Here is a 115,343-nt window from a genome sequence, read left to right as displayed (position 1 = left end):
TTTTACAAATCTATAAAAATCCAACCATACTTTTACTTCTTTACTTTTTATCTATTAAAAAAAGTGTTTTCTGAACGCAAAAAAAACGTCTCAAATAAACTTTGAGACGTTTCTGTATTATTTTTTTTCTTCGTTATTCAATTTATCATCGAGTTCAGGTTCTGTGCCTTTAAACTTTTTCGTGTCAACATCATAGTTTTCATCATTTGTCAAAACTTCGTCATGATCTTTATATTGATGTTTTCTCGTATCGTTTCGATGATCTCCTCCACCCTGTTGTTTAGGATTCGGGTTTTTCTGGGTTTGATTATTCTTCTCCATAATTCCTAGTTTTTAAATGATTATTAAAATTAGCTCAAATACAATGGCTTGGCTTATATAATCATTTTTAAAAATTATAAAATAAAACTGCCCGCTATTTTATCTCATACCTATTTACTGTATTTCGAAAATCTGCTAAATATCGCTGTTTCCTATCTTTTCTATTTTTCGAAAAGGCAATAAATACAACAAAAATGTAACTGGCATATTATTAGGATACAGCAACTTAAACTAAATTTTAAAAATCATGAGCTTAAACGCCATCATTATTATTATTGATCCTTTTAATAGAACACTCAAAATCAATAATTTGACAATTATAAAAGCTCAAGATTGAAAATCAAATAGTTTAAGCTTAACTTTGCTCCCTCAATACTCAAAGTAAGTTATACAACAGAATATGTGGACTATATGCCATGAATGCCAGGGACAAGGTAAAATAAATCGCGGACTCAGTAAAAAAGCGCAACGCCTTTATAAAACGGAATTGGCTTTATATGAGAACAAACAGAGTACTATTGCTCCGATACGTCCTAAGGCACATTTGCATTTATGCACAAATTGTTCTGGGTCTGGATTAATGCAATCTAAAAATTATCTTGAACCCGATCTCACAAAACCGCACGTTGCCATTATTGGCGCAGGTATTGGCGGAGTTGCTCTAGCGGTAGCCTGTTTGCATCGCGGTATTCCGTTTACCATTTATGAAAGAGACAGCAACTTTGATGCCCGATCTCAAGGTTACGGACTTACGTTACAGCAAGCCAGTAAAGCTATGAAAGGGTTAGGAATTACTTCTTTGGGAGGTGTAATTTCTACAAAACATATTGTACACAATACCGAAGGAAAAATATTAGGCGAATGGGGAACCAGAAAATGGCTGGAAACCGCCATTAAAACACCTACAAAACGCACCAACATCCATATCGCAAGACAATCGCTTCGTTTAGCTTTATTAGAACAACTTGGAGGAAATAATACTATCCAATGGGGACATCAATTAATAGATTTTGTAGCATCTGAAAATGGTGTAGAGTTAAGTTTTCAGGTAAACGGCGAAATAAAAACTGCAAAAGCCGATCTTGTTGTCGGTGCCGATGGTATTCGCAGTGCCGTGAGGAAGCTAATAATTGGCGAAGAGGCAACACCGCTCCGTTATTTGGATTGCATTGTAATCTTAGGAATTTGTCCTTTAAGTTCGCTCGAAGGACTTTCGAGTGATTTACTTGATGGTGCAACAATATTTCAGACTGCCAACGGAAATGAACGTATTTATGTAATGCCTTATACTGCAGATTCTGTCATGTGGCAATTGAGTTTTCCGATGTCTGAAGAAGAGGCCAAAGAACTAAGTGCTAAAGGACCGAAAGCCTTGAAAGAGGAAGCCTGCCGAAGAACGCAATGGCATACTCCTATTCCTCAGATTTTGCAAGCAACTCAAGAAAATCTAATTTCTGGATATCCGGTTTATGATCGCGAGTTGTTGAGTTCTGAATTATTAGAAAAGAATCAAAATATTACTTTAATTGGCGATGCGGCGCATCCGATGAGTCCGTTTAAAGGACAAGGTGCCAATCAGGCTTTGTTGGATGCTTTAAAATTGGCTAGAAAAATTTCGAAAGGCTGTAACGCTAAGTCCAAATGGAAAGAAAGAGGATTGAGAGAATGTGTATTAAATGATTTTGAAGCTGAAATGCTTGAACGCAGTGCCACGAAAGTACAAGGTTCTGCTGATGCCGCTCAGTTTTTACATTCCGAAATTATACTTCTAGAAGGTGATGAACCGCGAGGAAGATGTTCTAAAAGGAGTGAAGAATAAAGAATATAAATTGGAGATCAATAAAAAATGCTAAACCTATTGTTTAGCATTTTTTGTATAGAGTTATTATTCAATCATATACATGGGAATTAAACAATAATTTAATATTTTTTTATAACTGATTCTGACGCGATCTCTTTACTTTTATGATCTCATTTACAAACAATTAAATAGTTGCGCCATGAAAAATACACAAATAAATTTCAGTCCAAACAATAAAACCTGTACAGGCCGAACTTTGGTTTGTGATGGTGATAATAATGAATTAATATTTCGTAAAACTTATGTAGGAGATTGGGGAGATTGGGACGAGAAACCAGATGAAATTTTAAAAGATCAGCATCTTTACCTGGATCAAAATACTAGTTTTACAAATGCAATTTAAACTAAAAGCTACTTATTAAGTATATAATTTAAGCAATACAATCTTGCGATTCTATCTATTAGGCTAGAACGCTGATTGTATTGCTTAAATTTTCTTTGTTTATAAAATCCAAAATAAATTCTCTTACCTCTTTACTTGCTTCTGTTTTGGTTGCAAAAGAGTTAATGTAGAATTCATCATCCTTGTCACTAATATGGATAATTTCTGTGTAGCCTTTAGTTATTAAACTCCCTTTTAGTTTAATAATGTTTACTTCTTGTTTTCCGTCAAGTTCTTTACGAACCTGTAATTTTATAGCTCTTTCCATATTCAAAAATTTTTAAATAATTAACTATCATTCAGTTATAAATTTAAAACATTTAATCTATCGAAATCAGATTTTAACACAGTTCGCAACGTATTATTTATCAACATATTATAAACATTTTCCTCTTTTTTAAAAAGAAATGCAAAACATCAGTAAAATCAATACTTTTCAAGCTAATTTCCTGTAAAATCTTTGTCGCTCAGGGTTTTCATAAATGCAAGAAGATTCTCTTTTTCTTGTTCTGTAAGCGGAATTCTATTGCCATTATTTTTAAAAATCGGATCTAAATTCTCTGCACTTAAGACTCCATTATCAAAATAATCTAAAACAGCTCTTAAGGTAGCAAACTGACCAAAACTTCCGTAAGGTGCTGTATATTCAACATTTCGCAAACTCGGAACTCTAAAACTCATAAAATCAGACGGAATTCCAGTAACTCTGCCTCGTCCTGCCTCATTAGAATCTGTGTTTAAAGGAAATCCAATATTTCTAAAACTCTGATCTGTAAACAATTCGGTACTATGACAGCTAGCGCATTTCTGTTGAAATGTGGCATAGCCTGCCGCTTCGCTTTCTGTAAACGTTTGCCCTTCTTTTCGTTTTACTTTATCGTATTTGCTGTTAGCAGAAATTAAGGTGTATTCAAACTGGGCAATACTTTTATAAATTCTATCTGGTGTAATTTCCTGATCTCCAAATGCTTTTTTAAACATCTCTTTATACGAAGCATCATCTTTAATTTTTCCGATAACTTCTAGAATTGAAGAATCCATTTCTTCGTGAGTTATAATAGGAACCAAAGGCTGGGTTTCTAATTGCAATCTGCTTCCATCCCAATTAAAGAATTTTAAAAATATCAAATTCTGAAGCGGTGGTGCATTCCTAAATCCCACTCTTCCTTCAATTCCAATAGCTCGCGCATTATGATCTGCAAAAGCATTCGCTTGGATATGACAGCTTGAGCACGAAATGGTATTGTCTTTACTAAATCTTTTGTCTGAGAAAAGCTTTTCGCCCAATTCTGCACCATATTTTGTAGGCTTGTTCAAACTCACATAACTGTTTACCTCTGGAAAATCAGTCGGAATAGGCAATGAAAGCTCAGGATTATCAAAATAAGTTTCATCAGAATCACTACTGCTACAAGAAGTGAAAAAGAGTACCATTAGGATAAAGCCAACTATTTTTTTCATTTTAATGAATTTTAAAATAGAGCCGTCTTTTAAAATTTCAGACGGCTCTGAAATATTTTTACAACATTTAGATTAAATTTAATCTGTATAAATCTGCTTTAATCCTTTTTAATCTGCGTGAAAAAATCTATTCGCAAAAATATTTCACGCAGATTAAAAAAGATTTTAGCAGATTAAATTTGATTTTTGCTTGATTAAAGTTTTCCAATAGCCGCTAGTTTTAACTAGGGGATTTTAGAAATGTAAATTAGCTAGGATTTAGCCAAACTAGCGTATTTAGGCTAAAGCCTTATTTGCGCAAATTTTATTTACCTCCATCTAAAGATGGAGGCAATTAATCTTCAAAACCTAAGAGTTAATTTAGTTTTCTACACTAGTTACAGAAAACATTCCTGTAATGTCGTTTGTTCCGTTTCCTCCTAAATTATCTACAAATTTTACCATTTGCGCTGCAGTATGAACATTTGGAGTTGCATTATCGCCCATTCCTGTTCCTGTAGACAACGTAATTGTATTGATTTTTCCGCTCAACAATTTGTCGAAATCAGCTTTAATTTTGATTTTCGGAGCATTTTTACCCACAGTTGCATTTGTAGTAAGGTTTAGCGTAATATCTCTGTATGCATTTACACCTTGTGTGTAAGCCCCTTCAGTACCCGCAACAGTACTTCCTGTATGAATAGATAGCGCTTTATTGTCTGTATCATAAAATCCTTCCACTTTTGTAAAACGATATCCTGTTCCCCATTCCCACATCATTGCCGTGTCGTTGGCACCAGCTGCTGCGTAAAACTTAGGAAATCTTGTTTGGTCTAGCGTATTTTGTTCTGTTTTAATTCCCAAACCAAATTTAATCTGCTTGTATGATGCAGAAGGCACATTGCTCAAAACATAGCTTAATGAAGCTGCTTTTGCCTGATCGATTACTGTTGCACCTTTGTCTAAATCATTTACGTTGTAAGGCACTTCACTTCCGTCATCTTTTATTAGACGAATATTACTAATCACATATTTTACTTCAGAAAAATGATGCACTTGTCCTACCGCTGAAGTATTTGTAGACGCAGATGCTGAAGTTGCATCTCCCAAAACAATGGTTTTATCTTTGAACGTATTGTTGAATTCTAACGTTACATTGTTTGCTGCTGGAGCATCGTCATCGTTTGAACATGAAACAAATGCCAAAGCGGCCACTGATAATAAAAGGTATTTTTTTAAATTTTGCATTTTTATGATTTTAATTTTTGTATTGTATTTTATAAATCGAAAGGAAGATTATAAAATAGGCGGCGGTACAAAAATTTCAAGGCAAGGTTCTAGTCGATCCGATTCTTTGTAGATTGACACTTTCTTGGATGTTATAGTTTTTAATAGTGGAACCTGAAACTCAAATGTTGTGTTTAAAGCAATATCGATCTTTTTGCTAATGCTTCTCAATTCCAAATCGGTATTTTTTTCCGATTCTTGAAGTTCTTTCTTCAAATGGCATTTACCATGACATTGCAGTTCTGGCTTAGCTTTGTTAACACAAAATTCTTTTTCTATAGCAACTTGATTCAGTTTAAAGTGCACCACGATAAGCGCCTGCTGGAAAGAAACCAGCAGGAACAGAATCGTCATTGTGATACTAAAAACTTTTTTCATTTTTAATTATAATTTCCTTTTTATGCACTTTTTTGTCATCCTGACAAACGTTGTCGTAGAACTATGTGTTAGAAACTAGTTTCTTTCTATTCTCTATTCTCTATTCTCTATTCTCTATTTTCTATTCAACATTAAAAAAACTATGTTTCTATGTGTTTCAATTTAATTTTACTAAACAGATTAGAAATTCAATTTTAAAGACGTGAAAATATTACGTCCCATTCTCGGGATATTTCCCCAGTCAGCATAAGTACTGTAATACGCATTTAATACGTTCTCTGCACCAATTTGTATTGTGCTTCTCACCTTATTTATTTTAAAAGAATAATCGGCAGAAATATTCCAAATGGCATAAGACGCTGTCTGATCTTCTCCATATTCTGGACTGTAATTAATCTGTTCAAAATCACCATTTACAGAAGTCTGGATTCCAAATTTTTTATACATATAATGAATAGAAGTCAAATAGCTTAACGGACGTATAAAAGGCAGATTTCCTCCTTTATTATCCATTCCGCGTGCATAGGTAAGTGTTCCTTTCCAATGCAAATGCTCTAAAATATCGTAACTTACATTGGCAGACATATTTAAAAGCGTTGCATAATCTAATGACGTATATCCTTTTACTCCAACCGATTGATAATTCATCGGACTTCCCATGCTCAGGATTTTGCCAATAATATAATTCTGAATATAGAAATAGTTGACTTTTCCTTGAATGCTTAATCTTTCGGTTTTAAAACCTGCACTAGCATTTCCTTCATACGAAATTTCATTTTTTAGATTCGGATCTCCAATGTAATCATAACGGTCAAAACTATTATAGATATAATAACCGTAACCCTCAGAAACAGAAGGCGCTCTATGGCCATAACCCGTTCCGACAGAAAAATTAAACTGATCAATATTTAAGTTATATGCCGCATTTAGACTCGGCAGAAATCTCGTTTTTTCCTGAGGTGCTCCTGGATGAAAAATCCAATTGAATTCTACATATTTAGAATAATTGTAATTCACTCCCAATGAACCTCCCAAATGCACTTTGCTTTTTTCAGAAATGTCCCAAGAATTATTCATAGAAAGTCCTGCATAACGAGTCGTAACCCAAGGCCAACTGTAAGCAAACATCGTTCTTTCGCTTCGATCTTGCGGATACATGCGCATTTCTGCAATAGACAAATTATCGTAAGCATTTAGCTGAATTTCAGAAGAGTAATCATTCTTTTTCAAATTCGCTTTCGAAACCAATCCGTATGTTGTGCTCCAACCCGGCATATCCATGTGAACCAAGTTTTCTGGTCGTGTTGTATCGTCCATATAATGCTCAATGGCATTAAAATATACTTTAGTGTCCACTACTCTAACCAAACCTTCTTCGAACAATTGCTTATAAGAAGCCGAAGTAATTAACGCACGCGAAAGCCACAAATCCATTGGCAAAGCAGGATAACCCACATCTTTTGCCACATCAAAAATCGCGTCTAACCTAACCGATGATAAATCGCTGGTTTTATAAGCCAAACCTAACGAAGTATTGAATTTATTGTATTGAGAATGCTTTACTTCGTTGTTGTTTCCGTCGTAATAATTATCGGCCGTACGATACGAAATGCTTCCGTCTGCCACAAATTTTTTACCTGAATAAGCAATATTTCCTAAATTGAAAAACTGCTTATTATTAAATTCAAATCCTGTTTGATACGCTCCATTCCATTTCTTCTGAAGTCCAAATGGCGTGCTTTTTCTTTTTAAATCAATACTTCCCGCAACAGTTGCTCCATGCAAGCTTCCCTCCTGACCCGATTTAATATCTACTGCTGCCAGATTATTACTTTCAACATAAGACGTAATTGGATCCATTTTATCGGTACACGCGCCAAAAACATGCATTCCGTCAATGGTAACCGTAGAACGTTCTGTACTCATGTTGTTTAATAAAGGTTCCCAAGCGTAAGCTCCGCGTTTTATAAAACTAATATTATCTGATGAAGACAAAAATTCATCAACAGAAACAGCCATTTTCATCTCGGTTTCTATTTTCTTTTTCGTCGCGTTTTTTACCGTTACTTCTTCTAAGTTTTTTATGCTATCGTGATGTGCATGCTGATTTTGAGCTGTAACTGAAAAACCCAAGAAAAGCAGCATTATAATATATTTCATGTTTTTAAAATAAAGTGTCAATATAAAGTTCACTTTTCACGCCTTCTACTCCTGGCGTATGATCAGTTGGAACTATAGTTCCCTTTACGATTAAACCGTTTTGGTTCATCATAATTAAGTTTAAGGTCCAGTTTCCTGTCATCGTATAATTAACAACACCGTGATACAAACCATCGTTTTCTTGTGTCAAATCCTTATTATTTGGCGAAGAATGATTTCCCATAGAAGGTTCTGGCATTCTAGGATCTAACTTTAAAGTGTATCCCACAACTTTAGAATAAGAAAACTGCGACGGATCTGGAAAAGTTCCTGCTGGAGTTGTTGGCTTATTGTATTTGTAAACACCCGCAACCAACGCGTTTTCTGAAACTGTAGGTTTTTGAGGCGAAATCAAGGCAATTACATATTGCTCGCCATCATTTCCTGCAAAAGCAGTCATATTGAGGTTTTTATTGCTTTGTTTTTGAACCGTAACATCTTTATTGATCTCATACTTTTGGTTATCAGCTGTAAAACTGATGTACAATTTCCAGCTTGCTGTTGTAGTGCTTTCTCCCGTAAAAACAGCATAACCGTTGTAGTATTTATTGGTAGAATCATACAACACATTATACTCATGCGGACAAGAACTTTTGCTTCCGTCGGCATTACTTATTATGGGTAAAAAAGTTACCGCAGCTGTCGTCAATTCTTGGTTGTTTTGAGTATTGATAATTTTAAAATGAAGCTCATTATATCCTTTATAAAAAGTTCCGTTTAAAGCTTCTATACTAATCTTATAGTTACCGCTTGTAAGAGATGTTGCTTCTTTAAATTCTAGATTTTCAGGAACTTCAGAACCTATTTCAGCTTCGTAATCTGTTTTATCAATTGTACAGGAAGTAACCGCAAACAATAGTGCGATTATCCAAAAATTAAAAGATTTCATTTGATGATATTATAAAAAACGTTTAAAATATAGCACCCTGCCATAAATTTTTGAATACCAAAAAAAGAGCCAAAATGCTGTGAGTGAGCCAAAAGAATGGCAACGTAAATGAAAATGGAAAAATTTTCCCTTTCAATTACAAAGAAGATCAAAATCAGTTTTTAGAATAATAAATTATATAATCCTAGCCTAAACTTAGAATTTTTAATTCGAGTAATTCTGCCAATCCATTCAAAATTCAGAATTGAATTTGGAATCTGGAATTTGGAATTTGGAATTTAAAACTAAATAGTGATCTCTACACTGTGTAGAGAGGAGGATGAAAAGTAAGATTAGAAGCTCCGATTGGTTTCTTCTCAAACAAAATTGAAGTGTTATCTTTTGATTCCATCACTGGAATTGCGCCAAAAGTGATTTCAGCAGTATTTTGAACATACACAAGCTCTAATTTGTCTTTTAGACTGTCTTGCATTTTTCGTTCATTATCAGAATATTTTTTAATGCTTTTTTGAAGTTCGCATCGACCGTTACAACTGTTAAAAGCCTGTTTACGCTGAACGCAAATCGTTTTCGCAATTTCTTTCTGATTGATTTTAAAAGAAGCATAAATAAACAAGCTGCCAAAAGATGGCGACATAAGTAAAATAGAAAGTGCTATGATGATTAACCTTTTCAAGTGCTTGTTCAAATAGTTTGCTGGCAAAAGTACATACTATTTTGTATTTATTTTAACTATTCTGATTTTTTATTTAATAAAAGACAGATCAATCTTTATTTACAAAAAACGGATTATTCATAAAATAACGAAATATCGTAAATAAAAAAACATCCATTTTTAAACAAACCCCTTAAAATAAAGACACTGCGAATAAGGCACGTTAATTGGCAATTGTTATGGCATTCTACTAAATCACTTAAAAATGCTACACATTATGAGACCAAAATTACAGCCATTTTCAGGTCAAAATCCAGCTTTTTGTAGAAAAGAAAAAGCAAACTTCTCTAGGAAAGATTCCGATAAGCTAAATTTTTTAACATCATTTTTCACTTCTTAATCTAGGTTAATCGATGCAGATGCTTTTCCGTAATAAGTTTGCATCAGAAACATCACAACATTGAACATCTATTAAACCATTTGTTAAAAAGTTAAACATATTTATTAAGTATTCAAATATTTCAAAATAAAATTAATCCTAAAATCAAAAAAATCATGAGCACATTTACAGTAAAAGACGGAACACAAATTTATTACAAAGACTGGGGAACAGGACAACCAATTGTTTTTCACCACGGATGGCCTTTATCAAGTGACGATTGGGATGCACAAATGATGTTTTTTCTTCAAAAAGGCTACAGAGTTATTGCACACGACAGACGCGGACATGGTCGTTCTAGTCAAGCCTCTGAAGGAAATAACATGGAAACTTACGCATCTGATATTGCTGAATTGGCTGAAGCTTTAGACTTAAAAGATGCTATTCATGTTGGGCACTCAACAGGTGGTGGTGAAGTAATTCGTTACGCTGCAAAATACGGAAAAGGTCGTGTTGCAAAAGCGGTAATCATAAGCGCAGTTACGCCAATAATGATTCAAAACGAATCTAATCCAGAAGGAGTTCCATTGTCAGTTTTTGACGAAATCAGAAAAGGAACAGGATTCAACAGAGCACAATATTTCTACGACTTCCCTATTCCTTTCTACGGATGGAACCGCGAAGGGCAAACTGTTCAAGAAGGTATCAAAGCAAACTGGTGGCGTCAAGGAATGATGGGTTCTGTATTGTCTCACTACGAAGGAATTAAAGCATTCTCTGAATCTGATTTTACAGAGGATTTAAAAAGTATAGATATTCCAGTTTTAGTATTACACGGAGAAGACGACCAAATTGTTCCTTATGGTCAAGCACCAAGAGCTGCAAAATTGTTGAAAAACGGAAAATTAATTTCTTATCCTGGATTTCCTCATGGTATGCCTACAACAGAGGCAGAAACGATCAACAACGATATTTTAGATTTCATCAAATAATCCATAACAACTACCTGTAAAGGTTCATTTACAGGTAGTTTAATCTTCTCACATTATGAGTTTTTTTCAACAACCCTCTTTTGATACGGTTACAGAAGCTTTGCAATGGCTGAGTACACAAGGTTTTACAGAAAACTTTAATCTGGATTCTAACTGTATTCGCTACAATAACAATACGCAGAGCATGTCGCCAGAAGAATTCAAAATCGAATATTTATTCCGTTTTGAAGGAGATACCGATCCAGGAGATGAAGATATTGTCTACGGGATTAAATCTGAAATCTACAATATCAAAGGTGTTTTAACCAGCGCTTTTGGAATTTATGCCGACTCAATTTCTTCTGAAATGATTAAGAAATTGTCTACGCACTAATCTTAAAAAAACACGAAATATCGCTAATGATTATTGTATTTCATTAGCCTAACCAATTAAAATCTTAAAAATAAATAGTATGAAACCATCAGTTAACTTATTATCACCAGATAATCACGCATTAGTATTAATCGATTTTGAAGGACAAATGGCCTTCGCAACGCACAATATTCCAGTAAGCGAATTACGCACGAATGTGGCAATTGTTGCTGGAGCATCGAAAATTTTTAACGTAGCAACAGTTGTAACTACAGTTGCAGAAGAAAGCTTTTCTGGACCTGTTTTTCCAGAATTAGAAGAGTTTTATCCAATCGCTACTTCTGGGTACCTTGACAGAACTACCATGAATACTTGGGAAGACGAAAATGCTTATAAAGCTATCGTAGCAAAAAACAAAAAGAAAATTGTGCTTGCTGGACTTTGGACAGGCGTTTGTATCGTAGGGCCTGCATTGTCTGCAATCGAAGAAGGTTACGAAGTGTACATTATTACAGATGCTTGTGGTGATGTTACTGCCGAAGCTCACGAACGTGCTGTACAAAGAATGATTCAAGCTGGAGCAATTCCGGTAACCTCTATTCAATATTTATTAGAACTTCAAAGAGATTGGGCACGTGAAGCAACTTACGGTCCTGTTACTTCTTTAATGAAAAAATATGGCGGTTCTTACGGAATTGGTATTCACTATGCTCATAACATGTTGAAACACTAATCGGACTAATTCATTTTATTATAAATCTCTTACGCTTCATTATGTTGGAATCATCAAAATCCATATTATCAAAAATCCTTTTCATGTGTATTGTTTCTTTTCTTTTGATAGGAAACACGGCATCAGCTCAAAGTTTTAAGCTGCTCCGTTACGATGAAAATTATGAATTCTTAAAAGATTCAAACAGAAACTTTTACGAACGATTAAAGTTCATTCCCTTAAATCAAGATAAAGAGGTTTACATGTCTATTGGTGGCGAAGCCAGATATGAATATGTTGATTTCAACAATGAAGACTGGGGACGATTCAATATTGGGCACAACAATTTCTTACTCCAGCGTTACGATCTTCATGCCGATGTGCATTTGGGAAAACGCTTTAGAATATTTGCCCAATTAAGAAGCGCCCTAGAAGATGGCCGTGTAAATGGCGCTCGCGGAATAGACGAAGATCAGCTGAATGTGCAGAATCTTTTTGTAGATGTGAATGTATGGCAGCAAAAAGACAAAAAAATAACCGTCCGCGCTGGAAGACAAGAATTGGACTATGGTTCCGGAAGGTTAATTTCTGTTAGAGAAGGTCCAAATACGAGGCTTTATTTTACAGGAGGAAAATTAATGTACACTTCGTCAAGAGTATCAGTTGACGCCTTTGCCATGATGGCCGACACGGTTCATAACGGTGTTTTTGATAATAAAATGTCTAAACAGCTTAACCTTTGGGGAGCCTATTCTAAAATAATTTTTCCAAAAGCAGGAAATCTAGATCTGTATTATCTCGGATTCAGAAGAGATGAATCTGTTTTTGAAGAAGGAATTGCTCCTGAAAGAAGGCATACAATCGGTTCGAGATTATGGAAATACGGTGGCGGTTTTATTTACAACCTCGAAGCAGCCTATCAATTCGGAACTTTTGGTTCTGGAAATATCAATGCCTGGACTGGCTCTGTAGATATTGGGTATATGTTTGAAAACGTAAAATTTAAACCCACCATAAATCTTAGAAACGATTATATCTCAGGAGATAAAAATCAAGGCAACGGAAATCTTCAAACATTTAATCCGCTGTATCCAAAAGGAGGATATTTTGGTTTTAGTCCGCAAGTTGGACCAGTAAACCTTATCGATATTCATCCGTATGCTACGATGGATTTATTGCCACAGCTAAAGATGCAGGTCGATGTGGTTCTAAACTGGAGATTTTCAACACAAGACGGAGTTTATAGGCCAAGCGGAATTCTAAATCTTCGCGGAAGCGAGTCTGACGAAAGATATATCGGAACTGCCTATCTCGCCAATTTTACCTATAGCGTAAACAAATATATTTCGATTGTCAGCGGTATTCAGTATTTCAAAACAGGTGCTTTTATCGATGACATGATTCCGAACTCAAAAGACGGGGTTTTCTTTAATGCTCGTCTTGGATTCAAATTTTAATCAAATACATAAATTAATTTTTAACACATAGAAACATAGTTTTTGAGACGTAAAAAAGGCGTTTCACTTGCAATAACACACATAGAAGATGTACTGGCGCTATTTGCATTACAAACTTTGTCAAAGTTTAAAACTTTGACAAAGTTCTCACAAAGCATTCAACAAACTATGTGTTAGAAACTAGTTTCTTTCTCTACTCTTTTTCAAAGTAAAGAAAATCTATGTTTCTATGTGTTTAAAAAATTTCAACAACACTAAACCCTTAACAATGAAAACAAACACTTCAAAATACAGTTTTAGATATTCCCATCTAATACTTCTAATTATAGCATTTGCAGGCTCTCTTAGTAACAATGCTTTTGCACAAACAGCTTCAATCGGTTCTACAGTAACTTGGGGGAAAGTAGACGGAATTGCAGTAAACGGATTGGTTCAAGGACCATCTGCAGCAGAAGCTGACTTGCAAGTTGCCTGCGTTTTTGAATATACAGAAGGTGATATTTTTAACCCTCCTGCCCTTCCTGCCAACTTAAACGGAATGGTGCATTTAGACGATGCGTTAAAAGGCATTATTACAGAATTACGCAAAAGCGGCAGATTTACAGGTCATTCTCTTGAAACTTTATTGATTACGCCTCCAAAAGGAACTTTAGCATCCAAACAATTACTATTAATCGGATTGGGAGACCGCAATAAATTTACTCCCGATTTAATGATTAGTGTTGGAAGCACTGCCATGCGCGAAGCTTTACGTTTAGGGGTTTCAAACTATTCTTTTGCAAGCGATATTAAAGATGCAGGAATCGATTCTCCAACTGCTCTAGTAGCCGAAAATGTGGTTTTAGGTTCTTTCGAAGCTTATAGAACTCAATCGTATTTAAAAGAAAAAAAGCTAACAGATTATAAGCCTCTAACCAAAGTTATCTTGCTTGCTGGCCCCGCTTTTTATACCGTTGCCGGAGAAGGAATAAAAGAAGCAATTACCAAATTGAACGCTAAATAACGGAACTATGAAAGCAGATTTAATTTTATTCAACGGAAAAATTCATAGTTTCAACGCTGAAACTCCAAACGTTACAGCTGTTGCAATTAAAGACGGAAAATTTATTGCAGTAGGAAATGACAGCGATATAATGGATTTTGCATCTGAAGAAACCAAAATAATTGATCTTCAGAATAAAAGAGTCGTTCCTGGAATCAACGATTCGCACATTCACCTTATTCGAGGCGGATTAAATTATAATCTTGAGCTACGTTGGGATGGCGTTCCTTCTTTGGCAGATGCGCTTCGAATGTTGAAAGAGCAAGTAGATCGTACTCCAAATCCGCAATGGGTTCGTGTCGTTGGTGGTTGGTCAGAATTTCAGTTTGCAGAACGAAGAATGCCTACCTTAGAAGAAATCAATGCGATTGCACCAGATACTCCTGTTTTTATTCTGCATTTGTACGACAGAGCCATTATGAACAGAGCAGCATTGAGAGCCGTTGGTTACAACAAAAATACGCCTGCACCTCCAGGCGGACAAATAGAACGCGATTCAAAAGGAGAACCAACTGGACTTATTATTGCGACTCCAAATGCAATGATTTTGTATTCGACTTTGGCAAAAGGTCCAACGCTTTCTTACGAGCATCAGATTAATTCGACGCGTCATTTTATGAAAGAATTGAACCGTTTCGGAATCACAAGTGTAATTGATGCTGGAGGAGGATTTCAGAACTTTCCAGATGATTATAAAGTGGTTAACGAATTGAACGAAAAGAAACAATTGACCGTAAGAATTGCCTACAATCTTTTCACTCAAAAACCAAAACACGAATTTGAAGATTTCTCCGATTGGATTGATACCGTAAAATTATATCAAGGAAACGATATGTACCGTCATAACGGAGCTGGTGAAATGTTGGTTTTTTCTGCTGCCGATTTTGAGGATTTCCTTCAGCCAAGACCAGATCTTCCTGAAAACATGGAAGCTGAATTAGAAAAAGTAGTTCGCCTTTTGGTAGAAAATCGCTGGCCTTTTAGACTTCATGCGACTTACAACGAAAGCATTACAAGGTTTTTGAATGTTTTTGAAAAGATCAATCAAGATGTTCCTTTCAACGGACTTCCGTGGATTTTTGATCACGCTGAAACGATTGACGAAAGAAATATCGAACGTGTAAAAGCTTTAGGAGGCGGTATTGCAGTTCAAAGCAGAATGGCGTATCAAGGAGAATATTTCACTGATCGTTACGGAGCAAAAGCAGCTGAAAACACACCGCCAATTAAAAAAATGATTGAGATGGAAGTTCCTGTCGGCGCAGGTTCAGATGCTACACGTGTGAGCAGTTACAATCCGTGGGTTTCTATGTATTGGATGACTGTCGGAAAAACTATTGGAGGATTGCAATTATACAATGAAACCAGATTGAACAGACAAACTGCTTTAGAATTGTACACCAGAGGAAGTGCTTGGTTTTCGCAGGAACAAACTAAAAAAGGAGATATTAAAGTGGGAATGTTTGCCGATTTAGTGGTTTTAGATCGAGATTATTTTACCATTGACGACGAAGACATCAAAAAAATCGAAGCCGATTTGACGATTGTCGATGGGAAAATTGTGTATGCTAATGGAGATTTTTCTTCGTTCTCGCCGCCTCACATTCCGATTTTGCCAGATTGGTCGCCAACCAATATTTACAACGGATATCCTGCGAGAAGTAGTTTCCAGAGTGCGATTGAAAAAAACGTAAAAGCGGATGCAAAACCAAAACTGACTTCGCAGATTCACAGCTGTACTGGAAGTTGCGATGTTCATTTGCACAATCACGATGCTGCGAGAATGAGCAATGTTCCAGTAAACAATTATAATGCATTCTGGGGCGCTTTGGGCTGTTCTTGTTTTGCTTTCTAAATTTTAAAAATATGATCGAAATTATAAAACAAATATTGAATTCCGATTTAGGAAATTCATTCAACAACGCGGCGCTTTTAGCATTTAGAGTGCTGCTGGCGATTGAGCTTTTCAGAGTACACGGAATGAAGAAATTCAGAGTCGAAAACGGTCAGAAAGAACAAGTTCCAAATCCGTTGCATTTGCCCGAAAAATTAAACGGTTTAGTTGCAACATTTTCAGATACTGTAATTCCGTTTTTCATTATTCTCGGACTCGGAACACGTCTTGCCGTTCTCCCAACAATTGGTGTCACTGCAATTGGGTATTTTGTGGTTCATAGAAATGATTCGCTAGAAGTGCGCGATGTTCCGTACATGTACACATTATCCTTACTATTGCTTCTTGCCCTAGGCGCAGGAACGTATTCACTTGATTATTATTTATTATCGTTACTAAACAATTAATTTTTAACACATAAAAACATACCTTTTTCAACTTTGTCAAAGTTTAAAACTTTGACAAAGTTCTCGCAAAGAACTATGTGTTAGAAACTAGTTTCTCTCTTTATTCTTTTCCAAAAACAAGAAAAATCTATGTTTCTATGTGTTTAATTTAATTCCCCTTAAACATAAATATTATTTACTAAACCTAATTTAAAAATGAAAACAAACATCGGAATTAAGCAAGATAACATCTCAAAAATCGTTGATGTATTAACTAAAATTCTTGCAGACGAATTCGTACTTTATACCAAAACAAAAAGAGCACACTGGAACGTTGAAGGCCCAGATTTCTACAACAAACACCTTTTCTTTGAACAGCAATACGACGCAATTGACAAAATTGTAGACACGGTTGCAGAAAGAATTAGAGCTTTAGGTCATTATGCTCCAGCGACTTTAAAAGATTTTTTAGCGCTGACACATTTAACAGAAGAATTAAAAGAGAAAAACGACAGTAATGGTTTTATCAAAGAATTGCTTTTAGATCACGAAAGCATTATTATTTATCTTCGAGAAAACATTAACCCTATTGCCAATGAATTGCAAGATGCTGGAACAAGCGATTTTATCACAGGTCTTGTAGAAAATCATGAAAAAATGGCGTGGATGCTTCGTGCACATTTAAACTAAAAACAAATTATGGAAATTCAACAAAAAAATATTTGGTACGTAACCCTGCTTCTCACCATAATAGCAGGGTATTGCGATACCGTCACTTTTGTCGCAGCCGATTCTATATTTTCGGCGCACGTAACAGGTAACTTTATCGTTTTTGCCTATCAGATTGTAAAAGGTTCAGACCTTCATGCTTGGGTAAAACTGCTTACTTTTCCTGTTTTCATTATTGCGGTAATTACAGGAGGAAGAATTGCGCTAAAGGCAACCAATCGCTACACTATTTTATTTTGGGAAGGCATAATATTGGTTTTAAGTGGTATCGCATCTTATGTTTTTGGCTATTTACAAAACTTTGAACAATGGACCATGTATACGGTTGCTATGACAACAGTTTTTGCAATGGGACTTCAGAATGCTTTTGGAAAACTTTATGCTAAAGAAACCTATGGACCAACCACTATGATGACAGGAAATGTGACTCAAGCTTCTCTTGATTTAGGAAGTTTATTAAAAAATGGGTTTAAAGATGCTGAAGTACTTTTAAGTTTTAAAAAACAGTTCATTACCTTAATCGGATTTCTTGTTGGATGTTTTCTAGGAGCAGTTGCAGGAAAGTTTTTCGGATTAGGAACTTTAATTCTACCAGGAGCAGCCATGATTATTTGCTACTTATACCACCGAAAAAGCTAGTCAAACCTACATTTTCGGATTGCAGATTTCTGATAATATAGTATCTTTAAAAAATGATTTTAGTTCCCTTTTCTCTGAAAGGGAATCCTAAAATCGATCCAAAAGAAATTTCTAAAAAACTCCAAATTCTTGGCTATTCCTGAAAATTCTGAAATTATACAAACAATGTAATGAAGGAGAAACTACTAATTGTTGAAGATGAATTTATAGTTGCAAATGATTTAAAAATCATGCTGCATAAAGCGGGTTATCAAGTTGTTGGTATTGCTGCGTCTGTAGCTCAGGCTCGAAAATTAATCGAAGAAAAAAGCCCTGACTGGATTCTGCTAGATATTATTTTAAAAGGCCAATTGACTGGAATTGATCTAGCTTGGGAACTTCGCCAAAAAAATCTGCCTTTTCTATATATTTCAGCAAATACCAATCAAAGTACACTTGAAGCTGTAAAAGCTACACATCCGTACGGTTTTATGGTAAAGCCTTTTAGAGAAAAAGATCTTGTTGTAATGCTGGATATTGCCAGATATCGATTTAATCAAGAAAAAGAAGATTTGGCAGTAAAACATGCAAATCCAGAAACTCAAGAAATTCAAGGAATCATCGGTCAGAGTCCTCTCCTAAAAGAAGCCATTGAGAAAATAAAAATTGTAGCTCCAACTGAAACTTCTGTTTTAATTTTAGGCGAAAGCGGTACCGGAAAAGAAAGAGCAGCAAACGTCATACACGAACTTTCGGCACACAACTCACATCCGATTGTAGTGGTAAACTGCGCCGCTTTACCGCAATCTTTAATAGAATCTGAACTTTTTGGACACGAAAAAGGCGCTTTTACAGGAGCTAATGCCTTAAGAATCGGTAAATTTGAACAAGCCAATAACGGAACTATTTTTCTGGATGAAATTGGAGAATTACCGCTAGATTCTCAAGTTAAATTATTACGAGTTCTGCAAGAAAAAGAAATTCAGCGTCTTGGAGGCAATAAAACAATTAAAATTAATGTTCGAATTGTAGCGGCCACTAATAAAATTCTTGAAAAAGAAGTTGCAGAAGGCCGTTTTAGATTAGACTTATATTACAGACTAAATGTGTTTCCGATACAATTGCCTTCTTTAAGAGAACGAAAAGAAGATATTGAAATGCTTGCTACTTATTTTCTAAAAAAATATGCAGCCATTTCGAGAAGAAACGTAAACAGTATAAGCGCAAAAGCCTTAGAACAATTAAAAAATTACAGCTGGCCAGGAAATATACGCGAATTAGAACATTTGATTGAAAGAAATGTACTTCTCGCCAAAACAAACGAAATTGAAAAATTTGATTTATCTTCCATTGCCCCTATTGTCTCTTTAGAAATCGGTACAGACAAAATAAAGTCGATGGAAGAAATGGAAAAAGAACATATTATGAATGCGCTTCAAATGTGCAATGGCAAAGTTTCGGGTGTCGGTGGCGCTGCCGAACTTTTAAAACTACAACCGCAGACTTTGTATTCAAAAATGAAAAAATTAGGTATAAAACAAGGATATAATTAAAAATTTTAACCGCAGATTTAACTGCAGATTTAACCGCAAAGCTCGCTAAGGTTTACGCAAAGTACGCTAAGTTTTAATAAAGATAAATTGAAAATTTAAAAGTTCGCAAAAGCTTTATGTAGACAAAGTTTTATCCGCACAAACCTTTGCGAACTCAATATTTAGATCTAGCTTAAGTTCTTTTAAAAAAAACCTTAGCGAACTCTGCGTAAATTTTTTGCGTAATCAAAAAGTAAAAAACTTAGCGAACTTTGCGTTTAAATCCCACAAACCATTAAAAACCAAAAATATGGAAACAATAAAACTAGAATTAGACGAGAAAAAACATGGAGCTTTCAACCTTTATGTAGACGATAAAAAACTCGGAGAAATGACTGTAAGCATCAAACCAGATTTACTGACCGTTTACCACACAGGAGTTGAGCCAGAAGCAGAAGGAAAAGGCTATGCTAAGAAACTTTTAGAAGAAATGGTCTCTTACGTTCGTACCAATAACCTGAAAGTTTTACCGCTTTGTCCTTACGTTCACGCGCAATTTAAAAGACATCCAGACGAATACGAAGATATCTGGAAGAAATAATTCTTGATAAAATGGTGTGAATTTTCTCTCGCAGATTTGGCAGATAATGCAGATTTTTAGCTGAAAAAAATTTACGCAGATTTTTTATAATCAACTTTAAAATCTGCTAAAATCTCTTTAAATCTGCGTGAAACATTAATTCGCTGTTCTAATAATTTAAAACAAAAAAACTATGAATACAGATATTTTAACAGATGGTATTCCTTTAAATGAAGCTAAAAAAGCCCTGATTCTCATTCACGGACGCGGTGCTAGCGCTCATGATATTCTTTCGATTGCAAAACATCTTAAGGTAGATGACTTTGCATTGGTTGCGCCTCAGGCAGAAAATAGAACTTGGTATCCGTATTCGTTTCTAGCTCCTTTGAACGAAAATGAACCATCCTTTTCAAAATCATTGGAAGCGATACATAAAGTTGTGGTCGCTATACAGCAAAACGGAATCGAAAAAGAGAATATTTATTTCTTAGGATTTTCTCAAGGCGCTTGTCTTGCTTTAGAATTCACTACAAGAAATGCAGCAAAATATGGCGGAATCGTCGCTTTCACAGGCGGATTAATTGGAGATCAAGTTTATGAAAATCATTATTCAGGAAACTTCGAAAATACACCTGTTTTTATCGGAACAAGCGATCCAGATTTTCACGTTCCTGTAGAAAGAGTTCATGCGACCGAAGAGCTTATGGAAAAAATGGGCGCAGATGTTACTAAAAAAATCTACCCAAATATGGGACATACGATCAGTCAAGATGAAATAAATTGTGCCAACGCATTAATTTTTAATAAAAAATAATGATTACGATAACTCGTGTTTACAGCGATGCTAAAGGAGAAAGTCATTTTGAAGACTTTGAAGTTCCGTTGAAAAACAATGGCGATATCGGATTTTTATCTGACGATGAACCTGTCAAATCGATCGTTTTTAGAGAAGTTAGTCCTTCTTACGATTACGATTTTCATAATGCTCCAGATCGCCAATATATTGTTTTGCTGGAAGGAGGCGTAGAAATTGAAACTTCGTTAGGAGAAAAAAGGACATTCAATACGGGTTCTATTTTATTGGTAGAAGATACGACAGGAAAAGGTCACAAAACCAAAAATATGGAACCTAAACTTAGAAAATCTATTTTTATAAAGTTGGTTTAAAATAGTTTCAGGTTTCAGGTTCTGTCGAACTTTGTCAAAGTTGATATTTTTTTTAAACACATAGAAACATAGTTTATTCGATCTTGAAAAGACTTAAAAAAGAAACTAGTTTCTAACACATAGCGCTATGTGTATTTATGCAAGTGAAACGCCTTTTACACAAGCTAAAATCTATGTTTCTATGTGTTAAAACACTTTACACTTTCAAAAAAATCAATCCAAAAAATGTTCTTTTTTAATTCCGAGCTTCTTCATTCTAGAAGTCAATGTTGTAGACGGCAAACCGAGTAAAACAGCTGCGCCCTGCGGCCCCGAAATTCGTCCGTTGCATTTTTTTATCACTTTTAGAATGTGCTCCTTTTCTACTTCTTGAAGGGTTTTGGTATAAAAATCATTGACTAAAGTATCTGGGCTAGCCATTACAATTTCAGGAAAAATCATTTCTTTGATCTTTTCATCTTTGGCAAACAAGATGCTTCTTTCTACCATATTTTCTAGCTCACGCACATTTCCAGGCCATGCGTTAGTCATCATACTATTGAGTACTTTTTTAGAAAACCGTTTTACATTTCTCCCCATTTTTGTGGCATGCTTTTCCAAGAAAAAATGTCCCAAAACCGGAATATCTTCTTTACGGTCGCGTAAAGCAGGAAGCTTTATCGGATAAACATTCAATCGAAAATATAAATCACTTCTAAAACGGTCGCCATAAACTTCTTTTTCAAGTATTTTATTGGTTGCGGCAATAACTCTCGCATTCACTTTTATGCTTTTGTTTCCGCCAACCCTTTCAATTTCCTTTTCTTGTAAAACACGAAGCAGTTTACCTTGCAATTCTAATGGCAGCTCTCCTATTTCGTCTAGAAAAATGGTACTGTTTTCGGCTTGCTCAAATTTCCCGATTCTTTGTTCGGTTGCTCCTGTAAAAGCCCCTTTTTCATGACCGAATAATTCGCTTTCGATTAAGTTTTCGGGAATTGAAGCGCAATTTACCTTAATCATTTTTTGGTTGGAAACTTCAGATAAATTATGAATTGCACTAGCTACAAGTTCTTTTCCTGTTCCTGTTTCTCCCAAAATTAAAACCGTAGAATTTGAAGAGGCTCCTTGAGCAATCAATTCATAAACGTCTTTCATAGCATCGCTAGTTCCTATAATTCCATGAAAACCTTCCTTTTTTAGAATGTTTTTTTCTTTCTTTCCTAAAATATGCTGTTTCAATTTTTGCAACTCGGCAAGCGTATTTTCATTTTGTTGAGTCAGCATAATGTTTCTCACCGTAATAGAAAGCTGCACCACAATTCCTCTCAAAATACGATTAGATTCTCTGCTGAAAGTTTTAGCATTTTTAAAAAATAGAAAAAGTACATATCGATTTCCTTTTATATAAGGAAGCCCAATTCCAAATGCATTTTTAGAGCCTCTTTTATAAATGTTCTGAATGTAATCTGGATACTTTGAATTTGATAAATCGGAAGAAACTACATCAGCAGAATTAAGGCAATCATCAAAAAAGCCATCATTTATAGCATAACTTTTTGAATCTACATATTGATCTGTTGAATGAAAAATGAAATAATCTCCTTTGCTTTCATCAGAAGAAGCCAAAATAAAATCATCAAATTGAAAGTTCTCTTTTAATATTCCGTTTACAACAGATTCTAGTTCCTTTTTGTTTAAAGCCCGAGAAAGTGCTGTACAAATAGACATAATATTCATTTGTTCATTTTCTCTTTCCTGCAATCGGCTTATTGCGATCGCAGCTTTATCTAAAGGCTTTTCCATAAACGGTATTTATTGTGGTATTTTGGCGGTGATAGCGTAAAAATAAGGAATAGCATTTAGTAAACAAGTATAGATTTTCTAAATATGCCATTTTTAAATCATAAAATTACGATATATCGTAGGTACTAAAATCTGATACTTCTCCGAAAGCCTTGTTTTCAAAGCCTTTATTAAATCGGAATGTTATTTGGTTTGCTTTTGATGTTTTCAAAAAACAATGCGTTTTTATTTCTTAATCTAGGTTAATCGATGCAGAAGCATAACCGCCGTAAATTTGTAAAAGAAAAATCAATAACAATTTAATATAAAAAATACCATGGAAAATAAAATTTTAGGCTTACACCATATTACTGCAATTGCAGGTGACGCTAAACGCAATTTTGACTTTTATTCAAAAATTTTAGGATTAAGATTCATTAAAAAAACAGTGAACTTTGACGATCCAGGAACATATCACTTTTACTTTGGTGACGAAGTAGGAAGCGCAGGAACTATCTTAACCTTTTTCCCTTGGGGAGCAGGAATTCAGCAAGGAAGAAAAGGTTCTGGAATGGCAACTGAAATTGGATATTCTGTTCCTAAAGGAAGTCTAGATTTTTGGCAAAAACGCTTCGAAAAATACAACGTAATTTACAATAAACCAGCTGAAAAGTTTGGTGAAAAATATTTGACTTTCTTAGATCCAGACGGATTAAAATTGGAGTTAATCGAATCTAAAACAGACGATAACAGAAAAGCGTGGGAAACTGACGAAGTAAAAGCAGATGTTGCTACAAAAGGTTTTCATAACATTACGTTGACTTTAAACAATATTAAACCAACTGCGGCTATCTTAACTGATATTTTTGGTTATAAATTGATCGATCAAGACGTAAACCGTTACCGTTATGCTACAGATGCTGTAGAAAATGCTGCAATTGTTGACTTGGTAGAATTACCTGAAGAAAAACGCGGTTTAAATGCAAACGGAACTGTGCACCACGTAGCTTTCCGTGTACCAAACGATGAAATTTTAATGAAATTCAGAGAAAAAATCGAAGATTACGGCTTGCAGATTACTCCGCAAATTGACAGACAATATTTCCACTCTCTATATTTCAGAGAACCAGGAGGAGTTTTGTTTGAAATTGCAACAGATAACCCTGGATTTACAGTAGACGAAAGCTTAGAAGAATTAGGTCAAAACTTAAAACTTCCAGCTCAATATGAGTCTCAAAGAGCTGCTATTGAAGAGCATTTGGTTAAAATTAATTAATTTAAATACTAAATTGGGTTCATCCCGAATAACACAACTATATTTTGAAAAAGCTATCCTATTTAGGGTGGCTTTTTTTGTTTGGGGAATTAAAGTTTTTTTATTTTTTATTAGGAAAACATTCTATATTTGGAGGGAAAGTAGACAAAAATAAACTTTAATGGCGCATCAAATGATCACAAAATATAAGATTTTGATGAACTTGATATGCATTTGTATTAATCGTAATAAAAATGAACCTAAAGACAATCCAACATCACCGATATGAGAAAGGACTTCCCCAAGAAGGAAATTTTATACTTGGACAAAAAAAAGACTCCAATATTTTTGTCTATCAGGCATTCAATGATAGCATTGCAGATTATGCGATAAAAAATCAAAAATTCGGAGGAAAAGATTACAGCTTCGAGAGAATGACTTGGATAAAGCCTAATTTTTTGTGGATGATGTACAGAAGTGATTGGGCTGAAAAAGATAATAACCAAAGCCGCATTTTAGCTATCGAGATGACTTTTGAAGGTTTCGAAGAACTTCTCGCTAATGGTGTTTTGACAAGCTACGACAAATCATACGGAGATGAATCAACATGGCGAGAAAATCTAAGCAACAGCAATGTAAGGATTCAGTGGGATCCAGACCACAATTTTAAAGGAGAAAAGCTAAGACGCAGAGCCGTTCAAATCGGAATTAAAAATGAAGCATTACAAAAATTCAATAACGAGTTCATAAAATCAATTCAAGATATTACCTCTTTTGTAAAAGAACAAAAAACGAAAATTGATAGCGGTGACGAATGGTTTTATGTAATGAATGAATCCATAATTGAAGTCAACAGCGCTTTAAAAAAGAAATTTTCAATTCCTGAAGTCTTTCGCACACCATTTGTAGAAGGAATAATTTCAGAATTTAACAATACAAAGACAATCACCCAAGCCAATTTTGAGAAATTGTTAATCGACAGTGATGAACCTGAAAGAGATGAATTTGTTGGTTATGTAAAAAATTACAAAAATTCTGAACTGTCAAGATATCTATTAAAAACTGCCATTGCGTACAGAAGAGATGATGAATTAGGAGCATTTGATTGTATGTGCGAAGACCTTTTAATGTTTAGTTACTTTGCTAGCAAAAATAAAGATGCAATTGATCTTCATTTAATTTTAGAAGCTAAAATGGTTGATTTTGACACTTGGTGTGGATTTGATGGTGAAATGATTTTTTATCCATTGGGTCTTCAACCAACAAAAGAGTACATAGCAGCGAATAAGGATTTTCTGGTAGAAAATGTTGAAGGCTTTGCGCCCCAAACAGCCGATTATTTTATTGAATCTTTTAGTGAAGAATATGTGTATAATCAAATTCATAGTAGAGCGTTTTGGTATTTTTGATCAAAAAACATGTAACAAAAAAGCCATGCAAGAATTACAATTTAAAAAGAAATAAGTGCATTCGCTCAAAAAGTATATGAAATGATTATAAAAAAAGCTGTCTAAATTCTAGGCAGCTTTTTTTATAATCGTTTCATCACATAATTCTTCTTTGGAGCAATAAATTATCTATAAAAATGTTTTTTAAACACTTTTAAATCCCTTAGTTTTACTCCTCCAAACAATCCTAAACATGAAAAAAGTAATTTTCTTACTTTTACTAACTTTCTTTACCACAACCACTTTTAGCCAGAATGAATCCAATAAACTTAAGCTTCAGAAAGATAGATTGATGCTGCACAATGTCGCTATTTATCTTCGTAACGTTAATCAAGGTTCGATAGATATTGACAGCGCGATGATTTTGGCTAGCAAAGCGCACAAACTTCCGTACACGCTTGCCAATGATGAAGGTTTTAATGATGGATCTAACTTTCCCGGAAACAATTTAATTACCAATAATTACGCCCGCGGAGCAGAATTGCTATTGCCAAGATTAAATACAGTCGATCAAATTAGACTGTCCTTGCAAATTGGGAGCTTTTACCTTTTTAAAGCTGGCGCGAAAAAAGAGGATCTAAAAAATGCGCTTTTGTATATTAATAAAGCCCAAAAACTGGCAGAAAAATCCAAAATTCAAAAGTGGCATTTTCAATCCAAATATCTTCTTGCCAAATATTATTACCAAGCAGACAAACCACAACTGAGCAGCACCATTTTTTCGCAACTGGTTAATGCCGCAAGAAAAACACAAGACGAAAAAATATTAGCAGAAGCTATTGACAATCAAGGCACGTTTATGCCCGATAGCAACAAAGAAAAAGCAGTTATTCTAGCTGAGGCTTTGGCTATTTATAAAAAATTAGGCAACAAAGAAAAAGAGCTTGAAACCTATATGAAAATAATTCCGGTTCATTTTTGGACTGGTAAAATGAAATTGGCCAAACAAGAACTCCTTACAAGTCTTAATCTTCAGAAAAAAATTGGTTTTCTATACACACAATATACCGAAACGACTATTTCGTATATCGAATTATTCAACAACAATTTTAAAGATGCGTTATATTACGCTTTAAGGAGCGTTAGCTCGATGGAGAAAACAAAAGATTATGCTTTTGCAGATAGTTTTTATATACGCCTCGGCAATATTTACAACAGCACGGGCTATTATGATGATGCCATTAAATTTTATCAGAAAGGAATTGAGTACAATCAAAGAGAAATTAATGCGGGGACTTGGTACAAAAGTTTTTTTGGTTCTGTAAGGGCATTAATGGATAATTCTAAATATTCAGAAGCATTAAAATATCTGGAAAGCAACTCTAAAAAATACCCTCCAAAAAATGATTTAGACAATATGATTCTAAATCAGCTTAAGGCGCGCTGTTATGAAGAATTAGGAAAGTTGAAAGAAGCAGAAGCTTGTTATGAAAAACTTGATTTTTTTGCAAAAAAACTAAATTCAGCAGAAACACTCAAAGATGTCGCGACCTGTACTTCGATTATGGCGCTGTTTTATGTCAAAATTAATAAACCTCAAAAAGCAGAAGAAATAACCAATCGCATTCTTGCTACAACTCATAATACAGAGGGTTTTAACCGTTATGTTTTGGAACTTACTTTATTCAAAATTGACTCCGTAAACGGAAAATATTTTTCTGCGATCGAACACATGAGAAACTATACTCGAATTCAAGATTCGATGGATAACATGCGTAAAAACCTTGATTATGAAAATTTGAAATTCAAGTTTGAAACAAGTGCCAAAATACAAAATATAAAATCTTTAAAACAGCAGACCGATCTTCAGAAACGTGAATTGCATTCTTCCAAACTTTTAAATACAATTTCTATAAGCAGTTTATTTTTATTGCTGATTATCATTATTTTATTGTACAACAGAGCCAAAATAAAACAGCGCAGCACGAGCCGTCTTCAATTAAAAGAAAAAGAAATTAAGCTTAAAAATGTAAAATTGGAGCGTTTGGTTGAAGAAAAAGAATGGCTTTTGAAAGAAATTCATCATCGGGTAAAAAACAATCTTCAAACCATCATTAGTCTGCTTAATTCTCAATCTTCTTATTTAAAAGATGATTTGGCGATTTCTACCATAAAAAACAGCCAAAACAGAATTTATGCCATGTCATTGATTCATCAAAAATTATATAAGGAAGACAATGTTTCTATGATTGATATGCCCGATTACTGCAATGAATTGGTTGAGTATCTAAAAGAGTCTTTCAATGCAGAATACATTCATTTTGAAGCTCAAATTGATGCAATAGAATTGGATATTTCGCAAGCAATTGCATTGGGTTTAATTATCAACGAAGTAATCACCAATTCGATAAAATATGCTTTTAAAGATAGGCAAAATTGCATTATTAGGCTTTCTTTATCTGAGATTTCAGAAAACTGCTATAAGTTGTTTATTTCTGATAATGGAATCGGCATACAGGATATCGTAGAATTGCAAAATAGCAATTCGTTCGGAATGACACTTATAAACGGCTTAAGCAATACGCTTGAAGGAGATTTAGCTATTAAAAATGAAAATGGACTTAGCTTTGAGTTAGTATTTAAAAAGGAATTTAGATAAAAAACTACTCTTCGGCGCCCATTAATTCTATTTTAGCCATAATTAATGCAAGATTATTTTCTAAAGTAATCTTGCCATCACGCCATTCTTTTTTATTAGATCCTCTTGAAATTCTAAAAATGAAATCGCCTGTAAAAATGTAGCCAGAAGTTTCTCTTAAACCTGTTTTGGTTATTCTTTTCTGCGCTTCTCTCAAATCGATTTTTATTTCATTTTCATTTTTAAAGACGATTGTATCCAAACCATCAAGACCTTTTCTAAATTCATGTCCGCGATATTGAATCAGTTTGATTAAAGCATTCATAAACAGCAAAGCCCGATTCAAGTTTTCTTTAGAAACATTTAAATCTAAAATCTCCAATTTATCTGGCTGAATATCTTGATTTAAAGTTTTGTCTTCCCAATATTGCTTGGTTGCCGTAATAATCTCAAACGGATTTTCTAGCTTATCGCTAATGGTCAAGGGAGCAAAAACATCGTTTTTTATACTTTGAGCCAAATCAAGCAAAGGTGTAGATTTTGAAGGAACTCGAAGTTGCATTTCGTATGTCTTTTTTAAAATGGCAATTTCATTATTTCCTTTAAAATCCAATGAAAGTTGAGGAACATTTTTCCTCTTATATGCGGATCCAATCCAGTGTCTGCTTTTAGGAAGCGGAATATTCATTTTTTCGCAAGCATTTTTAATTCCCATACTAGAAACTTCATAATGTTTTGCAATCTGCGGAATTGGAAATTTCCAAACCAAGCTATAAAGTTCTGATCGGGTAAAAGTAATTTTGTCCATAAATCAGATAAAATCAAATCAAAAGAAAATTCACCATCGCTATAATTTCTTATAGTAATGGTGAATTAAGAAAAATTAAGTACTACTCTACTCCGCCTCCTAAAGCACGGTACAGGTTAATTGCTGCATTCAGCTTTTCGAGTTTTATGGTTACCAGATCCAATTCGTTTTGTAGCGAACTGTTCTGGGCTGCGATCACTTCAAGATAATTGGCCATTCCGCTCTTATAAAGCAAAGAAGCATCTGAAGTCGCTTTATCTAGAGATTCTGCTTTATCTTTGGCTAAAACAATACGTTCGTCTGCATATTTCAATCTAGACATGGCATCATTTACTTCGCCAACTGCTGTTATAAAAGACTGTTTGAATTGCACAACCGCTTTTTCTTGTTCTAAAACCGCTACTTCATAAGCTGTTCGCAAGGCTTTTTTTCTAAAAATAGGCTGTGCTAAATTGGCCGCAATTGTTTTAGTAACAGAACCTGGAAAATTAAACCAGTTTTCAAATTCAAAAGAGTTCAAACCAATCGACGGACTCAGACTTAAAGTCGGATACATCGTTGCTTTTGCTAATCCCGTTTTAGCATTGGCAGACATTACCGCATACTCGCTCGCTTTTACATCTGGCCTTCTGCTTAATAGTGAAGCTGGAATTCCTGTTGGAAAAAGTACCGAAACTTCGGCCGCATCAATATTTCCAGCTCTTTCAATTTTGTCTGGATATTCTCCGCATAAAATCTGTAAAGCATTTTCCTGAACTGCAATATTCGCTTTCGCTAAAGGCACTAGCAATTCAGCCGTTTTTTTCTGAGCCTCAGTTTGGTTTACTGCCAAAGAACTAATAGAACCCGATTTGTATTGCAATTGCATCATGCTCAAAGTATTCGTACTCAATTCGATGTTTTTTTCTGCAATTTTCAGCTGTTCATCTAAACCTAACAGATTGTAATAAGACTGCGCTACCTGAACAATAATTCGAGTCTTTAATGCTGAAAGGTTTTCTTTTTGAGCAAAATAGGCCGCTTTAGCATCTCTTTTCTGCATGGCTGCCTTTCCCCAAATATCGACTTCCCAAGAAAGACGAAGATTAGCGCTATAGTCATCCATATAATCTTTACCAATAAACTGTTGACTCAAAGATCCATTCAAAGAATTTTTTGATGGATAAGAACGGCTCGCTCCAGCATCGAAATCTAGTGTGGGTAATAACGATAATTTGGCTTGTTTATAACTGAGGTCGAGCTGTTCCATACTTTTCATAGCAATGATAACTTCATTGTTTTTGATTAAAGCTTTTTCAATCAAAGCAACCAGCAAAGGATCTTTGTAATAGTTTTTCCACGGAAGCAAAACTGTATCTCCAGTAACCGCGACTTCTTCGCGGTACTTTTCTGGAGCATTTAAATCTGTACGAGAATATTTTTTGCCTACCACACACGATGTCATGATCGATCCGGTAAGTAAAACCATTCCGATTTTATATAATGTTTTCATTCTTATTCTTTTATCGTTTGAACTTGAGTTGCGATCTTTTTTCTAGATACTTTTTCCTGTAAATATTGAAATACAATGAAAAGTAACGGAATCACAAAAACGCCCAGTACAACACCGCTAAACATTCCGACAGCCGCACTCACACTGATTGATCGGTTTCCAACTGCAGTTCCTCCAGAAGCAAACATTAGCGGAATCATACCGACAATAAAAGCTAGCGAAGTCATGATAATTGGTCGTAACCTTGATCTGGAACCTTCAATTGCAGCTTCGACTATTGTTAATCCTGCCAAACGCCTCTGCAAAGCAAATTCCACAATCAAAATGGCATTTTTAGCTAGAAGTCCGACAAGCATGATTAATCCGACCTGAACATAAATATTGTTATCTAAACCAACCGCTTTAATTCCCGCGAAAGCGCCTAAAATTCCTGTAGGTATAGAAAGCAATACGGCAAGCGGCAATAAATAACTTTCGTATTGAGCAGCAAGCAGGAAGAATACAAACAATAAACACAACCCAAAAATGGCAACTGTCTGGCTTCCTCCTGCTTTTTCCTCCAAACTTAAACCTGTCCATTCGTACGTATAATCAGATGGAAGTTTATCTAAAACTTGTTCCAAATTTCCCATAATTTGTCCGTTACTATAACCTGGCAATGCCATCGCTGTAATGTTCACCGAATTATAAAGGTTGTAACGGTTTACCGATTCTGGCCCGTACACTTTGTGGAACTTCACAATTGATTTTACTGGAACCATTTGCATATCAGCATTTCTTACGAAAATTTCATTAAATGCATCTTCATCCATTCTAAAAATACCATCGGCTTTTACATTCACACGGTAAAACTTACCAAATCTAGAAAAGTCAGCTGATTGATCTCCTGCAAAATACGTCTGGATATTTCCTAAAAGCTCCTTGATATTTACGCCCATTTGCCGTGCTTTGTCTTCGTCAACTTCCAATTCCAATTGCGGATAATCGGCTCTAAAAGTCGTGTAAGCGTATTGAACTCCAGGTTGCTGCATAATCTGTCCGATTACTTTATCAGACATAGCTTTTAAAGTTTCTGGACTTCTCGCCATTCTGTCCTGCAACACGATTTCAGCACCACTTGTTACCCCAAAACCTTCAACTGGAGGCATTCTGAAAACCATAATCTGACCTTCTTTAATTTTAGCCAGTTTTCCGCTTACGATATTCATGATTTCCTCAATATCCTTAACCGCTCCCCTGTCTTTCTTTGGCTTAAGTTTAATAAAACCTAATCCATAAGCCGGGCTGGCACTATTACTCAAAATATTGAATCCTGTAATACTCGTATTTACATCAATCGCTTCTATTGGAGCCAATTCTTTTTCTAATTTCTGAATTACTGCTGTTGTACGATCCAAAGCCGTTCCTGGTGGCATTGATAAACTATATACCATGAAACCATCATCTTCTAGAGGCACAAAACTTTTTGGTGTTGATGTCATCATATATACTGCAAGTGCTGTAATTCCAGCCACTAAACCAGCCGCAATCCATTTTCTTCCAATTAAAAAACGAACCCCTTTAATATATCTACCCGTTAAATTGTTGAAACTTGTATTGAATCCGACGAAAAAGCGGTCTTTAAAAGTAGTTTTGTGCTCGTGATCACCATGTTTCGATCCGTGATTCTTTAGCAAAAGCGCACATAATGCAGGCGTTAATGTTAAAGCATTTACAGCCGAAATAATAATCGCAATAGCCAACGTATAAGCAAACTGTTTATAGAAAATCCCCGAAGATCCCGTCATAAATCCGATCGGAATAAATACCGCCGACATCACCAGAGTAATCGAAATTACCGCTCCCGTAATTTCTGCCATGGCGCTGTGTGTTGCTTCTTTGGCCGAAATTCCTTCGTCTTCTTCCATTTTACTGTGCACGGCTTCGACGACTACAATCGCATCATCGACCACAATTCCGATCGCCAACACCAAGGCAAAAAGCGTTAAGATGTTAATCGTAAATCCGAAAACCAAAAGGAAGAAAAATGTTCCCACAATCGCAACCGGAACCGCAATAGCTGGAATGATCGTCGAGCGAATGTCTTGAAGGAAAATAAATACTACGATAAATACCAGAATAAAGGCTTCGAACAAAGTCGATTTTACCTGACCTGTGGCTTCGTCCAATCTTTCTTTGGTACTCATTACGTTAACATATTTAATACCTGGAGGAAAAGATTTCGATAATCGTTCAACTTCTTTGTTGATTCCGATTTCGATATCATTAGCATTTGAACCCGAGGTTTGTAAAATCGCCATTGTAACAGCATTTTTACTATTCGATTTATTATCACCGCTATACGAAATAGAACCAAATTCTACTCGAGCTACATCTTTAAGTCTTAAAACATTGCTTCCGACGTTCTTAACCACAATATTTTCATATTGCTCTGGTTTGTTCTTTTTCCCTTTGTAACGAATTACATATTCTAAAGCCGCTGAAGATTCTTCTCCCAATTTACCTGGAGCCGATTCTAAACTCTGTTCTGCAATGGCCTGAGTAACATCTGACGGAACCAAACCTGCATTGGCCATTTTACGAGGATCTAGCCAGATTCGCATCGAATAATCTTTTACCCCAAAAATCTGAACTTGCCCTACTCCCGGAACACGTTTCATTTGAGGCACTAAGTTGATATTGGCATAATTCTGCAAGAACAATTCGTCGTATTTGCTATTATCATCTGTATACAAATTGAAAATAACAATCATACTGTTTTGCTGTTTCGAAGTCGTTAATCCCATTCGGATAACTTCCTGAGGCAGTTTTGGTGTTGCTTGCTGTACTCTATTCTGCACGTTTACCGCAGCCTGATCTGGATCTACGCCTTGTTTGAAAATGACACTGATCGAAAAAGATCCATCATTACTCGCAGTAGATTTAATGTACTGCATATTTTCAACTCCGTTAATCTGCTCTTCTAAAGGCGTTACTACCGAACGGATAACGGTTTCACTGTTCCCTCCTGGATACGAACCGCTTACCATAACTGTTGGCGGAGAAATATCTGGGAATCGCGTTACCGATAATCGGGTAAGACCTATAATCCCCAGTATAACTAGTACAATAGAGATAACTGTGGCCAATACTGGCCTGTCTATTATTTTCTTTAACATGGAAATGTTATTTTATTAAATGAAAAATTATTTACTGCTTGCGTTTTTAGCAGCGATTTTTGGAACGACTTCCATACCATCATAAAGGACATCGATATTATTCAGAGCTACTTTGTCTCCTGATTTCAGTCCAGATTTTACAAAATAATCTGATCCAGCGCTTCCAGCGATTTCAATAGGAACCATGGCTACTTTGTTGCCTTCTTTTAGAACAAAAACAAAGAATTTATCTTGAATGTCTTTTACGCTCGCCATTGGAACTGTAATTACAGATGACAAACTTTTGTTCAAGACAATTCTTGCAGAACCTCCAGAACGCAATATCTTTTTCGGATTTGGAAAGATGGCTTTTAAAGCAATTGTACCTGTTGCACGATCGATGTTTCCGCTGGCAACTTCTAGTTTTCCTTTTTGATCATATTCGCTATCATCGGCCATAATTAAGCTTACGGTCTGATTGTTTTTTGCATCTTTCGAAAATGCCAAATAATCTGCTTCTGTTAAAGAGAAATAAACAAATACGCTGTTAATCTCTGAAAGTGTCGTTAACGGAACGGCATCATTTGGCGTAACCAAATTTCCGATACGGTTTGGAATACGGCTAATATAGCCGCTTACGGGAGCTTTAATCAAAGAGAAATCGGCATTTAACTGAGATGATCCTAAAGCGGCTTTAGCCTGTGCTACTTGTGCAGTCGCGGCTTCGTAATTGGCTTGCGCTGTTTTTAACTGCATGTCTGAAAATACTTTTCCTTCGACCAAAGGTTTGATTTTCTCTACTTCTAGTTTTGCATTGGCCTGATTGGCCAAAGCGCTTTTGTAAGCTGCACGGCTATTGTTTACTTGTTCGGCGTAAACATCGCCTTTTATCTTAAAAAGAGATTGTCCTTTGGCTACATAGTCTCCTTCTTTTACATAAATAGCTTCCAAATAGCCTGATACCTGAGCTTTTATGTCAACGTTTACAGTACCTTCGACTGTTCCTGGATATTTCTTTTCTACTTCTCCTGTTGCCGAATTAGTCTGAAGAAAGTCTACTTCTGGCTTTGGAGGAGCCATTTGTGCCTCTCCGCTTTTTCCGCATGAAGAAAGGGAAATGGTTATTAATAAAATTGCAATCCTGCCAATTGCTTTATTATTTTTAAAAAACTGTTTTGTCATTTTACTTTTCATTTTTAAATGAATTACCTCAAATTTTGGCGCAAAATAACAGCGTAAAACCCGTTTTTTAGGGAAGAAATTTACCCAAACGACATATTTTGATACCGAAACGGAGGATTTTTTTTAAGGTGCTAAGTGGCTAAGATGCTAAGGTTCTAAGTTTTTTGTTTTGCCGCAAAGGTGCTAAGACGCTAAGTTTTTTCTAGAATAATGAAAAGGAATCTCGCAAAGTCGCTGAGATGCGAAGTTTTTATGCCACAGATTAAAGGATTAAAAAGAATTATTTCTCCTTGATTGAGTAGATTTTAACGCATTCTTTGTCATCCTGACGAAGGAAGGATCACACACGGAATTAGGCAAAGTATGGCAAAACACATAGTTTGTCATTTCTGTAAAGGTTAGATATTTCGGTAACAAAATTTACCTTTAATAAATTTTGTTGCGATGAGAAATAACAGTCATGATTCAACACTAGAAAGAAACTATTTAGAGAAGTATCGTTTTTTGATAAAAGAATATGAGCAGGTAAAAAACAAGACGCATCCAGTGCATAAAAAGGCTATGGAATTTTATAAGGCAAATGACACCTGCAGAAAAAGTTTCTTAAAGTATTATAACCGCTATAAGCAGAGCGGTAAGTCTTTAGATCTACTGCCTCAAAAGCGAGGTCCAAAATACAAGACAAGACGTCCTGTGCCATTTATAGAGCGAAAAGTAATTGAATTAAGAGAAAAAGGAAACAACAAATATGAAATTGTTAGTATCTTAAAGCCCAAATTAGGAAGGAGCACTCCTTCATATTCTGGAGTTTATAATATTTTAAAACGCAATAATATAAATAGGCTAACTCCGAAGATTAAAAAGAATCATCAAAAAATAATCAAGGAAAGAATGGGTCAGCTTGGTCACATTGATTGTCATCACTTAAGCAAGAGCATCATAAAAGGAGAGAATCGAAGATTGTACCTAGTGTGCATAATTGATGATTACAGTAGGATTGCCTGGGCGGAATTAATTCCCGACATTACTAGTTTAACAGTTATGTTTGCAGCATTAAAATGCTTAAACATCTTAAGTGATCATTATGAAATAAAATTTGAAGAGATTTTATCTGACAATGGGCCTGAATTTGGAATCAAAACCAGCCAGCAGAAATATAACCATCCTTTTGAGAGAATGCTTATGGAATTAGGGATTATCCATAGACACACCAAACCTTACAGACCACAGACAAACGGAAAGGTTGAACGCTTCTGGAGAACTCTTGAAGATGATCTGCTTAGAGAAACTGATTTTGATTCTTTGGAAGAGCTAAAAGAAGAATTATTACAATATTTATATTACTATAATCACGAAAGGCCACATCAGGGAATTGATGGAAAAAAGCCAATCGAAATGATAAATCCGTTACCGAAATAAGTGACTTTTACAATTTCGACGAAGGAGAAATCTTCGCGAGAAACTCTACAAAGATTGGCTATAGATTGTGGAGTTACTTGCGAAGATTTCTCCTTCGTCGAAATGACAAAAATGAGAGTAAAACATCGCAACTTTAAGAAATAAAATTAGTGGAAATTAGTGCAATTCGTGGCGAAAAACCTTAGAATCTTAGCATCTCAGAACCTTAGCCTCTTTCTTACCTATCCATCCACTGTTTAAAGAAAGGTGTTTTTTCTCTGCTAATGATTACCTCGCGTTCGGGGTCGAGTTTTAGTTGGATTTTGAGTTTTGCGTTGAAGTAGTTCGCAATAGATTTAATGCTTTCGGCACGAATGAAAAACTGACGGTTGGCACGAAAAAAGAGATTAGGATCCAATTCTTGTTCCAGTTCTTCCATGGTTTGTGGAATCGAAATAATTACGCCGGATTTTAGGAATAAATTACTTGTTTTGAATTCCGAATATATAAAGTCGATATCGGAAACGTCTACGCTTTTGTATCCGTCACGATAGGTTACTAAAAAGCGCATTCTGAAAACTGGTTTTTCAATCAGTTCTTTTAGAATTCCGGCGATATTGGTCACGCTGGATTCGTTTTTATTTAAAGATTTAAATTTGCTTAAGGCAAACTCCAATTCGTTCTTTTCGATAGGTTTCATCAGATAATCGATGCTGTTTACCTTAAAAGCACGAATCGCATATTCGTCGTATGCTGTAGTAAAAATTACAGGGCAAGTGATAGTAATTTCGTCAAAAATGGCAAAACTCAATCCGTCTGCTAAACGAATATCCATTGTAATCAAATCTGGACAAGGGTTGGATTTTAACCATTCGACTGTATCCACAACAGTATCAATGATTCCTAAAATCTCACAGTTAGGTTCCAGTTCTTCGAGCAGCCTTTTTAATCGGCTTGCGTTAATACTTTCATCTTCTACAATTAAAATTTTCATAACTTTTAAATTAATGGCAGACGTACCTCATAATAGCTGCTTGATTCATTAAAAATCGGCATTCTCTCAGATAAAATTTTATAACGAAATTCGATGTTTTTATTCCCTATTCCTGTTGAAGCCAAACTTTTTCCAGCGGTTCTCTGCAAGTTATTTCGAACAATAATATCACCAGAATCAGAAAAAACAGTAATGGTAAGCGGATTGGCCAAAGTGGCCATATTGTGTTTTACAGCATTTTCTACCAACAACTGCAAGGTTAATGGCGGTAAATGAAGTGCTAAAGAAGGAGAATCAACTTCAATTTTCAAATCGATTTTATCGCCTAATCTTTTCTTTAGTAAATAAAAATAAGCATTTAAGAATTCTATTTCCTCTTTTACAGTAATGGTATCTTTATTTGAATTGGAAATCATATAACGATATACTCTCGTTATATTTTCTAAGAACGAAGCCGCTTCTTTCTGATCTTCATAAATCAGCTCTGTCAAAGTGCTGAAATTATTGAACACAAAGTGCGGATCTAACTGCATCTTAAGAGATTCCAATTTTGAACGTGTTACCGATTCTTGAAGTTCTGATGCTTTAATTTTTAACTCGGCCGTTTCAATAGCGTTTAAACGCCATCTGTTTAGCAAAAATATTCCGGTATGAATGGCACTAATGAAAAGCGAGATAATCGCTGCCATAATTTTAGACTGCCAAATGGTAACCAAATCATTTTCTTCCAGTGCTGTACAAGGGTAGAAATAGTCCCAAAGGCAAGAAAAAAAGTAGTTTAAAAGTATATTTCCAGCAATAAGACAAATAAACTGTGCTATTGCTCTAAATGCTGGATTTTGTTCCCAACTTATGTAGTAGTTTAATTTTCGGCCAACAAACAAAGTTAGTTCTGTAAGGATGGCGCAGTAAAGCAAAATGATGAAGATATCGAAGGTCTGATCTAAATCGAGCAAACCTTCCTCTTCAAAATTCCTATATGGATTTAGAAAGTAATAGGACGAAAGATAGACCAAAAAAACGGCTGGAATTACTATAACCCTGTAGTATTTATAGAAAAAATTCTTGCCTGTTTTTTTATTTTGGTTCTTTCTACCCATTTATTCCCTCAACTGTAAAAATTGAAAAATCCTATCTTATTAGTGTTCTACTAGAACACCTTCTTCTTTTTTGTCTGCTTTTATGGTAGCAGTTGGATTTTTCTCACGCATAACGCCCCATTTTAAGCACGTTGCACCCCAAGAAAATCCTGCACCAAAAGTAGTAATCAATACATTTTGTCCTTCTTTAAAATCATCTTTGAAATCCCATAAACACAACGGAACTGTTGCAGATGTTGTATTTCCGTAACGATCAATATTTACTTTTACTTTGTCAAAATCAATATTCAAGCTTTCGCTTACAGCATTAATGATTCTCAAATTTGCTTGATGTGGTACAACCCAATCAATTTTATCTGCTTCTAGTTCATTTTTTGCCAAAGCATCTTGCGAAACTTGGCTCATTGCTGCAACGGCTCTTTTAAATACAAAAGCACCGTCTTGTTTTAAATAATGCGTTCTGTGCAAAAGACTCTGCATAGAAGTTGGATTTCTAGAACCTCCAGCCGGTACAGCCAAAGAAGAAACTCCGCTTCCATCCGTTTTTAGAATCGTTTTCATTAAACCAGCATCAGATTCTGTTTTTTCTAACAAAACTGCTCCTGCTCCATCTCCGAAAAGAATACAAGTATTACGGTCTTCATAATCTACGATAGAGCTCATTTTATCTGCTCCAACGATGATTAATTTTTTGTAACGACCGCTTTCGATCATGTTTGCTCCCATTTCTAGTGCATACAAAAATCCGCTGCAAGCCGCATTCATATCAATTCCAAAAGCATTTGTAAGTCTGCTTTTATCGCAAACAATACTTGCTGTTGGCGCTAAAATATGATCCGGAGTTGCTGTTGCTACCAACAGCGCTTCTATTTCTTCGCGATCTACCTTATAGTTTTCGATAAGATTTTCAATCGCTGCTGCGGCAAGATCAGATGTTGCTGTGTCGTCGTCTGCGATTCTACGTTCTCTAATTCCAGTTCTTTTAATGATCCATTCCTCCGATGTATCAACAGTTTCTGAAATCTTTTTATTGGTCAAAATTGATGATGGCACGAAACCACCTATTGCTGTAATAACTGCGCTCATTGTTTTTATTTTTTTTAAGCTTTGTACTCTTAGAACGCAATGCTTAATACTTTTTCTCTTCTTTTACAGTCCAGCTCAATTAAGAACTGATGCAGGAAATAGAGTTGTATTCCTTAAAAAGCCGATTAAATCTGCTGGCAATATCATTTACTGAGAAATATTGTTTTAAAAAAACCTGAACAAGCTAAAATCATTATACAAAATCCAATTAAAATAAATTAAAAATATACACCAAGTGCTATCTCGGTATTACTTTGGAATAAAATCTTTAATTTATCTTATTTTTAAAATCATACAATGCTATTTCAGTTTGTAGATAATTCCCAATTATAGCTGTTGCCATACTGATAAAAAAACCTATTGCATTTAAGTTTTTAGAGTGCCACAAAATTAATTTAAAAAAATCTGAAACTAGCAGACAATTAAGAATAATTAACAAAACTGCTTTAAAAGTTAAAATATTTTTTTGAAATTCGGCATCAAGCACTAAAAATTATAGAATCTCTAAAATCAAAAAAAATCTGTTAAAATTTATTTTGATAAAATTTCTTCAAAAAAACCTTGTAATTTTTATATCATTGTTTTTAAAACAAATTAATCTTTAATAATTTGGAAACGACAATAATGGAATATCTAGCCCTGCTGCCAAAATTCTAGTTTTACTTCTGTGGACCAAAGAATCCCAAAAACCGTATTTTTGAGGCACCATAATAAGCAAATCGGCCTCATAATTCTTTATTTCCTTCTTAATTTCGTTAATAACCGCATTCGATCTTACTGTTTTATAAAGATATTTTACGTCTTCAAATTCTTTTTCGATATTCGAATTCATTAAAATTCTATGCTGTTCTTCTTTTAAATCGTCCAATTTTTCGTCTACGCTAAAAAATTCGATTTCTGCTCCAAAATCTCCTAAAGCATTTTTAATCCAGCTAAACTTTTTAATAGCCGAAAAACTCAAACTATCGCAAGCGTATAGCACTTTTTTGATATTTAGGAAAAGGGCATTTTCAGGAACTGCCAAAACTGGAATTTGAAGATTCTTAATGGCTGTTGTAGTTGAATTTCCTAGTAATTCTTGTTCAAAAGAACGTTCTGCCATTCCCATTACAACAACATCTGCATTGGTTTCCTTGATAATTTTTGGAAGCTCATCTTCCAAAAAAGAATAGGTGCAAATTGCTGCTGTTTCAATTTTAAACGAATCTGCAATTTCTTTGGCTAAATTTTCTAGTCTAGAAATTGCTTTGTCAATCTGTTTCTGCATTGCATCTGCAGTAATATGTGAGTTTGCACTGTGTACACTCAACGAAAATGAATTAAATAAAACCAATTTTGCGCCTGTAGCTTTTGCAAGCCCAGCGGCATAATTAACTGCATTAGTGGCAATGGCAGAAAAATTTGTAGCGGCGATTATAGTAAGAGGTGAATTCATAGAATATAATTAAGCTTTCGTGCAAAATTGCTTAAATAAAGGCTTCAATCTTTTTTTATATAACTGAATAATCATTTTTAACGACTCAACCGTAAAATATCATTTCTGAAAAAACAGACTTTCCTTTTTTGTTTCTTACTTTAAAAACCATAGAAAATAATCGGCTCTGTCCGTTTTAATATTTATTACTTTTACTTTTATTAAAACTTCAGCAATGGATGCCAAATCTTTATTAAAAGAGCATGTTTCTAAAATTGTCACCTTAACAGACGAACAGTTTGATTATTTCTTTTCGCATTTTAAAACAGAAACTTTTAAAAAAGGACAAACTATTATTAGTGAAAGTCAGGATGTTGACAAAGAGTATTTTGTCATTTCGGGATGTTTAAAGTCCTTTTATGTCAATGATGACGTAAAAATGTACATCCTACAGTTTGCTATGCCAACTTGGTGGGCTTCTGATTATGCGGCGCTTTACAACAAAACTAAAGCTACAATTAATGTAGATTGTGTGTCGGATGTTGAAATTCTTTCTCTTTCAAATCAGGATCGAGAGAAAATCTGTAGTGAAATACACGAAATAGAACATTTTTTTAGATGGAGAACCAATCGCGGTTATGTCGCTTCTCAGAAAAGATTGCTTTCTTTTATGAATAATGACACCAAAACGAGATACGAAGAATTGCTTGCTCTCTATCCTGCCTTGTACAACACTGTACCTAAACATTTAATCGCCGCTTATCTTGGTGTATCCAGAGAAACTTTAAGCCGATTGTACAACGCTTCTAAACCGCATTGACGAATGTGATCTACATCACGTAATCTATTTTGAATACCGCCATTACTTTGTACAATAAATTAATAACAATTTAAAATACAGAATAATGGAAACTAAAAATTTTAAAATTTCGAATACTGAAAGTCAAGTAAACTGGATTGGAAAAAAAGTTACTGGACAACACAATGGAACAATTAATATCGAGAATGGTAATTTTACTTTTTCTAATGACGAACTTAGTGGAGGAAATGTCGTTATAGACACTACTTCTATCTCTATTCTTGATGTTACCGACTCTGCAACAAATCAGCAGTTTGCGGGACATTTGGCTTCTGAGGATTTCTTTTCTACAGACAAATTCAAAACTGCATCTTTAGACATTACGGCTGTTTCTAAACAATCTTCTTCAGCTTATTTTATCGAAGGTAATCTTACCATTAAAGCCATTACACATCCAATTGGTTTCAATTTGAAAGTGGAAAAAAATGAAAACGATTTGAAAGCTTCTGCTAAAATCATCGTTGACCGCACCAAATATGATATGAAATTCCGCTCTGGAAATTTCTTCACCAATCTTGGAGATACTTTGATTTACAACGAATTTGAATTGGATGTTAATCTAACAGCAAAACTTGCTTAATACTTAGAAATCATGCCATACGTAAAAATTGAAGTAACTCGTGAAGGTGTTACAAGAGAACAAAAACAGCAGCTTATTTCTGGCATTACTCAACTAATAACAGATGTTTTGGACAAAGATCCCAGTCTTACACACATCGTGATTCAAGAAATAGAATTAGATGATTGGGGATTTGCAGGCGAACAGGTTTCTGTATTGCGCGAAAGAGGCATTACGGCTCAAAAAAAATAATCATTTAAAATCAGAAAAATGAAAACAATTATAGTAACCGGTGCCTCAACAGGCATCGGTAAATCAATAGCCCAGTTATTTTTAGAAAAAGGCTACAATGTGGTGATCAATTCTGCCAATTTGCAGAATCTAGAAACTACTTTTAAAGAATTAGGACATGCGAATCAACTTGCAATGGTACACGGTGATGTAAGCCGTATTGCAACTGGAAAAGAATTAGTTGAAACTGCTTTAGAACGTTTCGGAAGTGTTGATGTATTGGTAAACAATGCGGGGATATTCCAGCCGCAAGCTTTCTTAGATGTTGAAGAACAAGACTTAGATCGTTTTTTAAACATTAATTTAAAAGGAACTTATTTTACAAGTCAAGCGGCTGTAAAACAAATGCTGCAACAAGGTGAAGGGTCTATTATTAACATCGGAACTGTTTTAGTAAATCATGCCATCGACGGATTTCCTGCAACTGCGCCTATTTCTAGCAAAGGCGGCGTTCATGCCTTTACAAGACAACTTGCTGCAGAATTCGGAAAAAACAATATTAGAGTAAATGCGATTGCTCCAGGGATTATTAGAAGTCCGCTTCAAGCTAAAACAGGTGTCGATAATGCCGATAGTTTGGCAGGATTACATCTATTAAAACGAATTGGAGAAACCCACGATGTGGCGCAATTGGCTCTTTATTTGGCCGAAAGCAATTTTGTAACTGGCGAAATCATTAATTTAGACGGCGGACACGTTGCTGGACACAGTATCCGATAACTTCAAAACTTAAAATCATGGAAAATTTTGGCACAAATGCAGCTCTGATTACAGCTATGCTTATGAATTATTTTAACGGAATTTATACTGGTGATGTTCCTTTATTGCGAAGTGTTTTTCATCAAGAGGCAATTGTTGGTTTTGATATTAATGGGGAAACTCATTTTAAAACCGTAAATCAATATCTGGAAGGCGTAAAAAACCGTAAAAGTCCAAAGGAATTGGGAGAAGAATTCAAAATGAAAATCCTATCTTTAGAAATTATCAATAATACCGCTGTCGCGAAAGTTCAAGTTCCGATATTCGAGTATAATTATTATGACCTTTTAAGCCTTATCGTTGTTGATGGCAAATGGGTTATCAGTAACAAATTAGCAACTAAAGTAAATTAAAATACAATGTGGAATTCAACCAAAATAACACAATTACTAGGTATTGAGTATCCAATTTTACAAGGTCCAATGGGCGGTGGTTTTTCAACTGCCGCTTTATTGGCTTCTGTAAGCAATGCAGGCGGATTAGGCAGTTATGGCGCTTACACACTCACACCTGAAGAAATTAGAGAAGCTGGAAAAGAAATTAAGCTCGCCACTTCTAAACCTTACAATATCAATTTATGGGTTAATGATGTTGACAAAGAACTTCTAAATTATCCTCCAGAAAAACTGGAAAAGATAAAACAGAATTTTAAACCTTATTTTGATGAATTAGGGATTCCGCTTCCTGATTTATCTTCGAACATTCCTTCTAAATTTGAAAAACAAGTAGAAGTTTTATTCGAACTCCAACCCGCTGTTTTCAGTTTTATTTTCGGAATTCCATCAAAAGAAATACTGAAAGAAAGCCGAAAACTAGGCATAAAAACCATTGGAGCTGCAACAACTTTAGAAGAAGCGCTTGCGCTAGAAGATGCAGAAGTAGATGCGATTATCGCTGCAGGATTTGAAGCGGGCGGACACAGACCTTCTTTCTTAAAACCGGCACAAGATTCTTTTACAGGATTGTTCAGTCTTGTTCAGCAATTAAAAGCAAAAACTAAAACACCAATCATTGCTGCAGGCGGAATCATAGACGCAAAAGGAATCGCCGCCGCTCTAACCTTAGGTGCCGATGCTGTACAATTAGGAACTGCTTTTATGGTTACAGATGAATCGGGCGCCGCGCCTGTTCATAAAGAAATGCTTTTTACTAATCCGAATGTTCCAACTACGGTTTCAAAATCGCTTACAGGAAGAATGGGTCGAATGATTAGCAATAAAATCTCTGACGCTGTTCCCTTTGAAACGGAAGTGCTTCCTTTTCCTCTTCAAACCAAATTAATCGCCCCTTTAAAAGTAGCCGCACTCGCCCAAGGAAGAACCGACATGATTAGTTTTTGGTCGGGACAAAATACAAGCAATTTAAAATACCATAAAGCCAGCGAATTAATGCAGTATTTAATTGCTGAAATGTCGGTGTAGTTTTTTAACGCAAAGTTCGCGAAGGTTTTTTATATATAAATGCTGGAGATTTTAAGTTCGCAAAGGTCTTACTAGCTGTTAAGCTTGTGCGTAATTTTTTTTAATCTCGCAAAGTCGCAGAGTCGCAAAGTTTTTTTACCTCTCGCAGATTTGGCAGATTGAGCAGATTATATTTTTAATATTAAAAAATCCCAATGAATGTGCCAAATCTGCGAGAGATAAATCCTTTTAATCTGTTTAATCTGTGGCTTTAAAAAATAAAAAACTTTGCGACTCTGCGACTTTGCGAGAATTTCATATTGTTTTTCTTCACAAAGCTTTGCGAACTTAAAACGCAATCCAGAGAGAAAAAACCTTAGCGAACTTTGCGTTAAAAAACACAAGTCACCCCCTGTCCAGTTCACCCCAAAGTTTGTCCGCTTCAACATAATTTCGATTTCGTTTTTAAGGCTTTCAACGCACATTTGTACCGTTAAATAACTTTAAATATCAAAATCATGAACTCAAAAACAACAAAAATTATCTATTGGACAGGCGCAGTATTAACTTCTTTATGGTTTGGCGCAAGCGGTTTCTTCGAATTAACAAATAATCCATTGGTTTGGGGTATCACACAACAATTGGGTTATCCTGCACATTTCATTTACATCCTTGGCGTTTTTAAAGTAGCTGGTGTCATTACGCTTTTAATTCCGAACAAATTATTACGATTGAAAGAATGGGTTTTCGCAGGCGTATTTTTCGATATCATCTTTGCTTTCTTTTCCAAAATTGCCGTTTTAGGTTTTGGCGCTGCAACCGATGCTATTATTGCTTTTGTAATGGTAAGTGTTACGTATGCAATGTATAGAAAATTATACACCGCAACTTATACTCCATCAGAAATAAACTAAAGAAAATATATCAAAATAAAAATGCCTAATAATTGATATTAGGCATTTTATTATTTTTTGTCTAATTCTCTACAATAAATCACAATGAAAAAGATCATTCTAATTCTCTGTTTTGTACTTTCAGCTTTGTTTTTTATAAGCTGTTTTATGTTTCCAGGATTATAAAATGAAGCCAGTTAATTATCTCATAAAAAGAGAGATTAACTGGTTTATCGGTTTTCTAACCAGCTTAAAAATGCCGTTGCTTTTTCTTTTCCTACCAATAATTTTTCTTCTGTTGGAACACTTAATTTCACGATTATTTTACGCGAAAAATAATGTTCTGCTTCTCTTATAGCCGAAAAATTAACCAAATATTGTCTGTTGATTCTAAAGAACTGAATTGGAGATAAAAGTTTATGAATCTCGTCTAATGACTGCGTTAACGGATATTCGTTTTTGTCTAAAGTCATAATTGTCGGCGTTTCGTTTTTGATGTAGAAAAACGCAATATTCTCGGTTAAAACGGTTTGATATTTATTGTTTTTGAAAACTAAAAAACTGCTTTTTCCTTTATTTTCCCCATTTCTGGTCAACAAATAATCGAAATCAGGCATTACTTTTTTATTTCTCTGAAAGAAGTTTTTCAGTTCTCCCGCTTTCTTTAAAGCTTGCGAAATGCTGTCTCTCGAAAAAGGTTTCAGAACATAATCAATTCCGTTTGATTTGAATGCTTCGATCGCATAATCATCAAAAGCGGTACAGAAAATGACAGGCGACAAGACCTCAACATTCTTAAAAATCTCAAAACACTGACCGTCTGCTAGTTGAATATCCATAAAAATAAGATCTGGCTGATCATTTTCTAAAAGATAATCTACTGCGCCGTCAATGCTTTGTATATAAGACAAAATCTGAACATCGGGTCTGATGCTCAGAATTAATTGACCAAGTGCTTTGGCCGTTTTTACTTCATCTTCAATTATTATGATAGTCATAATTTAGTGGTATTTTTACTTTAAAAGTAGCTTCGTCTTTATCAATTTCGATTTCTTTATGAATCAGGTGCATAAAACGCTGGTTGATATTATCTAAACCAACACCTGTAGACACAGCGCCTCTTTTAAGCTGAATTTTATTTTCAACTACCAAAAACTCATTTTCTGTATAAAGCTTTATTTTGAGAGGTTTATCTAAAGAAACAACATTGTGTTTGATGCAGTTTTCAATTAATAATTGTAAAGTAAAAGGTGGAATTGCCGAATCGTACTGCTTTGGATCGATTTCATTTTCTAAAACAAATCCGTCTTCAAAACGCGCTTTCAGCAAATACACATACGAATCCAGAATCTGAATTTCTTCGCTCAACGGAATCAAATCCATTTTTCGGCTTTCTAGCGTAAAACGATAAAAATCGGATAATTTCAAGATAAAATCAGAACTCTGCGGATCTTGAATATCGACCATTGATTTTAGCGTATTCAGACTATTGAACAAAAAATGCGGATTTACTTGCTGTTTCAATAATTCGTATTGAGCGCCAAGGTTTACAGCTTTTGTGCGTTCTAGCTCAACTCTCATTTGCTGTGTCTGATAATTTTGAAAAAGCAGATGCAGGAACATATAGACAATCAAGTTGATTAAAACTCCGCGAAGTTCAAACATGATTGGCGCATCCATTTTTGAAACCTGAAACAGTTCCTGATGTGCGATTACCAAAATCACCATTAAGACAATCCCTAGAATAACACTCAGTAAAAGCTTCCAGTTAAAAAGGCTTTTATTGGCATGATTAGCAGAAAATTTTGGTAAACTGTAAATGTTGTAATACCATATAAAAAGGGAGAACAACAACGTAATCGAAGAATTTATAATAAGGTCTCCAGGTGTAGAATCGGCATCAAATAATTTAGGTATCGAAGCCATGACCGCCAATGCAATCGAACTTCCCCAAATGACTTTGAGCGAAACCTGAAAACGTTTTGTTTTTTCCATATTGTAATTGGTTTGTTATGATCAAAGATAAGTTTATTTGAAAAAGATTTCACGCAGATTTTTACTGATTTTAGGAGATATGCGCAGATAAATTTTAATCTCGCAAAGTCGCTAAGGCGCAAAGTTTTTTTATTCTCATTTTGTAGAGCTACTCACGGAGATCCCTCGTTCCTCGGGATGACAAACAGGGCGGAAAACTAGAATCAAAAAAAATCTGCAAAATCTGCTAAAATCAATTTAAATCTGCGTGAAACAAAAAATCTAAGCCTTCTTAACTCCCAAAATAGCACCTGAATTCATATCTTGAACAAAACCAATGATTTCAAAATCCTGTGCATTATAATTTTTAGGAAGATGAATTGATGCTGTTCCTTTTTTGCCTTTGTTTAAATCTACAGATTGGAGATTACGAACAATTTGATAATGCGATAAAACCCGATGCGCATTCTCGCCTCTTTTTACATTGCTTTTAGCTTCTTTCTGAACAACTGCAAGCAATAAACGACTGTTTTTTGAAGTGGCTTCGACGTTATAATTTACTGCAAGCGAATTCTCATTTTGAATGCTTTCTAAACTTAAGCTCGTCGAAACTGGCTTTGAAAGTGCCGATTTAATTCCGTTTCTAAGACTCGTTTCCTGAGAACCGATAAAATCAGTTTTTCCATTAATAATTACTTGAGGCGTATAAATGGGTTCTTTTCCCATAAATTGGGCGTAATCGTATTGTCTTTTGGTAAAATCAGCATTGCTGAAAATGTCTTTCCAACCCTGTTTATCCCAATAATCGACATGATAAGCCAATACATAAACGTTTTTATCTCGGTATTCATTCTGAATTTTTCCAAGCAATTCATCAGCAGGCGGACAGCTTGAACAACCTTCTGAAGTATATAATTCTAAAAGGGCAAAACCTTTTGAGTTGTTTTGACTAAAAACGCTGTTTCCAATTAAAAAAAACAGCACTATAAATCCACTTAATATTTTTATCTTTTTCATAATTCTATTTTATTTCCTGCAAAGTTTTCAAAACCTTTTAGGTATGATTTTAAGATGTGCTAAAGCTAATTTAAACCTGCAAGGTTTTAAAAACTTTGCAGGTTCAGCAACTTAAAATTCTTTTTAAAGAATATTAATCTCAACGTTTATATTTCCTCTAGTCGCTTTAGAATATGGACAAGTCTGATGCGCTTGTGCCGCCAAAGTTTCTGCCGTTTGAGTATCAATTCCTGGAAGACTAATATTTAATCTTGCCTGAAGCGAATATTCTCCTTCTGTTACGCACAAATCTACTTCGGCATATACCGCAGTTTCGGCAGGAAGTCTAACCCCAAGTTTAGAAGCCGCAATTCCTAAAGCTCCAATAAAACAAGCCGACCATCCCGCTGCAAACAATTGCTCCGGATTTGTTCCAGGACGTGAAGATCCCGGTGCACTTAATTTGATATTCAATTGTTCGTCTGAACTTTGAGAAGCTCCTTCTCTACCGCCTGTCGTGCGTGTTTTTCCTGTGTATAAAACTTTTGTTTCCATGATTTTTTTGTGTAAAATGTTATTTGTAAAAAGTGAAATGTTTATTGATATTGATTTTGATATTGTAATTGCAATTAAATTTGGAATTTGGAATTTACTTCGAGACATCAATTATCGCTTGTGCAAACGCTTTTGGATCTTCTTGGGGAACGTTGTGTCCGATTCCTTTTAAAACTCTGTGTTCGTATTTTCCGGTGAATTTGTTGGCGTACGCTTTTCCATCCGCGAAAGCGCCGTCAAAATCACTTCCTATTGTAATGGTTGGAACTTTAATCTCTGGTTTTGTAGCAAGGCGTTTCTCTAGATTATCGTATTTTGTTTCTCCTCCTTCAAGAGATTGTCTCCATCTGTAATTATGAATCACAATCGCTACGTGATCTGGATTATCAAAAGACTGTGCGGTTTGATCGTAAGTTACTTTATCAAAATTCCATAACGGAGAAGCGATTTTCCAGATTAGTTTATTGAAATCGTAAGTGTTTTGTGTGTAACCTTGTTTTCCTCTTTCGGTTGCGAAATAATATTGGTACCACCATCCTAACTCAGCTGTTGGAGGAAGCGGTTTTAAATTTGCTTCTAGATTCACCACCAAATAACCACTTACTGAAACCAAACCTTTTACGCGTTCTGGCCAAAGTGCCGATACTACCACCGCAGTTCTCGCTCCCCAATCGAAACCGCCAATTACAGCTTTATCAATTTTAAGCGCATCCATAAAAGCGATAATATCACTGGCTAAAGCAGCTTGTTGACCGTTTCTGAAAGTATCTTTCGAAAGAAAAGTCGTAGTTCCAAATCCGCGTAAGTATGGTGTAAAAACGTGATAACCTTTTGCTACTAAAATCGGAACGACTTCGTTATAACTGTGAATATCGTAAGGCCAGCCGTGAAGTAATATTACTGGAGTTCCGTTTGACGGACCTGCTTCTGTATAGCCCACGTTTAATAATCCAGCATTGATTTGTTTTAAAGTTCCAAGTGAACTGTTTACTTCAATTGTTTTTTGTTTTGAAGTTTGTGCTTGAGTTAAAGCTGCAGTCATAAAAAGAATAGCGATTAGAATATTGGATAGTGTTTTCATAATTATTTTTTTTTGATTAGTTGATTATCAGTTAATTTCTTCGTCAAAGGTATCTTGACATTGTTTGTTTTAAAAGGTAAAAAAAGGTGAAGTGGACAAAGTTGGGGCTGAAATGGACAGGCTTTAATTTGGGATAATTTTAACGCAAAGAGCGCAAAGGATTCGCAGAGAACACAAAGATTTTTTTGAGTTGAACTAAGTTTCTTTTAAGTTCGCAAAGCTGTGTAAATAAAACTTTGTGACTTCGCGTCTTTGCGAGATTAGAAAAACCCAATAATCAGACAAAGATCGCAGAGTGCACAAAGGATTTTCCCAAAGCTCACAAAGGTTTTTGAGTTGAAACTAAGTTTCTCCTAAGTTCGCAAAGCTTTGTAAGAATAAAACTTTGCGACTTAGCGCCTTTGCGAGATTAAAAAAGCCCAATAATCACACAAAGCTTTGCGAACTTAATATCTACTGACATTCTCTTTAAGCAGAACTTCACGTACTTTGCGAAAATACTTTGCGCACTCTGCGTTAAAAACTACACGCATTCAACGTGAAACTATTTTTTCATAACCAAAATCGGTTTCCCTTTTTCCACAATATAAGTCGCCAGTTCTGATGCTTTCGCATTTGTATTATTTCTAGCCGAATGCACCACACCTGCTGGAATAAAAAGCACTTCGCCCGCCTTTAAAGTCACTGGCTTTTCTCCTTCAATCTGATACTCCAGCGAACCTTCAACCACATAAATCACTTCTTCGCCCGGATGAGAATGTTTCCCAAAAGCCGAATGTCCGTCAAAATCGATTCTTGCCTGAACCATTTCGCGTCCCGGAACGCTTAGATCATGTTTTTGCAAATCAACGCGTTTAACGCCAGTTTGTGCTGTAATTTGATTCGGAACTAAAAAGGCAATGATTCCTAAAACAATAATTGCGATTATAACCCATGTTTTTTGTTTTTTCGTTTCCATTATTTTTTCTGTTTTTTAGTTTGCGTATTTTGTATTTGTTTAATAAAATTTGAATTAGTGTTTTCCTCTTAAACTTCTGAAAGCATCGCGAAGTTCAATAGTAAAAATTTGTGGCTCTTCCCATGAAGCGAAATGCCCGCCTTTGCTTACCTCATTATAGTAAGACAAGTTTTTGTATGCTTTTTCAGCCCAGCTTTTTGGTGCCTGATAAATCTCTCCAGGGAATACCGTAATCGCAACTGGAACTTTAATCTCAGCTGTTTTCTGTTCGAAAGCATTAAAATTGTTATTGTTATTTTCCCAATACAATTGAGCCGAAGAATTAGCTGTATTAGTTAGCCAATACAATGAAATATCGTCTAGCATTTCATCTTTCGTAAGTGCTTGTTCGGCATTTCCTCCACTGTATGTCCAATCATTGAATTTATCCAAAAAAAATGAAGCCAATCCAACAGGAGAATCTGTCAATCCATAACCTAAAGTCTGCGGACGTGTTACCATCATTCCAGCATAACCGCCACCTTTTGTATATAATTTGTTTAGTGAATTAAAAGCCGCTTTTTCCTTGACCGATAATCCTTGAGGAGCTGAATCACCGTCTTTTAGCGCCTTAGCAATATCAGCGGGAACTGTCGCTGGCATATTTACATGAATTCCTAACAAACCTTCTGGGGCTTGTCGCGCCATAGCATCTGCGATTACAGAACCCCAATCGCCACCCTGCGAAACGTAATGTTTATAACCTAAACGTTTCATTAAAACATCCCAAGCGTTTCCAATTTTCTCTGGCCCCCAACCCGTTCCTTTTGGTTTTTCAGAAAAACCATAACCTGGCATTGACGGAATTACCAAATCGAAAGCATCTTCTGCTTTTCCTCCGTACGAAGTCGGATCTGTAAGCGGCCCAACCACTTTTAAAAGCTCAAAAACCGAACCTGGCCAGCCGTGCGTAATAATTAGTGGCATTGCATTTTTGTGTTTCGATTTTACATGTACAAACTGAATATCCAGTCCGTCAATGTTGGTTATAAACTGAGGCAGCGCATTTAGTTTATCTTCGGCCTTATGCCAATCATAATCTGTTCCCCAATATTTTACCAGACGCTGAATCTGATTTAATTGTACCCCTTGTGACTGATCGCTAACCGTTTCTTGATCTGGCCATCTTGTAGCATTGATACGATTTCGAAGATCTGTAATCGCTTCCTGTGAAACGGCAATATGATAAGGACGAATTAAACTCGCATCATTTTTATTTTGCTTGTCTTTGTTCTGTGCGAAAGAAGCTGATGCTAATAACATAAAAGTTCCCGCAGTAATTGTTTGAATAAAAGAATGTCTATTTCTCTGAGATGTTTTCATTTTTTTTGATTTTTAAATTAGTGTTATTTGTTAATTTCTTTGTCAAAAGTATTTCGATAACCCTTCATACGAAATCAGAAAATAGGTGAAACGGACAAACTCTAAGGTGAAATGGACAGGCCGTGAGTTGTGAATTTTGAGAGGTAAAATGTTTGAGAGATTAACCGCAAAGAGCGCAAGGATTTACGCAATCCCGATAGCTATCGGGAGCGAAGTTTTTAATCTCGCAAAGACGCGAAGTCGCTAAGTTTTATTCTCACAGCTTTGTGTTCTCAATACTTATAATAAGTTTGACTCTAAAAATATCTTTGTGTGCTTTGCGTAACCTTTGCGCTCTTTGCGGTTAAATAAACAGCATGTAAAGCCTTTGTGACTTCCTGCCTTTGTGGCAAAATGAGCAAAAAAAAATCAGGATTAGTATTTTACCACCATCCTGATTTTCTGATTTTCTGAATTAAATTTAACCTTCACTTTTATCTTCTTCCTCTAAAGCCGCCGCCGCCTCTGAAACCGCCACCGCCGAAACCTCCACCATTAAAACGGCCTCCATCTCTTTGGATATTTTGGAAATTACGCGTTTGCATTTCTCCGCGATCTCTAGAAAGAGCCGAGCGATCCAAATCGTTTGTAATGTCTGGATGTCCAGCTTCTCCGAGCGGTTTATTTGGCTGTCCGAGGGTTTGATCTGCTTTAGGGAAATTATCGCGCTGCATTCCGTCTCCCATTCGGGTTTCGCCTCCTAGGTTTTGATTCGCTTTTGGCAAATTATCACGCTGAATTCTTTCGCCAGCACCATTTGCGCCAAGCCCTTCATTAGGTCTGTCACGCTGAATTCTCTCTCCCGCTCCATTTGCACCAAGTCCCTGATTCGGTTTATTACGCTGAATCGCATCGCCCGCTTTTTTGGACGAACCCAAAGTTCCTGCTTGCGTCCAGCCACCATTTCCATTATTGTAATGACTCCAATTTCCGTTCGAATCTCTTTTATAAACATGTCCATCGTGACCAGCGTACACATTATTATTGGTATGAATCGTAGTTCCTCCACCTCTTCTATGCGTAATTACACCTTTATTTCCACCCGAAGTTTCATAACCAATTGCCGTACCGCGTCGCGTTGTAATATGACCTGTCTGCGCCCACTGATTTCCGTTTGTAGCAGCCGAATGTCCCCATTGTGCATACGCATTATGTCCTTGGTTGGTTCTCACATAATTTCCCGTCCACGGATTATAAGTACTTGCAGCAGTGCGCCCGCCATACCAACCCTGAACACTTGCTGAACGCCCATATCTTCCCGTTGCAGGATTATACCAAGCCGAAGTTCCAGCTGCGCCATAAGGTCCGTAAACGCGTCTTCCTGCCGCATAACCTCCCGTCCACGGATTGTAAACTGCTCCTCCTCCATACGCATAAGGCCACGGACGATAAATTGGATACAGTCCGCCGTAATACATATAAGGCGGATAATACCATCCTGTGCCGTACGTTAATATTGCACCAAACGTAGCCCCAATAATAAAAGCACCTAAATAACCCGCTGTCGAACTGCTTTCAACCGTTGTATCGGTTGTAGTTTGCGTTACATACGTTACGTTGTATACTGGCGAACTTGGCGGAATCGTATATATTTCTTTCGGCACAGAATCGCATGTTTTCCAAGGTCCGTTCGGATTTGTCGACATAAACCAAACCGCCTGAAAACACAAATAATACAAATCTCCCACTTTTATAATCTTCTCCTGCGTATTACTTGCATATTGCATTTTGGTTCCGTCAATTGGTTTAAACTGAGGTGTTCCACCATCATACGATACTTTTACTTTTGCCTCGGCATCCGATTTCTTTAAAATAGCCGTTGTCGGAACTTGCGATAACATTACAGCATCATTCGCTTCCTGAGTTCCAGGCACAGATGACAATACATTAGCACGTGGAGAATCTTTCGGAATCTTAGCAAAATCAGCTGGAAGACTATTACTAGCATAACTCCACGGTCCAGTTAATTCTTTAGACTTAAACCATCTTCCAGATAATAGTACATAATACTGGCCTTTGTTTTCATCGGCAAAAACATCATTCTCGGTATTGTCAATGTATAACAATTTGGTTCCTGGAATTTTAACGAATTTCGGACTTCCGTTTATCGCAATCAATTCTGCAGGTTTATTACTGTAGAAAACTTCAGGAGCTGCTCCAGAAGAAGGCGGCGGAATCATTTTCTTAACATCATCAAAATTCTGTCCCGAAGGCAGATTGCTCAAACCTGCAGGCAATTGGGTTGTTTTTGTCCATTTGCCCGCGACATTTTTCGAAGTCAGCCAGATATTCTCTACCAATAAATAATAATCTTTTGTGGTTTTATCAAAAAACAAATCCCAATTGGTATTTACCACATATTGGATATCCGATTTTTCTACAGGCACCAAAACCGGTTCACCTTGCACAATAAGCAAAATGGACGGATTCGTACTGTAAAAAATGGCTGGAGGATCGTTTTTAGCCGCAATTCCCTTTGGCGGACTTTTAGTATGACTTAAATCTGCCAAAATACGATCTACCGAAATAGGATCTCCGCTCTGAGGCAACGTTTCTTTAAAAAGCTTTTCCATTTCAGGAACTTTCTTTTCGTCAAGAGCTGGAAACCGGATATCGGTTACCTGAAGATTTTTAATAAAAGCGCTTCGGTTGTCTTTGTCTACCAATGTTTCTGCCTTCAAAGAAGCCACACCCAAAACCTGTTTTCCATCTTTGGGAGTCAGCGAAAAAGCTACTCTCGCTGTAAGTTCCTTAAAATCTTTCCAGTCGTCTACCTGAGGCTGATAATAAACTAGTTTTGTACCGTTATTTTCGGCTTCCCGAGGCCAGCCACGATCTGCAATTAATGTAGAGTCGGCAGTATCAGACTTTCCAGTTTCAGAACTTGACTGCTTAGTATCTTTATCTTTTTTGCAGGAGAACAAAATTGAACTCAAACAAACTCCAATTATTAGAAAAGCATTTCTCATAAATTTAAAAGTTAGATTATTCATTGAAAATTTATTTTCTCGATCGTCTTATAAAATTCTTTCGTATAAAATTAAATTCACCGCATAAATAAAACTACAAATCAGACACTTACTTTGTTTCACATTATAATTTGAAACCAAATAAGTATCTAAATGCTCTTTCTTTTCTCAAACCAAAAATTTTTAATCTGCACCTATAAGGTAAGGTAAAATGAAGCATTGATATTGATTAGGAGCTGTTTCCTGCTATCCGCTATATCTTTTCCTTGCTAAAGAAGCAAGAAAAAGGATACCGCTCCTATCAGGGCTAGGGCACTCATTTCCAAAAGGAAGTTTTACAGAAAATTATTATTTTAAGTCTTTTGTGTTCTAACCTCAATCTAATCAATGGTTATAAATTATATTTATAACTATAAAAAATTATTAATTTGATTAATAAACACCTTCCCTATACCTTTGTCTCATCAAAATCAAAGAAATGATTTGAACATCTTAAAAAATAACTTTAAAAAATAGAAATCATGAAATTTACAAGAAGAGCAAACGCAAACTGGAAAGGTACAGGAATGGAAGGAAAAGGAACCATTAGTACACAAAGCACAACTTTAGATAATGCACAATTATCATTCAAAACTCGTTTTGAGCAAGGTGTTGGAACCAATCCTGAAGAATTAATCGCAGCGGCACATTCTGGGTGTTTTACTATGCAGTTAAGCTTTTTATTATCTGAAGCAGGTTTCGTTCCAGAAGATTTAGATACAACAGCTAAAGTAACTTTTGAAGACGGAACTATTACTTTAATTCAGTTAGAATTGACTGGAAAAGTACCCGGAATTTCTGCAGAAGAGTTTCAGCAAACTGCTCAGAAAGCAAAAGAAATTTGTCCAATTTCTAAATTGCTGAATACTGAGATTACTTTATCAATCACTTTACTTTAAATAAATCCCAATACAAAAATCCCAAATTCCAAAGCTTTGTCTTCCTGAGCGAAGTCGAAGGACACGCCAGAAATTCCACAAAGAATATCACCAATCTTTGTAGAGTTGCTTGCGAAGATTTGCTTCGCCAGTTCGCTATCGCTTGAGTCTCCTTCGTCGAAATGACAAAACTGGGACAAAACATATTTACAATCTAAAATTTTATAAAAATGAAAACAATATTTAAAAGCTTTTTAGCATTCGCAATACTAATTTTTAGTTTGGCATTCACTAACGTAAACGCACAAACTAATCCTAAAATTAAAAATGTCGTATTGGTTCACGGTGCATTTGCAGATGGCTCTGGATAGCAAGGTTTATACAAAGTTTTGACTAAAAAAGGCTATAATGTAACGATCGTTCAGAATCCGTTGAGTTCTTTGGAAGATGATGTAAAAGCCACAAACTTAGCTTTAGACAAACAAGACGGACCCACAATTTTGGTTGGACATTCTTGGGGAGGAACAGTAATTACAGAAGCTGGAAATCACCCTAAAGTAGCGGCTTTGGTTTATGTAGCGGCTTTACAGCCTGATAATGGCGAAAATTCTGTTCAATGGTTGCAAACTGCTCCTCCAGCTCCAGAAAATGGTGTATTGCCTCCAGATGAAAAAGGAATTGCGTATTATGACAAAGCTAAATTTCACGCTGGTTTTGCGGGAGACTTAAGCAAAGAACAAGCCGATTTTATGTATGCTTCGCAAGGTGCTTTTCATGCGCAAGGCTTTTTAACACCAATAACTAAAGCAGCTTGGAGAACTAAACCTTCTTACGGAATCGTAGCGACTGAAGATAAAAGTATTGTTCCGAGTATTCAGTACGCAATGTACAAACGTTCTAACTCCAAAATCACTGAAATTAAAGGTAGCCACGTGGTATTTATTTCTCAACCAGAGAAAGTGGCGAATGTGATTATTGAAGCATCAAAATAATTGTTAATGGTTAATTGTAAATTATAAATTCACATAATCTTGTCATTTCGACTGAGGAGAAATCTTCGCAAGAAACTCTACAAAGATTGGCGACATTCTACACGGAGCTACTTGTGGAGATTTCTCGTTCCTCCTTTAGATTTGTTTTTTGAAATTTTAAGTAGATTTATGATTGAGAAAGGAAGCAAAAGTAAACTGTTCGTTCCTCCGAGCTTGTGACTCATATTTCGATTAAGACTTTAGCTTCCTTTTCATCAAAGACTCAGATAGAAATTTGGGCTAGTGACCCGTTATTAAGGAGTTGAGCTTATGATGAATTTCTCAAATCATTTGTTGAATCGTAAAAGCAAAGTTATGAAAAACATTATTATCGGCATTGATATCAGCAGCAAGACTTTGGATATTTGTGTTAAAGAGGAATCAGTAAATTATTTTTCTATTGAGAATAAGATTCAGGCAATAAAGCATTTTTTCAAAAAATATTCAGGTGAAAATGTAATGATCGCTATGGAAAATACTGGCAGATACAATTGGAATCTGTTTGAAGCACTTGAAAAATTCAACTTTAAGGTTTATGTAATATCTGCTTTGCATATCAAGAAAAGCATAGGTCTTGTCAGAGGCAAAAATGATAAAATTGATGCGTTGCGAATTTGTAGTTTTATTGAAAAAAATTATCAGGAAAATAGGGAATGGAAACCAAGTTCCTGCTCCATTAAAAAGATAAAAATATTATTAACCGAAAGAGCTTTAAGAATAAAAATCAAAAAACAGCTTATGGTTCAGCAGCATGACTACAAATTAATGAAAGGCATTGCAATGGATAAAGAATTGAAAAGCTTAAACATCAAACTTATTAAAAGCATTGATGCACAGATTAAGATTATTGAAAATGATATTGAAAAAGTAATACATAATGACCAAAGTTTAAGCCAGCAACAGAAACTGATAAGATCTGTTCCTGGAGTGGGCCAAGTTCTATCATGGACATTATTATCAAAAACAGAAGGTTTTACAGTTATAACTGATCCAAGAAAAATGGCATGCTACAGCGGAGTCGTGCCTTTTGATTTTCAATCTGGAACATCATTAAAAAGAAGACCCGGAGTATCAATGCTTGCAGATAAAAACCTAAAAACCATTCTGCATTTGGCAGCAATGAGTGCAATTAGATTCGATAATGATCTGAGAAGATATTACATTAGAAAAGTTGATGAAGGAAAAAACAAAATGAGTGTTTTAAATGCTGTGAGAAACAAAATAATCCATAGAGTTTTTGCAGTAATAAAAAACCAAACCTTTTATGAAAAAGATTTGGTTTTATCATAGAAATCGAAATGACAAAATCCAAAATAAAAAATAAAAATTCCAAATTCCAAATTCCAAGCTGTACAGTTATTGGAATTTGGAATTTTTATTTTGTAATTTAACTCGACTTACTTACAGCTTTTATAAAATAAGGCGAATCGTTCCAGCGGATTTTTTTATAATTGAAATCTTTTTTCAACGATTCGGGAAGGCAGTTCCAGATTGCTTCATTCATTTTCTCGAGTAATAATTTCTTGGAGAAGGAATCGGAAACTACTAGACTTATTTCTCTTACGGGAACGGGTTCTTTGAAAGGTTTAAAAAGTCCGCCTGATTCGTTTAAGGTCGAAAGTTTAGGAATAATCGCAAATCCTAAATGAGCTCGAACCAGATTTTTTAAGGTTTCTATCGAATTAATATCATACGTAAATTGTTCCTTTATTTTATCAGATGTTTTTAGTCCGCAGATGTCCAATAATTGTGCGTTGTAGCAATATTCGTGATGCAATAATAACAATTCGGTTTTGTCGCCAGGCTGCATTTCGTAAAATTCATCATTCGCCATAGGATGCGTCTGATTTAAATAGGCAACAAAAGGTTCTTTAAAAACAACATGTTCGATTAAATTCGGATTTCCTGTTGGCGTAGCCATAATCGCTACGTCAATTGCGCCTGTTTCTAAATCGCGCATTAAATGTCCCGTATATCCTTCTTTAATAATAAAATGCACTTTTGGTGCCACTTCTTTCATTGCTTGAATAAACAGTGGAATCAGATAAGGCGATAAAGTGGAAATAATGCCAAGTTTCAACTCTCCTTCCAATAGATTTTTTTCGTTGATCACAAAATCACGAATTTCATCGACCTCACGAAGTATCTTTTTGGCTTTATTAATAATTTCAATTCCTAAAACGGTTGGTGTCAACGGCACTTTATTTCGATCAAAAATCTTAATTCCGATTTCTTCTTCCAGATTTTTTAACTGAATGGTCAGTCCGGGCTGCGTTACCATACAAACTTCGGCAGCTCTCGCAAAATGCCGTTCTTCGTCTAAAGCCACTATATATTTTAACTGCTGAATGGTCATGTTTTCTAGTTTCTAAGGTACTGAGATGCTAAGGTACTGAGTTGCTCTTTTTTATTGTTAGTTTTTTAAGAAAACTTTGCTTTTGTTTTTATTTAGTGATTCTAAAAATACCCTATTCTATTCTTTTTTTGTCTTTTAGAGGTAATTGTTATTATTCCTCCCTGTCTATATTTACCATAATACCGCACTAAAAATACTGCGCATATACCAGCAGTAAATCCAACTACATTTTAGAAATCCCATTATTCTCCTCTATATCAAAATAAAGGATCGCAAAACTATTGCATCAAATTAACCTTAAAACAAACAGCATGAGCTTTCTAGCAAACTACAAATCAACGAAGAAGAATGTAACAGCATGAGCAAATTCTAATGCTCTTATACCTAGAACTGACCGCCAAAGAATCGGTTTTTGGCAATCCCAAGTTCTTAAAAAAATAGATTTCAATTTAACCAATCACTACACTATTTAAATTTCTAAAAAATGTCAAAATTCTCCGAACAGGTACATATTACCATAGAAGGCTTTACTCAAAATGTTATCTATTACAATCTTGAGCTCTCTCAAAAAATGGCAGACCACCATCATTTTTCTTTCTTTTGGCAATACACCGGAAAACCTATCATTGCCCCGCAAGATCAGGAAAAAGCCTTTAGCAATTACATTGGCAGCGAGGTCATTTTTACCTTTAAAGTAAAAGGCATCCGATTAATGTCTAAAGGAAGAATTACAAAACTAGGTTCTGTCGATCTACACGGAAGCCCCGCCGGACTGCACGTAACAGGAACAAGCCATACCATTGCTCTGGATGATATGCCGAAATCTAGAATCTTTCGCGAAAAAAGCCTCCAGCAGATTGGTCTCGAAATTTTTGCAGAAGAAAACTCGGGAGAATTTTATCAGAGAGAAGCCATTGTGCCTACTTATACAAAAGAATTCAGCTTTAAGACTCAGTACAATGAAACGAGCTTTGATTTCCTTAAACGCCTTTCTGCACGCTATGCCCAATGGTTTTATTTTGACGGAATGCGCATGCAGTTTGGCCAGATTAAAAACACCGACATAAAACTTATAAACGAATCATCGCTGCATAACTTTGGCATAGAGGCCAACTTGGTTTCGCACAAAACTTCGTTCAGCAGCTATGATTACAATAGCGCTTCCCGCATAAAAAATGGTGCAGAAAAAACCTCCGAAGGAAGCCGAGACCGTTTTGCATCCCTTGCCGTCTTTAAACAGCCTTACATTGTAAGACCCGGACTCGAAAACGGCGCGTATACCAGCAACGCTCAAAATAAAGAAGAAATCGATGAAATGGTAAAAATGCAGACCGCCGGACGCGATGCCAACAGCATATTCTACAGCGGCACCTCTTATCTGCCTATAGGTTTGGGACAGACTTTTTCTATTGAAAACAAAAATGTAGAGCACCATTTATTGGCAGTTGAAATTGTACACCGCTCTGAAGTAAACGGAAATTACACCTGCCAGTTCAAAGCAATTCCTGCCGATGTTGCAGCGCCACACTACACAGACGTAACGGCATTTGCTCCCGCCGAAAGCCAGCCCGCAATAGTAATTGACAATAATGACCCTGAAAAAATGGGACGCATAAAAGTGGAATTCTTCTGGAATGGCTGGACAAGTAAAAGCGATTGGATGCGTGTAGTTCAGCCTTACTCTGGCTCTGGAAAAGGGCTTTATTTCAGACCCGAAATTGGCGAAGAAGTTCAGGTGAGTTTTGAAGGCGGTAATGCAGAACGCCCGTATGTTTCTGGCACCTATTACAACGGAAAAGAAATGCCCGATTTCTTTGATGACAAAAACCGAATTAAAGGCTGGAAACTCCCTTTTGGTCAGCTTTTCAAGTTTTTTGAAAAAGTAGGTATCTGGCTTTCTGACCCGAGTGGAAATGAAATTCATTTGGATGAAGAAAGCAAAAATATTAATGTGACTTCTCCTGAAACAGTTACCATACGTGCTAAGAATATTGTTTTTGAGGCAAGTGAAAGTATAACTTATGTAGCTGGAACTAATATCTCTGAAACAGCTACACTAAATAAAACATCAAGTATTGGAGGAATTTTAGACACTAGTGTCGGATTGGATAAAATACTACATGTTGCTGGAGATAATCATATCAATATTGATGGCAACTCTAACTCAGAAGTAAAAAAAGATAGAAATATTGCTTCTGAAAACAGAATAGTTACACATAGTGAAATTGGACATGAGTTTCACTCTGATAAGGATATCAAAAACAACAGTAGTGAGAAAACAAGACAAAACTAACTAAGATGGCAATAAAAACAATCTGCGGTATTACCATAATGGGAAACATTGGCAATTACAGTTTTCACAACTCTAAAAACGGCGCTCATTTTTTCTTGAAAGACAGCAATGTCAGTTATAGCGATCCTTATGGAAACCACATGACCAATCATGCCTGTCATATCCGAATTAATTTTGAGCCTTTTAGATTAGAAAAAATGGGCGATGAAATTCGAAAATCAGATGGCAGTCTCATTATCATGATGCCAAAAGAACAAATAGAAGAAATTGCCAACAAAACCTTTTATGCTGATGGGCAGTTTCATGCTATAGATTTTTTAACCTATACCATAACCGAAGAAAAATAAACTATGTCAGAATATATTAGAGTAAAAGGAAATATAATAGAAAAAACTGGAGGAACTTCTAGAGTTTATGCCAAAGGAGGAATTGAACACAACTCAAACGGATTTATAGATTATTTTGCTGAAAGCTATAATTATGGTGAACCACAGAAACCTCCTTTAAAACTTATGGATGGAGCTGTTAAAGAAATTGAACTTTTAACAGCCTTAGATCTTGGCTCTGCGAATAACAAATCGGGTAAAACACAGCAGGGAATGATTTTCGGAAACACATATCATTTTAGAGTAAAAAGTTATGTAAAAAATCCTCCTAATAATCTATCAACTATTAAATGGATGATTAAATATGAAAGTCCCTCTCAAAACAAGTGGCTGGAAATACCTCTTACCGCAAAAGGGAACTCTATAAAAATTACGCTCAATGACGAAGATATGTGTGGATGCTTTATATACTTACGTGCTTATGTATATAATAAGGAAAAAGAAGCCGAATACAAGGAATGGAAACATAATCGTTTTAAGTGGTTTGATAGCATGATTGTTGAAAACGAGATAATAGAGCGTACTGATAATGGTAAGCCTTGGCTAATTGATCAATCTGGAACTTCTTTATGCGGAATGGCATGCATTTTTTATTTATTTGCCAAAGAACAACCAGATGCTTATAAAAAATTTGCAAATGAACTTTTTAGAACTGGAGTAGCTACAGTTAATAGTTACACAGTAAAACCAAGTATTGAAGTTGTAGAAAAAGAAATGATAGCAATTAGGACTACAAAAGGAATAAAATTTGTTGCAAAAGGAACAGGAATGTCATTAGTAGACTATATCACAATGGCGAGCACAAGAAACACTGACAATTCAAGTTATAAAGGAGGTGATGAAGCTTTTCACGCAATTAATTGGCCTCCACTAATGACTTCCTTAAGTGAGAATCTTTTAGGATATAAAGATGTCGTTTCAAAAGGAGTGTACAATTCCGTGAAACCTTTAGCCTATACTTCTTTAGACGTCAAAAATAAAATAGATGATATAAATGCCCAACTAAAAGCCGGATACAGACTTATATTAATGATCGATTCTGATTTGATTGATGACATATGGGATACAAAAGATTTTGATTTACATTGGGTTGTTTTGGAAACACCTATAATATGGAATTATGTACCTGGTCTTTTAGGCTCCAAAGTAGATGAGATAGATTTTAGCGTATACTCATGGGGAACTGACCCATTTGGTTCGTCAAAATACTTAAGAAAAAAAATAACGTCAAATCATTTTATGAATAATTATAATGGATATATTAAAGCTAAATAAAATGAAGAAAATTATATTGTTTTTTTTTGTACTAATATTTTCATTTTTCATTTTTCGATTTTTTTATTTTACTGCTGATGATTATAGTAATCACAATAAATGTGAAAATAGCAATTTTGTAGGTTCTAGCAATATTATTATTAAATTTTCAGACACTCAAATAAATGAAAATCTTAAAATACTAATCACACAAAAAGGAGGTTTCAAAAAAACGATTAGATACCATAAAATAGATACGCTGTCCAAAAACAACTTATCGTATTATTTGGACGATAGAATATTAAAAACAGATACATTATTAATTAAACTGAGAGACAAGACAGTAAAAATTTATGATTTTAGACGCGAAGGCTCAAGACAAAAATACGGCAAGAACAAAGGTATATTTTACTGTTTTAATTACATGAAAATAAATAATATAGAATATTGTTTAGAATCTGATACAATTTATTTAAACACTCGTGACTTATTATCTAGGTAATTTTAAGCTTGAAATTTTATAAATAACCTGAAACAGAATCATTTGATATATTGCGAAAGTATTTAGAAATTATGCGTGCCGCTTCAAAAGAAGAAAACAAAGACAAAAATTCAACCTACGAGATCTACAAACACATACACCACAATTACGTTCATTTATCAGCGCATTATGGCGGTTTTGAAAATGATTTTTTAACAGTGCAAACAGGAGATCATCATCTTTTGGCAAATTATGTTTTTATTAATGAACCTGTTGAACCAATTATAAAAGAGGATAAAGTAATTTATAAGCGAGAAATATATGTACCCAAAAGTTAGATTTTTTTTATGCTGTTTTTTAATTATCGGTTTACTTGCAAGCTGTCAGCCTAAAGATACATTTGACTGGAATGCTGGCATTTCTGCGCCAAAAAATTATTTAGCAACACCGTTTGTCGAATATTTTTATAAAGGAAAAAGTATCGCAGGAACTTCAATAAATATTGGAGATGGACAAGGTTGGGGCATAACAATGGGAAATTATGTTGGAGGAGATCAATTTAAGCCTGTACCTGATAGTGTCTTTGTGAAATGGAGATGCGCATTTGACTTAATACAGTATGAGGGCGGTTTTAAACTGCCAAGACAAAAAATGTTAATGCTGTTTAAGAAAGGTGTTTTAGACAACCAAAAAAATAGAGAAGAATATTCTCTTATAATTGCAGGAACTGCTCCTGGCGGTAATATTACAATATGGATGCAGGCAGATAGAACTCTTACTGAAATTGAGAAATTTAAAGCTAAAAAAGTTGGGCAAGCACAGCGACTCGATTCAAACAGTATAACGTTATGGACTTCTAAAGGACAAGAAGCAAAAGAGATTTTAACATACATCTACTTACATGGCATTCCTTATTCAGTTTGGGAAAAAGGAGAAAAAGAATACGATTATGATGTAGCGTTTACAAGTAAAGAATCCGAATATGGATACCATATGACATTAAATTCTAAAGATGGATCCTGGTTTTCTGTAGATAAATTTGATTCATTTATACCTTGGGACGCAAAAGAAATAAAAACTAATAAAATTATTCATGAAAAACATAAATCTCCTGTTCAATTATATATTCAATGGTATACAAATGAAGAGAATTACAAAGAAAGACAATGGTATGATGGCACAATAATTTTACCTCAAAATTTTGAAGATTTTTTGAAGACGGGATGTTATAATAGGCTATTAGTTGCTATTGAAAAAGACAATCATAAAGATTTAGTTGAGGGCAAAATTATGTTGCTTGGAAAAAGTAGAAAAAAAACCATCATGAAATTTAGACTTGGGAGATATGATTATAAATTGGGCAAACAATTATCTCCAGAGTATATATTACCTAAAGATTTTGTATTCCCTAAATGGCAAGGCAGAGAACCTATTGAGTTTCCAGAATTAGATTATTGGCAGGAAAAATAATTTATAAGCGAGAAATATATGCCCAAAAAAAGTTAGATTTTTTATATACTGCTTTTTAATCATTGGTTTATTTGCCAGCTGTCAGCCTAAAGATGCCCCCCTGCCGGCGCGAGCGTCCCGCTCGTGAACACAAAGAATGACAGAATTATAGACAAATCTTGCAAATGCACGAGCGAGACGCTCGCGCCAGCAAGAGGGATGAAATTCGAAAATCAGATGGCAGTCTCATTATCATGATGCCAAAAGAACAAATAGAAGAAATTGCCAACAAAACCTTTTATGCTGATGGGCAGTTTCATGCTATAGATTTTTTAACCTATACCATAACCGAAGAAAAATAAACTATGTCAGAATATATTAGAGTAAAAGGAAACATAATAGAAAAAACTGGAGGAACTTCCAGAGTTTATGCCAAAGGAGGAATTGAACACAACTCTAATGGTAAAATTGAATATTTTGCCGAAAGCTATAGTTATGGTGAACCACAGAAACCTCCTTTAAAACTTATGGATGGAGCTGTTAAAGAAATTGAACTTTTAACAGCCTTAGATCTTGGCTCTGCGAATAACAAATCGGGTAAAACACAGCAGGGAATGATTTTCGGAAACACATATCATTTTAGAGTAAAAAGTTATATGAAAGATCCTCCTAACAATCTATCAACTATTAAATGGATGATTAAATATGAAAGTCCCTCTCAAAACAAGTGGCTGGAAATACCTCTTACCGCAAAAGGAAACTCTATAAAAATTACGCTCAATGACGAAGATATGTGTGGATGCTTTATATACTTACGTGCTTATGTATATAATAAGGAAAAAGAAGCCGAATATAAGGAGTGGAAACATAATCGTTTTAAGTGGTTTGATAGCATGATTATTGAAAGCGAGATAACAGAGCGTACTGATAATGGTAAGCCTTGGCTAATTGATCAATCTGGAACTTCTTTATGCGGAATGGCATGCATTTTTTATTTATTTGCGAAAGAACAACCAGATGCTTATAAAAAATTTGCTAAAGAACTTTTTAGAACTGGAGAGGCGACTTCTAATGGTTACACTGTTAAACCAAGTATTGAAGTTTTAGAAAAAAAAATGGATAAATATCAATTTCCTATTGGAACTTCCAAAATGCGATTGATTGACTATATCACAATGGCAGGAACAAGAAATGCAGATAATACAAGTTATAAAGGAGGAGACGAAGCTTTTCAGGCAATTAATTGGCCTCCATTAATGACTTCCTTAAGCGAGAATCTTTTGGGATATAAAGATGTGATTTCTAAAGGAGTATACAATCCTGTAAAACCAATAGCTTATACTTCTTTAGATGTTAAAAATAAAATAGATGACATTAACGCACAACTAAAAGCCGGATACAGACTTATATTAATGATCGATTCTGATTTAATTGATGATGTATGGGATACAAAAGATTTTGATTTACATTGGGTCGTTTTAGAATCACCCATAACATGGAATTATGTACCAAGTCTTTTAGGGGCAAAAATAGATGAAATAGATTTTAAAGTTTATACTTGGGGCACGGATCCAAATGGGAGTAATCGATATCTAAAAAAAGTGATATCATCTTCACATTTTATGAATAATTATAATGGTTACATTAAAGCAAAATAATGGAAATGAAAAATAAAATATATTTTACTACTTGTTTAATTTTTGTAATTGGATTGTATGCTTATTTAAGGGTGCGTAAACAAGACAACATAAAAGCTGAAATTTACACCAAGTGTACGAACGATACTATTGTTAATTTAAGAAATGGCAATCTATCACTACATTTTAACAATATTTACGAAAAAATTGCTAAAAATAAAATGATAATACAGATAATACGAAAAGGTAAAGTTTTTGAAAAGTTAAATCACATAAAAAAAAACGATAATATTGAAATAGAGCTAAAAAAGTATCAACTATATACAACTGATAGCTTAAAAATAACTTTTGATAATAACAAATCTATCTATATTCACGGATTCGAAAACGAGATAGAATACGCATATGGAGAACAACACATTATAGGTTGTTTTTTACTTTATTACAATGTAGATAATCATGTAAAGCAAACTATTCATGACGGATTCAAAATTGATATTTTATAATATTAGATGCGTCTTAAGTATAATCAAGATACTTAAGAAAAACAATAAAGTAAAATCATTTTATGAATAATTATAATGGATATATTAAAGCTAAATAAAATGAAGAAAATTATATTGTTTTTTTTTGTACTAACATTTTCATTTTTCATTTTTCGATTCTTTTATTTTACTGCTGATGATTATAGTAATCACAATAAATGTGAAAATAGCAATTTTGTAGGTTCTAGCAATATTATTGTTAAATTTTCAAGCACTCAAATAAATGAAAATCTTAAAATATTAATCATACAAAAAGGAGGTATCAAAAAAATGATTAGATACCCCGCTCCTCGAGGTCTTCAACTGAAACGCTACGCAAACGTCCCAGGTCTTTTAGGTGTGAAACTGGATGAGATAGACTTTAAAGTTTATACATGGGGAACTGATCCAAATGGCACCAATCGATATTTGAAAAAAGTAATAACATCTTCTCATTTTATTAATAATTATAATGGGTATATTAAAATGAAATAATTATGAAAAAAAAGACAAAGGGTTGTTTAATTTTCTTAGTAATAATTTTTCTAATAATTGTAACTATAATTAGCTGGATATATTACAGTATTGCTACCAGTCACGAAAGAGAAAACATTGATAGAACTCAATGTGAAAAAACCGAATATATAACTGAAAAACCTTTAATTGTTTTAGAAAAAGAAACAAATAGTATTGTAAATGAAATTAACATATTACTAATAAGAAATAACAAAATTATTGATGACACTTTAATTAAAAACATCTACAATAGCGAGACTTACTACTCTTTTCACATTCCATTGAAAGAATTTAAGAAAGATGATATTGTAGAAGTTATTACAAAAAATGAAAAATATAAAATTTCAGGATTCTTTTACAATTTAAAAAGTAGATGGCTAATGTTTGGATATAATGGAGGTGAATGTTTCTTGGACTATTCGCAATTAAAAATAAATGATGAATTGTATAATTTTAATTTATTAAAAGAATATGAAAACGAAAAAAATAAAGAATATTAAAAGTATATTCTCATATACACGCCGATGGTCAAATTATTTATGGAGAGCCCGGTCTTTTAGGCTCCAAAGTAGATGAGATAGATTTTAACGTATACTCATGGGGAACTGATCCCGGATAGCGCGGATTTGCAATCCATGACCTCAAAGATCGGTTTGGCTCTCTATTTTAAATACCAAACAAAAGCTGTATGAGATTCTTTGTAGCTTCTGTCTTGATAATTCGCGCTATGTCTTATTGTTGCGGGCACGGATTGCAAATCTGCGTTATCAGGAAAATTAATATTTAAGAATTATACTACTTTTTATACTATTAAACCAACTTCTTTTTTAATATATTTGCGATTCCTAAATTACAGAATTATGATACTTAAAAAACTTCTTGCCCATGTGGTATGGTGGCGGCATTGGAAACAACCGTAACGCTTCTGTAAGCGTAGGACACCTAAGCTACATGGGTTTTATATTTCCTAAATTACAGAGTTATGAGTACCAAAACCCTTTCAAAAGAAGCCGAAATCGGTCTAATGAATTTCTTCAACGACAGAATTGATCCACTCGATATGGCGAGAGCCATAAGACAGGTAAATCTAACCCTCGCATTGGGCGTTCTAAACGATCAAGAAAACATTCAGTTAAACGCTGCCAAACTTGGAGACAGCTTCTATTGGCTCAATGAATTAGCCGAAATTTTAGATCCTTATCTGGATTTGGAGTAAAGTTTTTTTTGAGAAAATTAAAACCCTTGGTCTTTAAAAGATGGAGGGTTTTGCTTTTTAGTGGAAATGTTTTTCACCCCAAACTCATCCCTCCATCCATAATAACATCCGTTCCAGTCATAAACACTGCAGCATCACTACTCAAATGCGAAACCATTTTAGCCACATCTTCTGCCCTTCCCATTTGTTTAAGTGGGACTTTTTCTACTACGACATTCATAATGCCTTTTAAGGTAGCTTCGTCTAGACCTACTTTGTTCATGACTTCGGTTTGGGTTGGTCCTGGGCTAACCGAATTGACACGAATCTTTCTTGGCGCTAATTCTAAAGCCGCCGATCTCATAAACGAATTCAAAGCCGTTTTACTCGCCGAATAAACCGAAGATCCCGGACCTGGCATACTCGCAGTATTCGAAGAAAGAAATACCACCGAAGCGCCATCTTTCAAAATCGGGATAAATTTGCTTAAAGTGAAAAAAGCGCCTTTTAGATTCACATTCATAATATTGTCGTACAGCTCTTCTGTAGTTTGTTCGATCATCCCTAAACCTGCAATTCCCGCATTGATAAACAAAATATCAACCGAACCGAAATCGGCTTTTACCTTTTCAGCCAGTTTTTCGATATCCGAAATATTCGATTGGTCTGCTGTAATGGCTGTAACGCCTAGTTCTAAAGCTGCTTTTTCTATCGCCTCTTTTCTTCTTCCTGTAATAATTACTTCTGCGCCTTGATCTTTTAATTGTTTGGCTGTTGCGTAACCTATTCCGCTGTTTCCGCCTGTTATCACTGCCACTTTATTTTTTAAATTGTCCATTTTATATGTGTTTTAAATTAATGAGACAAAGGTAAATTCAAAATGGTATAACTTTGTAACCAGTATCACAGAGTATACCAGAAGTACATTTTAACATTAAAATAGTATTGAAAAATAAGTTTTAGTAAAAAGCCTTGTTTTTATGTTAAATATTGAATTCGTATTCTTTAGCTTTTTGGTTAAAATTCTTCGATTTATTTAGATTTTTAAATCAATTCTCTTAATTTTTTTTTAAAACTTCATTAAACGCCTGTTAAATCTTAATCAGAATTCATTGAAAATTCTGCAGAAAAAGGTATATTTGAGTAATACAGAAATTTATTATCGTGCAAGAAAAAACAAAATCACATAGTTTTATATTTCCAAAAACTCCTACTGGAGTTGACGGATTAGATGAGATTACAGAAGGTGGATTTCCGCAAGGACGACCAACTTTAATCTGTGGCGGTGCGGGATGCGGTAAGACTTTATTGTCTATGCAGTTCCTTATAAAAGGAATTACAGAGTATAACGAACCAGGAGTTTTTATGTCTTTTGAAGAACCTTCAGACGACTTGACTCTAAATGTTAAATCATTAGGCTTTGACCTTGAACAACTTAAAAAAGATAAAAAGCTTGTTGTAGATCATGTTCGCGTTGAAAGATCAGAAATTGAAGAAGCGGGCGAATACGATCTTGACGGCTTATTTATTCGTTTAGGACATGCCATCGATTCTATAAAAGCCACTCGTGTTGTATTGGATACCATCGAATCGCTATTTGCTGGTTTGGACAATCAGGCTATTTTACGAGCAGAATTACGAAGATTATTCCATTGGCTTAAAACCAAAGGCGTAACTGCCGTTATTACAGGAGAACGCGGCGAGGCTACACTAACCCGTCAAGGTCTGGAAGAATACGTTTCGGACTGCGTAATTGTTCTCGATCATCGTGTAATTGAACAGGTTTCGACTAGAAGGCTTCGAATTGTAAAATACAGAGGTTCAACACATGGAACCAATGAGTATCCGTTTTTAATTGACGAAGACGGAATTTCAGTTCTTCCCATTACCTCTCTGAAATTGGATAACGAAGTTTCCTCAGATATTATCTCTACAGGTGTTCCCGGACTAAATGAAATGTTTCGTGGCGGCGGTTTCTACAGAGGAAGCAATATTTTGGTTTCGGGAACGGCGGGAACGGCTAAAACGACAGTTGCCTGTTATTTTGCTAATAAACAATGCGAAAAGAACGAAAGAACCATTTATTTCGCCTTTGAGGAATCACCGCATCAATTGGTGCGCAACATGAAATCAATCGGAATTGATCTGGAAAAACACATCAAAAAAGGCATTTTGCAAATACATTCTTCCCGTCCGTCATTAAACGGTTTAGAACTACATTTGCTTACGCTTAGAAAGTTAATCAAAGAATTTGAACCTACTACCATTATTATTGACCCGATCAGTAATCTTATTTCGGTAGGAAGTGAACACGAAGTGCGCTCTATGCTGGTACGATTAATTGATATGCTGAAAGCCAATAATATTACGGCCATGTTTACGTCGTTAAACAAACAAACCGACACTGTTAGACCTGATTTGGCAGAAGAATCGGTTTCGTCATTGGTGGATACCTGGATTACCGTTCGCGATATGGAAGGTGTTGGCGAAAGAAACCGCGGTATTTTTATCATCAAAGCACGCGGAATGGGGCATTCTAACCAAGTTAGAGAATTTGTCATAACGAGTAACGGAATTGAATTGCTAGATGTTGAATTAGGTCCGCAGGGAATTTTGACGGGAGCGGCGCGAAAGTCTTATCAATTCAAAAAAACCATCTCGGATATTAAGCTTCAAAACGAAATCAGTCGAAAAGACAGGGAAATTGAGCGTAAACGCAAAGTCCTTGAGGCGAATATTGAAGCATTGAGAACAGAATTTGAATCGGCTGAAGAAGAACTAAGCATCCTTAAAGCAACAGAAGAATTGCAGGAAAAACTGTCTTCTAAGAAAAAATAAATCAAATGAAAAAAGAAGTAGCCGAATGGCAATTATTGCTTTATATAGCAGGGCAAACGCCAAAATCGATCAAGGCGCTGGAAAACATAAAGAAGTATGCCGAGGAGCATTTAAAAGGAAAATACAGCATCGAGATTATCGATTTGCTGAAGAATCCGCAATTGGCAGAAGGCGATCAGATTTTGGCCGTACCTACTTTGGTGCGTAAATTTCCCGAGCCTATTCGTAAAATTATAGGTGACCTTTCTAATGAAGAAAGAGTGCTTGTAGGGCTGAACATCAAACCTATAAACTCTTAATCATGGAAGATTCATCTGATGGCACTAGTACAACCAAACATAAGTTTATGCTTTTTGTTTCAGGTATGTCTGTTAAATCAGGACATGCAATCGAAAATATACGCAAAATCTGCGACACCTATCTCACCAACAATTATGAATTAGAAATTGTTGATATCAGCCGTGATAAAGAACTGGCTGTGATTCATCAAATTGTAGCCATTCCTACCTTGATCAAAACACATCCAGAACCTAAAAGAATCATTTTAGGAGATTTATCAGATAAAGAAAAAGTATTATACATACTTAATATAAGCAAATAAATTGAAGGAAGATAAAAAAAATATTGCCGCTCTATTAGCCGAAATTGAGTCATTGAAAGAAGAACTTTATGAGTCAAACAGTATTGTTAATGCTATAAAACAAGGAGATGTTGATGCGCTTGTGGTAACCAGTAATGGAGTTCCCGAACTGTATTCTCTAGAAACTGCCGATTATACGTATCGTCTTCTTATAGAGAAATTCGGTCAAGGCGCATTGAGTATTTCAAGAAATGGATTGATACTCTACTGCAATGAGCAATTTTCAAAATTAGTCGGTCTTCCTTCAGAAAAAATAACAGGAACGTACATTTATGAATATTTTACAAACGAAACGCAGTTTGTTTCTCTTATAGAAGCACTGAGATATGGAATTACTAAACATGAAATACTTCTAAAATCGGAAAATGAAAAAACTTTTCCAGCTTATATCGCTTTAACTGATCTGGAACCCGCTGTAGAAGCCATTGGGGTTGTGATTACCGATTTGACCGAAAAGAAAAAGCATGAAGAAGCTTTAATTCGCCATCAGAAAGAATTGGAAGAAAAAATAAACGAACTGAATAAAATCAATCGTAATCTAGAAGAATTTATTCATGTAATCTCACACGATTTAAAAGAACCGCTGCGGAAAATTGTCATGAATACCAGCAGAATTGACGGAAGCTATTTTAAAGAAGCCGATACAAAAGCTATAAATGTCATGAAATTATCGGCTTTAAGATTAAATTCGCTTGTAGACGATTTAGTGCAGTATTCTTCGCATACCGCGCAGGAGGAACGAACAGAAATAGATTTAAGAACCATAATTTCAGAAGTTATTGAGGATTTTGAAATTATAATTTCTGATAAAAAAGCCGTTATAAAAACAGGAAAAGTCCCCATTATTAAAGCTTCTCGCGTACAGATGAGACAGCTTTTCTCTAATCTTATTTCAAACGCCATTAAATATAGCAAAACAGATATCGCTCCTGTAATAGAAATTTCGCAGGAAGAAAATTTAGATACTGAAATACCAAATCAAAATGCTAAATTTGTAAAGGTTCAGATAAAAGACAACGGCATTGGAATGGAAGAAAGTCATTTGCTTAAAATATTTGTCATTTTTCAGCGTCTGCATGCCAGAAACGAATACTCAGGAAACGGTATTGGCCTCGCGATCTGTAAAAAGATAATGGAAAACCATTCTGGAAATATTACCGTTGAAAGCACATTGAACGAAGGAACCATATTTAACCTTTACTTTCCTATCTTATAAAATGCCGGAAAAATATAATTTACATATCGTAATTGCTGAAGATGACATAGATGATGCAGATGTTATTGCAGAAACTTTTACCAAAAATCCAAATTTTAGCAAAGTCAGTCTTGTTGCCAATGGCGAGGAACTGCTTAATTATCTAAAAAACGGTTCGAACGAAAATCCTGATGTTATTCTTACCGATATCAATATGCCCATTATTGACGGTATTGAAGCTTTGCAAGAAATTCTTAGCAATGATGAATTAAAAAATATTCCGTGTTTTGTTTATTCAACAAGCATTAATCCTTCTTACAAAGAAAAATGCGATGATATGGGCGTAAAAGCGTACTTAATTAAACCGTATTCTTTTGAAGCTTTCGCTGAAATTCCGAAAACTATTTTGAGCATTATTGAAGCTTAAATTTCGTTTCATCTTAAATTTTTTTTTCATTATTTTAGATTTATGGTATAACTTTGTAACCAGTGAATTTTCTAAAATTAATGCTGTTTTGTTATGGAAAGAAATCAGAAAGAGGAAGTACAAGCGCTTCAGGACACTTTACATGTTTTGGGGGGTAAATGGCGGTTGCCAATCATCAACTCCATCTGTAACGGAAATAACCGTTTCAGGGAAATCGAACGCAGTATTCCGGGAATTACGACACGCATGCTTTCGCGAGAACTCAAAGAAATGGAGATCAATATGCTGATCAAAAGAACTGAAGATCGTGATGCCGAAATTCAGGTTAAATACGAATCGACGCCCTATTGCAAATCTTTTGGCCCTGTAATCGAAGAAATGATCAAATGGGGAAAATCGCATCGAAAGGAGATTATTCGAAATTCTTAATTATTTTAAACACATAGAAACATAGATTTTTTATTTGAGAAAGAATTTAAAAAGAAACTAGTTTCTAACACATAGTCTCAGTACGAAGCCAACTTTGGCAAAGTTTGAAATTTTGAAAAAGTTTAAACCTATGTGAATTAATGTATGTTTCTATGTGTTTAGAAAGAAATCAACACGAAGCCAACTTTGTCAAAGTTCAAAACTTTGACAAAGTTTAAGCTATCAAGAGAAAATCACATAGAAAGAATCAAAACACTCTCAAATAAACTTAAAAAGCGCTTAAAAATGCTTTTTTTTATCATTTTTAGCTATAAAAGTTCTATCTTACAAAAAAGGCAAAAGCCGATTCTGTTGGCCCTATCGGCAGTATAAACTTTAAAAACTACAAAAAATGAAACAACTATTACAGTGGACCATCATTATTCCAATCCTTTCGTGGGTTCTTTTATTTAGCGGACTAATTGCCGACAGCAGCATCTTTCAGATTGTTGCTAGTATATTGCTTATTCTGAGCGTAATGTCTGCCGTACATCATTCCGAAATCATTGCAGAACGCGTTGGAGAACCTTATGGAACCATAATTTTGGCTATTTCTATTACTGTAATTGAAGTTTCTATAATTGTCTCTTTAATGCTCTCTGAAGGTTCTGAAGCCGCTTCTTTGGCTAGAGACACGGTTTATGCCGCCACGATGCTGATCCTGAACGGAATTATTGGCTTGTGTCTACTTATTGGGAGCATCAAACATTACGAACAGAATTTCTCTACTTCTTCGGTAACGATTGGTTTGGTTTCGCTTATTTCGATTATTGTATTTACTCTGGTTTTCCCCACTTTTACAGAAAGTGTTCACGGCTCTTATTATTCAACGCCTCAATTGATCTTTGCCTCTATTGCCTGTCTGGTTATTTATGGTTCTTTTTTGTTCGCACAAACCAAAGGATATCGCCAATACTTTCTAACCAATACCACGAGCGAAGACGAATCTAAAACACATCCAATCGAAATTAATAATAAAACATTTTATACAAGTCTTGTTTTTCTATTGGTGAGTTTAGGAATTGTGGTCTTACTGGCCAAAACCCTCTCGCCTACTATTGAAACTATTATTATAAGTCACAATCTTCCAAAATCTTTGGTTGGGGTTGTAATTGCCATCATTATTTTATTGCCAGAAGCGATCGCAGCGATAATTGCAGCCAAAAAAAACCGATTGCAAACGAGTTTAAATCTAGCTTTAGGTTCTGCTCTTGCCAGTATTGGTTTGACTATTCCAACTGTTGCGCTTGTTTGTATTCTAATGGGAATTCCAATTGTTTTAGGACTTGACATTAAATCTATTGTTCTTTTGGCACTATCTGTTTTTACCGTAATGCTTTCTCTTAGCAAAGGAAAATCGAATATCGTTTACGGCGTTGTGCTTTTGGTCAATTTGTTTGCTTATATGTTTTTGATGATTTATCCTTAAGCTTTCGATTAATTTTAGTTGCTTAAATGTATAATCGGATTCGATTCCCGGCGACTCTAAACTGTAAAATTAATATTTACAGGCTTTTTTTATCATTTTTTAAAACAGTGTCAATCCAAAACTCCATCCTATCCATCCTAGAATATCTTTGCTGTTATTGTTGATTATAGTATAGCGTTTGGTACGATCCTGAACGAATGTAGAAGTATTTAAATTGCCATTTTTATCTTGTTTCTCAGACCAATAAAAATTTAAAGAAGGTCCTGCAGATAGCGCTACACCTTTACACAATTGAAAAGAAAAGGAAGAATCAAATTTAGATAAGGAATTATAGATGTCCCAATTTCCTAAATAAAGATACTGCGTACTAAATTCGGGATTATAAGTGAAACGTTTCCCTAACGGAATTTTCTTTCCTAATCCGATTCCGAAAGAAAACAGCTTTTCTTCATTGTTTCTGTCGCTTCTTCCCGCCATTAAAATGGTATACATTTTATGGTCTCCTGTTTTTATAGCAAGATTAATATCTGAAATCTCGTTGCTTGTTATGCTGATTTTTTTATAACCACCTTTTTTAAAGTTTAGCAAACCAAAACTGTAACCAGACGGTGAATCTGTAATGTTCACCAATCCAAATTGAACTCCATCTAATTCTTTAGCATAATTAAAAAGACCTGTAATTTGCGCGCCACGCACAGTATCTTTTCCAATATTGTAAATTCCCGAAAGTTGTAATCCGTTTTGCGACCCATTTACAGTGTTCTGAATCCCTGCAATTTGAAGTCCTTTTGAATCTTTATACACGGTGTTATAAATACCACTCATCTGCAAACCAATTTGCGAGCCTTTCACACTATTATGAATCCCACTTATCTGCAATCCTCTTAAATTGCCAAAAACATTATTATAGATTCCGGCTAACTGAACTCCGTTTACAGATCCTCCAACAGTATTAAATATTCCTGCTATTTGAAGCGCGTCAACATTCATACGATTAATGTTGTAAAGTCCTGCCATTTCTAGCCCGCGAACTCCAGCATTATAACCTCCTAATATATTTAACGAAAAATTATTGACAATTTGCGTATTCAACATTCCTCGAGTGCTGATACTCGGAATTAAAGAAGCCTGTACAGGAACTTTAGAAATAAATCCTCCCAGATTGAGCGCTTGTATTTTTTGTTTAGAAGAAATAAAGAAACGGCCAATTCCTGATCTTTCAATTGCAGAGAAATCTCCATCAATATAATCTGTTTTATTTTTTTTGTCTCCCATCTGAATTTTAATTTCAGAAAGAAATACCATCGTCACCGTTTTATAATTCTCCTTGACTGCTGTAAGTTCTATAGCTTGGGGTGCATTTTTTAATCGAAGTTCAAAAAAACCATCTTTATTGGTTAATGTAGACAGTAGCGCATTCTTCTCCAATACACTCACATTTTCAATACGATTATTGGTTTGTGTATCTACAATATAACCGATTACAATTTGCTGTCCGTCACTCATAACAGTGTTTTTTTCTAACACAAGAGCAAGCTCCAAAGGGGCATAACGAACAATAACAAATCCTGGCGATTCTTTAAATTCATATTTGGCACCTAGCAGCTGATCTAAAACTCCTTTTATGGTTGTATTATCAGCATTAATGCTAACGAAGCTATCTTTTACAGCTAGTTTACCATAATAAGCAAATCTAAAATTTCCTTTTTCTTCCATTAAGTCCAAAACACTGCCTAATGGCTTCTTATCTGCATGAACAGATATTTCGTTTTCTAATACCGACTGTGCATTTGCTTTAAAAAAGATACCCGAAATAAGGATAAAAAAAATGGATGTAAAAACAAACTTTGTGTTTCTTGGCATATAAAAAGGATATAATACTTTAATGAATTAAATCTTGGATCCAATGATTGGGTTTTCAAAAATACCTCAATTCCTATATTTTCAATAAACATTTTTATAATTTTTCACATCTTTTTTCTTACGAGCATGAAGCTGCTTCTAATAAAAGTATTGACAAATGGCATTAGCAGTATTACAACGATATAGTTGAAAAACAGCGATAATAAGCGTAATTTTCACACATAAAAAGTATCACAATAAAGACCAAAAGTGAACGATTTTACCCCTTATTTTTCAGCATTTTTCTCTAACTTAGCGCTCTACATTTTGAAATGTAAGATTAAAACAACCATTGTTTTGCTGCAAAACATTGAATGAAAAAGAATTACCATACTTTCTCTTACTTTTTGCTGCAAAAACATTTCTTCTAATAATTTAGTTAATTGAAAACTATGAGCAAATTTGATTTTGGAATTGTAGGACTCGGCGTAATGGGTCGTAACCTACTTTTAAATATCGCCAGCCATAACTTTGCGGCTGCAGGTTTAGACTTAGACACCGAAAAAGTCAATTCTCTTCAACAAGAAGCCGATGCCGACCACACTATTGAAGCGACGACAGATGTAAAACATTTTGTAGAGCTTATTCAGCAGCCAAGAGCTATTATGTTATTGGTCCCTGCGGGAAAACCAGTCGACAGCGCTATCGCTAGCTTATTGCCTCACTTAGATAAAGGAGACATTATTATTGACGGTGGAAACACTTATTTTACAGATACGGACAGAAGATTTATTGAATTGTCTGAAAAAGGAATCCACTTCTTCGGAATGGGAATTTCAGGCGGTGAAAAAGGGGCTCGTTTCGGTCCTGCTATGATGCCAGGAGGAGATCAGAAAGCATACGAAAGACTTCGTCCTATTTTTGAAGCCATTGCGGCAAAAGTAGATGGCGAACCTTGTGTAGAATATTTAGGAAATGGTTCTGCTGGAAACTACGTAAAAATGGTTCACAACGGAATTGAATACGGAATCATGCAGTTGATTTCTGAGATTTATGACTTAATGAAAAGAGGTTATAACTTGGATGATGAAACGATTCAGAAAACTTTTTCCGAATGGAATCAAACTGATGATTTAAGATCGTATTTGATTGAAATTACTGGAAACATCTTAAAACAAAAAGATGAAGACGGAACACAATTAATCAACAAAATATCGGATTGGGCAAGATCTAAAGGAACAGGGAAATGGACTTCGCAAAATGCAATGGATTTACAAGTTCCAGTTCCAACAATCGACGCAGCGGTTAACATGCGCGATATGTCTAAAACCAAACCAGAAAGAATTGAAGCGGCTAAAAAATTAGTTTGGAACGCTGACGAAACAAATGTTTCTCAAAGCGAAGCCATTGCGGCTTTAAAATCGGCTTTATACTTTTCTATCGTGGTAACTTACGCTCAAGGTTTAGCTCAGCTTCACACGGCTTCTAAAGAATACAATTACGGATTAAATCTAGAAACAGTTGCTAAAATCTGGCGTGGCGGATGTATCATTCGTGCGACTATTTTAGAGGATTTCAGAAAAGCATACGTAGCAAAATCAGATTTGCCAAATTTACTTTTGGATGGCGGAATTGCTTCAAAATTAGTAGAAAACCAAGCAGGAATGAGAGCTGTGATCCAGTTTGCTGTTCAAAAAGGATTGCCTGTTTCAGGATTAATGAACTCGTTATCTTATTTTGATGCTTATAGATCTGCTAATCTTCCAACTAATTTAATTCAGGCACAGCGTGATTATTTTGGAGCGCATACTTACGAGCGAATCGATAAAGAAGGCGTTTTCCATACACAATGGGCTGAATAAACAATTAAAGCAACACAACTACACACAATGACTAAAAATAAACTAAAGAATCCAACCATCATTGTTATTTTTGGTGGAACTGGAGATCTAGCAAAGAGAAAGCTCTTCCCCGCTTTCCAAAATCTGTACCTTGACGGACGTATGTCTGAACAGTTTCAGATTATTGCTCTTGGTAGAGCTGAAAAAACCAATGAAGATTTTCGCGCTTATGTAGCAGAAAATCTAAATCTGTTCTCAAGAAGAAAAGGAGTTGATGATCCAGAAACAGAAAAATTTCTTTCACACATCTCTTACCACAGTCTTGATATCGATAAAGAGGAATCGTACATTGGATTAAATGAAAAAATAAACAATTTTGACCTTGCTTTTGGCGAACGTGCCAATCGTCTTTTCTATCTTTCGATTACGCCTTCTTTCATTTCAACGATTTCAAGCAATATCAAGAAAATCGGACTTGCCGCTAATGCGAAACAAGATCGTATTATTATCGAAAAACCTTTTGGTTATGATAAAGCTTCTGCAATTGAGTTGAATGAAATGCTTTCACAGACTTTCAAAGAAGAGCAGATTTACAGAATTGATCACTATTTAGGAAAAGAAACGGTTCAAAATATTTTGGCTTTCCGTTTTGGAAACTCAATGTTCGAACCTTTATGGAGTCGTAATTTTATTGATTTCGTGCAAATTACCGTTGCAGAAGAAGTCGGCGTTGAAGAGCGAGGCGGGTTCTATGAAGGTGTTGGTGCATTGAAAGACATGATTCAGAACCACTTGTTTCAGATTTTATGTATGACCGCTATGGAAGCGCCTGCTTCTTTGAATGCTGATGACATTCGTAATCGAAAAGCAGATGTTTTAAAGTCAATTCGCCGTATTAAACCAGAAGAAGTCGATCATTATATTGTAAGAGGTCAGTATGATGCTGGAGAAATAAAAGGAGTTCCTGTTCCAGGTTACCGTCAGGACAAAGGCATTGCGCCAGATTCTAATACAGAAACCTATGTAGCAATGAAAATCTATTTGGACAACTGGAGATGGCAGGGAATTCCGTTCTACTTGCGTTCAGGAAAAAGAATGGAAGAAAAACAATCTTCGATCATTATTCAGTTTAAACCAGTGCCACATTCTTCATTCTCATACGGAAAAGAAGGCATGACACCAAACCGATTGATTATCAACATTCAACCTTCAATGGACATTAAACTGCAGTTTATGACCAAAAAACCAGGTTTATCCATGTCTTTAAGACCTGCAGAAATGGTTTTTGATTATTTTTCTTGTTCTACAATGTCACCAGAAGCTTATGAAACCCTAATTGCAGATGCATTATTGGGAGATCCTACCCTATTTATGCGTTGGGATCAGGTGGAAGAGGCTTGGGATGCAATTGAAACAATTCAGCAAGTTTGGAAAACAACGCCTCCAAAGAATTTCCCAAATTACAACGCAGGAAGCTGGGGACCTGAAGAAGCTGATGAATTATTAGCACGTCAAGGCCACAAATGGATTCCGAATACACAAACAAAAGAAGAAGTTTTAAATGATACAGATACACAATAATACAGAAGAAATTAATACTGCAGCTGCAGATCTTTTTGTAGAATCAGCTCAAAAAGCGATTGCTGCAAAAGGCCAATTTACAGCTGTACTTACAGGAGGTTCTTCTCCTGCTGGGATTTACAAATTATTAGCTTCTGATGCTTACAAAAACAAAGTAGACTGGAGCAAGGTCTATATTTTTTGGGGTGATGAAAGATGGGTTCCGCTTAATGATGATTTGAGCAATGCAAAAATGTCTTATTCGACTTTATTGAGCCACGTTCCTATTCCGCAAGAAAACATTTTTGAAATGTATAAAGACGGTGTTACACCTGAGGAATATGCAGCTGAATACGAAAAGTCTATTAGAAAAATTTTAGGCGAAGAAGGAAAATTTGACCTGATTCTTTTAGGCATGGGAGATGACGGACATACAGCTTCTCTTTTCCCAGGCGAAGCGGTTCTTGAGGAACAGACTAAATGGGTTGATGCTTATTATTTAGCTCCACAAAAAATGTATCGCATCACGCTTACAGCTCCGCTAATTAACAAAGCAGAGAAAATTGTTGTGGTGGCTTTTGGAGAAAAGAAAATCAACGCTTTGAAAGAAGTAACAACTGGAGCTTACAATCCAACATTATATCCAATGCAATTGATTAAACCAGTTTCGGGTGAATTATTGTTTTTGGTTGATAAAGTTGCTGCGGGAACAAACTAAGAAATTGTTTATTTTCATATAATTTAAGGTCTACGCTGAAAAGTGTAGACCTTATTTTTTTGATAATTTTTTTTCACGCAGATTCTGCAGATTTAGGCAGATCTAAACTGATCAATAAAAAAAATCTCCGCGAATCTGCTTAAATCTGTAAAATCTGCGTGAAACCTAAAGCCCAGCTATACAATTACAAAACACTGAAAAACAAATATTTACACAAACCTATTTCTTTTTTATTTAATTTTGTTTAATACTCTCCGATTCAATTTATTAAATTATAAGTATCAATTTTTCTTCTTTCGAGCTTTTACACTGATTATATAATTTCAAATTCCTTTTGCAATGAAATATAATTACTTTCTAATTGCTGTTTTTCTTCTTTTTGTTTGCTGTAAAGATAAAAACACAGAACCCAAATCAGTTAAAGTTAGCGCTTCGCAAGGGTGCTATATTCCGAAAACGAACGATAAAGATTGGTATACCCAAAACAAAAAAGCACCAAAGTTTAAAGGTCTTGACGGTGTGAATTTTAAAATTACGACCAATAATCCCGAAGCGCAGGAATATTTCAATCAGGGAATGATGTTAGCCTATGGATTTAATCATGCCGAAGCAGCAAGATCATTTTATGAAGCTTCGCGATTAGATCCCAATTGCGCTATGGCGTATTGGGGATTTGCTTATGTTTTAGGTCCGAATTATAATGGCGGAATGGAAGAAGATAATTTTCAGCGTGCTTATGATGCGGCTCAAAAAGCTAAAAAGCTTTCTGGAAAATGTTCTCCAAAAGAAATCGCTATGATTGATGCATTATTAGTGCGTTATGCTAAAAATCCTCCTGCGGATAGAAAACCGCTTGACATAGTTTATGCCAAAGCGATGAAAAAAGTATACGCTCAGTTTCCTTCAGATCCAGATATTGGCGCGCTTTACGCGGAATCTCAAATGAATCTCCATCCGTGGGATTTGTATGAAAAAGGCACTGGAATACCTAAAAAATGGACTCCCGAAATACTTGCCGTTTTAAACGAATTGATTACAAAAAATCCGAAACATCCGGGCGCACATCATTTTTTGGTTCATGCTGTAGAAGCTTCAGCAAATCCAGAAAACGGACTTAAAAGTGCCAAATTGCTAGAAACTTTAGTTCCGGGATCGGGACATTTGGTTCATATGCCTTCTCATATTTACATTCGTACTGGAGATTATCATGAAGGCACGCTTTCCAACATTGAAGCGGTTAGAATTGATAGTTTGTATTCAACCGCTTGTAATGCACAAGGCGCTTATCCTCTCGCCTATTATCCACACAATTATCATTTTTTGGTGGCTACAGCGGCTTTAGAAGGAAATTCAAAGTTGGCTTGGGAATCGGCACAAATATTACAGCAGCATATGTCTCCTAAAATCATGCGCGAGGCTGGCTGGGGAACTTTGCAACATTATTATAGCATTCCATATTATATAGCTGTAAAATTTTCGATGTGGGATAAAATTATGGAGATTCCACAACCTGAAAAAGATCTCGTATACCCGAATGCGATTTGGCACTATGCACAAGGAATGGCTTATCTCGGGAAAAATGATGTTACCAATGCCGAAAAACAGCTTGCTTCTCTGAACCAATTAGCAAAAGATGAAACTTTAAAAGAAGTTACCATCTGGAATATCAACACCACTTATGATCTTGTTCAAATTGCTGCTAATGTGCTTTCAGCAGGACTTGAAGCAAAAAAGAATAATTTGGATAAAGCAATTGTACTTTTAAATAAAGCAATAGCAATCGAAGATCAGTTAAATTACAATGAACCGCCAGATTGGTTTTTCTCCGTTAGACATTATTTAGGCACAGTTTTACTTAAAGCAGGAAAATACGCCGAAGCTGAAAAAGTATACAAACAAGATTTACAAACGCTCCCAAAAAACGGCTTCGCCCTAATCGGACTTTACAACTCTTTAATATTACAGAAAAAAGAAAAAGAGGCTTTAAAAATTAAAGCCTCTTTTGATAATGCTTGGCAATATGCCGATTTTGAGATTAAGGATTCTTCTAGTATTTTGGAGTGATTTTAGTTTTAATGTGTTTTTAAAAAATTTATTTTTATGATATAATCGTAAAAAGTCAAAGACTTTTATCCCGTTTACAATTTATAAGATAAAAAAATTGCGCAAAGTCGGAGACATTTGCGCAGCTTTTCTATTCAAATCTGGAACTCTTTGGAGAGCAGGGGAACGGAAAACTAACTTACTTCACAAACTCTATAGGTACAGTATTTTTACTTTCGATTATTCCGTGATAAACTTTATAATTATTTTCATCAATTGTTTTAAGTATTGGTCTAGATAAAAACTTCTTGTAATTTGTGCTATCACTATAAATCAATATTTTAAAAAAATACCTTTTGTTCTTATCAAGATTTACTGAAGAATAATTTGAATCTGGAAAATAGTACAGAATTTCAAAATATTTAGATTCGCCTTGTTTGAGTAAAAAATTATTTTTGTCTATTAAATTTTTATAATCTGGAGAAATCGAATAATTTAATTCTTTTATTTCCTTCTCTTCTCTGTTATAATTTATTTGTTTACAGGCAACAAATTCTTCAGTCGGCAAATATTCCTTGTGGTTATATTCAGCATGATTACCGTTTTCATCCATAATTTGAAAGAAAACATTACTGGGCTGTAAACCTTTTATCTTCCATGTTAACTTTGAAAGGCTGTATGCATTAAAATAATAATCGCAGGAAGTATTATTGGTAATTTTATAACTAATAATATTTTTTCTCTTGCCATTGTCAAGTTTTGAAAATACTATTTTGGTAGAAACTATTTCTAATTCAACATTATTTTCACTCTTGGAACAAGAATAAATAAACAAAATTAGAAGAATAAAGTATGGTCTCATATTAATTAAATTTATTTACCTTCAAAATATTTTTTCATTTGATCTCTCTGTCCAAAAATAAAACCATCAACCCCTGCTCTGCAAAGTATCGTCCTTGCTAGTGCTGCGCAAATGTCTCCGACTTTGCGCCATCCCAAATACCCAGCTTCTTATTTTTTTTTAAAACCTATCTAAATGCTTCTTTAAACTATCAGCTTTAATTATATTCTTTTCTACTCCCCAACCATTTCGATACAATTTTTCTAACTCATTTATACATCCAATTTGATCTTGCTTTGCTCCGTCATTCAAAAAAAACAAAGCTAATTTTTTTTGATTATCTGATAATAATTTAAAATCTTGGGTTGTACAGAATTTTTTATTAGTAAAAATAGATAGTAAATCCATATAAACGTTATGAATCATTTCTTTATCATTATGCTTATAAGACATAATTAATGAATAGGAAAGTAGTTCACTATAATTATCTTGATTATAATAATATTCTCCTAATAAAATATAGGCACTTCTATTATTGTTTTCAATTACTTTACTTTTATATTTTGTGATTTGTTTTTCACTTAGATCTTTGTGGTCTGAGCAGCCATGAAAAATCATAACTGCTACTATTAATTTTATTGCTCTCATCTCTTAAAGTTTCCATAGTTATAACCATTAATATATTTCGCCCAGCTCTCCGAAGTCTTTCTTAATAGTGCTGGGCAAATGTCTCCGACTTTGCGCCATCGCAGCTCTTTAATTCAAATTTAGAACTCTTTGTAGAGCGGGAGTTAAACGAGAATGAAAATTATTTGCAGATTTACAGATCTTTATAAGTAAATCTTTTAGAAAATCTAGCTTCATTTTCATTGACAATAGAAACTTCCAATTCATTATTATTTTTGACTATTTCTGCAGCTTTTTTTTCAGCACTCTCCAAGTCAAAAAATGGCAATCTAGGAATATTCCCCTGCCCATCAAAGTCATTAAATCTAGTTTTACAATCTAACTCTAGAATAATTTCAGTGCGATATTCGCAAATCATTATAAAATACATATTCCATTACAATTTAAAGTCAGCATCGTAATTATCGAAATGCTCATTAAGGATTTAATATTATAGAGGTTAAATCGCATGTTATACTATTTTAATTCTCCACTAACTCAATATCCATAGTTTTTATCAAACCATCTTCAAAAGTGTAAACATGTTTTACCAATCCATCAAAGATTAAGCTTCCCTTCAAATCTTTTACATTTTGCTGCACCAGAACTTCTAGACTTCCATTTTCCCTTTCTACAAAACCAATCGGTTCTACTTTTGGGTTTATTTCTGCCCATTGTCGCGTCCAATATTGTCTGATTTCGTTGTGGCCACTTATATAACCGCCTTCCCATGCTTTTGACCATTGCACGTCTTCTTGCATTGTCGATAAACAGTCTTCAATATTTCTTTCGTTGAAAGCATTATAGGCTTTTGCTATAACTTCTTTGTAGTGATTTAACATCTTTTCTATTTTTTTATATTTTGCAAAATTAATTTTACTCTGTTCGATTCAATTTCCAAATTATAAAGTTTATAATTCAACTGCTTCAACTTTTCTAACATCTCAGAATTCAGAAATAATGACGCCCATTCTTCCTGTTTTTTTCTATAATAATAGGTGACTTTTAATTCTTTTTCATTTTTATAATCTTTAATCTCCCAAAAACAATCATTTGAAAGTTTTACCTGCAAATTGATTGGCACATTTACAACCTTTTTTTGGCGTGCTTTTAATAGAATAAAATCTTCTATTTTAATACTTTTTTTCTTTTGCATCCATTTCTCATCAAAACTTCGCGATATCGGATCTACATCTTCATCAAAACAATTATTTGATTGCCAACTTAAGTTATCATTATTAAAATTATACACAATCATATGTACGAAAAAGAAACTCGTCTCATTTGTTGGTAACATAAAATTCCATTTTTCACTGTCAACAGAGTTTAAAATTGGAAGATAATAATTATAAGATGAATTATTACTAATCAACAGTTTAGCATAACTATTATTTTTTAAAACTTTGTCAACTATTTCAAATGTTATATCCTTTGCTTTTTTTTCTTGCGAAAAGCATAAATTCAAAAATAAAAAAAAGCTAATAGCAGTTGCTTTAAATGCTTTTATCATCTTTCAAGTTTTTCTAATATCCAATACAAAAAACAGTCTCACCTTTATTCACTGGCGGCGTTCCAATTTTATATAAAACAATTCCAGTTGCAGGTGATTTAATTTCAGCTAAAACCTTTCCAAATTCATTAGAAACAAATCCGATTTTATCGCCTTTTTTAATATAATCTCCGCTTTTTAAAGTACTATGAAAAATTCCAGCAACTTCTGCTTTTACATACTCCTGATTGTTCAAATAAACCGCTGATGGATTTTTCACAGGAGCTGTTCCATTGTCGTACATTCCGATGTAATTGAGCATATTATAAACTGCTTTTTTGATCAAATGTACCGATTCTGTCTGAACATTTCCTAATTTTCCAGCTTCGATACTTAAAGCTGTTTTTCCGTTTTGAGAAGCCTGTTTGAAAGCATATTTTGCAGGCTCGGTTTTCGTAATCGTGTACGGATAAGAAACAATATGATTGATTCCTGAAATCTCTGAAAGTTTACTGCTTAAAAGCGTTTTCTTTTCTTCTGATGTATTATTGTAATAACACACAAAAGGAAGCAAATCTTCGTTGGCATCGCCTCCATGAATATCCAAAAAAACATCCGATTGAGGAATAATCTGTTTCGTGATATAATTAGCAATTTGTTCTGTAATAGTTCCTGTTTCTGAGCCTGGAAAAGCATTATTCAGATTTTTATGGTCTGACGGATTTACAAATGGGGTTCTTTTATAAAATGAACCAACATTGGCAATTGGAACCACAATCAAAGTTCCTTTCAACTTTTTCGGATCGATTTCTTTGATTAATTCCTGAACTGCTGTAATCGGCGGATATTCAAAACCATGTATTCCCGCAATAATGGTAAAAACAGGTCCTTTTTCTTTTCCAGAAAGTATCGTTACAGGCATGTAACTATAAGGCGAGTCTGTTTTAAAATGAACCAAAGTATCGGTTCTTTTTGCAATGTTTTCTTTTATTAATTTTTCTAGATTTTGCCCATAACTAATTATACTCATCAATAGCATTAATTTTGTTCCAAAAAGCTTTAAATAATTCACGTGGTATTCTTTTTATTATGGGAAACAAAGTTTGCTTCCTTATATTCTTATAGCGCAAAGATAAAAAAGTTTACTCTTTTACTAAATTCTCAAAATCCAATCGATACTAACTTATTAATAAGGAACAGAGTAAAAAATTAAAACCTTAAAAACCAACTTCAAATATTATCAAATTTTTAAATCTCACGGTTTTTAGAAAAATTTTAAGAAACCTTACTTTTCAAATTACTATATTTGGCGCACTTTAAACAAACATACTCCCTCTTTTTAAGAAACAAAATTATATAATCTGCTGTACTCTAAATGAAACCCACCAAGTTCATATATGTCGTTTTACTATCGCTGCTTTCTTTTTTTAGAGGTACCGAAACGTATTCGCCAATTTATAGTGCTAGCAGCTGCATTACCTTAGATAGTGTTGCAGCAGACGATACGCAAATTTTTTCTTCTGACTTTTCTTCTTCTAAAAATCTAGAAGTTCATTATAAGCTCAAAAAGAAAATGAAATGCAGAGCGACTACTTTGGAACAAAGTACAATCAAAGCTCCGTATTTTAGCAATTTAGTCAACTTCAAAGTCTATAAAGAGACTTTAATATATGGTATAGCTTCAATATACCACATCGAAAGACATCCTCATCTTCATTTGTATCAGCTTTTCTAGGCTTTAAATTTTTGTCGTTTTTATATAGAATATTTCTCGTTTGCTTATGCAATTGAGCTGCTATTGCTATAAAAACATTCCTAAAACGGTACTTTTCTAAACAGAGAAGCATCTGAAATCCCTTTTTTATCTTTTGTTTCGATTGTTGTCGAAAACAATATCCAAATTCATACTCCCGATATTTATTATCAAGGGAGAAAATCTATTTATTCAAAAATTTAAACCTAATGATGAGCATTTATAAAAATCCATTTCTTTTATGCACCTTGGCTTTATTCGTTTTAGTCTCGTGCGGAGATAAATCAAAAAAAGATTCAAACAACATAAAAACGTTTCCTGTTTATAAGGTTACTTTAAAAGACACTATAGTTTCGAGCAAATTTGTTGCCGATGTACATGCTAAAAACAATGTAGAAATTCACGTTCGTATTCCTGGTTTATTAGACAAGGTATACGTTAGCGAAGGACAAAAAGTAAAAAAAGGGCAAATCCTTTTTAAAATAAGCGATGTTGAACTTCAGATTCAATTGCTAAAAGCAGAAGCCGTTTACAAAAGTGCAAAAGCCGATTTAAGAATTGCAACTGTAGAACTAGAACAGGCTCAAACCCTTTTCAATAAAAAAGTAATTGCAGACAAAGAATTAGAATTATCTAAAGCAAAAAATGATGCCGCTTCTGCGAAATTGGCTCACGCTGCTGCAGAAAGAAAAGCAATCAATCAGCAGATTAGCTTTACCACGATCCGCGCGCCATTTGACGGAACAGTTGACCGTATTCCGTTTAAAGAGGGAAGTTTAGTAGAAAATGGTTCATTATTGACGACTGTTTCTCAATTGGACGATGTATACGCCTATTTCTCAATTCCTGAGAACACTTATTTCCAAATGATGGAGGACAAAACCTTAAACACGCAGGGCGATATTAGATTGGTATTGCCAAACGGACAAGTTTACGATCAAAAAGGAGAATTAAGAACTGCTGATGGAGATATCGACAAACAAACAGGTTCTATTCAATACAAAGCAAAATTTCACAATCCGCAAGGATTTATCAAACACGGAACTTCTGGAAAACTAATTATTTCAGAGCCAAAAACCAATGCAATTTTAATTCCGCAGAAAGCAGTTTTTTCTATTCAGGACAAACAATACGTTTTCCGCGTGAACAAAGATGGAGTAGTTAAAATGACGAATGTTACAATCGAAACGACTCTAGATGATGTTTATATCTTGAACGAAGGTCTAAAAAGCGACGACCTAATTGTGCAAGAAGGTACGCAATCATTGAGAGACGGCGATAAAATCAACATGAAACAAATGTAGGTTATCGACTTGTAAAACAGTTATTTAATTATTTATCTAAAAAATTTAAAATGATAGAGTTATTTATCAGAAGGAAAATATTGTCATTAATCATCTCGGTTATGATAGTCCTTCTGGGATTGCTGGCGTTGTTTCAGCTTCCCATTACCCAATTCCCAGACATTGTACCACCGTCTGTAACCGTTACAGCAAAATATACAGGAGCAAATGCAGAAGTTTCGGCCAATGCCGTCGCCCTTCCGTTAGAAAGAGCCATAAATGGAGTGCCCGGAATGACGTATATGTCAACCGTAACATCCAACGATGGTTTGACCTTAATTCAGGTTTTCTTTGAAGTAGGAACCGATCCTGATTTGGCTGCCGTAAACGTGCAGAACAGGGTTACCACGATTCTGGACGAACTTCCAGAAGAGGTAATTCGTGCTGGGGTTACAACCGAAAAAGAGGTAAATAGTATGTTGATGTACTTGAACATTACAAGTACCGACAAAACTCAAGACGAACAGTTTATCTTCAACTTTACCGATATTAATATCCTTCAGGAATTAAAACGTATTGATGGTGTCGGACGTGCCGAAATCATGGGTCAGAAAGAATATTCGATGCGTGTTTGGTTAGATCCAGAAAAGATGCTTTCGTATAATATTTCAGCAAATGAAGTTATTAATTCACTTCAAAAACAAAACATTTCTGCCGCACCAGGTAAAGTCGGTGAAGGTTCAGGACAAATGAACAATCAATTACAATATGTAATTAAGTATGGCGGAAAATTCTTCGAGCCAAAACAATATGAGGAAATTCCGTTAAGAGCCAATTCAGACGGAACTATCTTAAGATTAAAAGACATTTCGAAAATCGAATTTGGTGCGATGAGTTACGGAATGGTTTCTAAAACCGACGGAAAACCTTCGGCGTCAATCATGCTAAAACAGCGTCCAGGTTCTAACGCCTCTGAGGTTATTGCGAGCGTAAAAGAAAAAATGTCCGAATTAAAAGGCTCTTCTTTTCCTCCTGGAATGGAATTCAACATTGCCTATGACGTATCTCGTTTCCTTGACGCTTCTATTCATGAAGTATTAAGAACATTAGTTGAAGCCTTTATTTTGGTGGCATTTGTAGTTTTCCTCTTCCTTCAGGATTGGAGATCGACTTTGATTCCAGTATTGGCAGTTCCTGTCGCGCTTATTGGTTCGTTTACCTTTATGTCGATGATGGGCTTCTCGATCAACTTATTAACGCTTTTCGCTTTAGTACTTTCCATCGGAATTGTGGTTGATAACGCGATTGTCGTCGTCGAAGCCGTTCACGTAAAAATCTCCGAAGAACATATGTCGCCAATGGAAGCTACCATTAGTGCCATGAAAGAAATTACAGGTGCCGTTATTGCAATTACGATTGTAATGGCTGCAGTATTTATTCCGGTTGCTTTCTTGAGTGGGCCGGTTGGGGTTTTCTATAGGCAGTTCTCTTTAACAATGGCTATTAGTATTGTGATTTCGGGTATTAACGCCCTTACCCTTACTCCTGCCCTTTGTGCTATTATGCTAAAAGCGCACGATCCGAACAAAGAGAAAAAATCGCTTTTAGATCGTTTCTTCCACAGATTCAACCATTGGTTCGATAATATTACTTCAAAATACATCAAAGTATTGGTGAAGTTTGCTGATCGTAACACTGTTACAGTGGGTATATTAGTACTATTTTGCTTTTTAACTTGGGGAACAACTAAGTTTTTGGCATCTGGATTTATCCCGACTGAAGACCAAGGTATGGTTTACGTAAGTGTTACAACACCACAAGGGGCAACGGTAGAACGTACTGAAAAAGCCCTAGACGAAGTGACTAAAATTGCTCGCGGAATTAAAGGTGTAGACAACGTAACAACTCTTGCTGGATACAGTATTGTAACTGAAATCGCCGGAGCTTCATACGGAATGGGAATGATCAACTTAAAAGACTGGAGCGAACGTGATATTTCGGTTACCGAATTTATGGCCGAACTTACAGAAAAAACCAAAAACATTACCGATGCACAAATCGAGATTTTTGCGCCACCAACCGTTCCAGGTTTTGGTAATACCAGCGGTTTTGAGCTTCGTTTACTGGATAAATCTGGAGGAAGTATTACCAATACCGATAAAGTGACCAAAGAATTCATCAAAGAATTAAATGCTTCGCCAGAAATTCAGAATTCATTTTCGAGTTTTGATGCCACTTTTCCACAGTATTTAATCCATATTGATTATGATTTGGCGGCCAAAAAAGGAATCTCGGTAGACAATGCCATGTCGACTTTACAAACCATGTTAGGTTCTTTTTATGCAACCAATTTTATTCGTTTTTCTCAAATGTATAAAGTAATGGTACAGGCAAGTCCGCAATTCCGTCAAAATCCAGAAAGTATTTTGGATATGTATCTGAAGAATGAAGCTGGCGAAATGGTTCCGTTTTCTACTTTCATCAAATTAGAAAGAGTTTACGGACCTGAGGTTTTAACTCGTTACAACATGTACATGTCGGCTATGATTAACGGTGAACCTGCTGAAGGTTACAGCTCTGGAGATGCCATTGCTGCTGTTGAAAAAATTGCAGCAGAAAAACTTCCTAGCCGTTTTGAACTGGAATGGTCTGGTATGACGCGCGAGGAGATTTTATCAGGAAACCAGACGATCTACATTTTTGCGCTTTGTATACTATTTGTATACCTATTGCTTGCGGCACAGTACGAAAGTTTATTGCTTCCGTTCCCTGTATTACTGAGTCTTCCAGTTGGAGTTTTCGGTTCTTACATTGCGCTTGTAATGGTCGGGCTTGACAATAACATTTATGCCCAAGTAGCACTCGTCATGCTGATTGGTCTACTCGCCAAGAACGCCATCCTAATTGTTGAGTTTGCGATGGCACAAAATAAACTCGGACGCGATATCGTGGAAGCGGCAATTGAAGGAGCAAGACTTCGTTTCAGACCAATTTTGATGACTTCTTTTGCTTTTATTTCAGGATTGATTCCATTGTGTATCGCTTCTGGTGCAGGTGCAATTGGTAACCGTTCGATTGGTACAGCAGCTGCGGGAGGAATGTTAATTGGAACTGTGTTTGGTCTTTTAATTATTCCTGGACTTTACATACTGTTTGCAAAATTGGAAAAACGAATGAGCAAGTCAAACAATTAATTCGTTGAGCAAAATAGAGTAAATTAATCTAATTTGATCTGCAACAATCTTTTAAAATCTGCGTGAAATATTTTTTTAAGCATAGATTTTTTCACGCAGATTTTAAAAGATTAAAGCAGATTTAACAGATTAATCTAAGCTATGAATACGATTGAAAAATGCTTGACAGATTGAACAAATAAAATTAAACAATGAAAGAGATATTAAATCAATATAAAAATACTGGTGTGATAAGGACAACCAAAAGCGCTGTTGTAATAACCGGAGTTTTGCTTTTAACAGCTTGTTCGGCACCAAAAGTCAGTAACAAACTAGACGCGGCAAAGCTTCCAGAAAATTTTGATAGGGAGAAAAAAGAAGCTTCAACTGAGGCTCAACCTTTTATTCCGTTAAAAACGGAGACGTTTTTTAAAGATCCCAAATTAGAGGAACTATTAAAAAAAGCCATTACCAAGAATCCTGATTATTTAATCATGCAGGAAAGAATTTTAATTGCCAATTCGCATTTAAAAGTAGCAAAACTAGCTCTTCTTCCCTCTTTAGATCTTGTGGCCGATGCTTCTGGAACACATTACGGAAAATATACAATGGATGGAGTTGGTAACTTTGATACCAATTTTTCTCAAAATATTAGCGATAAACAAAGAATCAACGAAGATGTTACTCCTAACCTATTTTTGGGAGCCAAAGTTTCTTGGGAAGCTGATATCTGGGGAAAATTAAGCAATCGAAAAAAAGCAGCTCAACAACGATTTTTTGCTTCTCAGCAAGGAATGCGTTTGCTGCAAACGCGTCTTTTAGGAGATGTTGCCGACTTGTATTTCAAACTGATCGCTTTAGACAAACAAGCCGCGATTTACGATAATAACTTGAAAACGCAAGAAAAAGCACTTGATATTGTTTCGGCACAAAGATCGGTCGGAAAAGCAACAGAATTGGCTGTACAGCAGTTTAATGCACAAAACAATAATATTCACGCCGAAGCGTCAGAATTAAAGTTAAGCATTGATCAGACTGAAAAAGCGCTATTAACACTTTTAGGCGAATATGGCGGAAAAATTGACAGAAGCAGTGATTTTTTGTCTGGACATTTGGAGGTTTTAAACCAAAAAATCAGCGTGGATTCTATCATTCACAAAAGACCAGACGTATCTGAAGCTTATTTTGAATTATTAGCAAGCAACGCTGATGCTAAATCGGCTCGCGCTGCCTTTTTCCCAACTGTAAATCTAGGCGGTTATGCAGGTTTCAACTCATTCTCATTCAACACCCTTTTTGATGCGGGTTCTTTTGCCTGGCAGTTATTAGGAGGTTTAACAGCTCCTGTTTTCAATAAAGGACAAATCAAACAGGAATTTTATGTTTCGAATAGAAGACAGGAAATCTCATTCCTTCAATATCAAAATGCAGTGACGACAGCGTTCAACGAATTAAGCGCTTTACTTCATAGAAACGAAGCTTACGAAGATGTTTTAAAATATAAATTGAACGAAATTGATCATCTAGAAATTGCTGTAAATGTCTCAAACGATTTGTATTTGAGCGGTTATGCCAATTATTTGGAAATCATCAATGCGCAAAAAAATAAATTGCAGGCCGAATTGGATTTTGTTGATATCCAATTACGAAATGCAAACTCACAAGTATTGCTGTACAAAGCTTTAGGCGGAGGAATAAATTAGTTTATATGTTGGTCAAAAATGGCTTCTGTTTATAATAGCTCATCGCAGAGGTTGTTTTTAAGTCCCGTTTCTATTTTGAAACGGGATTTTTTTTATAAAACCAATACTCATTTTACCGTTTACTTTTTACCTTTATTCCAAAATACTAAAATTCCGTTGATGGATATTTCCAAAATTCTCGATCACATACACCAACTTCCCGAGCAGTCTAAACTTGCTCTACAAAACAATGTTACAGAAATAGCATTTTCTAAAGGGCACATTTTGCTAAAAGCCAATAAAGTAGAATCGAATATTTATTTTATAAAGAAAGGATTAGTAAGAGCTTATGTAGAAAGAGATAACGAAGTTACTTTTTGGTTTGGAAAAGAAGGTGAAACCATAATTTCAATGAAAAGTTATGTTGAAGATCAGCCTGGTTATGAAACCATTGAACTTTTGGAAGACTGCGAATTGTACAAACTTAAAACAGAAAACCTAAGAAAACTCTTTAATGAAGATGTTCACATAGCCAATTGGGGACGAAAATTTGCCGAAAAAGAATTGATAAAAACCGAAGAACGTTTGATTTCTAAACAATTCAAAAATGCGTCTGAACGCTACTTGGAATTAATGAAAGATCATCCTGAACTCCTTCAAAGAGTTCAACTAGGACATATTGCTTCTTATTTAGGAATTACACAAGTCAGTTTAAGCAGAATACGTGCAGAAATAAAATAACTTCATTTTTTATCATTTGTTAAATTTTTTCTGATTTCCATAAAAGAACTTTGCATCACAAAATTTTAACTATATGAACTGGATTATTTTAATCATCGCGGGTCTATTTGAAGTAGCCTTCGCATCATGTCTTGGAAAAGCAAAAGCAACTACTGGAACCGAAATGTACTATTGGTATATTGGTTTTTTTATATCATTAACGGTAAGTATGCTTTTATTAATGAAAGCTACAGAAACGCTTCCGCTAGGAACTGCTTATGCTGTCTGGACAGGAATTGGAGCTGTAGGAACGGTTCTAGTGGGTATCTTTGTTTTTAAAGAACCTGCAGCATTCTGGAGATTGTTTTTCTTGGCTACTTTAGTTGGTTCTATTGTTGGGTTAAAGGCCGTTTCTCACTAAAAATATATTTTACGATTATCCTCAACTTTGTCAAAGTTTGAAACTTTGACAAAGTTTTTTTTGTTTTTAAACTCGTTATTTATCAAATTTCCCCACTACTAAGCCCCCAATCTTGTCATTTCGACGAAGGAGAAATCTTCACAAGTAACTCCGCAACGAAAGTCCAATCTTTCAAACCCAGATTCCTCGTTCCTCGCAATTGACAAACTGTTGACACAAACTGCTCCTATAACTTTGTCAAAGTTTTCAGTTTGGAATTTGGGATTTAAAATTTGGAATTCAAATAAACTAATGCAATTCCAGCATCACATGATAAAAAAATAGCATTTTTAATCATTATTCTCTCTTTTATCTTTGTCAAAAATTAAAGCCTAAAATTAAAATGACATTCAGCCATTCCATTAAATCTTTTGACGAATTAACCAATCACGAATTGTATAATATGCTTCGATTAAGAAGCGACGTTTTTGTGGTCGAACAAAACTGCCCTTATCTCGATTTGGATAATAAAGACCAGAAAGGTTTTCATTTATTGTATTATGTCGATAACGAATTGGCAGGTGTTACGCGCTTACTTCGAAAAGGAGTATCATATGATGAAGTTTCAATCGGAAGAGTTGTCATTGCAAGATCGCATCGCGGATTAGGTTTAGGAGTAAAACTAATGGAAGCTTCGATTGCGGGATGTGAAGAAAAATTTGGAAAAGGTCCAATCCGAATCAGTGCGCAATACCATTTATCCAAGTTCTATCAATCTTTGGGATTTGTAGAACAAGGAGAAGTTTATGATGAAGACGGAATTCCGCATATCGGAATGCTAAGAGCTTAAAGGTTTACGGAATAATCAATTTTAAAACATTGGAAAGCACAGGATTATGATCTTCGGTTCTCCAATTGACATATAAATCGGTTTCTAGTGGTAATTTGATAAATCGGATTCCTGGAATTTCATGAAAGACATACGAATCGGGTAAAATCGCGATTCCAAGTCCCTTACGAACCAAAGCGATTATAGAAGAACCAAATTCAGAATGAAGATATACTTCTGGAGCGTTCTCCAAAGAATGGAACAATCTTCGGATAATATCGCTGTAACTGCTGCCTTCATCATTGGTTGGTAAAATAAACTTTTGAGACGCAAGTGTTTCTTTAGTCAGATCCTCAGGGGTTTGATACGGATGATCTGCTGGAACCACAACCGCCAAATGATCGGTATGTATTTTTTGAGATTGAATATCTTTTGCATTATTAATATCTCTGGTAATCGCCAGATCAATTTTATAATTTCGCAGAAAATCCTGCTGATTCTCGTACAGCACCTGAACCAGTTTGATTTTTAGTTTTGGAAAAGCTTCTGAAATACGCGATAAAATTTCGGGCATAAGAGAAGCCGAAATAGAATCGGGATGAGAAATGGTAATCGTACCGCTCTCCCCCAACTGAATCTGGCGGGCAGATTGGTGAATAAACTCCAGTTTACTCAATTCGACCTCCCATTTTTCTTTTAAGAATTGGCCTGCAGCTGTGAGTTTTACATTGCGTTTGTTACGTTCAAACAACTGAACGCCAAGTTGATTCTCAAGAGACTGAATCTGACGGCTGAGTGCCGATTGTGTAATATTCATTTTTCCGGCGGTGTTCCAGAAATGAAGTTCGCGGGCCAAAGCCAAAAAATATTTAATCTGCTGTAAATCCATTGATGCAATTTACGCATTTATCACAAACAAAAAATAGCTTTTAACGCATTAAAGAAATAAAAATGAATACGCTAAAAATAACAAAAGCCACAACCGATGACGTTTTAAAACTTCAATCAATTGGCCAACAAACCTTTTCTGAAACCTTCGCCAATGTAAACAGCGAAGAAAACATGAAAAAATATCTGGATGAAAGCTTCGCAACAGCAAAATTGGCTGCCGAACTGGACAATCCGTCATCCTATTTCTATTTAGCTGTTTTAGACCAAAAAGTAGTGGGTTACCTGAAACTGAATACAGCCGATGCTCAAACCGAAAAAGAAGATTTAAACGCCTTAGAAATAGAACGTATTTATGTCGCAAAAGAATTTCATGGCAAGAAAGTCGCACAGGCATTATATGCTCAAGCAGAAGAAATTGCAGAAGAAATAAAAGCTTCGTATATGTGGCTAGGCGTTTGGGAAAAGAATTTCAGAGCAGTAAGTTTCTACACTAAAAATGGTTTTGTACAATTTGACACTCATATTTTTAGATTAGGCAACGATGAACAAACTGATTTAATGATGAAAAAAGTATTGATTTAAAATGGAAAGAAGACAGCTACTATTATTTCTATTAATTCTTGGCACTGCCTTTTGGGGAGTTTCTTACTCCGTTACCAAAATGGCAATTGGCCACTTTTCACTCAACATTTTTTTATTTTATCGTTTCCTGCTGGCCGTAATGGTATTGAGCATTGTTTTTTGGAAATACGTTAAAGACATTAATCGAGAAGCTATTAAAACCGGTTTTATACTTGCCGTTCCCATGTTTTTAGGGATTCAATTGCAGACGACCGCATTAAAATATACCGATGCTTCACAATGTTCTTTCATCGCAGGACTAACAGTAATTATTATTCCGATGTTGAAGTTGGCGATTTACAGAACAAATACGCCTTTAAAGATTTGGATTGCCGCTCTCACTGCTTTAACGGGATTATTTATTATTGCTATAACAGATAAATTTACCATAAACGTCGGCGATTTATTTACCATCTCTGGCGCATTTGCTTTTGCCGTTTATTTGATTTCTGTCGAAAAACATTCTGCTGCCAAAAATCTTTTGTACTCGATTGTTCCTATGTTTGCGTTTTGTGCTTTATTTACTTTTTGTATTGCACTTACAGATTCGCAAGCGGTTTGGTTGCCTAAAAACGATACGTTTTGGCTGGGTGCTGTTTACTGCGCTTTGTTTTCTACAGCATTTATGTACACGGTTTCAAACATTTCACAACGTTATTTATCGGCAGAACGTGTAGCGGTTATTTATTTGTTCGAACCTGTTTTTGGGGCAATTGGAGCGTTTTTCATTTTAGGAGAAAACCTTTCATGGCGACTGCTTTTGGGCGGAACTTTAATTTTCTCGGCCACTATTATTTCTGAAGTCAATTTTAAAAGTAAAAAATTAAAAATGCTGATTAGAAAAAACTAATATTTTAAAAGATTTCACGCAGATTTAAAAAGATTTAAGCAGATTTTATTTTATAATCTATTTAAATCCGCTGAATCTGCGTGAAAAAAAACTTATTTACAAAGGCAAAAGTGTGTCTTCGGGATCGCAAGGGAAATAAATAATAATATCGGTACCTTGATTTGGTTTCCCTTCTGCTTGGATATCTCCTCCAACTGTCTGCATAATCTTTTTACATAAAGCAAGTCCAATGCCCGAACCTGTATAGTGTTCTTGCGTGTGAAGTCTTGTAAAAACTTTAAAAATAGATTCTGCATATTGCTGTTCAAAACCAATACCATTATCAGAGAAACGAACCCAGTGACAATATACTTTGTATCTATCGTGTATCAGAACAGGTTCCTGAGAAGCTGTGATTACAATTTTAGGCTGTCTTTCTGAGGAAGCATATTTGATTGAATTCTGAAGAATATTATTAAACAACTGGCGCATTAAAAAACTGATAGCGTGAACTTCCGGAAGATTTTCATGCTCAATGATGGCTTGACTTTCTGCAATAGTTTCATGCATTTCTTTAATCGTAGACTTCAGTATTTTGTTTAAATCTACTTCTTCCAGCTTCTCTCTTGTGTTTTTTATACGGGTATATTTCAGAATATCTTCCAGCAAGCCACTCATTCTGTTGGCAGATTTAGAAACGCGCTGCAAAGAATTCGAAATTGATTCTGTAGAAATAACATCTAGTTCCGAAAGCATTTTAGAAGTAATAAGCTGAATTTTACGCAACGGTTCCTGCAAATCATGCGTACTGATCCAGTTGATGTTTTCAAGCTCAGAATTGGTTTCTTTCAAAATTTCACTTTGACTACGATACTTCTCTTCCTCTTCACTTAACATTATCAAAATCAAATAATTGTATAAAGTATGAGTATATTGAGAAGCAGCATTAATTTCATAGAGTTTCCAGTTACTGCTTTGGTTTTTTACTATTTGTTTATAAATATTGTATGAGTTTCCTGGATGGAGTCCTTTACTGTCTTTTACAATTCTTTTTTCTGGATCGCCTCCCCATTTAATTTCTGAAATCGTTTCTGGTCTAAACCATATTACATGCCCATTGTTACCTAGTGAATGGTAAATAATTCCAGCGAAATTAGAATTTTCATCAAATTCTGGAAAATGGTCACTAATCTTATTCGTTGAGAAAAAATCAGTATTCTTTTTACTTTTGAGATGTCTGAGTAAATCAATAATTTGTTCATCAGATGGCGTTAAACCATTTTTATAGATTTTATCTCTAGTAATAATAGATACACCAGAAGCATTTGCGATTTCTAACAATTGTGGTGCACTAACAATTTTTTCTAAAGACTCTTTTAAAACAGGAAGCTCCAAGCTAGTCAACTGTTCTAATGCTAAATTCGTTTTCTGGGCACTAAGATACTCATCATTAGATTGTCTAATATCGATTTGAGAAGTAATAAACTGTCCCTGAAGTTTTGCTGCAAGCCTAATTTCAGGAGATATATTTTTCTTTGAATAATGATGACAGGCAATTAATCCCCATAATTTTCCATGATGAATAAGAGAAATCGTCAATGTTGCGCCAACTCCAATATTTTTCAAGTATTCTACGTGAATAGGCGATGTACTTCTTAAAATAGAAAGACTTAAATCGAGATTTTTCCCCTCTTTATCATCAACCGTGTAAATTGGAACAGGCTCATAATCAATATCTACAATCAGCCTCAACAGATTCTTAATATATAATTCTCTTGCTTGGGCTGGAATATCGGTATGAGGGTAATGCAATCCTAAAAAAGGTTCTAAATCTTCTCTGCAATCTTCAGCAAAAACTTCTCCGTTATATTGTTCATCAAAACGATAAATCATTACACGATCATAACCCGTTATTTCGCGCGTTCCTTGTGCTACAAGGGCGCAAAGATCTTTAAGCGAAGTAGTTTTATTCATCTGACTTACAAACTGAATCGTTTGTTTGTAAGCATCAGCGAGTTTTTCTTGATCTGCAAATAGTAATTCAGCTTCAAGAATGTAAATTCCTTCACTTTTATGAATGTTTATTTGAAATAAGCTACCCAACAATTCTATCTCAAGAGGAAAAGCGTCTTTAAACTCATCTCCGTTTGTGTAAGCTAAAATTTCATTTTCGGCGGTAACTCCAAAAACTGCTGCAAAATCTTTTCCTAACATTTGAGTGTGCGAAATACCAAAATAAGCAACAACATTTTCTGTACAGAAATCTATTTTCCATTGCAGTGTTATACCAAGCAAAAAACCGTGAGGCTGAATCTGACCTGGTATGTGTATAGGTTCATGCTCACAGTTGGTTAACGTAACGATATCGCGATTAACTATATCCTTAAATTTCATTCTTTTTATTTGCTCTCAAAGTGATTATAAATACTATCAAAAGCAAATACAGCTCCTTCTATAATACTATCTCCACAATTATTTTCTTGTTCGTATTCAGAAAGAAAATTCAAGAAAGATTTCCAGAAACTTCCTGTTTTTTCTCCATAACCATTAAAATAAGAAACGCCTTTATCTACTGAAAGTTGCGGTACTTTTGAAACATTTTTTAAAATAAATCTTCCGCCCAGTGTGGAACCTTCAACCACATATAAAATACCAAGTGCAAAAGGAACTGAAATTTCTTCGATCTTAAAAACTTTCTCTGAAGGAGTCAATTCGTAATTTAAAAATGAAAGATCTGCTTCTATAAGCTGTTTTTTTCTTCTTTGTTCTAAATCGTCAGTCAGGTTAGCAAACAAAGGAAAAATAGTTTCCTCTGTATCTTGATGTACATCATGCATCAAATTTAAGTATTTCGCATATTCCTCAATTTTCATGTCTGGCGACATAATAGACTTTGAAACAGGAAGTTCTTCTAACTTTTTATGGGAATCAGCAGTTCGTGTTTTTAGATCATTAAGAAAACTGGAAGCTATTGCAGACGTTGGATTTGTGCTCATTAATTTAGTATTATTTTATTTATAAGAGTCAATTTGGCAACTCCTCTTTCACAAATTTAAACAAAAAAAATTAGCCAAATTTTAAAAACACTTTTTAAACGTTGTTCTGTTAATCTTCAACCAAAGAAATCTCAAAAACAGTGCTATTGTTTTCGCTTTTATACGAAATATAACCGCCGTGCGCCTCAATAATATTTTTAGACAAAGTAAGTCCGATTCCTGCTCCTTCGGTTCGGGTGGTGAAAAACGGAAGAAATATCTTGTCTTCAATTTCTTTTTCGATTCCTTTTCCAGAGTCTGAAACTTTTATAAAAATACGATTGTTTTTGGCTTCCGCCGAAATCGAAATTTGCTTCACATCACTGTTTTCTAAAGCATTAATCGAATTGGTCAATAAGTTAATCAATACTTGCTCTATCTGCTGCGAATCGACATTTATTAGATAGTTTTGATTAACAGCATTGATCACTTCGATATTACTTTTTCGAAACAACGGATTCATAACTTGAATACAGTTTTCAACTAAGTGCTGCAATTCTGTTTTTTCTTTTTTAGGCGAAGGAAGCATGGCCAGTTTTCGGTACCCTTCAACAAATTTCTGCAAATGATCACTTCGCCTCAACATTGTCTGCACGCTGTTTTTTATGTCTTCTAAGTCTTCTGTCGAAAGCGAATCTTGTTCTACTAAATCCTCCAAGTTCTGGCAAATCGAACGAATTGGCGTTATAGAATTTAGCAATTCATGCGAAATCACTTTCATCAAATTAATCCACGCATCTTTTTCTTTTTTCTCTACCACATTTTGAATCGAATCTAGCAAAACAATAAAATAATCCTGTTCGAAAATTTCAGTTCGTGAAGCTTGTAAAACAAAGGTTTGTTTGCTTTGTTCATTTATACTAATCTCGATTGAAGTTTTAATTTCGTGAAAATCATCTTCTTCGATTATTTCACACAAAGACGGTAGCTGATTTTTAAGATATCTCCATTTCGAAACTTTTGGAACATTAAAATGGCTCGAAAAATAATCGTTCATCAAAAAAACACTCCAATCTTTTTCTTGTTTCTGCAAAATAATAACGCCCGATTCTATGTTGTTTAAAATCGAACGGTAAATAATATCTCTTGTAACTTGCTCATTTTGTTTGTTTTTTAAGGTTTCATACAAAGTGAACAGCTCATTATAAGTACTGTTGAATTTATGCTTAGAAAAATCAGAACTAAAATCATCCTGCAATATCGAAGAAATGGTTTTGTTATAAATCAAGACCATATTTCTAACATAAAAATACATTTCTCTGCCCAACAGAAAAACCATGCAAAGGCCAAAAATTCCTGTAAAAAGCAAACCAATTCTAAAGAAATAGAGCGACAATTCAATTCCGATCACGATAAAAATTAATCGCAGAAAAAGGAGTTTGTAAGTTTGTAAAGTCCTTAACATAATTAATCGATATTGATATTAAATTTCTCCAAACGTCTGTACAATGCACCTCTTGACAAGCCCAGTTCTTCGGCCGTTTTGCTGATATTGTTGTTGTTTTTGAGAAGTGCTTTTTCAACCGTTGCTTTTTCAACCGACGAAAGCTGAATATCATCTGAGTTTTCCTCGTAAGGCGTTATCGTTTCTAAATCGAGATCAGAAACCGTTATGGTGTTATTTTCGCAAAGAATAACTGCACGTTCAATCTTATTTTCCATTTCTCGAATGTTTCCATTCCATGCGTGTTTTTCAATCTGTTCCAAGACTTTTTTATCAAAAGTAATTTCGTCACGGTTATATTTTTCAATCATTTTATCCAAAAGATATTCGGCAAGCGGAATCTTATCTTCGTGCCTTTCCCTTAGCGGAGGCAAAACAATTTCCATCGTATTTATGCGATAATACAAGTCTTCACGGAAGTTTTTATCGGCAACTTCTAGTTTTAAGTTCAAATTGGTTGCTGTAATAATTCTAACATTCAAAGGTCTTGCTTTCGTTTCTCCCAACCTTGTTACGGTTTTTGTCTGAATGACTTGAAGCAATTTTGATTGCAAATGAAGTGGTACATTTCCTATTTCATCCAAAAAAATGGTTCCGTTTTGCGCCATTTCAAAACGTCCCGCTGTATCCGTTTTAGCATCGGTAAAAGCGCCTTTGGCATAACCAAATAATTCGCTTTCGAAAATATTCGAATTTAAAGACCCCAAATCAACTGCAACAAAAGGCTGATTTTTTCTTTCAGATTGGGTATGAATATGATGTGCTAGAACAAATTTTCCTGTTCCGTTTTCACCTAGAATCAAAACATTAGCATCGGTTTTTGCGACTTTATCTGCCAGCGAATAAGCCTTTTTTATAATTTCAGAACTGCCAACAAAAAAGTCCTCTTTTATCTCAACCTCTTTAGTTTTCTTCTGTTCTTTTCGGGCTTTATCTACAGCTTGCTTTACCGATTCTAAAAGCTTTTTATTTTCCCAAGGTTTCAAGATATAATCAAAAGCACCCGATTTTAAACCTTCAACAGCCGTTTCTACTTTTCCGAAAGCCGTCATTAGAATTACCACTGTTTTAGGCGAAAGCGTTTTTATTTCTTTTAATAAATACAAACCTTCCCTTCCATCTTCAAATCCTAATCTATAATTCATATCTAAAAGGACAACATCAATGGCATTTTTTGCCAATAATTCGACAATATTTTTTGGATTATTGAGGGTATAAATGTTTTCAAAATACTTTTTCAGATAGACTTTTGATGCAAAAAGAATGTCTTCCTGATCGTCGATGATTAAAATAGATGCGTTGGTCTTTTTCATTATTGTTCAGTTTTGGACGAAAGGTGTCCACTTATGGACAGTTTAAATTTTTATTGAAAAATAATCCCTTAAAAACAAGGTGTTTACAATGTTTAATTTACTGGCACGAAAATCACATTAGAACTTGTAAATCACTAATTATTAACCCCTTTCGGAAGTAAAAATAACAAAATAAATAGCGATTACACATTGTAAATATTTTAAAACCTAAAAAATAAAACAACTAAAACCACTATCTTTCATGACGTCCAATCATTTAACAATTCAATCTAATTGGTTATCAAAATTTTATTTAAGTTTCCTCTCAATCGTAGGCGGAGTAAATGCCTTACTTTTTGTGATATTACCTATTCTCCCATATAATCTCACAAAATTTATAAATGCAGCAGGAATGTTGAGTTTATTAGCTGCCATTTTATTTTCGTTTCTATTTTCATTCTATTGGAATTATAAAGAAAAAAACAATAACATAAATTCCGAAAAATACAAGACTCTACTTATTGAATTATTACGATTTTGGATTGCCTTTCATGTTTGCATTTTTGGTTTTGAAAAGATTATCGACGTTAACTTTTCATTTTCTTATCACATAAATGATTCTTTGGCAAGTACCCTTACAGGTCAAGAACTTACTTGGAAATACTATGGTTATTCTTATGGACTTTCGATAATAGTTGCCATATTGCAAATTGCGGGAGGTATCGCATTATTATTCAGACGATCTATTTTACTCGGATTAGTAATGCTTATGCCAGTAATGTTCAATATTTTACTGATTAATCTATTTTATAATATTGGTCCCATTACTTGCTTAACCTCAATAATAATTATGCTAGGTTTAGCTTATTTATTATGGCAGTATAAAGAAAACATAATTGCTTTATTTAATCATTCTTCAAAAGATTATTCTATAGTAAAAAATAAAGCATTGCGTAATTCTGCAAGAGCCTTTTGTATAATAATACCCTGTTTATTTGTACTTTATTACAGCCATAAAGTTCAGCTTTCTAAAAGATATTTTGGAAAATGGAAAGTTGAAAGCATATCGCGCAATGGCAAAATAATCCCTGACAATGCATGGGAAAAAGATAGTTCTGCATGGAAAACCATTTATATTGAAGAAAGAGAGAAGATTTTTTTCTGTCCAAATCCAAATATGTATGTCGACAGCGCATCAATATTCATGAAATATCGATTTGATAATATAAAAAATACCTTTAAAGTGATTTCGTATGAAAGAAACTTGCAGAATCCCGATACAATTCCTGTTCAAATTAATAATTTCGACAGCAATTCTATGCAGTGGAATATGGTATTGTATATAGACACAATCAAAATGCAATTAAAAAAATCAAATAATCAATCAATCAAAAATTAAAACAGTCAAATTATGATTACAATTACCAAACTTTCAAAAGTATTTAGAACTGAGGAATTAGAAACCAAAGCATTAAGTGAAATTTCGTTAACTATCAATCAAGGCGATTTTGTATCGATTATGGGGCCGTCTGGAAGTGGAAAATCGACTTTATTAAACATTATTGGATTGCTAGACAGTGCTTCTAGCGGAAGTTATAAACTTCTTGATCAGGAAATGGTAGGTTTGAAGGAAAAATCTAGAGCGCAAGCCCGAAAAGAAAACATCGGATTCATTTTCCAGAATTTCAATTTAATTGATGAATTATCTGTTTTCGATAATATCGAATTGCCTTTAATTTATAACAATGTTCCATCTGCCGAAAGAAAATCACGCGTAAACGAGATGGCGAAAATTTTGGGAATCGCGCACAGATTGAAACATTTTCCACAGCAACTTTCGGGCGGACAGCAACAGCGTGTAGCCGTAGCGAGAGCTTTAATCAATAATCCGAAAATTATTCTAGCCGATGAGCCAACAGGAAATCTAGACAGCAGAAACGGAAATGAGGTTATGGAATTACTAACCGATCTTCATGCCAGCGGTTCGACAATCTTGATGGTAACACACTCCGATTACGATGCTTCTTTTTCGCAAAGAACTATTTTAATGAAAGATGGCGAAATCCTTTCTGAAAAAGTAAATCATAGAAATGTGGACGTTTTGGTAACTGCTAACAACTAGTTTATGCTAAAGAATTGGATTAATATATTTATATATCAATTAAAGCATAACAAGCTTTTCAGCATCTTAAATATTCTTGGTTTAAGTATCGGAATTGCAGGACTAATCTTTGCAACGCTGTACTGGAACGACGAATATTCGTATGATAAATGGAATCCGTCGAAGGATAAAACATTTATTGTTATGAATAATGTGAGAAAAGGAAATATTTTTGCTACAAACTCTGCTATTACAGCGCCACTTCTAAAATCGTCTACTCCATATGTAGAAAATTATTGCTATTTTACTGATTATTACTCAAAGGAGACGATTCAATATAATGGCAAAACAGAAATTGTAGATAAGATTTTTTCTGCACAAAAGAGTTTCTTTTCTTTTTTTCCATATCAATTCAAATACGGCAATCCGAATACTGTGCTTCAAGAACCTCAAAGCATTGTATTTTCTGAAGAAACTGCTTTTAAATTTTTTAAGAATGAAAATCCAATCGGAAAACAGGTAAAATATGATGACAGAACCTATATAGTTCGTGGTGTTTATAAAATACCTGGAAAATCGGTTGTCATGCCTGACGTGGTTACTAACAGCATTGAAGAAAGTCTTGAAAGAAATAAAGATCATTGGGGCTTCAATTATGGTTTAATGCTAAAACTGAAAAAAAAGAATGACGCTCCACTGGTAAAAAAAGCGCTAGATGAAATATTCTTAGAAAAAAATTATAAAAGACAGGCACGAAATGAAGGCATGACGCTTGAACTATTTATAAAAACATACGGAGAACCTTTGAAAACCATAGTAGTTCCATTTGAAAATTCTAGGCTCCACAATGAAAGCTATCCATTTCCAGAAGGAACAGGAAGCCTTCAGTTTTTACGAATCTTAATGGGATTATCTATTGTCATTTTATTGCTGTCAATTGTCAATTATATCAATTTAGCTACCGCTAATGCTATAAAACGTGCAAAAGAAGTGGGTGTGAGAAAAATTATTGGTGCTACAAAAAGACAGATTGTGCTTCAATTTGTATTTGAAACTGCTTTGACCATGCTTTTTGCTTTATTATTGGCACTCGTAATTGTCGAAGTTTCTCTGCCATTTTACAATCAGTTTTTAAACAAAGAATTGGTTCTTGCGGGATCTCAGTTTTATCTTCAGCTTGTTGTAATCTTTATCCTTGTGGTTATTGTAAGCGGCGTTTTTCCTGCGGTTTATATTTCAAATTTTGAGGTTTTGAATGTTCTAAAAGGAAATTTTTCGCACAGCAAAAATGGTTTATGGCTTAGAAATGCCATGCTTGTTTTACAATTTTCGATTGCTGTTTTCTTTATCATCGGTTCTATTGTTGTGTATCAGCAAGTTCAATTTATGGTAGAAAAAGATTTAGGCTTTAATGGATCACAGTTAATGAATATCTCTTTTAGGGAACAAAAAGACAAAGGTCAATTTGAGCGATACGTAAGCATAAAACAAGAACTGAAGAAAATTCAAGGTGTTGAAGCGGTTTCTGCGGCTGCTTTTTCTATTGGAAGTGATTGGAGCTCCAGAGGCGGTTTGCATTATAAAAATAATCCGGAAGTTATCATTCAGCAATTGGGTTCAGATTTTGGAATGCTGGAAATGTTAGGCGTTAAACTGCTAAAAGGAAGATTCCTGACCGATAAACTAGTTTCTGATACGATTTCTAATGTTTTACTGAACGAAGTGGCAGCTAAAACAATGAACGAAAAAAATCCTGTGGACAAAATCATCGATTGGCAGGGCGAAAAATATAAAGTGGTCGGAGTTGTAAAGAACTTCCATTGTTCTGGTCTTGATAAAGAAATTAGTCCGATGATCTTCTTTCATATCAATGCCCAAAAATGGACACAGAGAAACATCGAATCTATTACAGTAAAGGTTTCTCCTAGAAATATGAATCAGACTATTGCTTCGCTAAAGAATTTCTGGGTCAAAAATGTAGATGCCGAATATCCTTTTGAATATAGTTTTGTAGACAAAAATTTTGCGCGCACTTATAAAAAATACCAAGATCAAAGAAACTTATTTGCTTTATTAAATGTTGTTGTAATTCTAATTGCCGTTTTCGGGCTGTTTGCCCTAGCTTCTTTTTCTATGGAAAGAAGATTAAAAGAAATTGCAATAAGAAAAACACTTGGCGCTGAAACCAATATTTTACTGAAAGAATTGTCTAAACAATACGTGATCTTCTGTATAATTGGTTTCTTAATCGGAATTGTTCCTGCTTATTTATTACTGCAGAAATGGCTTAAAAATTTCCCATTCCGAATAGATATCACTCTTCTACCCTTTTTTCTTGCTTTTGTGTCTTTGCTTTTCCTTACGCTGACAATAGTTTTAGTAAAAGCCTATCAAGTAACAAAAGTGGATGTTTTAAAATACTTAAAATACGAGTAAGATGCTTAAAAATTGGATTAACACATTTATTTATCAGATCAAAAACAACAAACTGTTTTCGATTCTTAATATATTAGGATTATCAATAGGAATGGCCACTTTAATTTTTGCCATTCTCTATTGGAACGACGAGCATTCTTACGATCAGTGGAATCCCGAAAAAGATCAAGTTTATTCGGTCTTAAATGACATTGGCAATAATAATGTCTGGACATCAAACGCTGCAACGACAGGGCCTATGCTAAAAGCTGTTTCTACAGATTTAGACAGTTACTGTTATTTCTATGGTGATTATGCCAGAGATGTTATTTCGTATAATGGAAAAAAGGAAATGATCAGCAAAATTTTTACGGCTCAAAGTAATTTTTTCTCCTTTTTTCCTTTTCAATTTATGTATGGAAACGCGAAAACAGCTCTTCAAGACAGAAACAGTATTGCTTTATCTGAGGAAACTGCCGTGCGATTATTTGGAAATGAAAACCCGTTAGAAAAACTGGTAAAATATGAAGGACAGATTTTTACCGTTAGAGGCGTGTATAAACTTTCACAAAAATCTTCGGTAATGCCAAATGCCATTACTACCTTAATTGAAGACGATTTAAAAAGAACAAAAAACGAATGGAGCTATCATTACGGACTTGTCCTTAAAATAAAAAATCCCAAAGCAACTCCAGGAGTAATAAAAACGATCAATCAGCTTTTCTTTGATAATTGCACCAAAGTGTATGCAAAACAAGAAGGTTTACCGATTGCTGAGTTTATAAAAAAGTATGGAGAACCTGTAAAATCAAGTTTGCTTCCGCTGTCTGAAGCACGAATGTACAAAGGCAATTTTCCTTTTCCTGAAGAAGGCGGAAAACTGCAGTACATTATTATTTTAATGGGATTATCTATTTTGATTTTATCGCTTTCAATTGTAAATTACATTAATCTCGCTACGGCAAACGCCATAAAAAGAGCAAAAGAAATTGGTGTTAGAAAAATTACTGGCGCAAAAAAAGGACAAATTGTATCGCAATTTATCTTTGAAACCGCTTTAACTACCATTTTTTCAGTTCTATTAGCTTTGGTAATTGTCGAAATTTCGCTTCCTGTTTACAATTCTTTTCTTGATAAAGATCTGGTTTTAATTGGTTCTCAGTTTTACATTCAATTAATTTTAATCACTTTACTTGTAATTGTAGCTTCTGGAGTTCTACCTGCGGTTTATGTTTCAAATTTTGAAGCTTTAAAAGTTTTAAAAGGCAATTTTTCTCGCAGTAAAAGAGGAATCTGGCTCCGTAACGGAATGTTGGTTTTGCAATTTGCGGTAGCTGCTTTTTTCATTATCGGATCTTTTATTGTGTACAAACAAGTTAATTTTATGGCTGAGAAAGATCTTGGTTTTCAAGGAGCTCAGGTTTTAGACATTACTTTTAAACCAAAAAAAGATGTAACACAATATGAACGCTATAAAAGAATTAAACAAGAGATTGGTAAAATAAACGGTGTAGAAGCGGTTTCTACAGCTTTATTTGCCATGGGAACTCAAGAAAATTCCTGGTCAAGTGCGAGTTACAAAAACATCCCTCCTTTTTTGATACAAGAAATGGCAATGGATTTTGAAATGCTCGATATGCTGGGTGTGAAAATATTAAAAGGTCGAAAATTAAATTCTGCTTTTTCTTCTGACAGTATTTCATCTGTTTTGTTAAATGAAACTGCCGCAAAACTACTTCTCGAAAAAGACCCTCTGAATAAAACACTCGTATGGAGAGATCAAAAAGTAAAAGTAGTCGGAATTGTAAATGATTTTAATTACTTCGGAATGGAAAGCCAAATTGGTCCAATGATGTTTTTTTATGTCACAAAAATCAACGGAGTCAAAGACGATATACGTCATATTTTTGTCAAAGTTTCACCAGACAACATGAAGGAAACCATCGCAGGAATCAACAAATTATGGATACAAAAAATAGACTCTGAATATCCTTTTGAATACAATTTTGTAGATAAAAATTATGCTAGAACCTACAAAAAATACGAGAATCAGAGAGATTTATTTGGTTTGCTAAATATCATCGTAATCTTAATTGCCGTTTTCGGATTATTCTCTCTAGCCTCTTTTTCAATGGAAAGAAGACAGCGTGAAATTGCAATTAGAAAAACGCTCGGCGCAGATACCACTATTTTGCTGAAAGAACTGTCCAAACAGTATGTGCTTTACTGTGTAATAGGTTTCTTAATCGGAATGGTTCCAGCGTATTTACTGCTAGAAAAATGGCTTGAAAATTTTGCCTTTAGAATTACTATTCCGCCTCTGCCGTTTTTCTTTGCTTTTGTGTCGCTGTTGTTCCTAACCCTTACAATTGTTTTGGCAAAAGCCTATCAAGTAACCAAAGTAGATGTGCTGAAATATTTAAAATACGAGTAATTCGTTTGAGTTTTTCTATTTCACGCTTCCCATAGTTATCGGGGTTAATAGGGTTTTGGCAGATTCTAGCAGACTATTTTTTGATTAAAAACAATCTGCTAGAATCGGCAACCTGAGCGATAGTAAATAAGCGAAGCAAATCTATATGAAACTAACCACCCAACCATAAAACACCAACAAAATGTTAAGAAACTGGATCAATACATTTATCTATCAAATCAAACACAGTAAACTTTTTACTGCCCTCAATATTCTCGGATTATCAATTGGAATTTCAGGCTTAATTTTCGCGCTTTTGTATTGGAACGACGAACAAAACTACAATTCTTGGAATCCAGAAAAAGATAAGGTGTATCAGGTTTTAGTGCAATTAAGTGGCATGACATCTTGGTCAGAATGTGCTTTATTTTTGAAACCAGCTTTGGATGCAGACCCAAATATTGAAACCGCAATGTATGGGGAAGATTGGTATCAAAAAGATAAAATTGTTTACAAAGGAAAGAAGGAATTTGTAGATAAAATTATTAATGTACAACGCAACTTTTTTTCCTTTTTCCCTTTTGAAATCATAAAAGGAAATGCTGTTTCGTCCATTAAAGACGATTCTAGCATTGCAATTTCAGATAATATTGCAAAAAGAATCTTTGGAAATGAAAATCCAATTGGAAAACAAATTGAATGCTTTAATCAAGTGTTTTCTGTTCGCGCAGTTTATCGCATTCCGGGAAACTCATCCATCGCGCCAAATGTGATAATCAATACAATTGAAAAAGAGATGGATTACTCTGTAATAAATCCGTTTGTTTTTAAATTATTGCTAAAAGTTAAAGATCCGTCAAAAGTTGAAATTACAAGAAAAAAACTGGAACGAATCTATAATTACGATTTCATCAAACGCTTAGCAAAACAAGAAGGCTTTACGTTTGAAGACATGGGAAAGAAAGTAGGATATTTTAATGTCGTAATAGAACCGCTTTCGAAAGCCAGATTACAGTCAATAACAGACGGTTATCCTGAAGGCAGAGGCAATTATCAATTTTTAATGATTATGATGGGTTTATCCATTTTGATTCTCATTTTATCAATTATTAATTATATTAATCTCGCTACCGCAAATGCTGTAAAAAGAGCTAAAGAAGTTGGCGTGAGAAAAATTACAGGCGCTTCCAAAACAAATATTATCTATCAATTCCTTTTTGAAACAGTTTTAATAACTTCATTTTCAATTCTATTGGCTTTAGTTATTGTAGAAATAGCCTTGCCGTTTTACAACAATTTCTTAAACAAAAATCTCATTCTATTGGGCAATCAATTTTACTGGCAATTAATTCTAATTTTTATAATTACAGTATTTACAGCTGGCTTACTTCCATCTATTTACGTAGCCAATTTTGAAACTTTGAAAGTTTTAAAAGGAAATTTTGGAAGAAGCAAAAACGGAATCTGGTTGCGCAATGGAATGCTGATTTTTCAATTTGCAATTGCTGCTTTCTTTATAATTGGTTCCTATATTGTTTATGAACAAATCAGGTATTTACAAAATAAAGATCTTGGTTTTAAAGGAGATCAGGTCATTTCTGTAGCATTAAATTTTCCGCCAGGAGAATATGAAAACCAAAATGTAGAAAAAAATATTTACAGCAAATACAGTCTCATAAAACAACAGCTCAGTAAAATAAAAGGTGTTCAGGAAATTTCGACTGGTCTTATTGCTTTTGACGGTTCTGATAATTTTATCAATCCCGTTCTCTATAATGATGAACTTTTTAAAGAACGAACAATTGCATTAGATTATGGCATGTTGGAGATGCTCAATATTAAAATGGTAAAAGGGAGAAATTTTGATCGAAAACTAGCTTCTGACACTATCAATTCGGTTATCATAAATGAAAGTGCTTTAAAACAGATGAATATTAAAGACCCAATTGGTAAAGAATTGATCATACGAGGACAAAAATTACGAATCATTGGTATTGTAAAAGATTTTAATTTATTAAGTCCAGAAATGCAAGTGCCTCCCATCTCCTTTTTTCATTTAAAGACTTTAGGAATGGCGCGTGACATCAACAAAGTTTTCATTAAATTAAAAATGGATGACTCCGAAAATACCATTGCAAGCATAGAAAAATTATGGTCAAAAATCGACACAGAATATCCATTTAAATATGATTTTGTCGATAAGGAATATGCTAGAACCTACGAGTCTTATGTAAAGCAGAAAAATCTGTTTTCTCTACTCAATGTAATTGTGATTCTTATTGCCCTTTTTGGATTATTTGCTTTAGCATCTTATTCCATTCAAAGAAGAATGAAAGAAATTGCGATTCGAAAAACTTTGGGCGCAGAAACCAATATCTTATTAAAAGAACTGTCTAAACAATATGTAGTTTACTGTGCAATAGGTTTTCTTATTGCCGTATTTCCTGCCTATGTTTTATTGCAGAAATGGCTGAATAATTTTGCTTTTAGAATCGAAATTCCGATGCTGCCGTTTCTACTTTCCTTTTTGCTTTTATTATTTCTAACCTTATGCATAGTTTTAGCAAAAGCCTATCAGGCAACAAAAGTAGATGTCCTGAAATATTTAAAATATGAATAATTAGTTTTGAGTTTTTGTAAAAAGCTGTGCAAGTCTGAGCCCTTGCCCAGCTTTTTTTATTTTGATCAAGCGTAAAATCGTTTTAAAATTTCCTTTGCATTGTCTGAAGCTACAATCAATCCGCCGCTCATCATGATAATGTCTTTGAGAACCAGACGGCCTCCGACAGAAAGATACGGAAAACCAAATTCTGGTGTTGGAAA

The 115,343-nt window shown here is 34.8% G+C and carries 107 protein-coding genes (1 of these 107 only partly in view); 67 read left to right on the top strand and 40 right to left on the bottom strand.

Annotated features, from left to right (window positions below):
- Positions 1-117: 117 nt before the first annotated feature.
- Complete coding sequence (locus QLQ95_RS19975) at positions 118-321, bottom strand: hypothetical protein (protein WP_482501347.1); 204 nt, start codon at positions 319-321, stop codon at positions 118-120.
- 400 nt (positions 322-721) lie between these two features.
- Between QLQ95_RS19975 and QLQ95_RS19970 the strand changes: the two genes are divergently transcribed.
- Positions 722-2,140, top strand: a complete 1,419-nt coding sequence (locus tag QLQ95_RS19970) for an FAD-dependent oxidoreductase (RefSeq protein WP_482501346.1) — start codon at positions 722-724, stop codon at positions 2,138-2,140.
- Between the two features lie 181 nt (positions 2,141-2,321).
- Positions 2,322-2,525 carry a hypothetical protein gene (locus QLQ95_RS19965; RefSeq protein ID WP_427873619.1) on the top strand — a complete coding sequence of 68 codons (204 nt, stop codon included), beginning with the start codon at positions 2,322-2,324 and terminating at the stop codon, positions 2,523-2,525.
- A gap of 58 nt (positions 2,526-2,583) precedes the next feature.
- Here the strand turns inward: QLQ95_RS19965 and QLQ95_RS19960 are convergent, their stop codons facing one another.
- From QLQ95_RS19960 to QLQ95_RS19930, 7 genes are all read right to left on the bottom strand, one after another.
- Positions 2,584-2,832: a hypothetical protein gene (locus tag QLQ95_RS19960; protein ID WP_250835948.1), complete on the bottom strand. Its 249-nt coding sequence runs from the start codon at positions 2,830-2,832 to the stop codon at positions 2,584-2,586.
- A 173-nt stretch (positions 2,833-3,005) separates the two neighbouring features.
- Positions 3,006-4,025 (bottom strand): cytochrome-c peroxidase, encoded by a 1,020-nt coding sequence (locus QLQ95_RS19955; protein WP_482501345.1) that lies wholly within the window; start codon positions 4,023-4,025, stop codon positions 3,006-3,008.
- A 360-nt stretch (positions 4,026-4,385) separates the two neighbouring features.
- A complete protein-coding gene (locus QLQ95_RS19950) occupies positions 4,386-5,252 on the bottom strand; it encodes an MbnP family protein (protein WP_482501344.1) in 867 nt (288 codons plus the stop codon).
- A gap of 48 nt (positions 5,253-5,300) precedes the next feature.
- Positions 5,301-5,669, bottom strand: coding sequence for a hypothetical protein (locus tag QLQ95_RS19945; RefSeq protein ID WP_482501342.1), 369 nt, complete (start codon positions 5,667-5,669; stop codon positions 5,301-5,303).
- Between the two features lie 180 nt (positions 5,670-5,849).
- Positions 5,850-7,829, bottom strand: a complete 1,980-nt coding sequence (locus QLQ95_RS19940) for a TonB-dependent receptor plug domain-containing protein (RefSeq protein ID WP_320493682.1) — start codon at positions 7,827-7,829, stop codon at positions 5,850-5,852.
- 4 nt (positions 7,830-7,833) lie between these two features.
- The gene (locus QLQ95_RS19935) at positions 7,834-8,757 is read right to left on the bottom strand and encodes a hypothetical protein (protein WP_320493683.1); all 924 of its coding nucleotides are present in this window, start codon (positions 8,755-8,757) and stop codon (positions 7,834-7,836) included.
- 298 nt (positions 8,758-9,055) lie between these two features.
- Positions 9,056-9,460: a hypothetical protein gene (locus QLQ95_RS19930; RefSeq protein ID WP_320493684.1), complete on the bottom strand. Its 405-nt coding sequence runs from the start codon at positions 9,458-9,460 to the stop codon at positions 9,056-9,058.
- 507 nt (positions 9,461-9,967) lie between these two features.
- On the opposite strand from QLQ95_RS19930, the gene QLQ95_RS19925 reads away from it, so the two are divergent.
- The 13 genes from QLQ95_RS19925 (at position 9,968) to QLQ95_RS19865 (ending at position 21,252) form a co-directional block, all read left to right on the top strand.
- Positions 9,968-10,783: an alpha/beta fold hydrolase gene (locus QLQ95_RS19925; protein WP_482501340.1), complete on the top strand. Its 816-nt coding sequence runs from the start codon at positions 9,968-9,970 to the stop codon at positions 10,781-10,783.
- Between the two features lie 55 nt (positions 10,784-10,838).
- Positions 10,839-11,156, top strand: a complete 318-nt coding sequence (locus QLQ95_RS19920; protein ID WP_095929150.1) for a phosphoribosylpyrophosphate synthetase — start codon at positions 10,839-10,841, stop codon at positions 11,154-11,156.
- A gap of 79 nt (positions 11,157-11,235) precedes the next feature.
- Positions 11,236-11,868 (top strand): hydrolase, encoded by a 633-nt coding sequence (locus QLQ95_RS19915; RefSeq protein ID WP_482501338.1) that lies wholly within the window; start codon positions 11,236-11,238, stop codon positions 11,866-11,868.
- A gap of 83 nt (positions 11,869-11,951) precedes the next feature.
- Positions 11,952-13,304 (top strand): alginate export family protein, encoded by a 1,353-nt coding sequence (locus QLQ95_RS19910; RefSeq protein WP_482501336.1) that lies wholly within the window; start codon positions 11,952-11,954, stop codon positions 13,302-13,304.
- Between the two features lie 268 nt (positions 13,305-13,572).
- A complete protein-coding gene (locus tag QLQ95_RS19905; RefSeq protein WP_320493688.1) occupies positions 13,573-14,307 on the top strand; it encodes a M17 family peptidase N-terminal domain-containing protein in 735 nt (244 codons plus the stop codon).
- A gap of 7 nt (positions 14,308-14,314) precedes the next feature.
- On the top strand, positions 14,315-16,201 hold the full coding sequence (locus QLQ95_RS19900) for an amidohydrolase (RefSeq protein ID WP_482501333.1): 1,887 nt from the start codon (positions 14,315-14,317) through the stop codon (positions 16,199-16,201).
- Positions 16,202-16,212: 11 nt separating this feature from the next.
- Entirely contained in the window at positions 16,213-16,647 is a 435-nt protein-coding gene (locus QLQ95_RS19895; protein ID WP_320493690.1) for a DoxX family protein, read from the top strand.
- Between the two features lie 195 nt (positions 16,648-16,842).
- On the top strand, positions 16,843-17,316 hold the full coding sequence (locus QLQ95_RS19890) for a Dps family protein (protein WP_320493691.1): 474 nt from the start codon (positions 16,843-16,845) through the stop codon (positions 17,314-17,316).
- A 9-nt stretch (positions 17,317-17,325) separates the two neighbouring features.
- A complete protein-coding gene (locus tag QLQ95_RS19885; RefSeq protein ID WP_482501331.1) occupies positions 17,326-17,994 on the top strand; it encodes a YoaK family protein in 669 nt (222 codons plus the stop codon).
- 170 nt (positions 17,995-18,164) lie between these two features.
- Entirely contained in the window at positions 18,165-19,526 is a 1,362-nt protein-coding gene (locus QLQ95_RS19880) for a sigma-54-dependent transcriptional regulator (RefSeq protein WP_482501329.1), read from the top strand.
- 289 nt (positions 19,527-19,815) lie between these two features.
- On the top strand, positions 19,816-20,106 hold the full coding sequence (locus QLQ95_RS19875; RefSeq protein ID WP_320493694.1) for a GNAT family N-acetyltransferase: 291 nt from the start codon (positions 19,816-19,818) through the stop codon (positions 20,104-20,106).
- Positions 20,107-20,278: 172 nt separating this feature from the next.
- The gene (locus QLQ95_RS19870) at positions 20,279-20,899 is read left to right on the top strand and encodes an alpha/beta hydrolase (RefSeq protein ID WP_428237057.1); all 621 of its coding nucleotides are present in this window, start codon (positions 20,279-20,281) and stop codon (positions 20,897-20,899) included.
- Positions 20,899-21,252 carry a cupin domain-containing protein gene (locus QLQ95_RS19865; RefSeq protein ID WP_428237056.1) on the top strand — a complete coding sequence of 118 codons (354 nt, stop codon included), beginning with the start codon at positions 20,899-20,901 and terminating at the stop codon, positions 21,250-21,252. The genes QLQ95_RS19870 and QLQ95_RS19865 overlap by 1 nt, the downstream gene beginning before the upstream one ends.
- A 213-nt stretch (positions 21,253-21,465) precedes the next feature.
- Here QLQ95_RS19865 and QLQ95_RS19860 read toward each other — a convergent pair whose 3' ends face one another.
- Complete coding sequence (locus QLQ95_RS19860; protein ID WP_320493697.1) at positions 21,466-23,037, bottom strand: sigma-54 interaction domain-containing protein; 1,572 nt, start codon at positions 23,035-23,037, stop codon at positions 21,466-21,468.
- A 316-nt stretch (positions 23,038-23,353) separates the two neighbouring features.
- On the opposite strand from QLQ95_RS19860, the gene QLQ95_RS19855 reads away from it, so the two are divergent.
- The 3 genes from QLQ95_RS19855 to QLQ95_RS19845 all read left to right on the top strand — a co-directional run bounded on the left by QLQ95_RS19855 (position 23,354) and on the right by QLQ95_RS19845 (position 28,318).
- Positions 23,354-24,292 (top strand): ring-cleaving dioxygenase, encoded by a 939-nt coding sequence (locus QLQ95_RS19855; RefSeq protein WP_320493698.1) that lies wholly within the window; start codon positions 23,354-23,356, stop codon positions 24,290-24,292.
- 233 nt (positions 24,293-24,525) lie between these two features.
- A complete protein-coding gene (locus QLQ95_RS19850) occupies positions 24,526-25,680 on the top strand; it encodes a DUF4291 domain-containing protein (protein WP_482501326.1) in 1,155 nt (384 codons plus the stop codon).
- Between the two features lie 232 nt (positions 25,681-25,912).
- On the top strand, positions 25,913-28,318 hold the full coding sequence (locus QLQ95_RS19845; protein ID WP_482501324.1) for a histidine kinase dimerization/phosphoacceptor domain -containing protein: 2,406 nt from the start codon (positions 25,913-25,915) through the stop codon (positions 28,316-28,318).
- Between the two features lie 4 nt (positions 28,319-28,322).
- Here the strand turns inward: QLQ95_RS19845 and QLQ95_RS19840 are convergent, their stop codons facing one another.
- The 4 genes from QLQ95_RS19840 to QLQ95_RS19825 all read right to left on the bottom strand — a co-directional run bounded on the left by QLQ95_RS19840 (position 28,323) and on the right by QLQ95_RS19825 (position 34,916).
- Entirely contained in the window at positions 28,323-29,105 is a 783-nt protein-coding gene (locus QLQ95_RS19840) for a hypothetical protein (protein ID WP_482501322.1), read from the bottom strand.
- An 82-nt stretch (positions 29,106-29,187) separates the two neighbouring features.
- A complete protein-coding gene (locus QLQ95_RS19835; RefSeq protein ID WP_482501321.1) occupies positions 29,188-30,597 on the bottom strand; it encodes an efflux transporter outer membrane subunit in 1,410 nt (469 codons plus the stop codon).
- A gap of 2 nt (positions 30,598-30,599) precedes the next feature.
- Positions 30,600-33,755, bottom strand: coding sequence for an efflux RND transporter permease subunit (locus QLQ95_RS19830; protein WP_095929135.1), 3,156 nt, complete (start codon positions 33,753-33,755; stop codon positions 30,600-30,602).
- A 27-nt stretch (positions 33,756-33,782) separates the two neighbouring features.
- Positions 33,783-34,916 carry an efflux RND transporter periplasmic adaptor subunit gene (locus QLQ95_RS19825; RefSeq protein ID WP_482501318.1) on the bottom strand — a complete coding sequence of 378 codons (1,134 nt, stop codon included), beginning with the start codon at positions 34,914-34,916 and terminating at the stop codon, positions 33,783-33,785.
- A 444-nt stretch (positions 34,917-35,360) separates the two neighbouring features.
- Between QLQ95_RS19825 and QLQ95_RS19820 the strand changes: the two genes are divergently transcribed.
- A complete protein-coding gene (locus QLQ95_RS19820) occupies positions 35,361-36,335 on the top strand; it encodes an integrase core domain-containing protein (RefSeq protein ID WP_320493490.1) in 975 nt (324 codons plus the stop codon).
- Between the two features lie 217 nt (positions 36,336-36,552).
- Here QLQ95_RS19820 and QLQ95_RS19815 read toward each other — a convergent pair whose 3' ends face one another.
- From QLQ95_RS19815 to QLQ95_RS19800, 4 genes are all read right to left on the bottom strand, one after another.
- Positions 36,553-37,308 (bottom strand): LytR/AlgR family response regulator transcription factor, encoded by a 756-nt coding sequence (locus tag QLQ95_RS19815; RefSeq protein WP_320493706.1) that lies wholly within the window; start codon positions 37,306-37,308, stop codon positions 36,553-36,555.
- Positions 37,309-37,313: 5 nt separating this feature from the next.
- The gene (locus QLQ95_RS19810) at positions 37,314-38,408 is read right to left on the bottom strand and encodes a sensor histidine kinase (RefSeq protein WP_482501316.1); all 1,095 of its coding nucleotides are present in this window, start codon (positions 38,406-38,408) and stop codon (positions 37,314-37,316) included.
- 39 nt (positions 38,409-38,447) lie between these two features.
- Positions 38,448-39,494: a beta-ketoacyl-ACP synthase III gene (locus tag QLQ95_RS19805; protein WP_482501314.1), complete on the bottom strand. Its 1,047-nt coding sequence runs from the start codon at positions 39,492-39,494 to the stop codon at positions 38,448-38,450.
- 601 nt (positions 39,495-40,095) lie between these two features.
- Positions 40,096-40,929, bottom strand: a complete 834-nt coding sequence (locus QLQ95_RS19800; protein ID WP_095929130.1) for a universal stress protein — start codon at positions 40,927-40,929, stop codon at positions 40,096-40,098.
- 214 nt (positions 40,930-41,143) lie between these two features.
- Here QLQ95_RS19800 and QLQ95_RS19795 point away from each other — a divergent pair, with 214 nt between their 5' ends.
- From QLQ95_RS19795 to QLQ95_RS19765, 7 genes are all read left to right on the top strand, one after another.
- Positions 41,144-41,728: a Crp/Fnr family transcriptional regulator gene (locus tag QLQ95_RS19795; RefSeq protein ID WP_482501313.1), complete on the top strand. Its 585-nt coding sequence runs from the start codon at positions 41,144-41,146 to the stop codon at positions 41,726-41,728.
- Between the two features lie 85 nt (positions 41,729-41,813).
- Positions 41,814-42,347, top strand: coding sequence for a YceI family protein (locus QLQ95_RS19790; RefSeq protein ID WP_482501311.1), 534 nt, complete (start codon positions 41,814-41,816; stop codon positions 42,345-42,347).
- A 12-nt stretch (positions 42,348-42,359) separates the two neighbouring features.
- Complete coding sequence (locus QLQ95_RS19785) at positions 42,360-42,578, top strand: tautomerase family protein (protein ID WP_095929127.1); 219 nt, start codon at positions 42,360-42,362, stop codon at positions 42,576-42,578.
- 18 nt (positions 42,579-42,596) lie between these two features.
- Positions 42,597-43,337, top strand: a complete 741-nt coding sequence (locus QLQ95_RS19780) for an SDR family NAD(P)-dependent oxidoreductase (protein WP_482501310.1) — start codon at positions 42,597-42,599, stop codon at positions 43,335-43,337.
- 17 nt (positions 43,338-43,354) lie between these two features.
- Positions 43,355-43,729 carry a nuclear transport factor 2 family protein gene (locus tag QLQ95_RS19775; protein ID WP_320493708.1) on the top strand — a complete coding sequence of 125 codons (375 nt, stop codon included), beginning with the start codon at positions 43,355-43,357 and terminating at the stop codon, positions 43,727-43,729.
- A 6-nt stretch (positions 43,730-43,735) separates the two neighbouring features.
- Positions 43,736-44,797, top strand: a complete 1,062-nt coding sequence (locus tag QLQ95_RS19770; RefSeq protein ID WP_482501309.1) for an NAD(P)H-dependent flavin oxidoreductase — start codon at positions 43,736-43,738, stop codon at positions 44,795-44,797.
- A 497-nt stretch (positions 44,798-45,294) separates the two neighbouring features.
- On the top strand, positions 45,295-45,690 hold the full coding sequence (locus QLQ95_RS19765; protein ID WP_427873565.1) for a DoxX family protein: 396 nt from the start codon (positions 45,295-45,297) through the stop codon (positions 45,688-45,690).
- 209 nt (positions 45,691-45,899) lie between these two features.
- On the opposite strand, the gene QLQ95_RS19760 is transcribed toward QLQ95_RS19765, so the two are convergent.
- The 8 genes from QLQ95_RS19760 to QLQ95_RS19725 form a co-directional block, all read right to left on the bottom strand.
- Positions 45,900-46,667, bottom strand: a complete 768-nt coding sequence (locus tag QLQ95_RS19760; RefSeq protein WP_482501307.1) for a LytR/AlgR family response regulator transcription factor — start codon at positions 46,665-46,667, stop codon at positions 45,900-45,902.
- Positions 46,648-47,664, bottom strand: coding sequence for a sensor histidine kinase (locus QLQ95_RS19755; protein ID WP_482501306.1), 1,017 nt, complete (start codon positions 47,662-47,664; stop codon positions 46,648-46,650). The genes QLQ95_RS19760 and QLQ95_RS19755 overlap by 20 nt, the downstream gene beginning before the upstream one ends.
- Positions 47,665-47,925: 261 nt before the next feature.
- On the bottom strand, positions 47,926-48,660 hold the full coding sequence (locus QLQ95_RS19750; protein ID WP_482501304.1) for a DUF1223 domain-containing protein: 735 nt from the start codon (positions 48,658-48,660) through the stop codon (positions 47,926-47,928).
- A gap of 123 nt (positions 48,661-48,783) precedes the next feature.
- The gene (locus tag QLQ95_RS19745) at positions 48,784-49,194 is read right to left on the bottom strand and encodes an organic hydroperoxide resistance protein (RefSeq protein WP_482501302.1); all 411 of its coding nucleotides are present in this window, start codon (positions 49,192-49,194) and stop codon (positions 48,784-48,786) included.
- Between the two features lie 94 nt (positions 49,195-49,288).
- The gene (locus tag QLQ95_RS19740) at positions 49,289-50,275 is read right to left on the bottom strand and encodes an alpha/beta fold hydrolase (protein WP_482501300.1); all 987 of its coding nucleotides are present in this window, start codon (positions 50,273-50,275) and stop codon (positions 49,289-49,291) included.
- A gap of 544 nt (positions 50,276-50,819) precedes the next feature.
- Positions 50,820-51,233, bottom strand: coding sequence for a cupin domain-containing protein (locus QLQ95_RS19735; protein ID WP_320493715.1), 414 nt, complete (start codon positions 51,231-51,233; stop codon positions 50,820-50,822).
- A 54-nt stretch (positions 51,234-51,287) separates the two neighbouring features.
- Positions 51,288-52,595, bottom strand: a complete 1,308-nt coding sequence (locus QLQ95_RS19730; protein WP_482501298.1) for an epoxide hydrolase family protein — start codon at positions 52,593-52,595, stop codon at positions 51,288-51,290.
- A gap of 473 nt (positions 52,596-53,068) precedes the next feature.
- Positions 53,069-55,603 (bottom strand): hypothetical protein, encoded by a 2,535-nt coding sequence (locus tag QLQ95_RS19725; protein WP_482501297.1) that lies wholly within the window; start codon positions 55,601-55,603, stop codon positions 53,069-53,071.
- A gap of 521 nt (positions 55,604-56,124) precedes the next feature.
- Between QLQ95_RS19725 and QLQ95_RS19720 the strand changes: the two genes are divergently transcribed.
- The 4 genes from QLQ95_RS19720 to QLQ95_RS19705 all read left to right on the top strand — a co-directional run bounded on the left by QLQ95_RS19720 (position 56,125) and on the right by QLQ95_RS19705 (position 58,841).
- Positions 56,125-56,541, top strand: coding sequence for an OsmC family protein (locus tag QLQ95_RS19720; RefSeq protein ID WP_095929114.1), 417 nt, complete (start codon positions 56,125-56,127; stop codon positions 56,539-56,541).
- Between the two features lie 209 nt (positions 56,542-56,750).
- Entirely contained in the window at positions 56,751-56,891 is a 141-nt protein-coding gene (locus QLQ95_RS19715; protein ID WP_482501295.1) for a hypothetical protein, read from the top strand.
- 18 nt (positions 56,892-56,909) lie between these two features.
- Positions 56,910-57,512 carry an alpha/beta hydrolase gene (locus QLQ95_RS19710; protein WP_482501293.1) on the top strand — a complete coding sequence of 201 codons (603 nt, stop codon included), beginning with the start codon at positions 56,910-56,912 and terminating at the stop codon, positions 57,510-57,512.
- A 354-nt stretch (positions 57,513-57,866) separates the two neighbouring features.
- The gene (locus QLQ95_RS19705; protein ID WP_320494668.1) at positions 57,867-58,841 is read left to right on the top strand and encodes an IS110 family RNA-guided transposase; all 975 of its coding nucleotides are present in this window, start codon (positions 57,867-57,869) and stop codon (positions 58,839-58,841) included.
- Positions 58,842-58,938: 97 nt separating this feature from the next.
- Here QLQ95_RS19705 and QLQ95_RS19700 read toward each other — a convergent pair whose 3' ends face one another.
- On the bottom strand, positions 58,939-59,907 hold the full coding sequence (locus QLQ95_RS19700) for a LysR substrate-binding domain-containing protein (RefSeq protein WP_482501291.1): 969 nt from the start codon (positions 59,905-59,907) through the stop codon (positions 58,939-58,941).
- Between the two features lie 484 nt (positions 59,908-60,391).
- Between QLQ95_RS19700 and QLQ95_RS19695 the strand changes: the two genes are divergently transcribed.
- The 12 genes from QLQ95_RS19695 to QLQ95_RS19640 all read left to right on the top strand — a co-directional run bounded on the left by QLQ95_RS19695 (position 60,392) and on the right by QLQ95_RS19640 (position 69,663).
- Positions 60,392-62,200 carry a type VI secretion system Vgr family protein gene (locus QLQ95_RS19695; RefSeq protein WP_482501290.1) on the top strand — a complete coding sequence of 603 codons (1,809 nt, stop codon included), beginning with the start codon at positions 60,392-60,394 and terminating at the stop codon, positions 62,198-62,200.
- A gap of 5 nt (positions 62,201-62,205) precedes the next feature.
- The gene (locus tag QLQ95_RS19690) at positions 62,206-62,547 is read left to right on the top strand and encodes a hypothetical protein (protein WP_320495009.1); all 342 of its coding nucleotides are present in this window, start codon (positions 62,206-62,208) and stop codon (positions 62,545-62,547) included.
- Positions 62,548-62,550: 3 nt separating this feature from the next.
- Entirely contained in the window at positions 62,551-63,861 is a 1,311-nt protein-coding gene (locus QLQ95_RS19685; protein WP_320495011.1) for a hypothetical protein, read from the top strand.
- Position 63,862: 1 nt separating this feature from the next.
- Complete coding sequence (locus QLQ95_RS19680) at positions 63,863-64,342, top strand: hypothetical protein (protein ID WP_320495012.1); 480 nt, start codon at positions 63,863-63,865, stop codon at positions 64,340-64,342.
- 50 nt (positions 64,343-64,392) lie between these two features.
- Positions 64,393-64,659, top strand: a complete 267-nt coding sequence (locus tag QLQ95_RS19675) for a hypothetical protein (protein ID WP_141248193.1) — start codon at positions 64,393-64,395, stop codon at positions 64,657-64,659.
- Complete coding sequence (locus tag QLQ95_RS19670; RefSeq protein WP_482501287.1) at positions 64,643-65,791, top strand: DUF2931 family protein; 1,149 nt, start codon at positions 64,643-64,645, stop codon at positions 65,789-65,791. The genes QLQ95_RS19675 and QLQ95_RS19670 overlap by 17 nt, the downstream gene beginning before the upstream one ends.
- A gap of 164 nt (positions 65,792-65,955) precedes the next feature.
- Positions 65,956-66,132, top strand: coding sequence for a hypothetical protein (locus QLQ95_RS19665; RefSeq protein ID WP_172426971.1), 177 nt, complete (start codon positions 65,956-65,958; stop codon positions 66,130-66,132).
- A gap of 3 nt (positions 66,133-66,135) precedes the next feature.
- On the top strand, positions 66,136-67,428 hold the full coding sequence (locus QLQ95_RS19660; protein ID WP_482501285.1) for a hypothetical protein: 1,293 nt from the start codon (positions 66,136-66,138) through the stop codon (positions 67,426-67,428).
- A gap of 5 nt (positions 67,429-67,433) precedes the next feature.
- Positions 67,434-67,913, top strand: a complete 480-nt coding sequence (locus QLQ95_RS19655) for a hypothetical protein (RefSeq protein ID WP_482501283.1) — start codon at positions 67,434-67,436, stop codon at positions 67,911-67,913.
- A gap of 309 nt (positions 67,914-68,222) precedes the next feature.
- Entirely contained in the window at positions 68,223-68,426 is a 204-nt protein-coding gene (locus QLQ95_RS19650) for a hypothetical protein (RefSeq protein WP_482501282.1), read from the top strand.
- A gap of 2 nt (positions 68,427-68,428) precedes the next feature.
- Positions 68,429-68,947 carry a hypothetical protein gene (locus QLQ95_RS19645; RefSeq protein ID WP_095931895.1) on the top strand — a complete coding sequence of 173 codons (519 nt, stop codon included), beginning with the start codon at positions 68,429-68,431 and terminating at the stop codon, positions 68,945-68,947.
- Positions 68,948-69,429: 482 nt separating this feature from the next.
- Entirely contained in the window at positions 69,430-69,663 is a 234-nt protein-coding gene (locus tag QLQ95_RS19640) for a hypothetical protein (protein ID WP_095931884.1), read from the top strand.
- A 73-nt stretch (positions 69,664-69,736) separates the two neighbouring features.
- Here QLQ95_RS19640 and QLQ95_RS19635 read toward each other — a convergent pair whose 3' ends face one another.
- On the bottom strand, positions 69,737-70,480 hold the full coding sequence (locus QLQ95_RS19635; RefSeq protein ID WP_482501279.1) for an SDR family oxidoreductase: 744 nt from the start codon (positions 70,478-70,480) through the stop codon (positions 69,737-69,739).
- A 326-nt stretch (positions 70,481-70,806) separates the two neighbouring features.
- Here QLQ95_RS19635 and kaiC point away from each other — a divergent pair, with 326 nt between their 5' ends.
- The 7 genes from kaiC (at position 70,807) to QLQ95_RS19600 (ending at position 76,639) form a co-directional block, all read left to right on the top strand.
- Positions 70,807-72,480, top strand: coding sequence for a circadian clock protein KaiC (kaiC, locus tag QLQ95_RS19630; protein ID WP_482501277.1), 1,674 nt, complete (start codon positions 70,807-70,809; stop codon positions 72,478-72,480).
- Positions 72,481-72,485: 5 nt separating this feature from the next.
- Positions 72,486-72,779 carry a circadian clock KaiB family protein gene (locus QLQ95_RS19625; protein ID WP_095927489.1) on the top strand — a complete coding sequence of 98 codons (294 nt, stop codon included), beginning with the start codon at positions 72,486-72,488 and terminating at the stop codon, positions 72,777-72,779.
- 2 nt (positions 72,780-72,781) lie between these two features.
- Positions 72,782-73,081 carry a circadian clock KaiB family protein gene (locus tag QLQ95_RS19620; RefSeq protein ID WP_281632351.1) on the top strand — a complete coding sequence of 100 codons (300 nt, stop codon included), beginning with the start codon at positions 72,782-72,784 and terminating at the stop codon, positions 73,079-73,081.
- Between the two features lies 1 nt (position 73,082).
- Positions 73,083-74,336, top strand: coding sequence for a sensor histidine kinase (locus QLQ95_RS19615; RefSeq protein ID WP_482501274.1), 1,254 nt, complete (start codon positions 73,083-73,085; stop codon positions 74,334-74,336).
- Between the two features lies 1 nt (position 74,337).
- Positions 74,338-74,742 (top strand): response regulator, encoded by a 405-nt coding sequence (locus tag QLQ95_RS19610; protein ID WP_095927492.1) that lies wholly within the window; start codon positions 74,338-74,340, stop codon positions 74,740-74,742.
- Between the two features lie 93 nt (positions 74,743-74,835).
- Entirely contained in the window at positions 74,836-75,171 is a 336-nt protein-coding gene (locus QLQ95_RS19605) for a winged helix-turn-helix transcriptional regulator (RefSeq protein WP_250835887.1), read from the top strand.
- A 391-nt stretch (positions 75,172-75,562) separates the two neighbouring features.
- Positions 75,563-76,639: a calcium:cation antiporter gene (locus QLQ95_RS19600; protein WP_095927494.1), complete on the top strand. Its 1,077-nt coding sequence runs from the start codon at positions 75,563-75,565 to the stop codon at positions 76,637-76,639.
- A gap of 99 nt (positions 76,640-76,738) precedes the next feature.
- Here the strand turns inward: QLQ95_RS19600 and QLQ95_RS19595 are convergent, their stop codons facing one another.
- Positions 76,739-78,502, bottom strand: a complete 1,764-nt coding sequence (locus QLQ95_RS19595; RefSeq protein ID WP_482501272.1) for a peptidase associated/transthyretin-like domain-containing protein — start codon at positions 78,500-78,502, stop codon at positions 76,739-76,741.
- A 431-nt stretch (positions 78,503-78,933) separates the two neighbouring features.
- Between QLQ95_RS19595 and gndA the strand changes: the two genes are divergently transcribed.
- From gndA to QLQ95_RS19575, 4 genes are all read left to right on the top strand, one after another.
- Entirely contained in the window at positions 78,934-80,343 is a 1,410-nt protein-coding gene (gene gndA, locus QLQ95_RS19590) for an NADP-dependent phosphogluconate dehydrogenase (protein ID WP_320495029.1), read from the top strand.
- Positions 80,344-80,370: 27 nt separating this feature from the next.
- Entirely contained in the window at positions 80,371-81,903 is a 1,533-nt protein-coding gene (gene zwf / locus QLQ95_RS19585; protein WP_428237849.1) for a glucose-6-phosphate dehydrogenase, read from the top strand.
- The gene (gene pgl / locus QLQ95_RS19580; RefSeq protein ID WP_482501270.1) at positions 81,884-82,600 is read left to right on the top strand and encodes a 6-phosphogluconolactonase; all 717 of its coding nucleotides are present in this window, start codon (positions 81,884-81,886) and stop codon (positions 82,598-82,600) included. The genes zwf and pgl overlap by 20 nt, the downstream gene beginning before the upstream one ends.
- Positions 82,601-82,939: 339 nt before the next feature.
- Positions 82,940-84,664 (top strand): tetratricopeptide repeat protein, encoded by a 1,725-nt coding sequence (locus tag QLQ95_RS19575; RefSeq protein ID WP_482501268.1) that lies wholly within the window; start codon positions 82,940-82,942, stop codon positions 84,662-84,664.
- Between the two features lie 178 nt (positions 84,665-84,842).
- On the opposite strand, the gene QLQ95_RS19570 is transcribed toward QLQ95_RS19575, so the two are convergent.
- The 6 genes from QLQ95_RS19570 to QLQ95_RS19545 form a co-directional block, all read right to left on the bottom strand.
- Positions 84,843-85,505 carry a hypothetical protein gene (locus tag QLQ95_RS19570; RefSeq protein WP_482501266.1) on the bottom strand — a complete coding sequence of 221 codons (663 nt, stop codon included), beginning with the start codon at positions 85,503-85,505 and terminating at the stop codon, positions 84,843-84,845.
- A gap of 159 nt (positions 85,506-85,664) precedes the next feature.
- Positions 85,665-86,132, bottom strand: coding sequence for a hypothetical protein (locus QLQ95_RS19565; RefSeq protein ID WP_428237845.1), 468 nt, complete (start codon positions 86,130-86,132; stop codon positions 85,665-85,667).
- Positions 86,133-86,304: 172 nt separating this feature from the next.
- The gene (locus tag QLQ95_RS19560) at positions 86,305-86,541 is read right to left on the bottom strand and encodes a hypothetical protein (protein WP_482501264.1); all 237 of its coding nucleotides are present in this window, start codon (positions 86,539-86,541) and stop codon (positions 86,305-86,307) included.
- 91 nt (positions 86,542-86,632) lie between these two features.
- On the bottom strand, positions 86,633-86,992 hold the full coding sequence (locus tag QLQ95_RS19555) for a nuclear transport factor 2 family protein (protein WP_482501262.1): 360 nt from the start codon (positions 86,990-86,992) through the stop codon (positions 86,633-86,635).
- Between the two features lie 5 nt (positions 86,993-86,997).
- Positions 86,998-87,660, bottom strand: a complete 663-nt coding sequence (locus QLQ95_RS19550) for a hypothetical protein (protein WP_482501260.1) — start codon at positions 87,658-87,660, stop codon at positions 86,998-87,000.
- A 13-nt stretch (positions 87,661-87,673) separates the two neighbouring features.
- On the bottom strand, positions 87,674-88,669 hold the full coding sequence (locus QLQ95_RS19545) for a succinylglutamate desuccinylase/aspartoacylase family protein (RefSeq protein ID WP_482501258.1): 996 nt from the start codon (positions 88,667-88,669) through the stop codon (positions 87,674-87,676).
- A 345-nt stretch (positions 88,670-89,014) separates the two neighbouring features.
- Between QLQ95_RS19545 and QLQ95_RS19540 the strand changes: the two genes are divergently transcribed.
- From QLQ95_RS19540 to QLQ95_RS19510, 7 genes are all read left to right on the top strand, one after another.
- Positions 89,015-89,374: a hypothetical protein gene (locus tag QLQ95_RS19540; RefSeq protein WP_250835870.1), complete on the top strand. Its 360-nt coding sequence runs from the start codon at positions 89,015-89,017 to the stop codon at positions 89,372-89,374.
- 227 nt (positions 89,375-89,601) lie between these two features.
- Complete coding sequence (locus QLQ95_RS19535) at positions 89,602-90,696, top strand: efflux RND transporter periplasmic adaptor subunit (RefSeq protein WP_250835869.1); 1,095 nt, start codon at positions 89,602-89,604, stop codon at positions 90,694-90,696.
- Positions 90,697-90,746: 50 nt separating this feature from the next.
- On the top strand, positions 90,747-93,869 hold the full coding sequence (locus QLQ95_RS19530) for an efflux RND transporter permease subunit (RefSeq protein WP_482501256.1): 3,123 nt from the start codon (positions 90,747-90,749) through the stop codon (positions 93,867-93,869).
- A gap of 191 nt (positions 93,870-94,060) precedes the next feature.
- Positions 94,061-95,551, top strand: a complete 1,491-nt coding sequence (locus QLQ95_RS19525; protein ID WP_482501254.1) for a TolC family protein — start codon at positions 94,061-94,063, stop codon at positions 95,549-95,551.
- A 159-nt stretch (positions 95,552-95,710) separates the two neighbouring features.
- Positions 95,711-96,271: a Crp/Fnr family transcriptional regulator gene (locus QLQ95_RS19520; RefSeq protein ID WP_482501252.1), complete on the top strand. Its 561-nt coding sequence runs from the start codon at positions 95,711-95,713 to the stop codon at positions 96,269-96,271.
- A gap of 73 nt (positions 96,272-96,344) precedes the next feature.
- Entirely contained in the window at positions 96,345-96,671 is a 327-nt protein-coding gene (locus tag QLQ95_RS19515) for a DMT family transporter (protein WP_026728926.1), read from the top strand.
- A 382-nt stretch (positions 96,672-97,053) separates the two neighbouring features.
- Positions 97,054-97,500: a GNAT family N-acetyltransferase gene (locus tag QLQ95_RS19510; RefSeq protein WP_482501250.1), complete on the top strand. Its 447-nt coding sequence runs from the start codon at positions 97,054-97,056 to the stop codon at positions 97,498-97,500.
- A gap of 4 nt (positions 97,501-97,504) precedes the next feature.
- On the opposite strand, the gene QLQ95_RS19505 is transcribed toward QLQ95_RS19510, so the two are convergent.
- Positions 97,505-98,368: a LysR family transcriptional regulator gene (locus QLQ95_RS19505; protein ID WP_095927506.1), complete on the bottom strand. Its 864-nt coding sequence runs from the start codon at positions 98,366-98,368 to the stop codon at positions 97,505-97,507.
- A 62-nt stretch (positions 98,369-98,430) separates the two neighbouring features.
- Here QLQ95_RS19505 and QLQ95_RS19500 point away from each other — a divergent pair, with 62 nt between their 5' ends.
- Both QLQ95_RS19500 and QLQ95_RS19495 read left to right on the top strand, forming a co-directional pair.
- On the top strand, positions 98,431-98,952 hold the full coding sequence (locus tag QLQ95_RS19500) for a GNAT family N-acetyltransferase (RefSeq protein WP_482501248.1): 522 nt from the start codon (positions 98,431-98,433) through the stop codon (positions 98,950-98,952).
- 1 nt (position 98,953) lies between these two features.
- On the top strand, positions 98,954-99,841 hold the full coding sequence (locus tag QLQ95_RS19495; protein WP_095927508.1) for a DMT family transporter: 888 nt from the start codon (positions 98,954-98,956) through the stop codon (positions 99,839-99,841).
- Between the two features lie 96 nt (positions 99,842-99,937).
- On the opposite strand, the gene QLQ95_RS19490 is transcribed toward QLQ95_RS19495, so the two are convergent.
- The 4 genes from QLQ95_RS19490 to QLQ95_RS19475 all read right to left on the bottom strand — a co-directional run bounded on the left by QLQ95_RS19490 (position 99,938) and on the right by QLQ95_RS19475 (position 105,612).
- Complete coding sequence (locus QLQ95_RS19490; RefSeq protein WP_482501246.1) at positions 99,938-102,214, bottom strand: ATP-binding protein; 2,277 nt, start codon at positions 102,212-102,214, stop codon at positions 99,938-99,940.
- Between the two features lie 5 nt (positions 102,215-102,219).
- Positions 102,220-102,816 (bottom strand): biliverdin-producing heme oxygenase, encoded by a 597-nt coding sequence (locus QLQ95_RS19485; RefSeq protein WP_320495056.1) that lies wholly within the window; start codon positions 102,814-102,816, stop codon positions 102,220-102,222.
- A gap of 109 nt (positions 102,817-102,925) precedes the next feature.
- Entirely contained in the window at positions 102,926-104,260 is a 1,335-nt protein-coding gene (locus QLQ95_RS19480) for a sensor histidine kinase (protein ID WP_482501244.1), read from the bottom strand.
- A gap of 2 nt (positions 104,261-104,262) precedes the next feature.
- Entirely contained in the window at positions 104,263-105,612 is a 1,350-nt protein-coding gene (locus QLQ95_RS19475) for a sigma-54-dependent transcriptional regulator (RefSeq protein WP_320495058.1), read from the bottom strand.
- Positions 105,613-105,853: 241 nt separating this feature from the next.
- On the opposite strand from QLQ95_RS19475, the gene QLQ95_RS19470 reads away from it, so the two are divergent.
- The 5 genes from QLQ95_RS19470 (at position 105,854) to QLQ95_RS19450 (ending at position 115,140) form a co-directional block, all read left to right on the top strand.
- On the top strand, positions 105,854-106,990 hold the full coding sequence (locus tag QLQ95_RS19470) for a hypothetical protein (RefSeq protein WP_482501243.1): 1,137 nt from the start codon (positions 105,854-105,856) through the stop codon (positions 106,988-106,990).
- A 12-nt stretch (positions 106,991-107,002) separates the two neighbouring features.
- The gene (locus QLQ95_RS19465; protein WP_320495060.1) at positions 107,003-107,713 is read left to right on the top strand and encodes an ABC transporter ATP-binding protein; all 711 of its coding nucleotides are present in this window, start codon (positions 107,003-107,005) and stop codon (positions 107,711-107,713) included.
- Between the two features lie 3 nt (positions 107,714-107,716).
- Entirely contained in the window at positions 107,717-110,128 is a 2,412-nt protein-coding gene (locus tag QLQ95_RS19460; RefSeq protein ID WP_482501241.1) for an ABC transporter permease, read from the top strand.
- Position 110,129: 1 nt separating this feature from the next.
- Positions 110,130-112,541, top strand: coding sequence for an ABC transporter permease (locus QLQ95_RS19455; protein ID WP_482501239.1), 2,412 nt, complete (start codon positions 110,130-110,132; stop codon positions 112,539-112,541).
- A gap of 181 nt (positions 112,542-112,722) precedes the next feature.
- Complete coding sequence (locus QLQ95_RS19450) at positions 112,723-115,140, top strand: ABC transporter permease (protein ID WP_482501237.1); 2,418 nt, start codon at positions 112,723-112,725, stop codon at positions 115,138-115,140.
- Positions 115,141-115,205: 65 nt separating this feature from the next.
- Here QLQ95_RS19450 and QLQ95_RS19445 read toward each other — a convergent pair whose 3' ends face one another.
- Positions 115,206-115,343, bottom strand: partial view of a DUF417 family protein gene (locus tag QLQ95_RS19445; protein WP_320495064.1) — the 3' portion only. The gene runs 474 nt beyond the window's last position; only the last 138 of its 612 coding nucleotides appear in the window; its start codon lies beyond the right edge, outside the window — the gene reads right to left on this strand; the stop codon is at positions 115,206-115,208.

It is taken from the genome of Flavobacterium sp. B330r (assembly GCF_056824325.1).
Note: the sequence above shows the minus strand (reverse complement) of the source record. Positions and strands in the feature narration are given on the sequence as shown.

Coding starts and splice junctions, on each gene's coding strand:
- QLQ95_RS19975 (WP_482501347.1), bottom strand. CDS start 321: ATGGAGAAGAATAATCAAACCCAGAAAAACCCGAATCCTAAACAACAG.
- QLQ95_RS19970 (WP_482501346.1), top strand. CDS start 722: ATGTGGACTATATGCCATGAATGCCAGGGACAAGGTAAAATAAATCGC.
- QLQ95_RS19965 (WP_427873619.1), top strand. CDS start 2,322: ATGAAAAATACACAAATAAATTTCAGTCCAAACAATAAAACCTGTACA.
- QLQ95_RS19960 (WP_250835948.1), bottom strand. CDS start 2,832: ATGGAAAGAGCTATAAAATTACAGGTTCGTAAAGAACTTGACGGAAAA.
- QLQ95_RS19955 (WP_482501345.1), bottom strand. CDS start 4,025: ATGAAAAAAATAGTTGGCTTTATCCTAATGGTACTCTTTTTCACTTCT.
- QLQ95_RS19950 (WP_482501344.1), bottom strand. CDS start 5,252: ATGCAAAATTTAAAAAAATACCTTTTATTATCAGTGGCCGCTTTGGCA.
- QLQ95_RS19945 (WP_482501342.1), bottom strand. CDS start 5,669: ATGAAAAAAGTTTTTAGTATCACAATGACGATTCTGTTCCTGCTGGTT.
- QLQ95_RS19940 (WP_320493682.1), bottom strand. CDS start 7,829: ATGAAATATATTATAATGCTGCTTTTCTTGGGTTTTTCAGTTACAGCT.
- QLQ95_RS19935 (WP_320493683.1), bottom strand. CDS start 8,757: ATGAAATCTTTTAATTTTTGGATAATCGCACTATTGTTTGCGGTTACT.
- QLQ95_RS19925 (WP_482501340.1), top strand. CDS start 9,968: ATGAGCACATTTACAGTAAAAGACGGAACACAAATTTATTACAAAGAC.
- QLQ95_RS19920 (WP_095929150.1), top strand. CDS start 10,839: ATGAGTTTTTTTCAACAACCCTCTTTTGATACGGTTACAGAAGCTTTG.
- QLQ95_RS19915 (WP_482501338.1), top strand. CDS start 11,236: ATGAAACCATCAGTTAACTTATTATCACCAGATAATCACGCATTAGTA.
- QLQ95_RS19910 (WP_482501336.1), top strand. CDS start 11,952: ATGTGTATTGTTTCTTTTCTTTTGATAGGAAACACGGCATCAGCTCAA.
- QLQ95_RS19905 (WP_320493688.1), top strand. CDS start 13,573: ATGAAAACAAACACTTCAAAATACAGTTTTAGATATTCCCATCTAATA.
- QLQ95_RS19900 (WP_482501333.1), top strand. CDS start 14,315: ATGAAAGCAGATTTAATTTTATTCAACGGAAAAATTCATAGTTTCAAC.
- QLQ95_RS19895 (WP_320493690.1), top strand. CDS start 16,213: ATGATCGAAATTATAAAACAAATATTGAATTCCGATTTAGGAAATTCA.
- QLQ95_RS19890 (WP_320493691.1), top strand. CDS start 16,843: ATGAAAACAAACATCGGAATTAAGCAAGATAACATCTCAAAAATCGTT.
- QLQ95_RS19885 (WP_482501331.1), top strand. CDS start 17,326: ATGGAAATTCAACAAAAAAATATTTGGTACGTAACCCTGCTTCTCACC.
- QLQ95_RS19880 (WP_482501329.1), top strand. CDS start 18,165: ATGAAGGAGAAACTACTAATTGTTGAAGATGAATTTATAGTTGCAAAT.
- QLQ95_RS19875 (WP_320493694.1), top strand. CDS start 19,816: ATGGAAACAATAAAACTAGAATTAGACGAGAAAAAACATGGAGCTTTC.
- QLQ95_RS19870 (WP_428237057.1), top strand. CDS start 20,279: ATGAATACAGATATTTTAACAGATGGTATTCCTTTAAATGAAGCTAAA.
- QLQ95_RS19865 (WP_428237056.1), top strand. CDS start 20,899: ATGATTACGATAACTCGTGTTTACAGCGATGCTAAAGGAGAAAGTCAT.
- QLQ95_RS19860 (WP_320493697.1), bottom strand. CDS start 23,037: ATGGAAAAGCCTTTAGATAAAGCTGCGATCGCAATAAGCCGATTGCAG.
- QLQ95_RS19855 (WP_320493698.1), top strand. CDS start 23,354: ATGGAAAATAAAATTTTAGGCTTACACCATATTACTGCAATTGCAGGT.
- QLQ95_RS19850 (WP_482501326.1), top strand. CDS start 24,526: ATGAACCTAAAGACAATCCAACATCACCGATATGAGAAAGGACTTCCC.
- QLQ95_RS19845 (WP_482501324.1), top strand. CDS start 25,913: ATGAAAAAAGTAATTTTCTTACTTTTACTAACTTTCTTTACCACAACC.
- QLQ95_RS19840 (WP_482501322.1), bottom strand. CDS start 29,105: ATGGACAAAATTACTTTTACCCGATCAGAACTTTATAGCTTGGTTTGG.
- QLQ95_RS19835 (WP_482501321.1), bottom strand. CDS start 30,597: ATGAAAACATTATATAAAATCGGAATGGTTTTACTTACCGGATCGATC.
- QLQ95_RS19830 (WP_095929135.1), bottom strand. CDS start 33,755: ATGTTAAAGAAAATAATAGACAGGCCAGTATTGGCCACAGTTATCTCT.
- QLQ95_RS19825 (WP_482501318.1), bottom strand. CDS start 34,916: ATGACAAAACAGTTTTTTAAAAATAATAAAGCAATTGGCAGGATTGCA.
- QLQ95_RS19820 (WP_320493490.1), top strand. CDS start 35,361: ATGAGAAATAACAGTCATGATTCAACACTAGAAAGAAACTATTTAGAG.
- QLQ95_RS19815 (WP_320493706.1), bottom strand. CDS start 37,308: ATGAAAATTTTAATTGTAGAAGATGAAAGTATTAACGCAAGCCGATTA.
- QLQ95_RS19810 (WP_482501316.1), bottom strand. CDS start 38,408: ATGGGTAGAAAGAACCAAAATAAAAAAACAGGCAAGAATTTTTTCTAT.
- QLQ95_RS19805 (WP_482501314.1), bottom strand. CDS start 39,494: ATGAGCGCAGTTATTACAGCAATAGGTGGTTTCGTGCCATCATCAATT.
- QLQ95_RS19800 (WP_095929130.1), bottom strand. CDS start 40,929: ATGAATTCACCTCTTACTATAATCGCCGCTACAAATTTTTCTGCCATT.
- QLQ95_RS19795 (WP_482501313.1), top strand. CDS start 41,144: ATGGATGCCAAATCTTTATTAAAAGAGCATGTTTCTAAAATTGTCACC.
- QLQ95_RS19790 (WP_482501311.1), top strand. CDS start 41,814: ATGGAAACTAAAAATTTTAAAATTTCGAATACTGAAAGTCAAGTAAAC.
- QLQ95_RS19785 (WP_095929127.1), top strand. CDS start 42,360: ATGCCATACGTAAAAATTGAAGTAACTCGTGAAGGTGTTACAAGAGAA.
- QLQ95_RS19780 (WP_482501310.1), top strand. CDS start 42,597: ATGAAAACAATTATAGTAACCGGTGCCTCAACAGGCATCGGTAAATCA.
- QLQ95_RS19775 (WP_320493708.1), top strand. CDS start 43,355: ATGGAAAATTTTGGCACAAATGCAGCTCTGATTACAGCTATGCTTATG.
- QLQ95_RS19770 (WP_482501309.1), top strand. CDS start 43,736: ATGTGGAATTCAACCAAAATAACACAATTACTAGGTATTGAGTATCCA.
- QLQ95_RS19765 (WP_427873565.1), top strand. CDS start 45,295: ATGAACTCAAAAACAACAAAAATTATCTATTGGACAGGCGCAGTATTA.
- QLQ95_RS19760 (WP_482501307.1), bottom strand. CDS start 46,667: ATGACTATCATAATAATTGAAGATGAAGTAAAAACGGCCAAAGCACTT.
- QLQ95_RS19755 (WP_482501306.1), bottom strand. CDS start 47,664: ATGGAAAAAACAAAACGTTTTCAGGTTTCGCTCAAAGTCATTTGGGGA.
- QLQ95_RS19750 (WP_482501304.1), bottom strand. CDS start 48,660: ATGAAAAAGATAAAAATATTAAGTGGATTTATAGTGCTGTTTTTTTTA.
- QLQ95_RS19745 (WP_482501302.1), bottom strand. CDS start 49,194: ATGGAAACAAAAGTTTTATACACAGGAAAAACACGCACGACAGGCGGT.
- QLQ95_RS19740 (WP_482501300.1), bottom strand. CDS start 50,275: ATGAAAACACTATCCAATATTCTAATCGCTATTCTTTTTATGACTGCA.
- QLQ95_RS19735 (WP_320493715.1), bottom strand. CDS start 51,233: ATGGAAACGAAAAAACAAAAAACATGGGTTATAATCGCAATTATTGTT.
- QLQ95_RS19730 (WP_482501298.1), bottom strand. CDS start 52,595: ATGAAAACATCTCAGAGAAATAGACATTCTTTTATTCAAACAATTACT.
- QLQ95_RS19725 (WP_482501297.1), bottom strand. CDS start 55,603: ATGAGAAATGCTTTTCTAATAATTGGAGTTTGTTTGAGTTCAATTTTG.
- QLQ95_RS19720 (WP_095929114.1), top strand. CDS start 56,125: ATGAAATTTACAAGAAGAGCAAACGCAAACTGGAAAGGTACAGGAATG.
- QLQ95_RS19715 (WP_482501295.1), top strand. CDS start 56,751: ATGAAAACAATATTTAAAAGCTTTTTAGCATTCGCAATACTAATTTTT.
- QLQ95_RS19705 (WP_320494668.1), top strand. CDS start 57,867: ATGAAAAACATTATTATCGGCATTGATATCAGCAGCAAGACTTTGGAT.
- QLQ95_RS19700 (WP_482501291.1), bottom strand. CDS start 59,907: ATGACCATTCAGCAGTTAAAATATATAGTGGCTTTAGACGAAGAACGG.
- QLQ95_RS19695 (WP_482501290.1), top strand. CDS start 60,392: ATGTCAAAATTCTCCGAACAGGTACATATTACCATAGAAGGCTTTACT.
- QLQ95_RS19690 (WP_320495009.1), top strand. CDS start 62,206: ATGGCAATAAAAACAATCTGCGGTATTACCATAATGGGAAACATTGGC.
- QLQ95_RS19685 (WP_320495011.1), top strand. CDS start 62,551: ATGTCAGAATATATTAGAGTAAAAGGAAATATAATAGAAAAAACTGGA.
- QLQ95_RS19680 (WP_320495012.1), top strand. CDS start 63,863: ATGAAGAAAATTATATTGTTTTTTTTTGTACTAATATTTTCATTTTTC.
- QLQ95_RS19670 (WP_482501287.1), top strand. CDS start 64,643: ATGTACCCAAAAGTTAGATTTTTTTTATGCTGTTTTTTAATTATCGGT.
- QLQ95_RS19665 (WP_172426971.1), top strand. CDS start 65,956: ATGCACGAGCGAGACGCTCGCGCCAGCAAGAGGGATGAAATTCGAAAA.
- QLQ95_RS19660 (WP_482501285.1), top strand. CDS start 66,136: ATGTCAGAATATATTAGAGTAAAAGGAAACATAATAGAAAAAACTGGA.
- QLQ95_RS19655 (WP_482501283.1), top strand. CDS start 67,434: ATGAAAAATAAAATATATTTTACTACTTGTTTAATTTTTGTAATTGGA.
- QLQ95_RS19650 (WP_482501282.1), top strand. CDS start 68,223: ATGATTAGATACCCCGCTCCTCGAGGTCTTCAACTGAAACGCTACGCA.
- QLQ95_RS19645 (WP_095931895.1), top strand. CDS start 68,429: ATGAAAAAAAAGACAAAGGGTTGTTTAATTTTCTTAGTAATAATTTTT.
- QLQ95_RS19640 (WP_095931884.1), top strand. CDS start 69,430: ATGAGTACCAAAACCCTTTCAAAAGAAGCCGAAATCGGTCTAATGAAT.
- QLQ95_RS19635 (WP_482501279.1), bottom strand. CDS start 70,480: ATGGACAATTTAAAAAATAAAGTGGCAGTGATAACAGGCGGAAACAGC.
- QLQ95_RS19625 (WP_095927489.1), top strand. CDS start 72,486: ATGAAAAAAGAAGTAGCCGAATGGCAATTATTGCTTTATATAGCAGGG.
- QLQ95_RS19620 (WP_281632351.1), top strand. CDS start 72,782: ATGGAAGATTCATCTGATGGCACTAGTACAACCAAACATAAGTTTATG.
- QLQ95_RS19610 (WP_095927492.1), top strand. CDS start 74,338: ATGCCGGAAAAATATAATTTACATATCGTAATTGCTGAAGATGACATA.
- QLQ95_RS19605 (WP_250835887.1), top strand. CDS start 74,836: ATGGAAAGAAATCAGAAAGAGGAAGTACAAGCGCTTCAGGACACTTTA.
- QLQ95_RS19600 (WP_095927494.1), top strand. CDS start 75,563: ATGAAACAACTATTACAGTGGACCATCATTATTCCAATCCTTTCGTGG.
- QLQ95_RS19595 (WP_482501272.1), bottom strand. CDS start 78,502: ATGCCAAGAAACACAAAGTTTGTTTTTACATCCATTTTTTTTATCCTT.
- gndA (WP_320495029.1), top strand. CDS start 78,934: ATGAGCAAATTTGATTTTGGAATTGTAGGACTCGGCGTAATGGGTCGT.
- zwf (WP_428237849.1), top strand. CDS start 80,371: ATGACTAAAAATAAACTAAAGAATCCAACCATCATTGTTATTTTTGGT.
- pgl (WP_482501270.1), top strand. CDS start 81,884: ATGATACAGATACACAATAATACAGAAGAAATTAATACTGCAGCTGCA.
- QLQ95_RS19575 (WP_482501268.1), top strand. CDS start 82,940: ATGAAATATAATTACTTTCTAATTGCTGTTTTTCTTCTTTTTGTTTGC.
- QLQ95_RS19570 (WP_482501266.1), bottom strand. CDS start 85,505: ATGAGACCATACTTTATTCTTCTAATTTTGTTTATTTATTCTTGTTCC.
- QLQ95_RS19565 (WP_428237845.1), bottom strand. CDS start 86,132: ATGAGAGCAATAAAATTAATAGTAGCAGTTATGATTTTTCATGGCTGC.
- QLQ95_RS19560 (WP_482501264.1), bottom strand. CDS start 86,541: ATGTATTTTATAATGATTTGCGAATATCGCACTGAAATTATTCTAGAG.
- QLQ95_RS19555 (WP_482501262.1), bottom strand. CDS start 86,992: ATGTTAAATCACTACAAAGAAGTTATAGCAAAAGCCTATAATGCTTTC.
- QLQ95_RS19550 (WP_482501260.1), bottom strand. CDS start 87,660: ATGATAAAAGCATTTAAAGCAACTGCTATTAGCTTTTTTTTATTTTTG.
- QLQ95_RS19545 (WP_482501258.1), bottom strand. CDS start 88,669: ATGAGTATAATTAGTTATGGGCAAAATCTAGAAAAATTAATAAAAGAA.
- QLQ95_RS19540 (WP_250835870.1), top strand. CDS start 89,015: ATGAAACCCACCAAGTTCATATATGTCGTTTTACTATCGCTGCTTTCT.
- QLQ95_RS19535 (WP_250835869.1), top strand. CDS start 89,602: ATGATGAGCATTTATAAAAATCCATTTCTTTTATGCACCTTGGCTTTA.
- QLQ95_RS19530 (WP_482501256.1), top strand. CDS start 90,747: ATGATAGAGTTATTTATCAGAAGGAAAATATTGTCATTAATCATCTCG.
- QLQ95_RS19525 (WP_482501254.1), top strand. CDS start 94,061: ATGAAAGAGATATTAAATCAATATAAAAATACTGGTGTGATAAGGACA.
- QLQ95_RS19520 (WP_482501252.1), top strand. CDS start 95,711: ATGGATATTTCCAAAATTCTCGATCACATACACCAACTTCCCGAGCAG.
- QLQ95_RS19515 (WP_026728926.1), top strand. CDS start 96,345: ATGAACTGGATTATTTTAATCATCGCGGGTCTATTTGAAGTAGCCTTC.
- QLQ95_RS19510 (WP_482501250.1), top strand. CDS start 97,054: ATGACATTCAGCCATTCCATTAAATCTTTTGACGAATTAACCAATCAC.
- QLQ95_RS19505 (WP_095927506.1), bottom strand. CDS start 98,368: ATGGATTTACAGCAGATTAAATATTTTTTGGCTTTGGCCCGCGAACTT.
- QLQ95_RS19500 (WP_482501248.1), top strand. CDS start 98,431: ATGAATACGCTAAAAATAACAAAAGCCACAACCGATGACGTTTTAAAA.
- QLQ95_RS19495 (WP_095927508.1), top strand. CDS start 98,954: ATGGAAAGAAGACAGCTACTATTATTTCTATTAATTCTTGGCACTGCC.
- QLQ95_RS19490 (WP_482501246.1), bottom strand. CDS start 102,214: ATGAAATTTAAGGATATAGTTAATCGCGATATCGTTACGTTAACCAAC.
- QLQ95_RS19485 (WP_320495056.1), bottom strand. CDS start 102,816: ATGAGCACAAATCCAACGTCTGCAATAGCTTCCAGTTTTCTTAATGAT.
- QLQ95_RS19480 (WP_482501244.1), bottom strand. CDS start 104,260: ATGTTAAGGACTTTACAAACTTACAAACTCCTTTTTCTGCGATTAATT.
- QLQ95_RS19475 (WP_320495058.1), bottom strand. CDS start 105,612: ATGAAAAAGACCAACGCATCTATTTTAATCATCGACGATCAGGAAGAC.
- QLQ95_RS19470 (WP_482501243.1), top strand. CDS start 105,854: ATGACGTCCAATCATTTAACAATTCAATCTAATTGGTTATCAAAATTT.
- QLQ95_RS19465 (WP_320495060.1), top strand. CDS start 107,003: ATGATTACAATTACCAAACTTTCAAAAGTATTTAGAACTGAGGAATTA.
- QLQ95_RS19460 (WP_482501241.1), top strand. CDS start 107,717: ATGCTAAAGAATTGGATTAATATATTTATATATCAATTAAAGCATAAC.
- QLQ95_RS19455 (WP_482501239.1), top strand. CDS start 110,130: ATGCTTAAAAATTGGATTAACACATTTATTTATCAGATCAAAAACAAC.
- QLQ95_RS19450 (WP_482501237.1), top strand. CDS start 112,723: ATGTTAAGAAACTGGATCAATACATTTATCTATCAAATCAAACACAGT.